105 protein-coding genes, 1 tRNA gene, 3 pseudogenes and 1 riboswitch (2 of these 110 cut by a window edge) are annotated in these 114,395 nt (G+C 64.1%); of the genes and pseudogenes, 74 read left to right on the forward strand and 35 right to left on the reverse strand.

The genetic code is table 11. The features are described 5' to 3' along the window. On the forward strand, positions 1-683 hold the 3' portion of the coding sequence (locus tag PCO31110_RS02930) for an MFS transporter (protein WP_010808399.1). The gene continues 637 nt to the left of window position 1, outside the view; 683 of the gene's 1,320 nt are visible here — the last part of the coding sequence; its start codon lies off the left edge, out of view; it ends in the stop codon at positions 681-683. A 102-nt stretch (positions 684-785) separates the two neighbouring features. On the opposite strand, the gene PCO31110_RS02935 is transcribed toward PCO31110_RS02930, so the two are convergent. Beyond that, positions 786-1,868, reverse strand: a complete 1,083-nt coding sequence (locus PCO31110_RS02935; RefSeq protein ID WP_010808398.1) for an MBL fold metallo-hydrolase — start codon at positions 1,866-1,868, stop codon at positions 786-788. 131 nt (positions 1,869-1,999) lie between these two features. Between PCO31110_RS02935 and PCO31110_RS02940 the strand changes: the two genes are divergently transcribed. The 16 genes and pseudogenes from PCO31110_RS02940 to PCO31110_RS03015 all read left to right on the forward strand — a co-directional run bounded on the left by PCO31110_RS02940 (position 2,000) and on the right by PCO31110_RS03015 (position 19,831). Beyond that, complete coding sequence (locus PCO31110_RS02940) at positions 2,000-2,437, forward strand: MerR family transcriptional regulator (RefSeq protein ID WP_010808397.1); 438 nt, start codon at positions 2,000-2,002, stop codon at positions 2,435-2,437. A gap of 184 nt (positions 2,438-2,621) precedes the next feature. Then, positions 2,622-3,098, forward strand: coding sequence for a PaaI family thioesterase (locus PCO31110_RS02945; RefSeq protein ID WP_051126455.1), 477 nt, complete (start codon positions 2,622-2,624; stop codon positions 3,096-3,098). Between the two features lie 98 nt (positions 3,099-3,196). Next, positions 3,197-4,378, forward strand: a complete 1,182-nt coding sequence (locus tag PCO31110_RS02950; protein WP_150689577.1) for an isovaleryl-CoA dehydrogenase — start codon at positions 3,197-3,199, stop codon at positions 4,376-4,378. Between the two features lie 85 nt (positions 4,379-4,463). Continuing rightward, complete coding sequence (aceK, locus tag PCO31110_RS02955; RefSeq protein ID WP_010808394.1) at positions 4,464-6,269, forward strand: bifunctional isocitrate dehydrogenase kinase/phosphatase; 1,806 nt, start codon at positions 4,464-4,466, stop codon at positions 6,267-6,269. Positions 6,270-6,317: 48 nt separating this feature from the next. After that, the gene (gene can, locus PCO31110_RS02960; protein WP_010808393.1) at positions 6,318-6,998 is read left to right on the forward strand and encodes a carbonate dehydratase; all 681 of its coding nucleotides are present in this window, start codon (positions 6,318-6,320) and stop codon (positions 6,996-6,998) included. Between the two features lie 150 nt (positions 6,999-7,148). Further along, on the forward strand, positions 7,149-8,333 hold the full coding sequence (locus PCO31110_RS02965) for an acetyl-CoA C-acetyltransferase (protein ID WP_150689578.1): 1,185 nt from the start codon (positions 7,149-7,151) through the stop codon (positions 8,331-8,333). A gap of 42 nt (positions 8,334-8,375) precedes the next feature. Further along, positions 8,376-9,053: an SDR family oxidoreductase gene (locus tag PCO31110_RS02970; protein WP_150689579.1), complete on the forward strand. Its 678-nt coding sequence runs from the start codon at positions 8,376-8,378 to the stop codon at positions 9,051-9,053. Between the two features lie 187 nt (positions 9,054-9,240). Next, complete coding sequence (locus tag PCO31110_RS02975) at positions 9,241-9,846, forward strand: 2-hydroxychromene-2-carboxylate isomerase (RefSeq protein ID WP_010808390.1); 606 nt, start codon at positions 9,241-9,243, stop codon at positions 9,844-9,846. Between the two features lie 19 nt (positions 9,847-9,865). Further along, positions 9,866-10,288: a YchJ family protein gene (locus tag PCO31110_RS02980; protein WP_150689580.1), complete on the forward strand. Its 423-nt coding sequence runs from the start codon at positions 9,866-9,868 to the stop codon at positions 10,286-10,288. Between the two features lie 66 nt (positions 10,289-10,354). After that, on the forward strand, positions 10,355-11,962 hold the full coding sequence (locus PCO31110_RS02985) for a carboxyl transferase domain-containing protein (RefSeq protein WP_150689581.1): 1,608 nt from the start codon (positions 10,355-10,357) through the stop codon (positions 11,960-11,962). 34 nt (positions 11,963-11,996) lie between these two features. After that, the gene (locus PCO31110_RS02990) at positions 11,997-12,788 is read left to right on the forward strand and encodes an enoyl-CoA hydratase/isomerase family protein (RefSeq protein ID WP_150689582.1); all 792 of its coding nucleotides are present in this window, start codon (positions 11,997-11,999) and stop codon (positions 12,786-12,788) included. A 312-nt stretch (positions 12,789-13,100) separates the two neighbouring features. Beyond that, on the forward strand, positions 13,101-14,477 hold the full coding sequence (bioA, locus tag PCO31110_RS02995; protein ID WP_150689903.1) for an adenosylmethionine--8-amino-7-oxononanoate transaminase: 1,377 nt from the start codon (positions 13,101-13,103) through the stop codon (positions 14,475-14,477). Continuing rightward, positions 14,474-15,682, forward strand: coding sequence for an 8-amino-7-oxononanoate synthase (gene bioF / locus PCO31110_RS03000; RefSeq protein WP_010808384.1), 1,209 nt, complete (start codon positions 14,474-14,476; stop codon positions 15,680-15,682). The genes bioA and bioF overlap by 4 nt, the downstream gene beginning before the upstream one ends. Continuing rightward, positions 15,675-16,487, forward strand: coding sequence for a dethiobiotin synthase (bioD, locus tag PCO31110_RS03005; protein WP_150689583.1), 813 nt, complete (start codon positions 15,675-15,677; stop codon positions 16,485-16,487). The genes bioF and bioD overlap by 8 nt, the downstream gene beginning before the upstream one ends. A 130-nt stretch (positions 16,488-16,617) precedes the next feature. Beyond that, positions 16,618-17,598, forward strand: a pseudogene (gene bioB / locus PCO31110_RS03010) (biotin synthase BioB); the annotation flags it as partial. A gap of 211 nt (positions 17,599-17,809) precedes the next feature. Next, positions 17,810-19,831: an acetyl/propionyl/methylcrotonyl-CoA carboxylase subunit alpha gene (locus PCO31110_RS03015; protein ID WP_150689585.1), complete on the forward strand. Its 2,022-nt coding sequence runs from the start codon at positions 17,810-17,812 to the stop codon at positions 19,829-19,831. A gap of 139 nt (positions 19,832-19,970) precedes the next feature. On the opposite strand, the gene PCO31110_RS03020 is transcribed toward PCO31110_RS03015, so the two are convergent. Together PCO31110_RS03020 and PCO31110_RS03025 are read right to left on the reverse strand one after the other, a co-directional pair. Next, entirely contained in the window at positions 19,971-20,372 is a 402-nt protein-coding gene (locus tag PCO31110_RS03020; protein ID WP_150689586.1) for a VOC family protein, read from the reverse strand. A gap of 175 nt (positions 20,373-20,547) precedes the next feature. After that, positions 20,548-21,351 (reverse strand): AraC family transcriptional regulator, encoded by an 804-nt coding sequence (locus PCO31110_RS03025; RefSeq protein ID WP_150689587.1) that lies wholly within the window; start codon positions 21,349-21,351, stop codon positions 20,548-20,550. A gap of 261 nt (positions 21,352-21,612) precedes the next feature. Between PCO31110_RS03025 and PCO31110_RS03030 the strand changes: the two genes are divergently transcribed. The 4 genes from PCO31110_RS03030 to PCO31110_RS03045 all read left to right on the forward strand — a co-directional run bounded on the left by PCO31110_RS03030 (position 21,613) and on the right by PCO31110_RS03045 (position 25,160). Next, on the forward strand, positions 21,613-22,512 hold the full coding sequence (locus tag PCO31110_RS03030; RefSeq protein WP_150689588.1) for an NAD(P)-dependent oxidoreductase: 900 nt from the start codon (positions 21,613-21,615) through the stop codon (positions 22,510-22,512). 214 nt (positions 22,513-22,726) lie between these two features. Further along, positions 22,727-23,941: a porin gene (locus PCO31110_RS03035; protein ID WP_150689904.1), complete on the forward strand. Its 1,215-nt coding sequence runs from the start codon at positions 22,727-22,729 to the stop codon at positions 23,939-23,941. 293 nt (positions 23,942-24,234) lie between these two features. Further along, positions 24,235-24,420, forward strand: coding sequence for a hypothetical protein (locus tag PCO31110_RS03040; protein WP_010808376.1), 186 nt, complete (start codon positions 24,235-24,237; stop codon positions 24,418-24,420). A gap of 494 nt (positions 24,421-24,914) precedes the next feature. Beyond that, the gene (locus PCO31110_RS03045; protein WP_010808375.1) at positions 24,915-25,160 is read left to right on the forward strand and encodes a hypothetical protein; all 246 of its coding nucleotides are present in this window, start codon (positions 24,915-24,917) and stop codon (positions 25,158-25,160) included. Here the strand turns inward: PCO31110_RS03045 and PCO31110_RS03050 are convergent, their stop codons facing one another. Continuing rightward, positions 25,161-26,399 (reverse strand): diguanylate cyclase, encoded by a 1,239-nt coding sequence (locus PCO31110_RS03050; RefSeq protein ID WP_150689589.1) that lies wholly within the window; start codon positions 26,397-26,399, stop codon positions 25,161-25,163. Between the two features lie 367 nt (positions 26,400-26,766). Here PCO31110_RS03050 and PCO31110_RS03055 point away from each other — a divergent pair, with 367 nt between their 5' ends. The 3 genes from PCO31110_RS03055 (at position 26,767) to PCO31110_RS03065 (ending at position 29,527) form a co-directional block, all read left to right on the forward strand. Continuing rightward, complete coding sequence (locus PCO31110_RS03055; RefSeq protein WP_150689590.1) at positions 26,767-27,690, forward strand: DMT family transporter; 924 nt, start codon at positions 26,767-26,769, stop codon at positions 27,688-27,690. A 129-nt stretch (positions 27,691-27,819) separates the two neighbouring features. Continuing rightward, the gene (locus tag PCO31110_RS26200; protein WP_306439139.1) at positions 27,820-28,563 is read left to right on the forward strand and encodes a helix-turn-helix domain-containing protein; all 744 of its coding nucleotides are present in this window, start codon (positions 27,820-27,822) and stop codon (positions 28,561-28,563) included. 580 nt (positions 28,564-29,143) lie between these two features. Then, the gene (locus tag PCO31110_RS03065) at positions 29,144-29,527 is read left to right on the forward strand and encodes a helix-turn-helix domain-containing protein (protein ID WP_010808371.1); all 384 of its coding nucleotides are present in this window, start codon (positions 29,144-29,146) and stop codon (positions 29,525-29,527) included. A gap of 82 nt (positions 29,528-29,609) precedes the next feature. On the opposite strand, the gene PCO31110_RS03070 is transcribed toward PCO31110_RS03065, so the two are convergent. Further along, positions 29,610-30,446 carry an alpha/beta fold hydrolase gene (locus PCO31110_RS03070; protein WP_150689591.1) on the reverse strand — a complete coding sequence of 279 codons (837 nt, stop codon included), beginning with the start codon at positions 30,444-30,446 and terminating at the stop codon, positions 29,610-29,612. 155 nt (positions 30,447-30,601) lie between these two features. Here PCO31110_RS03070 and PCO31110_RS03075 point away from each other — a divergent pair, with 155 nt between their 5' ends. The 12 genes from PCO31110_RS03075 to PCO31110_RS03130 all read left to right on the forward strand — a co-directional run bounded on the left by PCO31110_RS03075 (position 30,602) and on the right by PCO31110_RS03130 (position 44,684). Then, a complete protein-coding gene (locus PCO31110_RS03075) occupies positions 30,602-31,153 on the forward strand; it encodes a YaeQ family protein (protein ID WP_150689592.1) in 552 nt (183 codons plus the stop codon). A gap of 291 nt (positions 31,154-31,444) precedes the next feature. Then, positions 31,445-32,398: a 2-hydroxyacid dehydrogenase gene (locus tag PCO31110_RS03080; protein WP_150689905.1), complete on the forward strand. Its 954-nt coding sequence runs from the start codon at positions 31,445-31,447 to the stop codon at positions 32,396-32,398. 49 nt (positions 32,399-32,447) lie between these two features. Further along, the gene (locus tag PCO31110_RS03085) at positions 32,448-33,383 is read left to right on the forward strand and encodes a hydroxymethylglutaryl-CoA lyase (RefSeq protein WP_010808367.1); all 936 of its coding nucleotides are present in this window, start codon (positions 32,448-32,450) and stop codon (positions 33,381-33,383) included. Positions 33,384-33,438: 55 nt separating this feature from the next. Continuing rightward, positions 33,439-33,957: a YbaK/EbsC family protein gene (locus PCO31110_RS03090; RefSeq protein WP_010808366.1), complete on the forward strand. Its 519-nt coding sequence runs from the start codon at positions 33,439-33,441 to the stop codon at positions 33,955-33,957. 70 nt (positions 33,958-34,027) lie between these two features. Further along, positions 34,028-34,465 (forward strand): thioesterase family protein, encoded by a 438-nt coding sequence (locus PCO31110_RS03095; protein WP_010808365.1) that lies wholly within the window; start codon positions 34,028-34,030, stop codon positions 34,463-34,465. 34 nt (positions 34,466-34,499) lie between these two features. Further along, the gene (locus tag PCO31110_RS03100) at positions 34,500-34,742 is read left to right on the forward strand and encodes a DUF1289 domain-containing protein (protein WP_051126463.1); all 243 of its coding nucleotides are present in this window, start codon (positions 34,500-34,502) and stop codon (positions 34,740-34,742) included. Between the two features lie 34 nt (positions 34,743-34,776). Then, entirely contained in the window at positions 34,777-35,208 is a 432-nt protein-coding gene (locus PCO31110_RS03105) for a MaoC family dehydratase (protein WP_010808363.1), read from the forward strand. Positions 35,209-35,253: 45 nt separating this feature from the next. After that, positions 35,254-36,177, forward strand: coding sequence for an MBL fold metallo-hydrolase (locus PCO31110_RS03110; protein ID WP_150689593.1), 924 nt, complete (start codon positions 35,254-35,256; stop codon positions 36,175-36,177). A 363-nt stretch (positions 36,178-36,540) separates the two neighbouring features. After that, positions 36,541-37,488: an NAD(P)H-dependent flavin oxidoreductase gene (locus PCO31110_RS03115; RefSeq protein ID WP_150689594.1), complete on the forward strand. Its 948-nt coding sequence runs from the start codon at positions 36,541-36,543 to the stop codon at positions 37,486-37,488. 467 nt (positions 37,489-37,955) lie between these two features. Beyond that, positions 37,956-39,914, forward strand: a complete 1,959-nt coding sequence (locus PCO31110_RS03120; RefSeq protein ID WP_150689595.1) for a hypothetical protein — start codon at positions 37,956-37,958, stop codon at positions 39,912-39,914. 394 nt (positions 39,915-40,308) lie between these two features. Continuing rightward, positions 40,309-42,222 (forward strand): hypothetical protein, encoded by a 1,914-nt coding sequence (locus PCO31110_RS03125; RefSeq protein ID WP_174979289.1) that lies wholly within the window; start codon positions 40,309-40,311, stop codon positions 42,220-42,222. A 521-nt stretch (positions 42,223-42,743) separates the two neighbouring features. Next, the gene (locus tag PCO31110_RS03130) at positions 42,744-44,684 is read left to right on the forward strand and encodes a hypothetical protein (RefSeq protein ID WP_150689597.1); all 1,941 of its coding nucleotides are present in this window, start codon (positions 42,744-42,746) and stop codon (positions 44,682-44,684) included. A gap of 66 nt (positions 44,685-44,750) precedes the next feature. Here PCO31110_RS03130 and PCO31110_RS03135 read toward each other — a convergent pair whose 3' ends face one another. The 4 genes from PCO31110_RS03135 to PCO31110_RS03150 all read right to left on the reverse strand — a co-directional run bounded on the left by PCO31110_RS03135 (position 44,751) and on the right by PCO31110_RS03150 (position 48,581). Beyond that, positions 44,751-45,599: a 3-hydroxybutyryl-CoA dehydrogenase gene (locus PCO31110_RS03135; protein ID WP_150689598.1), complete on the reverse strand. Its 849-nt coding sequence runs from the start codon at positions 45,597-45,599 to the stop codon at positions 44,751-44,753. 249 nt (positions 45,600-45,848) lie between these two features. Then, positions 45,849-46,889 carry a porin gene (locus PCO31110_RS03140; protein WP_010808356.1) on the reverse strand — a complete coding sequence of 347 codons (1,041 nt, stop codon included), beginning with the start codon at positions 46,887-46,889 and terminating at the stop codon, positions 45,849-45,851. 559 nt (positions 46,890-47,448) lie between these two features. Continuing rightward, positions 47,449-47,715: a hypothetical protein gene (locus tag PCO31110_RS03145; protein WP_144265869.1), complete on the reverse strand. Its 267-nt coding sequence runs from the start codon at positions 47,713-47,715 to the stop codon at positions 47,449-47,451. Positions 47,716-48,002: 287 nt separating this feature from the next. Beyond that, positions 48,003-48,581, reverse strand: a complete 579-nt coding sequence (locus PCO31110_RS03150; protein ID WP_150689599.1) for a hypothetical protein — start codon at positions 48,579-48,581, stop codon at positions 48,003-48,005. A 670-nt stretch (positions 48,582-49,251) separates the two neighbouring features. On the opposite strand from PCO31110_RS03150, the gene PCO31110_RS03155 reads away from it, so the two are divergent. From PCO31110_RS03155 to PCO31110_RS03185, 7 genes are all read left to right on the forward strand, one after another. Further along, entirely contained in the window at positions 49,252-49,578 is a 327-nt protein-coding gene (locus tag PCO31110_RS03155; protein ID WP_150689600.1) for a hypothetical protein, read from the forward strand. Further along, on the forward strand, positions 49,575-49,979 hold the full coding sequence (locus PCO31110_RS03160; RefSeq protein ID WP_010808352.1) for a hypothetical protein: 405 nt from the start codon (positions 49,575-49,577) through the stop codon (positions 49,977-49,979). Before PCO31110_RS03155 ends, PCO31110_RS03160 begins: the two co-directional genes overlap by 4 nt. Positions 49,980-50,040: 61 nt before the next feature. Next, the gene (locus PCO31110_RS03165; protein ID WP_150689601.1) at positions 50,041-50,532 is read left to right on the forward strand and encodes a hypothetical protein; all 492 of its coding nucleotides are present in this window, start codon (positions 50,041-50,043) and stop codon (positions 50,530-50,532) included. 234 nt (positions 50,533-50,766) lie between these two features. After that, complete coding sequence (locus PCO31110_RS03170; RefSeq protein ID WP_150689602.1) at positions 50,767-51,177, forward strand: hypothetical protein; 411 nt, start codon at positions 50,767-50,769, stop codon at positions 51,175-51,177. Next, positions 51,174-52,733 carry a TolC family protein gene (locus PCO31110_RS03175; protein WP_150689603.1) on the forward strand — a complete coding sequence of 520 codons (1,560 nt, stop codon included), beginning with the start codon at positions 51,174-51,176 and terminating at the stop codon, positions 52,731-52,733. Before PCO31110_RS03170 ends, PCO31110_RS03175 begins: the two co-directional genes overlap by 4 nt. Further along, positions 52,730-54,076, forward strand: a complete 1,347-nt coding sequence (locus tag PCO31110_RS03180; protein ID WP_150689604.1) for a multicopper oxidase family protein — start codon at positions 52,730-52,732, stop codon at positions 54,074-54,076. Before PCO31110_RS03175 ends, PCO31110_RS03180 begins: the two co-directional genes overlap by 4 nt. Continuing rightward, positions 54,073-54,591, forward strand: coding sequence for a cupredoxin domain-containing protein (locus tag PCO31110_RS03185; RefSeq protein ID WP_246189705.1), 519 nt, complete (start codon positions 54,073-54,075; stop codon positions 54,589-54,591). Before PCO31110_RS03180 ends, PCO31110_RS03185 begins: the two co-directional genes overlap by 4 nt. 118 nt (positions 54,592-54,709) lie before the next feature. On the opposite strand, the gene PCO31110_RS03190 is transcribed toward PCO31110_RS03185, so the two are convergent. After that, positions 54,710-55,291 (reverse strand): IMPACT family protein, encoded by a 582-nt coding sequence (locus PCO31110_RS03190; RefSeq protein ID WP_010808346.1) that lies wholly within the window; start codon positions 55,289-55,291, stop codon positions 54,710-54,712. A 21-nt stretch (positions 55,292-55,312) separates the two neighbouring features. After that, entirely contained in the window at positions 55,313-56,182 is an 870-nt protein-coding gene (locus PCO31110_RS03195; RefSeq protein WP_010808345.1) for a PhzF family phenazine biosynthesis protein, read from the reverse strand. Positions 56,183-56,565: 383 nt separating this feature from the next. Here PCO31110_RS03195 and PCO31110_RS03200 point away from each other — a divergent pair, with 383 nt between their 5' ends. Further along, positions 56,566-57,285, forward strand: coding sequence for a pirin family protein (locus PCO31110_RS03200; protein ID WP_010808344.1), 720 nt, complete (start codon positions 56,566-56,568; stop codon positions 57,283-57,285). Between the two features lie 143 nt (positions 57,286-57,428). Here PCO31110_RS03200 and PCO31110_RS03205 read toward each other — a convergent pair whose 3' ends face one another. Continuing rightward, positions 57,429-57,914, reverse strand: a complete 486-nt coding sequence (locus tag PCO31110_RS03205; RefSeq protein ID WP_150689605.1) for a 6-pyruvoyl trahydropterin synthase family protein — start codon at positions 57,912-57,914, stop codon at positions 57,429-57,431. Continuing rightward, positions 57,911-59,173, reverse strand: coding sequence for a GTP-binding protein (locus tag PCO31110_RS03210; protein ID WP_150689606.1), 1,263 nt, complete (start codon positions 59,171-59,173; stop codon positions 57,911-57,913). The genes PCO31110_RS03205 and PCO31110_RS03210 overlap by 4 nt, the downstream gene beginning before the upstream one ends. Before the next feature lie 473 nt (positions 59,174-59,646). Between PCO31110_RS03210 and PCO31110_RS03215 the strand changes: the two genes are divergently transcribed. The 5 genes from PCO31110_RS03215 to alkB all read left to right on the forward strand — a co-directional run bounded on the left by PCO31110_RS03215 (position 59,647) and on the right by alkB (position 63,733). Next, complete coding sequence (locus PCO31110_RS03215) at positions 59,647-60,057, forward strand: copper resistance CopC family protein (protein ID WP_051126467.1); 411 nt, start codon at positions 59,647-59,649, stop codon at positions 60,055-60,057. Continuing rightward, a complete protein-coding gene (locus PCO31110_RS03220) occupies positions 60,057-61,046 on the forward strand; it encodes a CopD family protein (protein WP_150689607.1) in 990 nt (329 codons plus the stop codon). The genes PCO31110_RS03215 and PCO31110_RS03220 overlap by 1 nt, the downstream gene beginning before the upstream one ends. An 88-nt stretch (positions 61,047-61,134) precedes the next feature. After that, entirely contained in the window at positions 61,135-62,322 is a 1,188-nt protein-coding gene (gene ada / locus PCO31110_RS03225) for a bifunctional DNA-binding transcriptional regulator/O6-methylguanine-DNA methyltransferase Ada (RefSeq protein WP_246189706.1), read from the forward strand. Next, a complete protein-coding gene (locus PCO31110_RS03230) occupies positions 62,319-63,077 on the forward strand; it encodes a 2OG-Fe(II) oxygenase (protein ID WP_150583477.1) in 759 nt (252 codons plus the stop codon). The genes ada and PCO31110_RS03230 overlap by 4 nt, the downstream gene beginning before the upstream one ends. Further along, complete coding sequence (gene alkB, locus PCO31110_RS03235; RefSeq protein ID WP_150689608.1) at positions 63,074-63,733, forward strand: DNA oxidative demethylase AlkB; 660 nt, start codon at positions 63,074-63,076, stop codon at positions 63,731-63,733. The genes PCO31110_RS03230 and alkB overlap by 4 nt, the downstream gene beginning before the upstream one ends. A gap of 39 nt (positions 63,734-63,772) precedes the next feature. Here the strand turns inward: alkB and PCO31110_RS03240 are convergent, their stop codons facing one another. Together PCO31110_RS03240 and PCO31110_RS03245 are read right to left on the reverse strand one after the other, a co-directional pair. Beyond that, the gene (locus PCO31110_RS03240) at positions 63,773-64,393 is read right to left on the reverse strand and encodes an NAD(P)-dependent oxidoreductase (protein ID WP_010808335.1); all 621 of its coding nucleotides are present in this window, start codon (positions 64,391-64,393) and stop codon (positions 63,773-63,775) included. 49 nt (positions 64,394-64,442) lie between these two features. After that, entirely contained in the window at positions 64,443-65,159 is a 717-nt protein-coding gene (locus PCO31110_RS03245; RefSeq protein WP_150689609.1) for a DsbA family protein, read from the reverse strand. A 126-nt stretch (positions 65,160-65,285) separates the two neighbouring features. On the opposite strand from PCO31110_RS03245, the gene PCO31110_RS03250 reads away from it, so the two are divergent. Both PCO31110_RS03250 and PCO31110_RS03255 read left to right on the forward strand, forming a co-directional pair. Continuing rightward, a complete protein-coding gene (locus tag PCO31110_RS03250) occupies positions 65,286-66,215 on the forward strand; it encodes a LysR family transcriptional regulator (protein ID WP_010808333.1) in 930 nt (309 codons plus the stop codon). A gap of 208 nt (positions 66,216-66,423) precedes the next feature. Then, positions 66,424-68,142: an acid phosphatase gene (locus tag PCO31110_RS03255; protein ID WP_010808332.1), complete on the forward strand. Its 1,719-nt coding sequence runs from the start codon at positions 66,424-66,426 to the stop codon at positions 68,140-68,142. 89 nt (positions 68,143-68,231) lie between these two features. Here PCO31110_RS03255 and PCO31110_RS03260 read toward each other — a convergent pair whose 3' ends face one another. Next, entirely contained in the window at positions 68,232-68,687 is a 456-nt protein-coding gene (locus PCO31110_RS03260) for a MarR family winged helix-turn-helix transcriptional regulator (RefSeq protein ID WP_010808331.1), read from the reverse strand. 191 nt (positions 68,688-68,878) lie between these two features. On the opposite strand from PCO31110_RS03260, the gene PCO31110_RS03265 reads away from it, so the two are divergent. From PCO31110_RS03265 to PCO31110_RS03290, 6 genes and pseudogenes are all read left to right on the forward strand, one after another. After that, entirely contained in the window at positions 68,879-70,597 is a 1,719-nt protein-coding gene (locus tag PCO31110_RS03265) for an FAD-dependent monooxygenase (protein WP_150689610.1), read from the forward strand. Continuing rightward, complete coding sequence (locus PCO31110_RS03270; protein WP_010808329.1) at positions 70,594-70,806, forward strand: hypothetical protein; 213 nt, start codon at positions 70,594-70,596, stop codon at positions 70,804-70,806. The genes PCO31110_RS03265 and PCO31110_RS03270 overlap by 4 nt, the downstream gene beginning before the upstream one ends. 109 nt (positions 70,807-70,915) lie before the next feature. Continuing rightward, on the forward strand, positions 70,916-72,331 hold the full coding sequence (locus PCO31110_RS03275) for an MFS transporter (protein ID WP_174979291.1): 1,416 nt from the start codon (positions 70,916-70,918) through the stop codon (positions 72,329-72,331). Between the two features lie 72 nt (positions 72,332-72,403). Further along, positions 72,404-73,165 (forward strand): annotated as a pseudogene (locus PCO31110_RS03280) (NYN domain-containing protein); the annotation flags it as partial. 108 nt (positions 73,166-73,273) lie between these two features. Next, positions 73,274-73,350: transfer RNA gene (locus PCO31110_RS03285), tRNA-Val, on the forward strand. A 336-nt stretch (positions 73,351-73,686) separates the two neighbouring features. Further along, the gene (locus tag PCO31110_RS03290) at positions 73,687-73,983 is read left to right on the forward strand and encodes a hypothetical protein (RefSeq protein WP_010808326.1); all 297 of its coding nucleotides are present in this window, start codon (positions 73,687-73,689) and stop codon (positions 73,981-73,983) included. Between the two features lie 122 nt (positions 73,984-74,105). Here the strand turns inward: PCO31110_RS03290 and PCO31110_RS03295 are convergent, their stop codons facing one another. After that, on the reverse strand, positions 74,106-74,999 hold the full coding sequence (locus tag PCO31110_RS03295; RefSeq protein ID WP_036663858.1) for a LysR family transcriptional regulator: 894 nt from the start codon (positions 74,997-74,999) through the stop codon (positions 74,106-74,108). A 146-nt stretch (positions 75,000-75,145) separates the two neighbouring features. Between PCO31110_RS03295 and PCO31110_RS03300 the strand changes: the two genes are divergently transcribed. From PCO31110_RS03300 to PCO31110_RS03330, 8 genes are all read left to right on the forward strand, one after another. After that, on the forward strand, positions 75,146-75,826 hold the full coding sequence (locus tag PCO31110_RS03300; protein WP_150689611.1) for a glutathione S-transferase family protein: 681 nt from the start codon (positions 75,146-75,148) through the stop codon (positions 75,824-75,826). A 16-nt stretch (positions 75,827-75,842) separates the two neighbouring features. Further along, positions 75,843-76,817 (forward strand): pyridoxamine 5'-phosphate oxidase family protein, encoded by a 975-nt coding sequence (locus PCO31110_RS03305; protein ID WP_150689612.1) that lies wholly within the window; start codon positions 75,843-75,845, stop codon positions 76,815-76,817. Between the two features lie 98 nt (positions 76,818-76,915). After that, the gene (locus tag PCO31110_RS25585) at positions 76,916-77,089 is read left to right on the forward strand and encodes a hypothetical protein (protein ID WP_168162935.1); all 174 of its coding nucleotides are present in this window, start codon (positions 76,916-76,918) and stop codon (positions 77,087-77,089) included. A 225-nt stretch (positions 77,090-77,314) separates the two neighbouring features. After that, entirely contained in the window at positions 77,315-78,163 is an 849-nt protein-coding gene (locus PCO31110_RS03310; protein ID WP_010808322.1) for a DMT family transporter, read from the forward strand. 115 nt (positions 78,164-78,278) lie between these two features. Beyond that, the gene (locus tag PCO31110_RS03315; protein WP_010808321.1) at positions 78,279-79,175 is read left to right on the forward strand and encodes a LysR family transcriptional regulator; all 897 of its coding nucleotides are present in this window, start codon (positions 78,279-78,281) and stop codon (positions 79,173-79,175) included. A gap of 112 nt (positions 79,176-79,287) precedes the next feature. Then, positions 79,288-80,622 (forward strand): argininosuccinate synthase, encoded by a 1,335-nt coding sequence (argG, locus tag PCO31110_RS03320; RefSeq protein ID WP_150689613.1) that lies wholly within the window; start codon positions 79,288-79,290, stop codon positions 80,620-80,622. A gap of 220 nt (positions 80,623-80,842) precedes the next feature. Then, positions 80,843-82,246, forward strand: a complete 1,404-nt coding sequence (locus tag PCO31110_RS03325) for an HdeD family acid-resistance protein (protein ID WP_150689614.1) — start codon at positions 80,843-80,845, stop codon at positions 82,244-82,246. A gap of 164 nt (positions 82,247-82,410) precedes the next feature. Then, the gene (locus tag PCO31110_RS03330; RefSeq protein WP_150689615.1) at positions 82,411-83,583 is read left to right on the forward strand and encodes a lipase family protein; all 1,173 of its coding nucleotides are present in this window, start codon (positions 82,411-82,413) and stop codon (positions 83,581-83,583) included. A 279-nt stretch (positions 83,584-83,862) separates the two neighbouring features. On the opposite strand, the gene PCO31110_RS26240 is transcribed toward PCO31110_RS03330, so the two are convergent. The 4 genes from PCO31110_RS26240 to PCO31110_RS03350 all read right to left on the reverse strand — a co-directional run bounded on the left by PCO31110_RS26240 (position 83,863) and on the right by PCO31110_RS03350 (position 87,753). Further along, a complete protein-coding gene (locus PCO31110_RS26240) occupies positions 83,863-84,033 on the reverse strand; it encodes a DUF6726 family protein (RefSeq protein WP_036663866.1) in 171 nt (56 codons plus the stop codon). A 226-nt stretch (positions 84,034-84,259) separates the two neighbouring features. Next, positions 84,260-84,541 carry a DUF1653 domain-containing protein gene (locus PCO31110_RS03340; RefSeq protein WP_010808316.1) on the reverse strand — a complete coding sequence of 94 codons (282 nt, stop codon included), beginning with the start codon at positions 84,539-84,541 and terminating at the stop codon, positions 84,260-84,262. Between the two features lie 68 nt (positions 84,542-84,609). Next, a complete protein-coding gene (locus PCO31110_RS03345; protein ID WP_168162936.1) occupies positions 84,610-85,401 on the reverse strand; it encodes a bestrophin-like domain in 792 nt (263 codons plus the stop codon). A 267-nt stretch (positions 85,402-85,668) separates the two neighbouring features. Next, a complete protein-coding gene (locus tag PCO31110_RS03350; protein ID WP_010808314.1) occupies positions 85,669-87,753 on the reverse strand; it encodes an ATP-dependent helicase in 2,085 nt (694 codons plus the stop codon). Between the two features lie 187 nt (positions 87,754-87,940). Between PCO31110_RS03350 and PCO31110_RS03355 the strand changes: the two genes are divergently transcribed. Beyond that, the gene (locus tag PCO31110_RS03355) at positions 87,941-88,873 is read left to right on the forward strand and encodes a DUF72 domain-containing protein (protein ID WP_150689616.1); all 933 of its coding nucleotides are present in this window, start codon (positions 87,941-87,943) and stop codon (positions 88,871-88,873) included. Here the strand turns inward: PCO31110_RS03355 and PCO31110_RS03360 are convergent. The 4 genes and pseudogenes from PCO31110_RS03360 to PCO31110_RS03375 all read right to left on the reverse strand — a co-directional run bounded on the left by PCO31110_RS03360 (position 88,870) and on the right by PCO31110_RS03375 (position 94,726). Beyond that, positions 88,870-90,210, reverse strand: a complete 1,341-nt coding sequence (locus PCO31110_RS03360) for a voltage-gated chloride channel family protein (RefSeq protein ID WP_246189707.1) — start codon at positions 90,208-90,210, stop codon at positions 88,870-88,872. The genes PCO31110_RS03355 and PCO31110_RS03360 overlap by 4 nt on opposite strands. Before the next feature lie 132 nt (positions 90,211-90,342). After that, positions 90,343-90,421: riboswitch (Fluoride riboswitch) on the reverse strand. Positions 90,422-90,619: 198 nt separating this feature from the next. Then, positions 90,620-92,089 carry a catalase gene (locus tag PCO31110_RS03365; protein ID WP_010805495.1) on the reverse strand — a complete coding sequence of 490 codons (1,470 nt, stop codon included), beginning with the start codon at positions 92,087-92,089 and terminating at the stop codon, positions 90,620-90,622. A 151-nt stretch (positions 92,090-92,240) separates the two neighbouring features. Next, a pseudogene (locus PCO31110_RS03370) lies at positions 92,241-93,398 on the reverse strand (cysteine desulfurase family protein); the annotation flags it as partial. Positions 93,399-93,628: 230 nt separating this feature from the next. Continuing rightward, positions 93,629-94,726, reverse strand: coding sequence for a saccharopine dehydrogenase family protein (locus tag PCO31110_RS03375; RefSeq protein WP_010805497.1), 1,098 nt, complete (start codon positions 94,724-94,726; stop codon positions 93,629-93,631). A gap of 352 nt (positions 94,727-95,078) precedes the next feature. Between PCO31110_RS03375 and ndhC the strand changes: the two genes are divergently transcribed. Beyond that, positions 95,079-95,438, forward strand: a complete 360-nt coding sequence (ndhC, locus tag PCO31110_RS03380) for an NADH-quinone oxidoreductase subunit A (RefSeq protein ID WP_217427256.1) — start codon at positions 95,079-95,081, stop codon at positions 95,436-95,438. Positions 95,439-95,482: 44 nt separating this feature from the next. On the opposite strand, the gene PCO31110_RS03385 is transcribed toward ndhC, so the two are convergent. Beyond that, entirely contained in the window at positions 95,483-96,418 is a 936-nt protein-coding gene (locus PCO31110_RS03385; RefSeq protein ID WP_150689619.1) for a LysR substrate-binding domain-containing protein, read from the reverse strand. 99 nt (positions 96,419-96,517) lie between these two features. Between PCO31110_RS03385 and dsdA the strand changes: the two genes are divergently transcribed. From dsdA to PCO31110_RS03400, 3 genes are read left to right on the forward strand one after another with little or no spacing between them, the layout of a single operon-like run. After that, a complete protein-coding gene (gene dsdA / locus PCO31110_RS03390) occupies positions 96,518-97,867 on the forward strand; it encodes a D-serine ammonia-lyase (RefSeq protein WP_174979292.1) in 1,350 nt (449 codons plus the stop codon). Between the two features lie 38 nt (positions 97,868-97,905). After that, entirely contained in the window at positions 97,906-99,225 is a 1,320-nt protein-coding gene (locus PCO31110_RS03395) for an MFS transporter (protein ID WP_217427257.1), read from the forward strand. Between the two features lie 38 nt (positions 99,226-99,263). Further along, positions 99,264-100,769 (forward strand): M81 family metallopeptidase, encoded by a 1,506-nt coding sequence (locus tag PCO31110_RS03400; protein WP_150689621.1) that lies wholly within the window; start codon positions 99,264-99,266, stop codon positions 100,767-100,769. Positions 100,770-100,900: 131 nt separating this feature from the next. On the opposite strand, the gene glmS is transcribed toward PCO31110_RS03400, so the two are convergent. The 5 genes from glmS to PCO31110_RS03425 all read right to left on the reverse strand — a co-directional run bounded on the left by glmS (position 100,901) and on the right by PCO31110_RS03425 (position 106,524). After that, positions 100,901-102,730, reverse strand: a complete 1,830-nt coding sequence (glmS, locus tag PCO31110_RS03405) for a glutamine--fructose-6-phosphate transaminase (isomerizing) (protein WP_150689622.1) — start codon at positions 102,728-102,730, stop codon at positions 100,901-100,903. A 109-nt stretch (positions 102,731-102,839) separates the two neighbouring features. Further along, complete coding sequence (gene glmU, locus PCO31110_RS03410) at positions 102,840-104,201, reverse strand: bifunctional UDP-N-acetylglucosamine diphosphorylase/glucosamine-1-phosphate N-acetyltransferase GlmU (protein WP_010805519.1); 1,362 nt, start codon at positions 104,199-104,201, stop codon at positions 102,840-102,842. 105 nt (positions 104,202-104,306) lie between these two features. Then, on the reverse strand, positions 104,307-105,251 hold the full coding sequence (ttcA, locus tag PCO31110_RS03415) for a tRNA 2-thiocytidine(32) synthetase TtcA (RefSeq protein WP_144265901.1): 945 nt from the start codon (positions 105,249-105,251) through the stop codon (positions 104,307-104,309). A gap of 13 nt (positions 105,252-105,264) precedes the next feature. Then, a complete protein-coding gene (locus PCO31110_RS03420) occupies positions 105,265-105,660 on the reverse strand; it encodes a dihydroneopterin aldolase (RefSeq protein WP_010805521.1) in 396 nt (131 codons plus the stop codon). Positions 105,661-105,681: 21 nt separating this feature from the next. Next, the gene (locus PCO31110_RS03425) at positions 105,682-106,524 is read right to left on the reverse strand and encodes an SDR family oxidoreductase (protein ID WP_010805522.1); all 843 of its coding nucleotides are present in this window, start codon (positions 106,522-106,524) and stop codon (positions 105,682-105,684) included. Positions 106,525-106,782: 258 nt separating this feature from the next. Between PCO31110_RS03425 and PCO31110_RS03430 the strand changes: the two genes are divergently transcribed. The 4 genes from PCO31110_RS03430 to PCO31110_RS03445 all read left to right on the forward strand — a co-directional run bounded on the left by PCO31110_RS03430 (position 106,783) and on the right by PCO31110_RS03445 (position 110,568). Further along, on the forward strand, positions 106,783-107,997 hold the full coding sequence (locus PCO31110_RS03430) for a class I SAM-dependent methyltransferase (protein WP_150689623.1): 1,215 nt from the start codon (positions 106,783-106,785) through the stop codon (positions 107,995-107,997). A 28-nt stretch (positions 107,998-108,025) separates the two neighbouring features. Beyond that, complete coding sequence (locus PCO31110_RS03435; RefSeq protein WP_010805524.1) at positions 108,026-108,220, forward strand: DUF2905 domain-containing protein; 195 nt, start codon at positions 108,026-108,028, stop codon at positions 108,218-108,220. Positions 108,221-108,475: 255 nt separating this feature from the next. Then, a complete protein-coding gene (locus PCO31110_RS03440; RefSeq protein WP_010805525.1) occupies positions 108,476-109,378 on the forward strand; it encodes a glutamate/aspartate ABC transporter substrate-binding protein in 903 nt (300 codons plus the stop codon). Between the two features lie 140 nt (positions 109,379-109,518). Continuing rightward, a complete protein-coding gene (locus PCO31110_RS03445) occupies positions 109,519-110,568 on the forward strand; it encodes a YopJ family acetyltransferase (protein WP_010805526.1) in 1,050 nt (349 codons plus the stop codon). A gap of 56 nt (positions 110,569-110,624) precedes the next feature. Here the strand turns inward: PCO31110_RS03445 and PCO31110_RS03450 are convergent, their stop codons facing one another. From PCO31110_RS03450 to PCO31110_RS03465, 4 genes are all read right to left on the reverse strand, one after another. Then, positions 110,625-111,881: a multifunctional CCA addition/repair protein gene (locus PCO31110_RS03450; protein ID WP_010805527.1), complete on the reverse strand. Its 1,257-nt coding sequence runs from the start codon at positions 111,879-111,881 to the stop codon at positions 110,625-110,627. Then, the gene (locus PCO31110_RS03455; RefSeq protein WP_150583517.1) at positions 111,878-112,522 is read right to left on the reverse strand and encodes a glutathione S-transferase family protein; all 645 of its coding nucleotides are present in this window, start codon (positions 112,520-112,522) and stop codon (positions 111,878-111,880) included. The genes PCO31110_RS03450 and PCO31110_RS03455 overlap by 4 nt, the downstream gene beginning before the upstream one ends. Positions 112,523-112,585: 63 nt before the next feature. Continuing rightward, entirely contained in the window at positions 112,586-113,536 is a 951-nt protein-coding gene (locus PCO31110_RS03460) for a complex I NDUFA9 subunit family protein (RefSeq protein ID WP_150689624.1), read from the reverse strand. A gap of 39 nt (positions 113,537-113,575) precedes the next feature. Continuing rightward, positions 113,576-114,395: the final stretch of a lytic transglycosylase domain-containing protein gene (locus PCO31110_RS03465; RefSeq protein ID WP_150689625.1), read on the reverse strand. Its footprint extends 1,187 nt past the window's final position; only the last 820 of its 2,007 coding nucleotides appear in the window; its start codon lies beyond the right edge, outside the window; the stop codon is at positions 113,576-113,578.

Genomic DNA, 114,395 nt, shown 5'->3' on the forward strand with positions numbered 1-114,395 from the left:
GCATGACGGAGTCGCCCGAGTTTCTGGCCTACGCCGCCGCGCGTGAACCGACGCGCCGCACGCCGCTCGCCGACGTCTTTTCGAAACACTACCGTTCGCTCATCGCGGGCTTCGGCCTGACGGTGGCAGCAACGACGTCGTTCTACGTGACACTGATCTACACGCCGATCTACGCGGTCAAGCAGTTGGGCCTGACGCAGGGTTCTGCAAGTCTCTCGACGTTCATTGCCGCCATCCTGATCGCGGTAATGTGCCCGCTCACGGGGTGGATGTCGGATCGCGTCGGCCGCAAGCCGCTGATTCTGTTGTTCGTGCTGCTCTACGGCCTGGTGTCGTTCTGGATGTTTACGCGTTTGCACGGCTCGCCGTCGATGGGCAACCTGCTGCTCGCACAGATTCTCCCGGCCGTCTGCATGGGCTTCGTGTGGGGGGCGTTCCCGACTGCGGTCACGGAAGTGTTCCCGGTCGGCGTTCGCTCGACGGGTGTGTCGATTCTCTACAACCTCTCCGTGATGCTGTTCGGCGGTCTCGCGCCGTTCTGGATCACGTATCTGATCAAGGCGACGCAAAATCCGCTCGCGCCAGCGTATTACATTCTGCTGACGGTGGCGATCAGTCTGCTGACGTACGGTCTGCTGGGCCGCGAAGGCCGGGAGGTGCCGGCGTCGGCGCAGCACGCCTGAAACGCCGCACTCGCGACACGATGAGAAATGCCCCGGTGACGACATGCTCACCGGGGCATTTTTTTCATGACTGCCGAATCAGACGTGAGATCCGGCCGGAGATCAGACCGGAGAGAAGCGCCAGACGCCCTTCGCGTCGCGCTCGCGCTTAAGCTCACCTGCCCGCCAGAGCATATGCAGATGCGCCAGCGCTTCGCCCATGGCGAAGGTCGTCTGGTGCGCGTCGAGCTTGCGATGGAACATGATGGGCACGATGTCGCCCGCGCTCTGCGGCGATCTTGCGCACGCTTCGCGCACCTCCTGCAATCGCGCCGCATGGTGATCACGCAGTTGACGAATGCGCGTGTGCAATCCGGTGAACGGCCGGCCGTGCGACGGCAGCACGAGGCAATCGGCCGGCAGATCGAGGTACACGCCCAGCGAATCGAGGAACAGTTGCAGCGAGTTGGCTTCCGGCTCGATGTCGAACACGCTGACGTTGGTCGAGATGCGCGGCAGCACCATGTCGCCCGAGATCAGCACGTTATGCTGCTCGGAGTACAGCGCCATATGTTCCGGCGAATGGCCGTAGCCCGCAATCAAATGCCAGTCGCTACCGCCGATGCGCAGCGTATCGCCATCGCGCAAGCGGAAGTAACGCGAAGGCACTTCGGGGACGAGATCGCTGAAGTAGGTCTTCCGGTTGCGAATCTGATCGATCATCGCTTCGTCGGCCAGCCCGTGCGAGATGAAGTGCGTCACCGCGAAGTCGCCACCGGCATTGGCCGCATTGTTGTTGTCGCCCTCCGACATGAGACGGCCCCACGCGTAGTCGCCCAGCGACATGGCGAGCCGCGCTTCCCAACGTTGCTTGTCGCCGCCCTTGCAGATCCAGTGCGCAAGGCCGAGGTGATCGGGGTGGCAGTGCGTGACGACAACGCGCAACACCGGCTCGCCGCCCAGGGCGCTGTCGAACACCTGCTCCCAGTACGCCTTGATCTGCGCATGCGTGATGCCGCAATCGACAACCGTCCAGCCTTTGACGCCATCCACCTCGTCGCGTAGCAGCCACAAATTGATGTGGTCGAGCACGAACGGCAGCGGCATGCGTACCCAGAAGACGCCGGGCAACACTTCGTGCACCGTACCGCCGTCCGGCAGGAAATCGCCAAGGGGATAGTTCAGTTGTTGTTCGAGGGCATTCACGGGGGGACCACGCTCCAGATGGACTTGTTCTCTTATTGTCAGGTTAACGCCGTCACCGATTGCATACGATGCAAGTTGACGCTAACGTAAACGGCAATTCTATCTGCAATGGTAAGCACTTGCTTAACCCGATGCTCACATACACGATCACCGACCTCGCCCGCGAGTTCGACATCACACCCCGTGCGATCCGCTTCTATGAGGATCAGGGTTTGCTCACGCCGGCCCGCGAAGGCCCCGGTGGACGCCATCGCGTCTACACCGGCCAGGATCGCACGCGCCTGAAGCTTACGCTGCGTGGCAAGCGTCTCGGGCTCACGCTCTCGGAGATCAAGACCATTCTCGATCTCTACGAGTCGCCCAAGGATACGGTGCCCCAGCTCAAGGTGTTCCTCGAGACCCTCTCGCAACACCGGCAAGTGCTCGAGCAACAACTTGAAGACCTGCACGCCACGCTGGACGAAGTCTCGCAGCACGAAGCCCAGTGCCTCGCGTTGCTCGAAGCGGCGGGTGAAGCCACACCCGCCCCCGTCATCCGGCGGACGAAAACGGCAGCCACGTCACACTGATTCGCAACGCTCCGGCGTCCGATACCCGCTGACCGGCCTGCGCCCAGCCCAGCGGGATTCCCCTCCCTCCTGAAGATGGCCTTTCGCGACTCAGGAAACCCCTTACTTTACGTTTACGTAAACGTAAAGTAGTATCTCCGAACTCAGCCTTGCCGGCGCTTTTGCTTCCCTCATCATGGTCAACATGCCTGCCTCTCACGCCGCACCGCTCGACGATAACGTCGCCGCGAGAATTCGCGGCAGTTTCGACCAACAAGGCGTGATGACCCATTGGGGCGCGCAACTCACGCACCTCGCCGACGGTTACTGCGAAATCTCGCTGCCGTTCTCGGAGAAGGTCAACCAGCAGCACGGCTTCTTTCATGGCGGCGTAATCGGCGCCATTGCCGACTCGGCGGGCGGCTACGCGGGCTACACGCGCATTACGCCGGATCAGGAACTGGTCACGGCGGAATACAAACTGAACATTCTGGCGCCCGGCAAGGGCGATACACTGGTCGGACGCGGCCAGGTCGTGAAATCCGGACGCACGCTCATCGTCGCCACCGCCGAATTGTTCGCCATCGACGACGGCAAATGGACGCTGTGCGCGCTCATGCAGCAAACGCTGTTCGTGCTGGCGGGCACGCCCCCGGCTGCCTCGGCATCCGTCTCACGCTGAGCGCCGCCGCACCGGATTCACCGAATCAACGCCTCTCGAAGCACCCTCGAACATCAGCGCAGGCAAGCCGCCATGCGCCACCCTCTGGAGACTGTGTCATGACTACGTTGCCCGGCCTCAATTTCATGCTCGGCGAAGACCTCGACATGCTGCGCGAATCGGTCGCGAATTTCGCGTCCAAGGAAATCGCACCGCGCGCGGGCGAAGTCGACCGCACCGACCAGTTCCCGATGGATCTCTGGCGCAAGATGGGCGACCTCGGCGTGCTCGGCATGACGGTCTCGGAAGAGTACGGCGGCGCGAACATGGGCTATCTCGCCCATATGATCGCGATGGAGGAAATCTCGCGCGCCTCGGCGTCGATCGGTCTGTCGTATGGCGCGCACTCGAACCTCTGCGTCAATCAGATTCACCGTAACGGCACCGCCGCGCAGAAGGCGAAATATCTGCCGAAGCTGGTATCGGGCGAACACATCGGTGCGCTCGCGATGAGCGAGCCGAACGCGGGATCGGACGTCGTCAGCATGAAGCTGCGCGCCGAGAAGCGCGGCGACCGCTTCGTGCTCAACGGCACGAAGATGTGGATCACGAACGGCCCGGATTGCGACACGCTGGTGGTCTACGGCAAGACGGATCCGGAAGCCGGCGCACGCGGCATGACGGCGTTCCTCGTCGAAAAGGGCATGAAGGGCTTTTCGGTCGCGCAAAAGCTCGACAAGCTCGGCATGCGAGGCTCGCACACGGGTGAGTTGGTATTCGAGAACGTGGAAGTCCCGGAAGAGAACGTGCTCGGCCAGGTCGGCGGCGGCGTGAAGGTGCTCATGAGCGGTCTGGACTACGAGCGCGCCGTGCTCGCGGGCGGCCCGCTGGGCATCATGCAAGCCGCCATGGATGTGGTCGTGCCGTACATCCACGACCGCAAGCAGTTCGGCCAGTCGATCGGCGAATTCCAGCTCATCCAGGGCAAGGTTGCCGACATGTACACGATCCTGCAGGCAAGCCGTGCGTATCTGTACGCGGTGGGCCGTCAGCTCGATTCGCTCGGCAGCGATCACGTGCGTCAGGTACGCAAGGACTGCGCAGGCGTGATTCTCTACACTGCCGAAAAAGCGACGTGGATGGCCGGGGAAGCGATCCAGATTCTGGGCGGCAACGGCTATATCAACGAGTACCCGGTCGGCCGCCTGTGGCGCGACGCGAAGCTCTATGAAATCGGCGCAGGCACGTCGGAAATCCGCCGCATGCTGATCGGCCGCGAACTGTTCGCGCAAACCCTGTAACCGACATCGATCCACGACGGACATTCAGGCGCAGGCAGCGGCGCTACAATCCACCAGACCCGCCTCTGCGCCTGTTCCGACCGGTATGAATCACTTCCCGAAACTCCTGTCGTCGCAGTTTGCTTTCGACGTCGCCCGCACGATGCTGGACGGCTTCGACAAGCATTACCGCATCTTCCGCGAGGTGTGCGTCGCGGCGCAGGCGTGTTTCGAGGCGGGCGACTTCACGGGCATCCAGAAACTTCAGCGCGAGCGCATCGCCTATTACGACCAACGCGTGCGCGAATGTACCGTCACGCTCGAAGACGAGTTCGACGCGCAGTCGCTCGACGACGATGTCTGGCAGCAAGTGAAACTGCACTACATCGGCCTGCTCACGGACCATCGTCAGCCCGAACTGGCCGAGACGTTCTTCAACTCGGTGTGCTGCAAGATCCTTCACCGCTCGTACTTCAACAATCGCTTCATCTTCGTGCGCCCCGCCGTGGCGACGGAGTACATCGAGAACGACGCGCCCGCCGCCAAGCCCACCTATCGCGTCTATTACCCGGCGCAAGACGGCATGGCCGCCACGCTCACGCGCATCGTCACGAATTTTCAGCTCACCCGTCCGTTTGCCGATCTGTCGCGTGACGTCGGCTATGTGATGCGCGCCATCGACGAAGTGTTCGGCGAGTTCAAACCGGCGCCGAATTTCCAGATTCATGTGCTCGCGTCGCTATTCTTCCGAAACAAGGCGGCCTATATCGTGGGCCGTATCGTGAACGGCGACGTGACCACGCCGTTCGCCGTGCCGATCATGCACGACGCGAACGGCAAACTCGCGCTCGACACCGCCCTGCTGCGCCGTGACGACCTGCGCGTGGTGTTCGGCTTCACGCACGCCTATTTCATGGTCGACATGGAAGTGCCGTCGGCTTACGTGCAGTTCCTGCGCACCATCATGCCGAGCAAGCCCAAGGCCGAGATATACACGTCGCTCGGGCTGCAAAAGCACGGCAAGAACCTGTTCTATCGCGATTTCCTGCATCACCTGAAACATTCGAGCGACAAGTTCGTGAGCGCGCCGGGTATTCCCGGACTGGTCATGCTGGTGTTCACGCTGCCCTCGTATCCGTATGTCTTCAAGCTGATTCGCGAGCGCTTCGCGCCGCCCAAGGAGACCACGCGCGAGCAGGTGAAAGCGAAGTATCTGATGGTCAAGCAGCACGATCGCGTCGGCCGGATGGCCGATACGCTGGAGTTCTCGAGCGTAGCGTTCCCGCTCTCGCGCTTCGACGACGCCCTGCTCGCCGAGCTTCGGCGCGAAGTGCCGTCGCTGCTCGAAGTCGACGGCGACGCGCTCGTCATCCGCCATTGCTATATCGAGCGCCGCATGACGCCGCTCAATCTGTGGCTCCAGGGGGCGTCCGACGCGCAGGTGGAGCACGCCATGCGCGAGTACGGCAATGCCGTGAAGGAATTGATGGCGGCGAACATTTTCCCGGGCGACATGCTGTACAAAAATTTCGGTGTGACGCGTCACGGCCGGGTGGTCTTCTACGATTACGACGAACTGGAATATCTGACGGATTGCCACATCCGTCGCGTGCCGGAACCGCGTAACGAAGAAGAGGCGATGTCGGGGGAAGTCTGGTACCGTGTAGGCCCGCACGATGTGTTTCCGCAGACGTTTGAAACGTTTCTGACGGGCGACACGCGCGTGCGGCACTATCTGAGCCAGCATCATCCGGATTTCTTCGACCCCGGCCTGTGGCAGGACTATCAGGACAGGGTGCGAGCCGGACAGATGCACGACTTCTATCCGTACGATGTCGCACTGCGTTTCGTCAATCGCTACGGCACCGGCAGCGGTGCCACAAACGCCCCGCCCCGCGCGGCGGCCGCTTGAGCGTGCGACGTCTCCCAGCCCACGACATGCCCGCCGGATGACACGATCATGACCGAAGACAAAGACCAACCTCTTATCCATCTGCTCGACAACAATCGCGCCTGGGTTGCCAGCGTGAACGCGGAGGACCCCGCGTTTTTCGAGCGGCTGTCGAAGCTGCAAGCGCCGGAGTATCTCTGGATCGGCTGTTCCGACTCACGTGTGCCTGCCAACCAGATTACCGGCCTTGCGCCGGGCGAAGTGTTCGTCCACCGCAATATTGCGAACGTGGTCGTGCACAGCGATCTGAACTGCCTGTCGGTATTGCAGTTCGCCGTCGAAGTGCTGAAGGTTCGCCACATCATGGTGGTCGGCCATTACGGCTGCGGCGGCGTGGGGGCAGCACTCGACGGCGAGAAGATGGGCCTTGTGGATAACTGGCTGCGCCATGTGCGCGACGTCTACGAGCAGCACGTCGAGCAGATCGACGCGCTGCCCTCGCGCGACGCGCGTCACGACCGCCTTTGCGAGCTCAATGCCATTGAACAGGTCGTGAATATCTGCCACACGACGGTATTGCGCGACGCCTGGGCCCGCAATCAACCCGTGACGGTGCATGGCTGGGTGTACGGCCTGCGCGACGGGCTGGTGCGCGACCTGCGCATGTCCGTCAACAGCCTCGAAGCCCTGCCGCGCATCTACGACCGCTGTGTCGCGGCGATGGACGAATTACGCAACCCACGCGCCTGAGCGATCGGCGCCGTCCGGCTGCGCCGGACACTCCCTCATCCGAATGGGCGCGTGGACGATGGAAGGACTGAAGCATTGGATATTCGGGGGCTGACGAGCCCGTCTGCGAAGGCGAATCGCCAGCCCCGCCACCGATTACAGGAGACTGCCATGCAACAAGACCCGATCGTTATCGTTTCCGCCGCCCGCACGCCGATGGGCGGCCTGCAAGGGGTATTCGGCGACGTCGCGGCACCGCAACTGGGTGCTGCCGCCATTCGTGCCGCTGTCGAGCGCGCCGGTCTGAAGCCGGAACAGGTCGACGAAGTGGTGATGGGCTGCGTGCTGCCCGCCGGTCAGGGCCAGGCCCCGGCGCGTCAGGCCACGCTCGGCGCCGGGCTGCCGCTCGCCGCAGGCGCCACCACCGTCAACAAGATGTGCGGCTCCGGCATGCGCGCCGCGATGTTCGCGCACGACATGCTCGTCGCCGGCAGTGCCGACGTCATTGTCGCGGGCGGCATGGAGAGCATGAGCAACGCGCCTTATCTGCTGCCCAAGGCGCGCGTCGGCATGCGCATGGGACACGGCCAGGTCCTCGATCACATGTTCCTCGACGGTCTGGAAGACGCCTACGACAAAGGTCGCCTGATGGGCACCTTTGCCGAGGAATGCGCAGACCGTTACGCGTTCACCCGCGAAGCGCAGGACGCCTTCGCCATCACCTCGCTCGAACGCGCCCAAAGCGCCATCAAGGACGGGTCGTTCGCGTGGGAAATCACGCCGGTGACGGTGGCTGGCCGCAAGGGCGACACGGTCGTGGATCAGGACGAACAGCCGCTCAAGGCCAATCCCGAGAAGATCCCGACCCTCAAGGCCGCTTTTCGCAAAGACGGTACGGTGACGGCTGCCAATTCGTCGTCGATCTCGGACGGCGCCGCCGCGCTCGTGCTCATGCGCGAATCGACGGCCACGCGCCTCGGGCTCACGCCGCTGGCCCGCATCGCCGGTCACAGCACCTTCGCTCAGGAGCCGGGCCTGTTCACGACCGCACCGGTCGGCGCCATGCGCAAGCTGTTCGACAAAACCGGCTGGTCGACCAAGGACGTGGATCTTTACGAAATCAACGAAGCCTTCGCGGTCGTCGCGATGGCGGCGATGCAGGAGTTCGACCTGCCGCACGAGAAGGTCAACATTCACGGCGGCGCCTGCGCGCTCGGCCACCCGATCGGCGCATCCGGCGCGCGTATTCTGGTCACGTTGATCGGTGCGCTGCGCAAGACCGGCGGCAAGCGCGGCGTCGCCAGCCTGTGTATCGGCGGCGGCGAAGCCACGGCCATGGCTATCGAACTCGTCTGACTCTCCTCTGACTTCGGCGCTGACCGACAGGACAAACCCGTCATGAAAACTGCGCTCATCATCGGTGCTTCGCGCGGCATCGGCATGGAATTCGCACGGCAGTATCGCGAGGACGGCTGGCGAGTGTTTGCCACGGCGCGCGACGACAATGGACTGGCGGCCCTGCGCGAACTCGGCGCCGAACCGCTCAAGCTCGACGTCACGCGCGTCGAGTCGCTCTCCGGCCTGTCGTGGCAGCTCGACGGCGTGGAACTGGACGTCGCCGTCTACAACGCAGGCGTGAACTCGGACCGCACAGCGGGCCTTGCGCCGATCACGAAGGAAGCCTTCGACCGCGTGTTCCACACGAACGTGCTCGGCGCCATGCAAACCGCACCGCTCGTCTTGCCGTTCGTCGAAGCCGCTGGCGGCACGTTCGGCTTTCTCTCGAGCCGCATGGGCAGCGTTGCGCTGATGGAGTCGAACGGAAGTTGGCTCTACCGCGCGAGCAAGGCTGCCGTGAATTCGGTGGTCAAGGCCGTATCGCTCGAAGCGCAGCGCGCCACATGCGTCGCCATGCATCCTGGCTGGGTGCGCACGGACATGGGCGGCGAGGACGCCGACATCGACGTGCAGACAAGCGTAGCCGGCATGCGCCGTGTGTTCGCCCGAGCGCCGCGCGAGCGCGCAACGCACAACGGCGGGTTCTTCAATTACGACGGCAACGCGCTCACGTGGTAGCCACGGGGTCATGCGGGCCGCAGGCGTGAGCCATCCCCTCAGGAACGGCGCACGAGACGAGACAAGTGGCGACGGGGCAGAAATCGCCCGGCGTCAGACGGAATAACAAGCAGTCGCACAAGCTGTTGCCACGCCGCCGTATCTTTTGATTCGCGGGCCAGACACGTCACTCGGAAACGGAGCCAACATGACGTCCGCCATCGATTTTTATTTCGACTTCGCATCCCCTTATGGGTATTTTGCGAGTACCCGCATCGACGACATCGCCGCGAAAAACGGACGCGGTGTCGCGTGGCACCCGATCCTGCTCGACATCGTCTACAAGGTGAACGGCACGGGAGCGCCGGTGCAGCATCCCATCAAGACCGAGTACCTGCGACACGACGTGGAGCGCACCGCGCGCTTTCACGGCATTGCATACAAGCGCCCGACGCACTTCCCGATCCCAACGCAAGCCGCCGAGCGCGCCGTGCTGTGGGTACAGGATCATCGCGGCGGCGACCTGTCTGCGGAGTTCGCGAAATCGATCTTCCAGGCGCTCTACGTCGACGACGTGAACATCGGCGACCCGGGCGAACTCGTGCGTCTGGGCGAGGCGCTGGGCATCGACGGTGCGGCGCTCGATGCCGGTATGCACTCCCCCGCCGCCAAGGATCACCTCAAGGCCGAAATCGATCTGGCCATGGCGCGTGGCGTCTTCGGTTCGCCCTTCGTGATCGTGGACGGCGAACCGTTCTGGGGCTTCGATCGCTTCTCGCAGGTCGAGGCCTGTCTGAAGCAAGGCAAAATCTGACAACAAGGCAAGACACACGATGGCAAGACCCCAACCGTCGCGCAGCACCCCGACGCCGGCCCCCGATCGCGAAGCCTGCCCTTGCGGCGGACTCGCGTTCGACGACTGCTGCGGGCGCTATCTGGAGCGCGGTGACATTCCCCCCACGGCCGAAGCGCTGATGCGCTCGCGCTACACGGCGTTCGTGCGTCACAACGCGCCGTACCTGCTCGACACGTGGGCGGCACGCACACGTCCCGCCATGCTCGACTTCGACGACGCACCGCAGTGGCTCGACCTTCAGGTCAAGACGCATCGGCAAAGCGACGACACCCACGCCGAAGTCGAATTCGTCGCCCGCTACAAGGTCGGCGGACGCGCCCACCGCTTGCACGAGCGCAGCCGCTTCGAGCGCTCCGGCGACGGCCGCTGGCGCTATATCGACGGCGACCTGTTCGACTGAAATCGCACCAGCGCTCGTACAGAAAACGAATTCAACGACAACTCACTCTCCACCGGATTTCGTCACATGCCGATTCTCGAAAGCAAACTCAACCCGCGCGGCGAAGATTTTGCACGCAACGCGGCCACGATGCAGACCCTGGTCGACGACCTGCGCGAACGAGTCGCGCAACTGGCCGGTGGCGGCGGTGAGGCCGCACGTAAGAAGCACGTAGGGCGCGGCAAGCTGCTGCCGCGCGAGCGTGTGCAGCAGTTGCTCGATCCGGGCTCGCCGTTTCTCGAACTCTCGCAACTCGCCGCCATCGGCATGTATCACGACGATGCGCCGGGTGCGGGCATCATCACCGGTATCGGACGCGTCTCGGGTCAGGAATGCGTCATCGTCTGCAACGACGCCACGGTCAAAGGCGGCACCTACTACCCGATGACGGTCAAGAAGCATCTGCGCGCGCAAGAGATCGCCGAGCAGAACCATCTGCCGTGCATCTACCTCGTCGACTCGGGCGGCGCCAATCTGCCGAATCAGGACGACGTCTTCCCCGACCGCGATCACTTCGGCCGCATCTTCTACAACCAGGCGCAGATGTCCGCGCAGGGCATTCCGCAGATCGCCGTGGTGATGGGCTCGTGCACGGCCGGTGGCGCCTACGTGCCCGCGATGAGCGACGAGTCGATCATCGTCAAGGAACAGGGCACGATCTTTCTCGGCGGTCCTCCGCTTGTCAAAGCGGCGACGGGCGAGGTCGTCAGCGCCGAAGACCTCGGCGGGGCCGACGTCCATACCCGGCTGTCGGGCGTGGTGGATCACTTCGCGCAGAACGACGCGCACGCGCTCGCCATCGCCCGCAGCATCGCCGCCAACCTCAATCGTCAGAAGCCGGCGACGGTCACGGTCAAGCCGCCTGTCGAGCCGAAGTACGACGCCCGCGAACTGTATGGCGTGATTCCGTCCGACACGAAGAAGCCGTTCGACGTACGCGAAGTGATCGCACGTCTGGTCGACGGCTCCGAATTCGACGAGTTCAAGGCGCGTTACGGCACCACCCTCGTGTGCGGCTTCGCGCATCTGTGGGGCTATCCGGTCGGCATCGTGGCGAACAACGGCATTCTGTTCTCGGAATCGGCGCAAAAGGGGGCGCACTTCATCGAGTTGTGCTGCCAGCGCAAGATCCCGCTGATCTTCCTGCAGAACATCACGGGCTTCATGGTCGGCCGCAAGTACGAAAACGAAGGCATTGCGAAGCACGGCGCCAAGATGGTGACGGCTGTCGCCACCGCGAACGTGCCGAAGTTCACCGTCATCATCGGCGGCTCGTTCGGCGCCGGTAACTACGGCATGTGCGGTCGCGCGTACTCGCCGCGTTTCCTGTGGATGTGGCCCAACGCCCGCATCTCGGTGATGGGCGGCGAGCAAGCCGCGTCGGTGCTGGCCACGGTCAAGCGCGACGGCATCGAAGCCAAGGCCGGTCAGTGGAGCGCGGAGGAAGAAGATGCCTTCAAGCAACCGATCCGCGATCAGTACGAACGTCAGGGACATCCGTACTACGCGAGCGCTCGCCTGTGGGACGACGGCGTGATCGATCCGGCGGATACGCGCACCGTGCTCGGACTGGGACTGTCGGCGGCATTGAATGCACCGATTCCCGAAACGCGCTTCGGCCTGTTCCGCATGTAACCGCCCGCACCGGTCCTTCGAGGAATTCCCAATCATGAATCTCGCCACGCTAAAACTCAGCGTCGATGCCCACGTCGCCACGATCACGCTCAATCGACCGGACGTGCGTAACGCCTTCAACGAAACGGTCATCGAGGAATTGACGGGGGCGTTTCGCGCGCTCGCCACGAACGACGATGTGCGCGTCGTCGTGCTCGCGGCGGAAGGTGTCGCGTTCTGCGCTGGCGCCGACCTGAACTGGATGAAGAAGATGGCCGGTTACTCGGACGCCGAGAACCGCGCCGACGCGATGACGCTCGCCGTCATGCTGAACACCATCTACCGCTGCCCGAAGCCGGTGATCGCCCGCGTGCAGGGCGACACTTACGCCGGTGGCGTGGGTCTCGCGGCCGTGGCCGATATCGTCGTCGCCGTCGACACCGCGCACTTCTGCCTGTCGGAAGCGAAGCTGGGTTTGATGCCGGCCACGATCGGCCCCTATGTCATTCGCGCGCTCGGCGAGGCTGCCTCGCGCCGCTACTTCCTCACCGCCGAGCGCTTCACTGCGTCCACGGCGCAACGGCACGGCCTCGTGCACGAAGTCGTTACCGCAGACGCGCTCGACAGCACCGTGCAGGCACTCGCCAAGGCGCTGGCCGATAACAGCCCGAACGCCGTGAAGGAGTGCAAACGCCTGGTGCAGGACTTCGCGGGCCGCGCCATCGACGACCACGCCATCGCCGAGACGGCAGACCGTATCGCGACGATCCGCGCATCGGACGAAGGCCGCGAAGGGGTGCGGTCGTTCCTTGAAAAGCGTTCGCCGTCGTGGCGCGAGGTGTCCTGAGCCCTGCGCATGCGCCAACACGCATCATCGGTTACAAATTTTTTTGAGGAGGGCTGACGGCGGAGATACCGCAACGTTATCGGCGGGTTTTACGAATTTATCGATAACGTCTTGCTACAGCACGCAAACCAGCGATTTTTTGCGCCAATTCCGCCTATTGCCCTGCCAAAACGCTTTGCCTACCATGCGCCCATCCCCCACCTCCGGCCCCGTGCGGAAGCGCCCAGTGCGACGCCCGCCACCGGCCAGCCGGACGAACGACGCACGCCGCCGTGCGAGTGTCGTTCGTCGCGGCCAACCAAGGAGTCAATGATGGACGCCTTCACGCGCCCCCCCGCCGGTCCCAGCGATCTCGCCGCGCGCAGTCTGCGACAGGTCTGGCACCCCTGCACGCAGATGAAGCAACAGGCAAAGCTGCCCCTCGTCGCGCTGTCTCACGGCGCAGGCCCCTGGCTCGTCGATACCGACGGCGAGCGCTATCTCGACGCCATCAGTTCCTGGTGGGTCAACCTCTTCGGTCACGCGAATCCGCGCATCAACGCGGCGCTCGTCGATCAACTCGGCCGCCTCGAGCACGCCATGCTCGCAGGCTTCACGCACGAGCCGGTCGTCGCGCTGGCCGAACGCCTGTCTGCGCTCACAGGCGGCGTGCTGGGCCATGCCTTCTTCGCCTCCGATGGCGCGTCTGCCGTCGAGATCGCCCTCAAGATGAGCTTTCACGCGTGGCGCAATCAAGGCCACAGCGACAAGCGCGAATTCGTGTGCGTGCGCAACGGCTATCACGGCGAAACGCTGGGTGCGCTCGCCGTCACCGACGTCGCGCTGTTCCGCGATGCCTACGACCCGCTGCTGCGTCACGCCCATGTGGTGGCCTCGCCCGATGCGCGTCTCGCGCGCGATGGCGAAACGCCGGTCGACGTAGCACGCCGTGCTGCGGCCGAACTCGACACGTTGCTCACCCAGCGCGAGGGGCGCGTCGCCGCCGTCATCGTCGAGCCGCTCGTGCAATGCGCGGCCGGCATGGCGATGCACGATCCCGAGTACCTGCGGCTCGTGCGTGCGCTGTGCGACCGGCATGGCGCGCATCTGATCGCCGACGAAATCGCCGTCGGATGCGGACGCACCGGCACCTTCTTCGCGAGCGAGCAGGCAGGTGTCTGGCCCGACCTGCTTACGCTGTCCAAAGGGATCAGCGGCGGCTATCTGCCCCTCTCGCTCGTGCTCTCGCGCGATGAGATCTACAACGCCTTCTACGACGACGACACCGCGCGCGGCTTCCTGCACTCGCACTCGTACACCGGCAATCCGCTGGCGTGCCGCGCCGCGCTCGCTACGCTCGACATCTTTGCCGACGACGACGTCCTCGCGCGCAACGCCGCTCGCGCCGCCCGTCTCACAAAGGCGCTCGCGCCATTGGCGGACGATCCGCGCGCGCGGCATTTCCGCCATCGCGGCATGATCTGGGCGTTCGACGCGGTGTTGCCGAAGGCATCTGACGCCGCTGGCGCCTTCGCTAAGCGCTTCTACACCGAAGCCCGCGCACGCGGTGTGCTGCTGCGCCCCATCGGCGCCACGGTCTATCTGATGCCCCCGTATGTGCTGGACGACGGCATCGTCGACTGGCTCGCGCAACAAACGCTCGCGGCGTTCGACGCCACGATGACGCACAGCGTGGAGGTGTCGGCATGACGTCCCATCCCTTGCTCGCCCGCCTCGACGCCGAACTCGCGGAGATCGACCGCGCGCACTTGCGCCGCCGTCACCGCGTGGTCTCCACGCCATGCCAGCCGCACGTGCGGGCCGATGGCCGCGATGTCCTCGCGTTCGCCAGCAACGACTATCTCGGTCTGGCTGCCCACCCGAAGGTTGTGGAGGCGCTCATCGAAGGCGCTCGCCGCTATGGGGCTGGCAGCGGCGCCTCGCACCTCATCAGCGGTCATTCGCAGGCCCACGCCGAACTCGAAGACGCGCTCACCGAGTTCATGTCGCCGCATCTGGTCGACGGCCGCGCGCTGTACTTCTGCACCGGCTACATGGCCAATCTGGCGGCGATCTCGGCGCTCGCCGGTAAAGATGCCGAAATCTTCTCCGAGGCCCTGAACCACGCGTCGCTGATCGATGGCGCCCGTCTGTCCCGCGCACGCACGCATGTCTATCCGCACGGTGACGTCGATGCGCTGGCTGCGCTGCTCGCTGCCAGCACGGCCGGGACGAAGGTGATCGTCACCGACGGCGTGTTCTCGATGGACGGCGACATCGCGCCGCTGCCGCAACTGCTCGCGCTTGCCGAACAGCACAACGCGTGGCTCGTTGTGGACGACGCGCACGGCTTCGGCGTCGTGGGGGAAAACGGCCGTGGCGTGTTCGAGCATTTCGATCTGCGCTCGCCCAACCTCGTCATCATCGGCACGCTCGGCAAAGCCGCAGGTGTCGGCGGGGCGTTTGTCGCGGCAAACCATCGTGTCATCGACTGGCTTATCAATCGTGCGCGGCCGTACATCTTCACGACGGCAGCCGCCCCCTCGCAAGCGCACGCACTGCTCACGAGCGTTGCCCTGATTGCCGGCGAGGAAGGCCGCGAGCGCCGCGCCGCGTTGCAGGCCCGTATTGCCCAACTGCGCGATTCGCTCACGCTGCGGCATTGGCGGCATATCGTCTCGCCGACGGCCGTGCAGCCAATCATCCTCGGTGAAAACGCCGCAGCGCTGCACGCGCAGGCGGGCCTTGCCGAGGCCGGGTTGTGGGTGCCTGCCATTCGTCCGCCGACGGTGGCGCCGGGCACGTCGCGCCTGCGTGTGACGCTCAGCGCCGCGCACACCGCGCACGACGTCGCACGGCTGGCCACCGCCATCAACCAACTCGACCGAGACTGGACGGAGCACGCGCATGGATGATCGAACCCCTAGTGCTTGTAATGCTTGCGTCGAGACGCCGGCCGAACGCGCGACGCCTGCCCGCCATGCGTTTTTCGTCACCGGCACCGACACCGAAATCGGCAAGACGCTCGTTTCGTCGGCACTGCTGCACGCAGCGGCGCGTCGCGGACTGGTGTGCGCCGGACTGAAGTCGGTGGCGGCGGGCGCCTTCGAGCACAACGGGCGCTTCGTCAACGACGACGTCGAGCAGTTGCATCGGGCAAGCACGCTGAAGCTGCCGGACGACTGGTACTGCCCGTACGTTCTCAAGGACGCCACTGCGCCTCACATCGCGGCCGCCGCCGAAGGTATTGCGCTCGATTGCAGTGTGATCCGGGCAGGCTACGCGCGTGTGGCCGCGCGCGCCGATCTGGTGATCGTCGAGGGTGTGGGCGGTTTTCGCGTGCCGCTCGGCCCCGACGCCAGTGCACCGGACACGGCCGATCTGGCGCGGCAACTCGGCCTGCCGGTGATCCTCGTCGTCGGCCTGCGGCTGGGCTGTATCAGCCACGCGCTGCTCACCGCCGAAGCCATTGCCTCGCGCGGTCTGACGCTCGCGGGCTGGGTCGCCAATCACGTCGATCCCGATATGCGCCATGCGGAGGCGAACGTCGATGCGATTGCCACGCGCCTGAGCGCGCCGCTGCTCGGACGCGTGCCGCATCTGCCACACCCCGATGCCGCGACGGCGTCCGGCTATCTGGACATTGCCCCGCTGGTCGACTCGACATTGCCGCGTGCGGTTGAGGCGTCGCTAACGACGCGCCCGCACACGGCCCCCTGAGCGCGCGGCCACCCATCGCGCGACACCCCTCACACAGAATTCAAGGAATCACACTATGCAAGTTCACACCCACACCGCCGCTCACGGACACGACGAAGCGCTGCGCCGCAACGACAAGCTCTGGACCGTCGCCGAGATCGAAGCGCTCTTCGCGCTGCCGTTCAACGATCTGATCTTCCGTGCGCAGCAGGTGCATCGCGACCATTTCGACGCCAACGCCGTGCAGCTCTCGACGCTGCTCTCGATCAAGACCGGCGGCTGCCCGGAAGACTGCTCCTATTGCCCGCAATCGGCCCGTTACGACACGGGCGTGGAGGCTGAGAAGCTCATGCCGGTGGAGGAAGTCGTCGCCGCCGCGCAGCGCGCCAAGGACGCGGGCGCGACGCGCTTCTGCATGGGCGCCGCATGGCGCAGCCCGAAACCGCATCAGGTCGACGCCGTGGGCGAGATGGTGCGCAGCGTCAAGGCGCTGGGTCTCGAGACGTGCGTCACGCTCGGCATGCTGCGTGACGGGCAGGCCGAACAGTTGCGCGAGGCCGGTCTCGATTACTACAACCACAATCTCGATACGTCGCCCGAGTTCTACGGTCAGATCATCACCACGCGCACCTATCAGGATCGTCTGGACACGCTCGCCCGCGTACGCGACGCCGGGCTGAAAGTCTGCTGCGGCGGCATCGTCGGTCTGGGTGAGACGCGCCGCGAGCGCGCCGGTCTCATCGCGCAGCTGGCCAACATGTCGCCGTATCCCGAGTCAGTGCCCATCAACAACCTGATGAAGGTCGAGGGCACGCCGCTCGAACACAACGAGAATGTCGATCCGTTCGATTTCGTGCGCATGATCGCCGTGGCGCGCATCACGATGCCGCGCGCGATGGTGCGTCTGTCGGCTGGCCGCGAAATGATGGACGACGCACTGCAATCGCTGTGCTTCCTCGCCGGCGCCAACTCGATGTTCTACGGCGAGAAACTGCTCGTGACGCAGAACCCGCAGGCCGAGCATGACCGTGCGTTGCTCGCGCGCCTCGGCATGCGCACGTCGACCGAGGAAAAGCTTGGCGCCGGGAACGCGGGCGAATGCGATGGCCTTACGGCCTGCGCGACTCACTGAGCCCGTTCGGCAGGCGGCGAGACTGACGACTGGCGTGAAAGGATGTGTTGACGAGTTGAGCGACGCGACGGCTGAGAGATCGCAAGAGACGATCCGCCGTCGCGGCGAAGTTGGATAGCAAAGAGAATGGTGCAAGTGCAGTGGCCCGTCGTCACAAGCGAAGGTGCCATGCGCCACGCGCCACCCAAATCGATCGTTTTCCGGAGGCAATATGTTCGACAAGATCCTCATCGCCAACCGCGGCGAAATCGCCTGTCGCGTCGCGGCAACGGCTGCACGGCTGGGCATTCGCACGGTAGCCGTCTATTCCGACGCCGACGCCCACGCCAAGCACGTTGCCGTGTGCGACGAAGCGGTGCACGTCGGCGGGGCCGCCGCGCGCGACAGCTACCTGCGCATCGACGCCATCATCGACGCCGCCAAAGCCACCGGCGCACAGGCCATCCACCCCGGCTACGGCTTCCTGTCGGAGAACGAGGCGTTCGCCGCCGCGTGCCACGAGGCCGGCATCGTCTTCATCGGCCCGCCGGTCGGCGCCATCCGCGCCATGGGCAGCAAGAGCGCCGCCAAGACGCTCATGGAAGGCGCCGCCGTGCCGCTGGTGCCCGGCTATCACGGCGACAATCAGGACGCCGCCTTCCTGCACGCACGCGCCGACGACATCGGCTACCCCGTGCTGCTCAAGGCCAGCGCGGGCGGCGGCGGCAAGGGCATGCGTGTCGTGGAGCGCAGCGAGGATTTCCGCGCCGCACTGGCGTCGTGCCAGCGCGAAGCGGCGAGCAGCTTCGGCGACGAGCGCGTGCTCGTGGAGAAGTATCTGACGCGTCCGCGTCACATCGAGATTCAGGTGTTCGCCGACACGCACGGCAATTGCGTCTATCTGTTCGAGCGCGACTGCTCGGTACAACGCCGTCATCAGAAAGTGCTGGAGGAGGCGCCCGCACCGGGCATGACCGGTGAGCGCCGCCGCTCGATGGGCGAAGCCGCTTGCAACGCCGCGCGCGCCGTGGGCTATGTCGGCGCAGGTACGGTCGAGTTCATCGCCAATCAGGACGGCTCGTTCTACTTCATGGAGATGAACACGCGTCTGCAAGTCGAGCACCCGGTCACGGAAATGATCACCGGCCTCGATCTGGTGGAATGGCAATTGCGCGTCGCCGCAGGCGAAGTGTTGCCGCGCAAGCAGGACGAGTTGCGCATTCACGGCCATGCGCTCGAAGCGCGCATCTACGCCGAGAATCCGGACAACAACTTCCTGCCGTCGACGGGCACACTGTCCACGCTGCGTCCGCCCGCTGCGGTCCAGTTCGAGATCGGCGGAGCGGCGACACCGGCCGCCGTGCGCATCGACTCGGGCGTGCGCGAAGGCGACACCATCTCGCCGTTCTACGATCCGATGATCGCCAAGCTGATCGTGTGGGGACAAGACCGCGAAGAAGCCCTCGCGCGCATGCGCCGTGCGCTGGGTCAGTACCGCGTCGTCGGCGTGCAGACGAACATCGCGTTCCTCTCCCGCCTGGTCGCCAGCGAGCCGTTCGCCGGCGCCGATCTCGACACCGGGCTGATCGAGCGCCACCGCGACACGTTGTTCCCGGCCGCCGCCCCGGTGCCGGCAACCACGCTGGCGCTGGCCGTTGCCGCACAGCTCAGCCGCGAAACCGTGATCGGACGCCGCAAGTATCAAGACAGCATCGATCATCACTCGCCGTGGCAACTCGCCACGGGCTGGCGTCTGAACGCCGACTACCGGCGCACGCTATCGTTCGATCACGGCGAGACACGTCTCGACGTTGTGCTCACGAGCGGCCCGCAGGCCAGCACCCTGACAGTCGACGGGCAGACCTATCCGTATCGGTACGCCCACGACGGCGGCGTGTACCGCGTGACGCTCGGCGAGCGGCGCGTGCAGGGTCACGTCGACTTCGAGCAGCAAACCGCGCACGTCTTCGCCGATGGTCTGTCATGGACCCTGCGTTGGCATGATCCGCTCGCGCAGGCCGGAGCCCACGAAGGAGGCGAAGGCCGGTTGACGGCACCGATGCCGGGCAAGGTCATCGCGGTGCTCGCGCAGGCCGGCACCAAGGTCGAGAAGGGGGCGCCGCTGCTCGTGATGGAGGCGATGAAGATGGAACACACCATCAGCGCGCCGGCGGACGGGGAGATCGAAGAAGTGCTTTACGTGGTCGGCGATCAGGTGCCGGAAGGCGCGCAGTTGCTGGCGTTCAAGCGGTAGGCGGCAGGCGGTCTGCTGGTGGACTTCAGCCGCAGACCGCACGCGCATCGCACTACGTCAGTCATCGATCGGCGCGAAGCCGGTGGTGCGTGTTCGCGCGTCAGGGTTGTCAGTCAAGGAGTGCCATCCTGAGGGCGCCTCATTGCGCGTCGCTGACGGGTTCGAAATGCACCACCGCGAGCTTGTTGCCATCGAGATCGCGGAAATAGGCGACATACATGCGCGGGTGGTAATCCGGACGCGGCCCGGGAGCGCCTTCGCATTGGCCGCCTTGCGCGATTGCCGCGTCATACGCGGCGTCGACCTGCTGCTTCGATTCCGCATGCAGCGCGATCATGCTGCCGTTGCCGCGTGTGGCCGGTGCGCCGTCGAAGGGCAACGTGACCGTCAACACCACCTCTTCGCTGGGGGCATCTTTACGCCCGTAGAAGGTTTCGTGCGAGAACGGGGTGGGATGCAAATCGAGGGTGGCCAGCACACGGTTGTAGAAAGCCGTCGCGTTTTCCAGATTGTTGGTACCGAGCGTTGCGTAGCGGATCATGGCGGTTCCTCCAAAAAGGGTGAGCAAGTGGGGGAGTCTATAGCACGAGAACCGCCGTTCGAGGGTGCGCGCCCAAACCACGGGGGAACGCCGCGTTGGCACGATCCTCAGGCGCAGGCCGGTTGACTGCACGGATGCCGGAAGCGGTAACGGCCAGTGAGGCTGCGCGCCGGCATCACGCCGGATCTTGCTCGGCCGCGCCCAGAATCGTCTGACGCCGGAACTGTTCCGGCGTCAGACCCGACTGGCGCGTGAACATCTCGATAAAAGCGGAGGGCGTGGCGTAGCCCAGATCGAACGCAATCGACTTGACGGTACGCCCCGCCTCCAACCCCTCGATGGCACGCAGAAAACGCATGCGCTGCCGCCACTGCCCCAGCGTCATCCCCAACTCCGCGCAGCAATGGCGCGCCAGCGTGCGCGGCGTCATGGAGACGGTCTCGGCCCACGCGTCGAGCGTGCGGTTATCGCCGGGCTCGCGTTGCAATGCGTCCAGTACACGGACCAGCGACAGTGACCTCGCCTGCGGCAGGAAACGCGGTTCGGCCGGAGCGAGCGCCAACTGATCGATGAGCACGCGCGCGAGACGGCGGTCGGCCTCGGTGCGCGGACACGCCACACCACGCTCGGCGAAATCGGACAGGATGGCCCGTAGCAGGCCGCTGATACGCAGTGTCGCTGCGCTCGACGGAAGCCCTCCGGCGAGTGAGGCGTCGATATACACCGACCGGTAGATCACGGCGTTCGCGTTGAAGCTCGCGTGCGCGGCTTTCGGCGGAATCCACACGGCATATTGCGGCGGCGACAAGAACCGGGCGCCTTCGATCTCCAACTGCATCACGCCGTTCGCCACATAGTTGAGCGTGCCCCAGTCGTGACGATGCGGCACCCACGCCGTCTGCGCGTCGAACTCGTCGTACCGGAAGTACACCGGGTATGGCAGCTTCTTGAAACTCGGCCAGTTGTTGCGGAAGGTCATGGCGATGGCGGGAACGGGCGCGCCCGGCGACGGATGGCATCACGTGCATCTTACCTGTGCCAATCCGTGCACCGCTCGGGACGCATTTGCTGCATTTGCTGCGGCAGCTCGGCGGCATGTCTCCTATGCGTCAACTCGCATTCGGTGTCATGCTTTCGGACAACGCGGTCGGCACCGGCACGTGGCGCACTTATCTGGCGGCCCTCGTCCTTTGCCCGCTTCCTCCGCGCTGTACCTACATTCCTGGCATCGGGAGACCACATGAATATCGGATTTCTCGGACTCGGCACGATGGGCGCGCCCATGGCCCGCAATCTACTCAAGGCGGGATTCGCACTCCGTGTGTGGAACCGCTCGCGCGGCCCCGTCGACGCACTGACCTCCGCCGGCGCCACGCCTGGCACCACCCCGGCCGATGCCGCTCGCGGGGCGGACGTCCTCATCGCCATGCTGGCCGACGACGACACGTCGCGCGCCGTGCTGTGCGAAGGTGCCGACGGCGGTGCGCTTGCCGCGCTGCCGCGTGGCGCCATCGTCGTGAACATGGCGACCGTCTCGCTCGCTTTCGCCCGGGAGATGGTGGCGCGATGCGAGTCGCTCGGCCTGCGCTATCTCGCAGCCCCGGTGCTGGGGCGTGTGACTGTCGCAGAGGCAGGCAAGCTCAACATCCTGGTGGCGGGCGACACGAGCGTCATCGACACCGTTCAACCGGTCTTCGACGTGCTCGGCCAACGCACCTGGCGCTTCGGCGATTCGCCCGAGCGGGCCAACGTCGTGAAGCTCGCCGCGAATTTCATGATCGCCAGCGCCATCGAATCGATGAGTGAAGCGGCTGCGCTCGCGCAAGGGCACGGCGTGACCAGTGCCGACTTCCTCGACATGGTGACCACCACGATCTTCGCCACGCCGGCTTATACGGGTTACGGTGCAGCGATTGCGAAGGAGGTCTTCGAGCCGGCCGGCTTCAAGCTCGCGCTCGGTGCCAAGGATGTTCGCCTTGCATTGCTTGCGGGCGAGGCTGCGAACGTGCCGATGCCGTTCGGCACCGTGCTGCGCGACAACCATCTGGACAGTCTCGCCCACGACGAAGGCCAGCTCGATTGGGCCGCGCTGTCGCGCGTGGCGCTGCGTCGCGCCGGCCTGCCGAAGGCCAAATCCTGATACCCGTAGCGGGGAGGTTTTCGCGCTACCGCTTACTGCGTTATTCAGCGGCAAATGTTGAGGAGGGTTCCTAGAAACTTCGGCAGCGGCCCAGAGAAGCGGCCGCTGCCATGGGGATTTTCGTTCATTCGGAATTTTCATAAGGAATCCGAACAGGTGTTAGGAAATATTCTCGGTGTCGATTTCAACCATGCGCAGCAAGGCGCTCGACACCATGACTCAACACCCACATACGCCCACTGGTCTGCGCGCCCTCGCGCTGGCTGCAACCCTTACGCTGCTGTCGCTGCCCGCCAGTGTCAGCGCACAGAGCAACGTCACACTCTACGGCACGATCGATTCTGGCTTCGTGCACGCGAACCACACGAACACTGTCAGCGGTCCGCAATCCCGCTCGATGATCACGAGCAACATTCTCTCCGGCAGCCGCTGGGGGTTGCGCGGCACGGAGCCGCTGGGTCAGGGGCTTTCCGCACTGTTCCAGTTGGAGAGTGGATTCAACGCGGTCAATGGCGAGATGGGCAACGGCGGCCGCGCGTTCGGACGCAAGGCCATCGTCGGTCTGACGAGCACCCAATGGGGTGAAGTCACCATCGGCCGCCAGTACGACCCGGTGGTCAACCTCGTGCAGGGCACGACTGCCGACGGTTACTTCGGCGGCTTCTTCGCCACGCCTGGCGACGTCGACAATTACGACAACGGCGCACGCGTCAACAATTCGATCCGCTACGCCACGCCGAACTTCGGCGGCCTGCAATTCGAAGGCATGTACGCCACGGGCAACGTGGCCGGCAAGGAAGGCGCGGGTCGCACGTATGGCTTCGCGGGTGCCTACAGCAATGGTCCGCTATCGCTCGGCGCAGGCTACTTCTTCGCAGATGGTGGAAGCCGGCAAGTGAGCAACTTCACGCGTTCCGACTTTGGTTATCGCGACTGGACCAGCAGCGCAGGCTCGCTGTTCAACTCACCGATCAACAGCGGCTTCCGTACGGCGAGCAAAGTGCGCATTGCACGCGTCGGCGCGAAATACGCCATCGGCCCGGCGATTCTGGGACTGTCATTCTCGAACGCACAGTACGCGAGCGATGGGCTGTCGAATTTCACCGGCACGGCGAAATTCGACACGGTGAACGCCTTCGCAACTTACGCGCTCACGCCGGCGATCAACACGGGTATCGGCTACAGCTATACCCGCTTGCGCGGCGGTCGCAATGTCGGCGCCCATTACAACCAGTTCAACGCCGGCGTGACATATGCGCTGTCCAAACGCACCTCGACCTACGTGATCGGTGGCTACCAGCAAGCCGTCGGCAAGACACTGGATCACGGCCGCGTTGTGGAAGCCAACGCCTCGGTCGGTTCGTACGGCCTGGACGCAGGTGCACGCACGCAATTGCTGGTCGGCATGGGCCTGAAGCACAGCTTCTGATCCATCGCGTCGCCATCGGCCCGAGCACGTTGACGCCTGCGGGTTTGGGCCGATCTTTCCAATGAATTCAGCGATCTTAAATTCAAACGAATGTTTGGACTTTTTTGACTTATTCGTCCAAAAAAATACATTATTTATATTTTAAGGGTTTACCCTATTCGGGAAACTATTTAGAATTCGTCCTCATTGAAGTTCGTTGCGATCGCAACCAGTGATAACCCGCTCTTTGGATTTCCCTTTGAATTCGACGCGCGCCGGTTTTTCAGAGGCTGCAGTCACCAGGGAGAAGTGTCGTGGTTTTCGTCAGTTGGTTGATGTTTGCAACCCTCGCCGTGACGGTCTCGGCAGCGCGTGTGATGCAGTTGTATCGTCGCGCGGCACGCACGGCAGCCGCGACTCACGTCGAGCGCGTGTTGCGATTCCGCCGTAGCCATCGCCATACGCCCTGCCCACGCATTCAGTTCAAGGACGCCGCGTAAATCGGCGTCGCCCGCAGTCCTGCAGTACAGAAAGTCTCGCATCACCGCACCACCCGTTGCCGACATCCGGCAACAGCAGTGCTCGTCGTGAATTCAAGCCGTACCCGCAGTTGCAGTTCGCAGTACTCATGCTGTTTCCGGCGCCTATGCCGTGGCCGGATGGAGAGTCATCCCTCCCTGCTGTTACGAGGCATCGCTCCCACGCGTCAGAGCCTTATCGCCGCCCGCGCTCCAGGCGGCGAGTTGCTCGCCCACAGCCTCGTATTGCCCAGACGTTGTACAAGACAACCCGACGCCCCGGTCAGGTATCGCAGACACCGCCAGAACGGACATCGGCGCCACGATGGCGTCTTTCCGTCCGTTTGACGCGCTCGTCACATTGACCCGATCACAAATCGTCGGATCGCGATCGCCCGCACTATCGCGCGGGCGATCGGCATACGCGCTATCCGCGCGACATGCCCTATGTTTTAAAAATGAGAAGATTGACAGACATGAACACCGACCCAGAGCGCATCACCCTGACGATCACCCTGCACCCGAACGATCTGAAACAGCTTGATAAAGCGTGTCAACGCGTGGGGATGAATCGGGAAGATTTCTGCTTGCTGTCCACGCATCTGGAAGGCGCCCGCGTGCTCAACGGCGAGGGACTGGCTACGCTGGCACGTCCGTTCGGCTTCGCCGCCGCGCTGCCCGCCGCCCTGCGCGGGGCGCTTAACCGCCTTTGCAGGCGCTGATTAGCGTGAGTCGGCGGTGGCGCCCGTGCCGGTGTCATCGCCACACCCGACTTCGCGCGCCGTCCTGACTGCGCCCTCCGCATCGAGGACAACCATGCCGTCGCGTCCCCCGCGTTTCGCCCGATACAGCGCGCGATCGGCGTGCTGAAGCCAGGATTGCGGCGTATCGAAGGTCGTGGAAAACGGCACCAGCCCAATACTCACCGTGCACTCGGCCAACGATAAAGCCTGCGTAGTCTGCATCTGGATCTGCGCCTCGGCCTGTGCGACCCGGGCACGCAGATCGGCAAGCAGGCGGTACATCAGATCCTGCCCCGACACGTCACCGGTGTTCACTAACACCGCGCCGAACTCCTCTCCGCCGTAGCGGCCAACGGCATCGATCTCACGCAGACGTTGACGCAGCAGTCCGGCAAAGCGCCGCAACGCCATGTCGCCCGCGGCATGGCCCAACGTATCGTTGATTCGCTTGAAGTGGTCCAGATCCATCAGCACCAGACATGCCGGTTCTCCCGTGAGCACGCAGTGGGCGTGAATCTCGGCCAGCCGTTGCTCCCACGCGCGGCGGTTAAGCAACCCTGTCAGTCCGTCGTGCCGTGACAGGTACTCCATCTCGCGCGAGCGCTGTGCCAGCTTCTGCGCGAGGTCGTACGTCACCTTCCCCAAGGCAATGGGATACAGAATCAACATCGGCAAGCTGGTGACGACATTGAACGTGTCGGACGCCGGGGCCCATACGAAGCCGAGCGCGGCGATGCCGATCAGCAACCCGGCCACATTCGCGAGCACCCCCTGAAGAAACAGCCGGATGCCTCCGGCACCGATGTTGTCCATCGACATCATCGTCAGTATCACCACGCTCGGTAACAAATTGAATTGCATCGCGGCAACCCAAAAGCCCCCGAATGCGGCATCGATCAACAGATTGGCACGCTCGGCGCGATACGGAACCGGTCGCGACAGCGCCAGCACACAAGCCAGATGCGGCCAGATAAACCCGTTGAAGATCAGCAACGCCCATAGCCAGAGCGGGGTGGACGGCTCGTGCCGATAGAAGACGCCGGCAACGCAGAAAAATCCGATGCCCAGGCCAATCGTTCGCAGACGATAGATACGTCGCACGAAGCGCTTGCCCTTCCCCGCGACGGCCGAGCCGTTAGCGGAGAGGGACGACGCAGTGCGCCGTTGCTCCGAATCGTCGGCGCGCGCCGAGCGGTCTTGCTGACTCACTCTCACCATGCAGCTCCGATCACGTATCACGAAACGCGCACGATGCCTGCGCATCGTGGGCCGGGCACGGCGTGTCGCGTACGCGACCTACGTCTCGCCCCCCCGGAATGGCTTCATTCTACCCGCGGCTTAGGACAGCTAGCCAATATTGGTCGAACCGGTCTAACCAGCGAGCATCGCCAGGCAGCGACGTCGCGTCCGAAATGCCTTATCGTTTGTCTTAAATTCACTATGTCACTCGCCGCTTTCGGGCGGACAATTCGCAACGTCGTGTGCGTCGACGCGACGCCCCGTGAGCGGTATCGCCCGGCCCCGCGCCTGGATTCCCGCACCGCTTTTTCCGATTGGCCGGCCCGCCGGCACCTGACTCAGACACATGGTCAATTTCATCCTGCCGCTGGCTGCCGTACTGATCTGGTCAGCCAACGTGATCGTCAACAAGCTCGCTGTCGGTCACATCTTCCCCGCCGAGATCGCCTTCCTGCGCTGGTTCGCCGCGTGGCTGCTGCTCACGCCGTTCGCCTTGCCGGCACTGTGGCGCGAACGCCGGGCGTTTCTGCCGCATCTGCCGCAGTACGCAACGCTCGGTGTGCTCGGCATGGCGATCTATCAAGGACTCGCCTACTCGGCGGCACACTATACGAGTGCCACGAACATGGGGATCATTCTCGCGTTGCTGCCCCTTGCCACGCTGACACTCGCCGTCATTGTGCTGGGCGACGCGCTTACTGCGGGTGCGCTGGCCGGTGGCTTGCTGTCGATCGGCGGCGTGCTGTTGGTGGTCGGGCACGGTTCCTTGCTGCATCTGGCGGATCATGGCATCGGCATCGGCGACGCGATGATGTTTGCCGCCATGCTCGCCTATGCGATCTATTGTGTACTGCTACGCAAGTGGCAATTGCCGCTCGCACCACTACCATCGCTTTACGCACAGATCCTGTGTGCCGTTGTCGTCCTGCTGCCCTTCTATCTGTTCTCGCAGAAGGCGGGCGTGTCGATGGACAACCTGCCCCAACTGGCCTTCGCCACCCTTCTGGTCTCGATCGCCGCGCCGTTCATCTGGATGATCGGCGTTGCACGTATCGGCCCGCGACGCGCCACGGTCGTCATCAACCTGGTACCGATCTTCGCTGCGCTGATCGCGGCGTTCGGGCTCGGCGAACATCTCGCGGCCTATCACCTCGTGGGCGGCGCACTGATTCTGGCGGGCGTCGCACTGGGTGAGCACTGGCATTTGCCGATCCGTAAAGCGCGTGAACCGATTCCGGCGTTGTCCGATGAATTGGGAAGCGTCCGATAAATTTTGCGCTATTAGCGTCGCCGACTCTTTATAGAGGCCCGGCTGTAACGCATGGGGAGGAGAGCGATATAACGTCGCAGGGCGCGGGGGGATTGATTACGCTGTGTGACTCGTCAACGGAGTTCCGCCATGCAAACGAATCCACTCGCGCTGTTCGGAGACCATCTGGCCCGCCTGCGAAAGGCGCGCGGCTGGTCGCAGGAGAAACTTGCTCTCGAGAGCGGTCTGGCACGCTCGTATGTCAGCGGCATCGAGCGCGGCAGGCGCAACGTCGCCCTCGTCAACATCTGTGTGCTCGCCGATACGCTCGGCGTGCCAACGTCGGAGATGCTGCGCTTCGCTCAGGCAGCGTCCGGCGCCGAGGACGGTACCGCGCCGTCCGATCACACACCGGTGCCTCAGATTAGCCGCTTTCTGTGCCGGCTCGAAAACCGCGATCAGGTATGGCTCGCCGAAATCATCCGAAGTCTCAGCGCCCGTCTGAGCCATGCTGCCTCGCCCGGTGGGGCGCGCGCCGGTTCTAACACCCCCGCAGCCTCGCCCGCCGCGCGCGACGATCTGGCCGGCGAGGACGAAGACCTCGAGGAGGCCGACGATGCCGACGTGGGAAGCCCCGCCTTCAGCAGAGTCTCCGAGCGCACCGTCATCGATCGCGGCTTTCCCGCACATCACCACTTCGCCGCACCGAGCGAAGACAGCTACCGTGTCGACGACGACGAGGGTGAGCCTGCCGATACCGCCACGCACATCCGCGAGCCGGAGCGCGCGTCGTTCGGCGACACAGACGCCTCAGGTGAATCCACTGGCGCACACCGATCCGATGCCATCGCGCGTGAGGAATCGCGGCGTTTCCCCAACGACGATGAAGAGTGAGCGATAGCCGGGCAATTGATTCTTAGGACATAGCGCAAAGTCCCCCGAGTATCGCGGGGGGCATTGCGCGATTGTTCGTCCAGTAAGAGTTACCAAGACCCCTATCGAAAGCGATCACTTCAGCGAGCGTCGGGCATTGCACCGAACAACGTCTCACGGCTTCGTGCCGAACGCCCATACGCCAGTCACCACGGGCATGACAGCAAGTTGATGCCCGCCGCAAACTCGTGCGCAACACCGCGGCATAACACTCGCCGCGTCGACATCGAGTGACATCCCAACGCGGAACCTTTCAGAATCCCCTCATGGCGTGGTTTCGCATGTCCGGTGTCACACTGCGCGGCTCGTGTTGACGGGAGTGCGACAAGATGTATGGCAATGCCTTCACAGCGATACGCAGACTGGCGCCGTCGCTACCCTCGGAAAGCTCTCGCGTTTTGTGCCTTCTCCGAAAGTTCACAAAAACTCCGCATCGCAGACTAGGTAGTTCGTGCCTCGCAAACGGGGGATACCCGAGGCACCGCCCTCAATACCGGATTTTTGTTTCAATCTTCTCGTCCCTAACAAGGAAAACATTCTTATGGACACCAACTTATTTCGATTCGGCAGACACCTCGCCGGCTTGCGCAAGAAGTACAACTGGGCGCAAGACAAGCTGGCGCTGGAAAGCGGACTGGCGCGCTCTTATCTGAGCGGTGTCGAGCGTGGCAAACGCAATATCTCGCTGCGCAATATCTGCATTCTGGCGGACACGCTGGGGCTGCCCCCGCATGAGCTGCTGGCGTTCGATTCGTCACACGGCATGGCAACGGATACCGGGCCGAGTGCGGCCGCGCCCTGCGATCCGTATCCGTCGCTCAATCGCGCCATGCAGAAATTGTCGGACCGCGATCAGGCATGGATGGCCGATCTGGTCCGTACGCTGAGCTTGCGTCTGGGTCACGGCGTGTTGCGCGACGAATGAGAGTGAAACGCGAAGTCGAGACGACTGGCTCGCGTCAGGTGTCGGGCGACACCTCTGTCCGGGCGTTTAGCGTCTGCGGACGTTAGTCGTTCCCGAGGAAGGCGTCCACCGCGCGGTGAAATGCAATCGGATTGGCGAGGTTCATGCCATGCGACGCGTCCTGAATCACCATGCGGCGGGCTTCCGGCATGGCGTGCGCGAGCGCGTTCAACACCTCCGGATAGGGCGCGGGGCTCTCCGCGCCGCCCATCAGCAACACCGGCGCATGCAACGCGCCAAGTGCATCTATCGGCAACGGCGTGCGCGGCTCTGCCACCTGACCGATCAAGGTAAGCGCGTTGTCGCGCACCATCCGCTTGAACCAGGGCACCATGCGACGCCAGGTGTCCGGCCCGCTCACCGCGTCGATGAAGATCGCCAGACCGCCGTCGATATCGCCCGCCTCGATGGCAGCGAGCGCCGCCTGGCGGAAGTTGCCCCGCTCGCTGTCGAGCGACACCTGAACAGGACCACCGCTGATTTCCACGCCCGGATCGGCAAGGATGAGCGAGCGCACCGTGTCCGGCGCCAGAAGTGCCGTGCGCAGCGCGACATAACCGCCGCGCGAATGGCCGAGCACATGAACCGGCCCCACGCCGAGCGCCGTAATGAACGCGGCCAGATCCTCGGCGTGCTGTTCACCGGAGAACGTGCCGTCGCGGCCGTTCCAGGCTTCCGGCCAGTAGTGGCGCAGGCTCACCGCGATGACTCGCCGCCGCTGCCCCAGCGGCTCCATGTTCGGCTTGAAATAGCGACAATCGCAAAGCGAGCCGTGAACCAGCACGAGCGGTGCGCCGGCGGCGTCGGCAGGTGCGGGAGTTTCGACGTACGCCATCGGATAGCCGTTGACGTCGATCGTTTGCGGTGCAGGAACCGGCATGGGGACACATCAGGTAAGACGGGCAGCCAGTATACCGAGCTTGCGGCCCCCTTGCTGCGGCGCGTCATCGGCGTAGCAAGCCGGCCCAGACAAATGAGCGGGTGTCGGGGCCTGGTGTATGCTTGCGACTTTCTTCATTCCTGCGGTTTCCCGGCATGGCACTCAAAGCCACGATCTACAAGGCCGAGGTGCAAATCACCGACCTCGACCGCCACTATTACGCGTCCCATAGCCTGACGCTGGCCCGGCATCCGTCGGAAACCGACGAACGCATGATGGTGCGCCTGCTTGCCTTCATGTTGTACGCGAGCGAGCGCCTCTCGTTCGGCAAGGGCATCTCGACGGCCGACGAGCCCGACCTGTGGGAACACGACTTCGGCGGCGACATCGTCCGGTGGATCGACGTCGGTCAGCCCGACGCGCGCCGCCTCGTCAAGGCCGCCGGCCGCGCAGAGCACGTGGATGTTCTGGCGTACGGCGGCAAGCCGGCCGCCATCTGGTGGCAAGCCACCGAATCGCAGATCACCCGCCTGTCGAACCTCACCGTGCGCATGCTCGATGAGGTGTCCGCCGAGGCGCTGACGGCACTGGCCTCGCGTACGATGCGCCTGCAATGCACGATTCAGGATGGCGACGTCTGGGTCGCGGACGACCACCACAACCTGCCGATCAACCTCGTCACGCTACGCGCCGCCGCCACCGACTGACCGGTTCCGGGTCAAGCCATCCACTGGCGCGGATCTCTCAGCCGCTCCGCGCCCTCTTCCGCCTTTCCCCCACCTCCGGCCTCGCCCCAATACGCGGCGCGCCACAAGCTGCGTTACACTTGACGTTAACGTCAATCGAGTCACCGCGACCGCGCCGCTGGCGCGCACCGGAAGGATCGGCTTATCGTGTCGAGCGCACACCCCGGCGACCTTTGGGGCGCGCACATGTCGCACGCTCGCTGTCCCCTGTCGCCATGCCTCATTCCTTATAAGCGTCTGCCCTCGCACCTCATGGACATCCTGATCTTTTCCCCGGACGGCAAGACCGCCCCGTACGAAACCGGCCTTGCCGAGCATTTGCCACAGGCTCGCATCCGCGGTTGGCAGCCCGGCGATACGGCCCCGGCCGACTATCTGGTGCTCTGGAAGCCGAGTGCGGAAGTGCTGCAACCTCGCGAACGCCTGAAGGCCATCTTCAACATGGGGGCCGGGGTCGACGGCGTGCTCGGCACGCGCGGCGAAGGCGCCCAACGCCTGCCGGCGGGCGTGCCGCTCGTGCGTCTGGAAGACGCCGGCATGGCCGACCAAATGGCGCAATACGTCAGCGCCGCCGCGTTGCGCTACTTCCGCCGCCTCGATGTATTCGACGATCAGCAGACACAAGGGCAATGGAAGTTTCAGAAGCCGAACCGTCTCGCTGACTTTCCCGTCACCGTGCTCGGCTACGGCACGCTCGGCGCACACGTCGCCAGGATGTTGAAGGCGTTCGGCTTTCCGGTTCGCGCGTGGAGCCGCGGCCAGCGCAGCGAGGACGCGTCTGGCAGCGGCGTCGAGTTGCACCACGGCAGTGCCGGCTTCGACGCCTGCGTGTCCGGTGCGCGCATTCTCGTGAACTTGCTGCCGCTCACACCGGAAACGGTCGATGTCCTTAACGCGGATCTATTCGCGAAACTGGCGCAGGGCGCGTATCTGATCAACGTGGCACGCGGCGCCCATCTGGTTGAAGGCGACCTGCTGGCCGCGCTCGAAAGCGGTCAGATCGCGGGCGCCACGCTCGACGTGTTCCGCACGGAACCGCTGCCCGCCGACCACCCGTTCTGGCGTGCGCCGCGCGTCACCGTCACACCGCATATTTCGGCCCTGACGCTGCGCGACGAGACGGTCGCGCAGATCGCGGGCAAGATCGCCGCCCTCGAGCGCGGCGAAGCCATTACCGGCATCGTCGATCTGGCGCGCGGATACTGAACCGCCGCCCGTCAGATCCCGCGCCTGCACCCCTAAGAGGAGACAACTCATGGTGACGCCCCAACTGCCGCAACACGTGAAAGTCGTCGAAGTCGGCCCGCGCGACGGCCTTCAGAATGAGAAGCAGCCGGTACCGACCGACATCAAGATTGCGCTGGTCGATCGTCTGTCGGCCGCCGGTTTCGCCAATGTCGAGACGGCGTCGTTCGTCTCCCCCAAGTGGGTGCCGCAGATGGCCGACGGCGCCGAGGTCATGGCCGGCATTACGCGCCGCCCCGGCACGATCTACTCGGTGCTCACACCGAACATGCGCGGCTTCGAGGCCGCAGTGGCCGCCAAGGCGGATGAAGTCGTGATCTTCGGCGCCGCGAGCGAAGCGTTCTCGCAGCGCAATATCAACTGCTCCATCGAAGAGAGCATCACGCGCTTCGAACCCGTGGCACGCGCGGCGAAAGACGCCGGTCTGCGCCTGCGAGGCAGCATCTCGTGCGCCCTCGGTTGCCCGTATCAGGGCGACGTCCCGGTCGCCAGCGTGGTCGACGTCGTGCAGCGGCTCGCCGCCCTCGGTTGCGACGAGATCGACATCGCCGACACCATCGGAGTGGGCACGCCCTCGCGCACCCGCGACGTCATGGAAGCCTGCGCAAAGGTGTTCCCGATCGAGCGCCTGTCCGGTCACTTCCACGATACCTATGGACAGGCGACGGCCAACATCTACGCGGCGTTGCTTTCGGGCATCACGATTTTCCATTCGTCTGTCGCCGGTCTGGGCGGTTGTCCATACGCCAAGGGAGCGACCGGCAACGTGGCGACGGAAGACGTGCTGTACCTGTTGCAGGGCCTCGGTATCGAGACCGGCGTCGATCTCGAGGCCGTGGTGCGCACCGGCGACTTCATTTCGCAGGCCATCGGCCGCCCGAACGCGTCGCGCGTGGGACGCGCCATGCTCGCGAAGCTGCAAGACGCCGCGCCCGCCTGCGCCTGACACCGCGCAGGACAACGCCTGCGCCCCCATGTGAATCGAGGACATCGGCCCGACCATGAGTGAGACACCCCAGACACCCGAACCCGCGAACGCGCAGGATCTTCCCGAAGGCGCGCGGCACGTTGCACGGCTGCTCTCCGGCATGGGCCACGATCAGCCGATCGTGTTGCTGCCGGCCACCGGCAAAACGTCGGCCGAGGCCGCCGCCGGACTCGGTTGCGAAGTGGCGCAGATTGCGAAATCGATCATCTTCCGCCGTGTGGCCGACGACGCACCGGTGCTCATCATTGCGAGCGGCGTCAATCGCGTCGACGAGAAAAAGGTTGCCGCGCAAGTCGGTGAACTTGCCCGCGCCGATGCTCGCTTCGTCAAGGAAAAGACGGGCTATTCGATTGGGGGCGTGAGCCCGATCGGGCATGTCGTCTCGCCGGTCACGCTGATCGACGAAGACCTGCTCAAGCTCGCGAGCCTGTGGGCGGCTGCCGGGCACCCGCATGCCGTGTTCAACCTCACACCGCAGCAACTCGTTGCCATGACGGGCGCGCCCGTCGTCGATGTGGCGCTGCGTGGCTGAAGCACCGCCAGCGTGACTGCGTCGGCAAGGTTGACCGTCGTACCCAAGAACAACCTCAAGGAGGCGTGCCATGCCGAGCCCCGAACTTGTGCCGGGCCTGACGTTCGAGTGGACTTATCGCGTGCCGAAAAAGGCCGTGGTCCCCGAGCTGTACGACGATGTCGAACTGTGCCGCGATATGCCCGCCGTGCTGGCCACCGGCTATCTCGCGGGCATTCTCGAATGCGCCTGTCTGCAAGCGATTCGCCCCTATCTGGACTGGCCGCGCGAGCAGTCGCTCGGCACGCTCGTTTCTTTCTCGCATCTGGCTGCCACGCCGGCGGGCGACACGCTGCGCATTCAGGGCAAGCTCGTGGACGTCTCGGGCCGCACGCTGCGCTTCGAGGTCGTTGCCTGGGACGGTCTGGACAAAGTGAGCGCCGGCACGCACGAGCGCGTCATCGTCGATCAGGAACGTTTCCACGGCAAGCTGCAAGAGAAGGCTGCCAAGTTGGGCCTGTCCATTTGAACTACACGCCGCCCTGCGCCGCCCGATGGCTATCATGACGACACACGCGTCCCCCGTTCCGTCTCCCTGCACCAACATCTGCCGCATGAATCCGGCGACCGGCTGGTGCTCGGGCTGCTGGCGCACGCTCAGCGAAATCGCCGCCTGGTCGACCATGGCCGACGACGACAAGCGCCGCATCTGGTCGTTGCTGCCCGCCCGGCGCGCCGAGCACGAGGAGCCGCCAGTACAGTACCGCCGCATCGTCATTCGCGACCCTGACACGGGCAACGCCTGAAGTGCCTCCGCCCCCTACTCTTTCGTGACCGCATATGGGAAAAATCGTTGAAGTCGGCGAGACGTTCGCCGCCACCCATCACTTCTCACCTGACTCGATCCGCGAATTCTCCACGCTGGCGCACGACTTCAATCCGCTGCACCACGACGCCGACTACGCCACTGCCGATCCGCGTTTCGGCGGCTTGATTTCGTCCGGCACGCAGCAGATGTCGTATCTGGCCGCGCTGCTCGCCACGCACTACGCGAAGACGGCCCAGCCGCTCGGGCTCGAATTCGACATGAAGCTGCGCCGCGCCGTGCACGCGGGCGACGACATCACCGTGCGCTGGACGGTCACGGACAGTCTGTGGAAAGAGAAGCTCGCGGGCGACATCGTTTCGCTCGACGGCGAGGCCGTCAACCAACACGGCGAGACAGTGATTGCGGCCACGGCCAAGATCCTCGTGTGCGCCAAACCGGCCTGAAACGCCGCGCATTGCCCGTGCCCCCCCCCTTCACGAGATACGCCCATGACCTCGCTTGCCCTTCCTGCCGGGCTGCGCGTGTTCGAGCGCGGCTGGCTCTCATCGAACAATGTCCTGTTCCTCGGCGACGAACCCACACTGATCGACAGCGGCTACGTTTCGCACTCGGAACAAACGCTGGCGCTCGTCGCGCAAGCGCTGCCGGACGGTCAGCCGCTCGCGCGGCTCGTCAACACGCATCTGCACTCCGATCATTGCGGCGGCAACGCCGCACTACAGGCCCGCTATGGCTGCCGTACATGGGTGCCGGCCGCAGAAGCCGACCCGGTCCGCCATTGGGACGAGCGACGTCTGTCGTTCGAGGCGACGGGGCAGCAATGCGCGCGCTTCTCCTTCGACGACACGCTCTCGCCCGGCGATACCATGACGCTGGGTGAGCACGAATGGCTGGTGCTCGGCGCCCCGGGTCACGACCCGCACGCATTGATGCTCTATAACGCCACCGACGGCATCCTGATCTCCGGCGACGCGCTGTGGGAACGCGGTTTCGGTGTGATCTTCCCCGAACTCGACGGCGAATCGGGATTCGCCGAGCAAGCCGCCGTGCTCGATCTCATCGGGCAACTCGATGTCTCGCGGGTCATTCCCGGACACGGCAGGCCGTTCGACGATATCGACAGCGCACTGGCGGCCGCACGTGCGCGCCTCGACTATCTGCAAAGCGACCCCGCACGTAACGCCCGCAACGCGCTCAAGGTGCTGATCGTCTTTCGTCTGATGGCCGAGACTGAGATGGCAGGCGCTACGCTCAAGGCCACGCTCGACACCGCGCGCGCGTGGCGCAGTGCGGCAGCGATGCTCACGCCGCCGTCGGGCTGGCCCGATCTGCTAGACACGCTCGTCGCGGAGCTGGCAAAGGCTGGCGCGCTGCGCCACGACAGCGCGACGGATACGTTGTACGCCGCGTGAGCGTCACCGCGTCGTCCAAAAAAACAACGCCACTTGCCAGTCACGGCAAGCGGCGTTTGAGGACGTGACGTGCCGGACGAGCGCCGCGGTCGCTAACGCTGCGCTCGTCCTGCGCCATCGTGAAACTGACGTCGCCTGGCACGCGCTTTCATCCTAGACGCCGTCTGCACGCCCCCCAAGGGGACTTTCCCTGATACGGGGACATTCGGTGCGTCGGAACCGAAGACTTCTTCAAGTGCCCGCTCACCGGGCGACGGGCGAATCCCCCTATAATCGAACGATCGTTCGCGAAAATGGACCACGATAAATTGCGCGCCGACGCAATGCGTGCCGGGCGCCGAACGTCCTGCTCAAGGAGACTTCATGGCACTTCCCAAGATTCTGCAAAACCTGGCGCTGCCCGTGGTGGCGTCGCCGATGTTCATCGTGAGCTACCCGGAACTGGTACTCGCGCAGTGCAAGGCCGGTATCGTCGGCTCGTTCCCCGCGCTCAACGCGCGCGAGCCGAAGATTCTCGAGGACTGGCTCTCTCGCATGACCGAGGAACTCGCGTCGTACAAGGCGGCGAATCCGGACGCGGTCGTCGGCCCGCTCGCCGTCAATCAGATCGTGCATCAGTCGAATCAACGGCTCGAACACGATGTGCGCGTGTGCGTGGAGCATCGCGTGCCGATCTTCATCACCAGCCTGCGTGCCCCCCCCAAAGAAGTACTCGACGCGGTGCACAGCTACGGCGGCATCGTGCTGCATGACGTGATCAATCTGCGTCACGCGAACAAGGCGCTCGAAGCCGGGGTGGACGGACTGATTCTCGTCGCGGCCGGCGCAGGCGGACACGCGGGCACGCTCTCGCCGTTCGCGCTGGTCGGCGAGGTGCGCAAGATTTTCGACGGTCCCCTCGTGCTCTCCGGCGCAATTGCCAACGGCGGCTCGATTCTCGCAGCCCAGGCGATGGGCGCCGATCTCGCCTATATCGGCACGCGCTTCATCGCCTCCACCGAAGCGAATGCGAGCGACGACTACAAGCAGGCCATCGTTGACGCGAGTGCCAACGACATCGTCTATACGAACCTGTTCACCGGCGTGTCGGGCAACTACATCCGCCAAAGCATCCTGAACGCCGGTCTCGATCCGGACGACCTGCCCACGGCCGACAAGACCGCCATGAACTTCTCGAAGGCGAAGGCGTGGAAGGACATCTGGGGCGCCGGTCAGGGTGTGGGCCTGATGGACGACGTTCGCCCGGTGGCCGGCATCGTCACGCAATTGAAGCAGGAATACGACGACACCCGCCGCCGGCTTGCCGGCTGAACGCGTCCCCCTCACCGCACTCCCGCACGCGCAAGCGTGCGCGGTGCCGGCCTGGCAGCCGGGCACCACAAAACCGACAACGCGCTCCGTCGAAGCACAAGCCCGGCGGGCGCACGATATGCCATCGTCTCTCCCGGACTGCCGATAGCGCACGCGTCGCTAACGACACGTACTACGGCAGCCCTTCCAGGAGAGGAGTTGCCATGTCATCGGTTTCGAATCAACGCGCTATCCTTATCACGCCTCACTACGACCTCCCCCCCGCGGCCCGGCGCACTCGTCACTGCGCATCAGACCGTCTCGAAGCATCACGTCGCCGTCATTCACCTTCGGCTCGCGAGCATTTCACCACCACGTTTCTCGGGGCACGATGCACACGGGCATCTGCAGGTCTGCGTGAAACGACATCACGTTGTTGCGACGATGCGCCGCAACAACCCGCCGCCGTCTGGCGCGCGGCTCTTGCGATGATGCTGATAACCCATCTCGCAACGCCTGCAGCCTCAGCGCTCCCGAATCGCCCCATCGGCGGCACCCCGCCCGATACCGAGCCCCCTGCCGATGGCTATCTCGCCCGCCATCCGTCGGATCATGCGCCCGACGGCGGCGTCGCAATCGACCCCTCCGTTGTGGTACGCCGCATGGAACACTCGGTATTCAAATCCGAATACACGTTTCCCGAGATACTGCGCTCAGTGAGTTCGGCACGCGAGCCGTTTCGCCGTCTGGGCGAGTCGGTCGGCGACGCCATCGAGATCCTTCGCGAGCACGAGATGGCAACGAGTGTCCGTCAAGGACTCACGGTAAGCGGCGAGGTCGTTGATATCGCTACGGGGTTCATCCCCGAAGTGCAACTCGCGCGACTGCCCGGCGAACTTGCCGGCGTGGTCGCGGACGGCCTCGACGGCAAGTTGCCAACCAGTGAGACGATTTCCGGCCTGATGCAAAACGGGGACCCACGCGCATTCGGCTCGCACATGCCCCCGCACGCGAGACGCCGGGTACAGCACCCGATGCGAAGCGAATTACCCGTCGAGCCAGTTGGCCCCCTCAATCGCGGACTTCATCCGATACCTCGCGCACACATGGCCGCTCGACGAAAGCTCTCCCCCGAGAACGAGGCCGAACCGAGCAGAGATGAGGTCGATGCGATCGATGCGATCGATGCGATCGATGCCGACCATTTCTTCCTTGCCTCCGAGCAAACGGACAACGCCCCTCCTGCGCCCGCAACGCCATTGCACATCGAGGGCGAGGCTGAGCACCTGCGCGGTTATGAAGAAGTGTTCACCGATGAGCAATTGCCCTCAGGCGAGCGCCCGCGCCTGCTGTTGATAAAAGGCGAACGCTACATCGGCGGCGACGCTGGCTACTACCACGCGGTGCGCGGGCGCAGCGACGATCATTGGTTGATCGACGCGCCGAGACGCGACAAGGCGCAGGTTCCCGTGACATTCGACAGGGCAAGCGGACAATGGCAGGCGCACGCCCCCCTTCGCCTGTGCGGAGGAGGTTGCGGCCAGAGCAAAGGCCTGTCGACGGATAGCATCGACGGGCGATATTCGGAAATCGAAGCGGCAGTCAGCCACCTTCACGACGAGAAAATGCAGTTGGCGATTCTGCATGGCATGGAGGAACTGGCTCATATGCATCTACTCCGAACGAACCGTCCCGACACGAGGGGTACCGGGGACAATTCGATCATGACCCACCGCGCGGCGTTGCGCAAAGCGATGGAACATATTGATCGTTACGCACCGCTGGTGACGCAACAACGGCAAGCGGCAGAAGTCACGACCGGGTACTACTACTGGAACCACCACGCAGAGGCTTTTTGCCACGAGAACGCGGAAATCCTCTTCCATCAGTTGTTGCAGAATGGGGTATCGGAAGACCGGATTCGCATCATCAACATCACCCCGCAGCGCCGCTCGCCACACGTGCTCGTGCTCTATAGCGAGACGCACGATCTCACCACACTGCTCGATCTTGCGACGCCTCAGCCCCCCGTCTTCAATCACCGCGACGGCATCAGCGGCGCGACGTTCAGCGGCTTCATCTACATGAACAGGGGAACGACGATTCTGCTCGACCCATGGAGTACGACTAAAGCCATCGAATTCTCCCGTGCGCGCGACGAAAGCGACGTCATGCGAACGCTGGACGAGGCCTTCGCGGACATCGGGCACCAAAGCGGTCAGCCCTTCACGGTGTCGGTCACCCGGCCATTCGGCTCTCGCATCTTCGGCGCTCGCCAGCGCAGCATATCCAGCCTAAGCACTTACGGCAGCCCGGCAAGGCTCGGAAATACGTTTGGCGGCGAGGGCTCGGCCCCCTCACATCCCGAGCCGTTGCCTCCCCCCGAATCCGAGTCGAGCGACAGAGCCGATTCGGTGCCGAACAACGATGCCGCCCCTCCCACCTGATATGGCGTGGATTCCGTCGCCACCTTGCTGCGATGCGACGGAATCGATAACGCACGCAGCCGAAGCGCAAACACGCCATGTCAACCGATGGCAGTCTTCTCCATGGCAGGATCGGCATTGGGCCAGTCCAGCCACACTCACATTCAGCCTATCCTCGGGAGGTCATTTCATGCGGTATTCGTCGCATTGTCGTGCGATCAATGCTCCCCCTTGTTACCAAGCCGACCGTCACCCGCCGTCTCGTGAAACACAGGCGTTCGCCACACCCGCCTTCCCTCACGCGTTGCAACGCACACGCAATGCGCGGAAATTCCCCGGCAGCACCCCATCGCACTGCACCTCCCCTGCAAGGGCCGGTGCAGCATCGCCCGGTCCCTGGTCGATCGCGTTTACCGTGATGCTGGTCGCCAATCTCATGGCACCCCCAGCCCTGGCAACCCCTATGCTTCCGCGTCAGCCAAATCGATGGCGGGAGGGAGATAGCCCTCACGACTTCACCACAACACTCCCGCCCGGGGAGCCGACGCAAGCCCAGCACGAAATCCAGAGACATCCCCTCGATCACCCACGGATCAAATCCAACTACACCTTTCAGGAGTTTCTCAGAGCCGTCGCCGCAGCCAGTGCGCCGTTCCGCAATCTTGGCAGAATGGTGGGTGACGCTTACGAGGCAATGAGTGGCGACGAAGCGGACCCGTCGGCGATCGCGACGGCGCAGCGTGTCGGCAGCGTTGTCGATGCCGCGACCGGGCTGATTCCGAACGTTCAGATCACCCGGCTACCCGGACGTGTCGCCGATGCCGGCGCCGATGCCCTCGATGGCAAGCCGCCCCAATCGTCGAAGATCACCGACCTCCTGCAGTTTGGCGACCCTCGATCGTTCGGGGGCCAGGCGCCTGCGCCGCAGGACGCGCCGCCAGGTCAACCCGTGCTGCTCCGGCGTGTGCCTGTACCCGAGGCGGCCCCTGCTGACGGCATCGACGCCGGCCAGGTACCGGTGGACGGAAATCCGCCGGCGATACCGCCGGAAGCGGCCTCGCCGAACGACGTCGATTCCCTCAGTTCGCGCGTGTCCGCCGTTGACACTGCCGGCGTCAATCGCATCGATGCGCCGGATGCTCCCGATGACGCCGATAGCACGTTGCGCATCGAAGGCGAGCGCGAATACCTTCAGGGGTACGAACAAACGCTTCCGTCAGCGCAAGTTTCCACCGGATCGCGGCGGCAGTTGGTGGCGATTGAGGGCCGTCACTATCTCGTCGGAAAATCCGGCTACTACCACGTGACACCTGGGCAGAGTGCCAACCAGTGGCTGATCAACGCGCCGCGCGGCACACGCGCGCAAATACCGGTGACATACGACACGCAGACGGATGCATGGCGCGCAGACCCGCCGTTGCGTCTGTGCGGCGGCGGATGCGGCCCGAGCAGGGCGTCCTCACCGGACAGCGTCGACATAAGCAAGAACGGCGTCACCGAGGCGATTCGCCATCTTGCCAACCGCGACGTGCACGACGCGATACTGCAGGCATACGGCGATCTGGCGCACTTGCACCTGATGCGCACCAACCGAGAAGACCTGCGGTCATTGCGCGACAACTCGATTGTCGAGCACCGCCGTATTCTGGTGCCGCAGTTGATGCGAATCGATCCGCATTCCACCTTGTTCGAACAGCAACGCGAGGCGGCTCTCATTACCGCGATCCACTATGACAACTACGTGGATAACAGTCTCCTTGACCTCAGCCCCGAGGCCTTCTGTCAGGAGAACGCGGAAATCCTCTTTCACTATCTGCTCGCGCGCGGGATTCCCGGCAACAACATCCGGATGCTTACCGTAAGGTCGCAAGGCCGGCCGCCCCACGTCATGGTGCTTTATACGGAGTCGGACCCGTTTATCGATCTGCTCGATCTGACGACGCCGCAGCCGCCCATCCTTGGCCAGGATGACGGCGTTTCGGGCGACGTGTTTGCGAGTGCCCTCTTCCTGTCTCGCGACTCCACCGTGCTGCTCGACCCTTGGAGCCGAATCAAGGCATCGTCGTTTCCATGGACCAACGACGTCGACGAAGTGAGACATGTGCTCGACATCGCACTGGCAGATACCGCGCGCATTCCCGGCAGCCCCTATACGGTATCTCTGACCCGGCCATACCCCGCGCCTCGGGAGCGCTCCGTATCCTTAAGCGGAAGTTCCACCAGCACGCGAAGCCGGAGTAGTTCGGCGGGCGACTCGGTACGCTCCGGCCCATCTCACCAAGACCCGCCAGGCGCATCACAGAAAGGCGACTACGGCACGCCGCTTTGACCCCGGCTTGACCATCGCCCCCGGAGCACTTGCGCACAGGCGGCGTCGATGCCGTCCGTGAGCCGCCGGGGGGCGTCCCTCTCGCCGTGTCGCACACCCTACGGAGATGTGGTCGTGCCATATCTGTCCTGTCATCGCCTCACCAACACAGCACGGGCGGCCGCGGCAATGAGATGCACCTGGGAAGCGCCGGAGACTCAGACCCGGACGGCTCGGGCCGCACATCGTCCGCATCCGGCACGAATGGCGGCGTCGCCGTATAGCGGCCCGACGATCTACGACTCGCCTCATCTCCGGCCTTCCGCACGTCAGCGCTTCGGCGCTTCAGCCATTTGGAGGGGTTCATGCCCATTGCTTCGCACCACCACGTCACGCGTCATTCTCCGTGTTACGGCCTCCCTCATCCCCTTCGGCACCAAGAGAGCGCGACCAATGCCACGGCGGGGTTTCCTCGCACCTTCCGCAACGCGCGCTGTGTGCCTTCCGAGATCGGGTCGCGCACGCTACTGCATCCCCGGCACATGGACACCGGCCGAGCGCCGCGCAACACGATCTGGCCCGCTGCGCTCGCCATCATGCTGGTCTCCAATCTTGCCGCCTCTGCGTCCAGCGACGTGTCACGAAGCGCATTTCACGGGGACGACAACAACGAAGCGACGGGGCCTCACTCCCGTGCGTTCAACCCCGGCCCGCAACTCGCCGTCGAGGTGCCTTTATCCTCAATGCCCGACGACGTGATCGTCAGGCCCGTGCAACGTGCTTCGCCGATCAAATCCGAGTACACCTTTCAGGAGTTCCTCAAGGCGGTGTCCAAGACAAGCGCCCCATTCCAGCACCTCGGGGAAGCGATGGGTGATGCCTATGAAATACTCAGCGGGCAGACCGTCGGCCCGGACGTGCGCGACGGCGTTCAAAATGGCGCAGATGCGCTGGACGTCGCGACCGGACTACTGCCACAGGTCCGTCTAGCGCGCCTGCCCGGCGATCTTGCAGGCATCGTCAGCGATGAACTGGAAGGCAAGGGCTTCGATTCTGAAAAGCTCGTTGGTATTCTGCAATTCGCCGATCCGCGCACGCTGGGATCGGATCCCCTGCATCCCGCCGGCTCGCGTGTGCCGATTCACTCGCCGCCAGTGCCTCTGCCTGAGGAAAGTACTCAGACGGCGCATCATTCCGACCCGTTACGCCCTGAACCGAGTCGCGTCCGATCCGGCGCACACGAGAGCATTGATGCGGCTAACGCTCAAGACGTGCCACCGCCGGCTTCCGGCCGCGTAGGCGGCCCCGCGTGGGCGTCCCCCCCGCGCATCGTGGGTGAGCAGGAACATTTGCAAGGCTATGCACAAATATTGTCGGCGGATCGGCTTCCTGCTGCCGAGCCGTCGCGTGTCGTGCTGGTGGATGGACACCACTACCTGAGGGGCGAAGCTGGCTACTACCAGGCACAGCCCGGCCTCAGCGCCGATCATTGGCTTGTCGAAGCGCCCAAGGGCAGCGACAGGCGGGCGCAAGTGCCGGTAACGTATGACGAAAGCACTGGAGAGTGGCACGCGCACGCGCCTCTGCGACTGTGCGGTGGCGGGTGTGCTTCGAGCAAGGTCGATCATCCGTATGACAGCGTGGTCGATAGCGTTGAAGATGTGGCCAGCACTATTCAACATATCCCCGACCAAACTACGCGACAAGCCATTCCAGAAGCACTTTTCGCCTTGGGGGAACTGAGTCTGCGGCGATCGAATCGCGCCGATCTGCGAGCGCTTCGCGACAATTCGATCATCAATCACCGTGCCGCCCTGCGCGCTAGCATGAGGGAAAACATTGATCCGAACTTGCCTTTGATAAAACAGCAATGCATCGCGTCCGAGATCACGGCAATGTATTACTCGTGGAACCCTGCGGCCGAGGCATTTTGTCAAGAGAACTCTGAAATTCTCTTTTTTAACCTGCGCCGGAACGGCCTATCGAGAAGTCAACTTCGTATGATCACGATCAAGCCGAAAAACCGACCACCCCACGTCATGGTAATTTACTCGGACTCCAAACAATTTATCGAACTGATGGACCGTTCCACACCGCAGCCACCGAACGTGAGGCACCCGGATGGCCTCAGCCACGAACTTTTCCGGGAGGCTGTCTACCTGACACGTCAATCGACAGTACTTCTCGATCCGTGGAGCACCACAAAGGCAATCTCGTTCGCCAGCGCAACGAGTCCGATCGATGCAGGACGCCTCATCAACCAGGCACTGATCGACATCGGACATACACCAGGGCATCCGTACACGGTTTCCGTCACGCGTCCGCTGGGCATTCACAGGGTCACGGTGAGAGACCGGGGAAATTCGTTGAACTCCGACAGCGCGTCGAGTCAATCGGCGGCGAGCACCACAAGCCAGGGCGGCAGCCCGACGCCCGGAGATGCATTGCCATCGCTCCTGGAAGACGCCGAGTCTTCGGATTAACACTCGGCCAATGCCCGTCGCCGGCGCGATGCCCGCGCCGGTGCGTCCCGCCCCTTCACATCGTCGTCAATACGTGTACACGCCACGCCCGGTCTTGCGGCCGAGGTACCCGGCGGCGACCATCTCCTTGAGCAACGGACACGGACGATACTTCGAGTCCGCGAATTCTTCGTAGTAGACGTTCATCACGGACAGGCACACGTCCAGACCGATCATGTCGGCGAGCGCGAGCGGTCCGATCGGATGGTTGCAGCCGAGCTTCATGCCTTCGTCGATCTCTTCGGGCGACGCGAGATGTTCTGCCAGCACGAAGAACGCCTCGTTGATCATCGGCACCAGAATGCGATTGACGACGAAGCCTGGTGCGTTCTTCACCGTAATCGGCGACTTGCCGAGCTGGCGCGCGAGCGCGTCGACACGGGCGTGCGTCTCGTCGCTCGTCTGCAAACCACGAATGATCTCCACGAGCGCCATGAGCGGCACCGGATTGAAGAAGTGCATGCCGATGAACTGGTCCGGCTTGGCGACCACTGCCGCGAGTTTGGTAATCGAGATCGACGACGTGTTCGACGCGAGAATCGCATCGGCCTTCGTCACGCCCTCGAGCTGCTTGAGGATCTTGATCTTCAGATCGAAGTTCTCGGTGGCCGCCTCGATCACGATGTCGGCGTTGGCAAGCGCCGCGTGGTCGGTTGCCGTCGAAACTCTTGCGAGCGCCGCCGCTTTGTCGGCCGCAGTGAGCTTGTCTTTCTTGATGAGGCGGTCGAGACTGCCGGATATCGTCGCCACACCCTTTTGCACGGCCGCATCGCTGATGTCGACCATCGTCACCGGCAAGCCGGCCACCGCACAGGCCTGTGCGATGCCGTTACCCATCGTGCCTGCGCCAATGATGCCTACGTGTTGAATCGTCATGTCGTCTCTGCTCCGTTTGTGCTGAAAGGTGGCGGGAATACCGTCTTGCGCGGTGCACAAATCATAGCGCGGGCGCGTCGGATCGGTGACACATGAAACCGCTGTGCGAAACGCTCTGGCGCCGATGCGCGGTATGCCGGGCGCACCGGCATCGGTCAACGAACGAAGGGGGCAGACGCGCCCAAACGGCGTCAGCCCCCTTCGATGATCTTCCCCGGCACGCGTCTCGCTCACGCGTGCGCCGGAACATCAGAACTTCATGCGAACGCCGCCGCCGAAGGTGTCGCCGCCCGAGAGCGAACTCACCTTATCGTTCATGTAGGCAGCGTAAATGTCGGTGCGCTTCGACAGGTTGTAGTCGTAGCCGAGCGCCCACGTCTTGCGATTGACGTTGCTCGCGCCCGAACTCTTCATGTATGCGTACGAAGCCAGCACGCTGCCACCGCCCACCGGCACGGACACGCCGAGCTGACCGCCGTTCTCCGACACACCGCCGCCGGTGACGTTGTTGCGGATGTACTGATACTGGCCGAAGAGCTTCACGACCTGGAAGTCATACGTCGCGCCCAGTTGCACGGCCTGCTGGCTGCGAAAGCCTGCCATGCCGGCGAGGTCGTCGGGCTGCGAGTCGAACTTCACCTGCTGATAGGCGACGGTCGCGGCAAACGGACCGTTGAAGTACAGCGCCGACGCGCTCCACTTGTTCTGCCCGGTTTCACCGGCCTTGTTGCCGAACGCGTACGACGCGCTTCCCGACAGCCCCTTGAAGTTCGGCGTCGTGTACATCACGGCGTTGCTCCAGCCGGAGTCGCCCACAATGCCCTGACCGGCCTGGCCGATATACGTGTGGAACACCATCGGGCTGAAGGTGTACGAATCGACGAACGGGTTGAACAGAATCGTCGAGACAAAGTACGACGTGGTGAGACGGCCCATCGTGACCGTGCCTGCGGTGTCCGACGACAGACCGACGTACGCGTTGCGCGAGAACATCGTGTCACCCTGGAAACGGCCGTACTGACCGTTCTGCGGACGGAAGAAGTCTTCGAGCACGAACACGGCCTTCAGGCCACCGCCAAGATCTTCGCTACCCTTCATGCCCCAGTAAGACGTCGACATGCCGCCGCCGCCCTGCGTCCAGGCGCGATTGCCCCCCGGATTCTTGACCGCACCCACCCAGGCGTCGACCTGACCGTACAGCGTGACGTTCGATTGTGCGAATGCCGGTGCGCTCACACACGCCCCCAGAACGAGTGCCCCGCCGATGCCCTTGGCCATGCTTCGCTTCATTGACTTCTCCTTGGTTTATGTATTTTGTGTGCCTGTTCCCGCGTTGCGCGGGACCTGCTGGCGCCCGCTGAAGAAGCGCCTCCCTGTGAAACGGCCGTGATTCTCGCACAGCCCCACCATGCGCAGATAGGCCGGAACCGTGCGAAAAATGCACCACACGAAGTGGCCAGGAAATGGTGGGGAGACAAAAATCGGACGGCCACCCGCGCCGCTATTAATCTCGGTATAACAAAATCGATATATTCCTTACATCGGCAGGTTGGCGATTACTCACATACGCCACGATGTTCGGGAACAATAGGGAGTGGGCAAGCACGACCGGCGGACGCCGTTGGAAAGGGTCAGCCAGATCCAACGTTGCGCATGTGCAACATCAGGTGCATACGGAAACGCGGGGGAGAAAAAAATAGGAGTCCGGACCGGGCGCGTTGCCGGGTGCCATGAAGCATGGATGAGGGGGGAGCGACGTCGCAGCATGCCGGGAGGGAAGTCCCATCGGCAGCGGCGAACGTCGGGATGCTGTGACGGCGGCTAGCGGTTGGCGGCTAAGCGTTAGCTGTTAGCGATTGCGACGGTTGCCCCCGCCGTCGCGCGAGCCACGCGGTTCGCCTTGCGGCGTGTACTGGCGCTCACGCGGTTCCGCCGGTGCCGCCCAGTTCGGATAGGCCGACTGTCCACGGCCGCGATCGGCATTGAAACGGCTGATATCTTCCCGAAGCGACGCCTTGTTCACGTCCAGCATATCGCGCCCTCGCCCGCCTCCGGCCCAGGCAGGGTAGGCACACACAAGCAGCAACAGGAAACAGTAATGAAGTCGGGCACGCATTTGGGTTCAACCACGGCACCCGGCCCTGAGTGGGGCCGGTTGGCACGGGACGCATCGGCACCTGCGGGTTGCATGTGCGCCATACGCCTCAAGGATGACTGTACCGGGTCAGCCGAACGAGCGTCGACCGAAAAAATGTTAATGCCTGACGGGGTCTGCAACCGTTTGTAACTGCCGCAACACGGCCACGCGAGAAGGCCCGGGAAGCCTTGCCCGGTACCGCTTGGCAACCGAGTGACAGGCGGGCGCCGAGGGGGCGATCGACCGCTGCGAGTCCGGCACCCGCCTTACTTCTCGACTTGTTTCTCGACGGACAGCGAGATTTCGCGCAGACGCTCGCCGCGCTGCGTCACCAGATCCTGCGCCGTGACGGTGAAGTTGACGACACGCGCGTACTTCTTGCTCGCGCTCTGCCATTCGGCGGGCAGGCCGGCCGGGTTCGTCGTCGTGGTGCGCAGGGTGGTCACACCCCGGGTGCAGCGCGAAACCTGCGTAGCGAACGCTTGCGCCTGATTGCGCAGATCCATCGGTGTGATCTTCTGGTAATCCCAGATGCACTCGTAGGTCGGCGCGAGGCCCGTGGCCCGGAACACCTTGCAGTCGCCGCCGGGCACCGAATAGGTAGCCTGATAGCTCTCGCCGCGGTCGTTCTTGGCCGCGAGCGGGCCGGTGACATCTTCAAAACCATTCTGTGCGCTCTTGGCCAGCATGAGGATGCCCTCGCACTGGTCTGCGGCGTAGGCCGACTGTGCTGCGCAAAGGCAAGCCAGCAGGGCCCATCGTTGTCGTGAGTTCGTTGCCATCGTTGGAATGTTGTAACGGGGTGCGGTGGCGTGCGGTGTGGCTGCCGTATGGGGCTGCGCCACTTGCGATATCCGCCATGAATGGTGCCATTAGAACGCAAAGTCTGCGCGGACGAAACCACGGTCACAGGGGAAATCGTGCGCCAATTCGAGTGCGGGCAGGTCTGATAGTTCGCGCACTGCGTGCTCTCATCCAAAAGACCGATTCACGAGCGCCGTTGGCGACCTATACTTAAATCGCAGTGAGACTGCATGGGCAAGGCCGGGAACCGATGGTGGTTCAGTGCATGACGGCAATACCCTCAGGTGCCAAGTCTTCTTGGCCCTTACCATGCCGCGCCGGTACACGCGGCTGGCGACGCCCCGATGGGGCCTCAACCGGCGGCTCAGTCCGCCGGTTTTCATTGGTATCGCTCGCACTGAAACGCATCCCCTCGCGCGCAGGCGGACTTGTGCCACACCTCATGCCGACGGATTAAGCGAAAGTGCGGATTTCGCGCGTGGCATCGCTCTGTAACTATCAACACACAAGATCAATATTCGCCGGGGCACTCACTTTCGGGAAGTCAACGGAGTGTTTGTGGATACGTGGACGTCATCAGCGGTGCATGGCATGCAATGCGCTCGCGTCGTTGTGCGTTACGCGGGGTGAACCATGGGACACCTCGCCCTTCGTGGCGGTCTTCGCCCCCATAGACCGGTTGCTGGCGCGGCACGCCATACGGCGCACGCGATGCGGCACGTTCGCGGCCACGGCGGCACGCTCGCCCACGTGCTCGGCGCCGCCGGCAAGTTCCGGTTCCGCCATGGTCACTGGCCCCAACGGTTGTATCTATACCCCGAGACGCTCGCCGCGCTCGTGCAGGATCTCACGCCACTGGGCTTCTACCGATTCCAGCAGCGGCTCGATATCGTTGCCGATCTCGAGCGCGACCTGTTCTGTGCCGACGACAACGGCAACGTGTCGATTTACCGCATTCAGATGGCATCCGATCCCGCAAGCATTGAGGCGGCGGCAATCTGGCTGGGCCTGTTATCAATAGGTGGAGAGAAGTCATGAGCCGACTCGCGATCGTTCTGGATGGTCTGATGCTGCTCTACCTCGCCGCAGCCATCGTCGCCGGCGTGCAATCGAGCGCTGCCGATGGGCACGAGTTACTCGCAAGCGTGCTCGGCGTGTTGCTCGCGCTTTGCGCGCTGGCGCTGCTAGCCGCGCCGTTCTATGTTTCGCTCGTGGTGCTGATTGCGCAATCCGAACGGCATCTTCGTCTGGCTGCGTGGCTGCACCGGGCGATGCTGACACTCATGATCGGGCTGACACTCATCTCGTTTCTTGCCCGCGACACTATCGAAGTCTCGGCACCCCTCTTCGTGCTGGTCGCCGTGGTGTGTGTTGTCAATCTCGTTGCGCTCTCGCGGCGGCGCACGCACTTCGAAGCATTTCATTTGTTCGAACATTGACGAACGCGCCACCCTCGCGCCGATTTGCGAGTATGGCGCGGGCGATGCTAGACTGCGCGGCATGAATCGCTGGCGCAAACTTCTCGTGTTGTGGCTGTTGTGCGTAACCATGCCGTTACAGGCCATGGCCGCACTGCGCACGCATTGCACGCCGGAAACTTCGGCATCGGCAATGCAGAGCGCCACCACTGCGGCTGAGAATGACGCCACCGCCTCGATGGCCATGCTTCACGCCATGACGATGTCCGCACAGGGCGACGCCATGCCGGGCATGCATCGCCACGACAGTGCGGCCCCGGACGACGCGCCGTCGCATCCGATGGCGCACCAGGATACATCGCGGGACCACGCATCGTCAGACAGCAATACGCACGGCCATTACACCAGTTGCTCGGCGTGTGCCGCCTGCGTTGTCTGCACGGCGCTGCCGCCAAGTGTCGTCATTCGCATGCCGGACGCACAGCCGTCCACCGCCATTCCCTTCCTGCGCACGTCGGCCGCCAGCGCCGTGGTCGCCGTGCTTGAGCGCCCTCCCAAAGACCTCGCCGCCTGACGGTCGCGCGTCGGGCCGAAGGTCACAGCGGCATCGCCTGATGCCGTACCCTCCCCGGCCTGCCGCCCGCCGTCTCTGTTCCCCGTCGGACTGACTTTCCGCACTATTTCGTGACTGGCCTGCGTTCGCCCGTCATTTGTGCCCTGAGTCCGTCCGCCCGACGAACGTGCGACGCCGGACTACCCCGCCGCTTTACGGCGCGGCCACGGCATCGCCAGCTTGACGAGCGTATCAATGATGCTTCCTTCCCTACGACGGCACGCGTGGATCGTGCCGGTCGCGCTATCGCTGTTGGGCGCATGGTCTGCGCCGGCCGCCAACGCGTCGAGCGCCACGGCGCCGCCGGCGCTCGACGACCATACCGGCATGACCGGTGCCAATGATCCCGCTGCACCGGAGGCCCCCGCCGGGCCGCCGCCGGTCGGCGTTCTCCATGACTTCTCACGGCCTGCGTTGTCCGTTCCAACGGGCGATTGGCGCAAAGTGAATGCCAGCGTCGCCGCGATGCCGGGCATGACGGGTATGCCCGGCGGTAGCCCCGACATGACCGGAGGGTCCACCGGCAACATGGACACGCCGCCATCGAACGGACATACCGGACATACCGGAAATGCGGGACACAACGTGCAGGGAGACTCGCGATGACGGTCTCACATCCCTTCCCCGGCTTGCCGCTGTCGTGCGTCGATAGACGCGCCACGCCGGTCGTATCGCGACCGCGCCACCCCCATCACCGCCGGGCGCCATGGGCCGCCGCAGTACTTGCCACGCTGGCCCTGTCGGGTTGCGCGACGTTCAGCAGCGACGGCGGCTTCGGTGCGGTCGCCGACGCGACGCAGCAACATCTCGGCCAACCTGTGACCTGGGCACGCGACGATGCGGCGGCGCAAGACCTTGCGAAGGCGCGCGACGATCTGCTCTCTCGTCCGCTCGACATCGACGCCGCCGTACGGCTGACCTTGTTCAATCATCGTGGCTTGCAAGCCACGTACGAGGAACTCGGCATCGCCGAAGCCTCGCTCGTGCAAGCGGGCCGGCTGCCGAATCCGCGCTTCTCGTTTCAACGGCTGCAAGGCGGCGGCGATATCAGCATCGAGCGCACGTGGGGGCTCGACTTCGTTCGCGTGCTCACGATGCCACTCGCCTCGCGGATTGAGGCGCGCCGCTTTGCGCAGGTGCAGGCGCAAGTGGCGCAAGCGATCATCGAACAGGCAACGCTTACACGCCGCGCCTGGATCGAGGCCGTTGCGGCGCAGGAGCGTGTGCAGATTCTCGAACAGACGAGTCTCGCCACGCAGGCTGCCAGCGAACTCGCCGACGGCATGGCCCGTGCGGGCAACTTCAGCGCAATGCGCCGCACGCAGGAGAATCTCGTCTACGCCGACACGGCAGCGCGTCTCGCGCGAGCCCGGGAGCAGGCGGGCACGGCGCGAGAGCAACTCGCCCGGCAAATGGGCCTGTGGGGCCAGCAATTGCCATTCACGCTACCGGCACGTCTGCCCGCGCTTCCGCGCACGCGTCCGGTGTGGCCTGACGCAGAAGCACAGGCGTTACGCGATCGCGCCGACATTCGGGCCGCTCGCGCCGCGCTCGACAGCACGGCGAGCGATCTGGGGCTCACGCGCATTACGCGTTTCGTGAACGTGCTCGATACCGCCTATCGCAACAACAGTGCGACAGGCTCGCCCAGCGAGCGCGGCTATGAAATCTCGCTGGAGGTGCCGCTCTTCGACTGGGGCACCGCTCGCGTGGCCGGTGCGCAAGCCCGCTATCGCCAGAGCGTCGATCGCCTCGCGGACACGGCGGTCGCAGCACGCGCCGACGTTCGCACGCGTCGCGCCCAGACGCTCGCCGCGTGGGACATCGCCGAGCACTACCGCGTCACGATTCTGCCGATGCGTCAGCGCGTCTCCGACGAATGGCTGCTGCGCTACAACGGCATGCTCGCCAGCGTCTTCGACCTGTTGACCGACGCTCGCGAGCAGCGCGATACGGTGCTCGCCTACATCGACGCAACGGCCGGCTTCTGGCTGGCCGAAGCGTCGTTTCGCGAGAGCCTGGGCGGCGGTGAGGCCGGCAACCACGACACCGCCGGTACGGCTTCCGCGCCGGCGGCCCCACAAGGCACGGCCTCACCGCCCACCCGTGCCGTATCGCCCTCACAACCGTCTTCCGCTCACCAACATGGAGGTGGCGCATGACTTCGCGCCGACGATTCCTACGTAATGCGAGCCTCGCCGTGATGGGCGCGACCGCCGTCGAACGCACCGCCCTGGCCGCCCTGCCCGACGCCGCCACGCGCAGCGACGCCAGCACTGCCAAACCGCACTCGCCGCCCAACGGCCGCCCGTATCGTCCGGTCGTGACGCTCAACGGCTGGACGTTACCGTGGCGCATGCGCCATGGCGTCAAGGAGTTTCACCTGATCGCCGAGCCCGTCGTGCGCGAAATCGCACCGGGCATGCAGGCGAACCTGTGGGGCTACAACGGGCAGAGCCCCGGGCCGACCATCGAAGTCGTCGAAGGCGATCGCGTGCGCCTGTACGTGACGAACCGTCTGCCCGAGGCGACGAGCGTGCACTGGCACGGCCAGCGTCTGCCGAACGGCATGGATGGCGTGGCGGGCCTGAACCAGCGTGCCATCGCACCGGGACAGACCTACGTCTACGAGTTCGAAGCAAAGCGTGCCGGCACCTTCATGTATCACCCGCACGCCGACGAAATGATGCAAATGGCCATGGGCCTGATGGGCTTCTGGGTCACGCATCCGAAAGACCCGTCGTTCATGCCGGTCGAGCGCGACTATGTGTTCCTCATCAACGCCTACGCCATCGACCCTGGCAGCCGCACGCCGCGCGTGAACGAGATGACGGACTTCAATCTCTGGACATGGAACAGCCGCGCGTTTCCGGGCATCGATCCGCTGGTGGCGCGTCAGGGCGACCGGGTGCGCATTCGTATCGGCAACCTCACGATGACGAATCACCCGATCCATCTGCACGGTCACGAGTTCAAGGTGACCGGCACCGACGGGGGTTGGGTACCACCCACGGCGCAGTGGCCGGAAGTCACAACCGACGTTGCCGTGGGCCAGATGCGCACCATCGAGTTCGACGCCACCGAGCCCGGCGACTGGGCCTTCCATTGCCACAAGTCGCACCACACGATGAACCCGATGGGTCACGACGTGCCGACCATGCTGGGCGTGAACCAGCGCGAGATCGCCACCAAGATCGCCCGCATCATTCCCGACTATATGGCGATGGGCGAAACCGGCGCCTCGATGAACGGTATGGAAATGCCGTTACCGGAAAACACGTTGCCGATGATGACCGGCACCGGCCCGTACGGCCCCATCGAAATGGGCGGCATGTTCACCACATTGAAAGTGCGGCAGGACCTGCCGCGCGACAGTTATCGCGATCCCGGCTGGTATCGCGCGCCGCGAGGCTCGGTTGCGAGCCCGTGGCAAGGCAGCACTTCAGCGTTACCCTCTACCCATCGTCAGCCTGCCAACGCGGGCAAAACCGGAGTCAAATCATGATTCGTTCACGTGTCTCGTCGCGCTTCACCCGTGCTTTCGCGGTTCCCTTCGTGTTCGGCGCCGCCTCGCTGGCGTTCACCCTTCCCGCATTGGCCGAAGATCCGCACGCCATGCACATGCAGCACGGTCACGGCGGCGCGGCGGCGGCCATCGGGGAACCCGGTGACGACGCCCAGGCCACGCGTACCGTGGACGTCGACATGCGCGACACCATGCGCTTCTCGCCTGCCACGCTCACCGTGCGCCGTGGCGACACAGTGCGCTTCGTCGTCACCAATAACGGCAAGATCCGTCACGAAATGACGCTTGGCACGGCAGCGTCGCTCGCTGAGCACGCCAAAATGATGCAGCAGATGCCCGGCATGACTCACGCCGAGCCCAATGCCATGACGGTGGAACCCGGCGAGCGCAAGACGCTCGTGTGGCACTTCACCCAACCGGGGACGGTGGAATTCGCCTGCCTCGAACCGGGGCACTTCGAAGCCGGCATGCGCGGCGTGGTCAACGTACGCTGATCGCAGCGCGGAGGTGCCGTAACCGGCACGCCGGGGACGCGTCGGCTTCGGCGCCGTCCCCACGCGAGGCCGGTACATGTCCAGTGCATCTCCGGTGCGGCTGCCGCCTTTCAGGCGGTCAGTCGCACCGCGCCAGACCACCGCTGAGCGCTTCGGTTGCGTCGGCTTCGAATGCCGCCACGTCACGCACCTTCAGCCGTAACCGGAGCGTGACGGCATCGTCGTAGGCGGCGTCGAGCACCTCGGCCGAGTGACGCTCCGCCAGCCGGCGCAGCGTCGCTTCGTGCGCAAACGTGCAGCGGTAACGCGGCTCCGTCGTCGGTTCGACGGCAGTGAGCGTCGCAAGCTTCAGCGCTTCGCTCACCGCCTGTCCGTAAGCCCGGGTCAACCCGCCTGCGCCGAGCTTGATACCGCCGTAGTACCGCACGACAACCGCCAGCACATTCGCCAGCCCCTTGTGCATGAGCACGTTGTACATCGGCTTGGCCGCCGTGCCTCCCGGCTCACCGTCGTCGTCGAAACCCGACGCACCTTCACACAACAACACCCAGCAGTAATGCGTGGCGTTGGGGTAACGCCCACGCAGCGCGTCGAGTTCGCGCATCGCGGCCTCTCGCGAGGTCACGGGCATGACGATGCCGATAAACCGGCTTTTCCTGATGTCCAGCTCGGTCTCGACCGGTGCTGCCAATGCATACATACGACACTCTTCCCCCGCGCCTTACAGGCGCACCTCGCCGCGCGCAAGTTCGATGACGTTGCCGCCGACGCGAATCTCCCGATTTGCCGTCACTTCAAGCGTCAGTCGGCACGGACGCTCGATGGCATCGCCCTGCGTCACGCGTGCGCGCACCGGCAGCGGATAGCCCTGACCGATGAACCAGCCGCCGAGGTTGGCGCAAGCCGAACCGGTGCCCGGATCTTCGTTCACCCCGCCACCCTGTGTCGTGAAGAAATAGCGTGCGCTCACCTGCAACTCGCCGTCCTTCTCGCCATCGATCGAAAACACGTAACCGGTCTTGCGCTCAAGGCTCGAGAGTGGCCACCGCTCCATACGCGCGCTGTCGGGCTGCGCCCGCGCGACGGCGTTGGCGTCGCGCAGCGGAATCAGCAGTTGATCGGCACCAGTATCGACCCATTGCGGCGATTGCGCGAGATCGTCGCGGCTCAGTTGCACCAGCGCCGCGATGTCGGCATCCGCTTCACTTGCCTTCTTGATTTTCGGCTCACCCGACGAGGGCGCCGTCAGCGTCCAGTGATCGCCGTCGGCCTTGACCGGCACGAGTCCGGCGGCGAATTGCAGCGTCACGTCGTCGCCCAGCTCACGCATGGCGCGCAATACGTGTGCCGTACCCAGCGTCGGATGCCCGGCGAAACGCATCTCGTAGCCGGGCGTGAAGATGCGCACATGCGCGTCGGCCGTCTCCGAGGGAAAAATGAATGTCGTCTCCGACAGATTGAACTGCCGTGCCAGCAATCGCATTTCCTCATCGCTCAGGCCGCGCCCGTCTTCGAACACGCACAGCGGATTGCCGCCGAAGGTGGTTTCGGCGAACACATTGACGATACGAAATGCATAGGTGCGGCTCATGACAAATCTCCAGTTGGGGGCGGCGGACAACGGCACGGCCCTCGGGCCTTGTCAGCCGGAGGTGCCGATATCTGCCGGCCGCGCCAGTTTGTGCTGCGGTGGCCGGCCGGCTGGCCTTGCGAAAGAAGGTTCGTAGTCTCGCACATCGAGCGGCGGCACGCGCACCGATGCTGACGCTTTCGGCCTTTTGTACCCTGGCCGATAGGAATCGTCTGTCTCCCCGCCGGACGGCGAGCGTTCGCCAACCGCCGCCAATTGTCACCAACCAGTTGACAATAATTCGCCATTCAAGTGGATTGTAGTTCTCCGTCAGGACTCTAAAATGACATTCATCGAGGCCAATCAAGCCTCTTAACGAAACGATGAAGACACAGGAGCCCATCATGCTGGACATCAGAAAAGCTGCAGACCGAGGCGTTGCCGATCACGGCTGGCTCAGTTCGCGCCACACGTTCTCGTTTGCCAATTATTACGATCCGAAGCAAGTCGGCTTTTCCGATCTGCTGGTGATCAACGACGACCGCGTGGCCCCGGCACAGGGCTTCGGCAAGCACCCGCACCGCGACATGGAGATCTTTTCGTACGTGCTCGAAGGCGCGCTCGAACACAAGGACACCATGGGTACGGGGTCGGTGATCGAACCGGGTGACGTGCAATTGATGAGCGCCGGGCGCGGTGTTGCGCACAGCGAGTTCAATCACTCGCCCACGTCGCCGGTGCACTTCATGCAAATCTGGATCGTGCCGAATCAGACGGGTATTGCACCGGAGTATCAGCAACGACGCTTCACGCCCGAAGAAAAGCGCGGCCGTCTGCGCATGATCATCTCGCCGGACGGCAGCGACGACTCGCTGCGTATCCATCAGGATGCGCGGGTGTATGCCGGCCTGTTCGACGGTGATGAGTCGGCCACGCTGACGCTCGCGCCGAACCGCTATGCCTATGTGCATGTGGCGCGCGGCAGCGTGAGCCTTAATGGGGTGGCGTTGGGTGAAGGGGATGGGGTGCGGGTGCGCGACGAAACCGCGCTCACGCTCTCGAACGGCACCGACGCCGAAGTGCTCGTGTTCGACCTGCGGCCGGAGGAAACGCCCAACTTCTAAGGCGAGGCAGGTAGACGCTGCGTACGGTCTGCGTCTCTACGCACGTGGCGTCTTGGACGCGACTCTCCACGCGCCCGCGCGGCCGGTACCTCACGGTGCCGGCCGCGTTTTCTTATGGCGGCGCCCGCGATTCCTCGGGTAATTCAGGCGTCGCGCATCGTAAGCGAGCAGGCGTCGCCACGTGCGTCGCGGCTGACCGTGACCCGCGAGAGCCCGGCCAGATGCGGCGCCAGCGCGCGCCAGATAAACGCGCAGAGATTCTCCAGTGTCGCCGGGCCGAGACCGGCGACATCGTCGAGCAGCCGGTGATCGAGCCGCTCGCTCACCCGGCGCAATTGCGCATCGAGGCAAGCGAGGTCGAGCACCATGCCGCTCTCCCCTTGCGGACTGCCCGTCACTTCCACCGTCGCACGGTAGCTATGGCCGTGGATGCGGCGGCTCGCGTCGATGCTCGGCGAATCGATGTCGTGCCGAATCAGCGTGTGCGCCGCTTCGAACACGAAGCTGCGCGAGAGTGTGAACTGCGCCCGCTTTTGTGTGACGGCGAGACTGCGGGGGCTGCGTTCCACCGTTCGCTTCAGCGGACGCTCGCGCTCGCCACGCGACTTGGGCGATCCCTCACGGCTCATGCGTTCTCGCTTGCCACCTCGCTTTCCATCTCGATCGGCAGCGCATGCTCGGCATCGCGCCATGCGCGATCGCCCTGCGACAGCTCGACAGCACTCAGACAACACGCGTGGAACGCCCGTTCGACGGCATCGCGATCCATGTCACGTCCGATGAAGACCACTTCGTTGATGCGATCGCCCCACGGCGCTTCCCAATTCGCCTCGATGACGGCACGCTGCGGGTCACCTTCCGGCGGCCATTGATCCTCGTCTGCGGCGGCCCACCAATGACCCACGGGCTCCAGCGTCGCAGTGTTGCCCGCGCGCGAGTAGGCCAGCGCCCACGCCGGCCGGTTCGCGGCCCAAACATACCCCTTGGCACGAATCAGCCCATCGAACGGCATCGACATGAACGATGCGAAGCGCGCCGGATGCAGCGGCTCACGCTGGCGCAGCACGAAGCTCGTCACGCCGTAAGTGTCGTCTTCCGAGTCGTGCTCGCCCGCGAGCGCTTGCGCCCATCCGGCCATCTGTTGCGCGCGCTGTGCATCGAACAGCCCCGTGCCCAGCACTTCGGGCAACGGCACCTGTCCGCGCCCGCCCAACACGATGCGAGCCGACGGATTGAGACCGGTAATCAGCGCCTTGACGGCGTCGAGCCGCGTTGCATCGACGCAATCCACCTTGCTCACCACCACCACGTCCGCGAACTCGATCTGCTCGGTCAGCAGTTCGGCAAGACGCCGCTCGTCTTCCTCCCCTGCCACTTCGCCTCGCTGCGCAAGCGTGTCGAGGCTGTGGAAGTCTTCGAGCACATGCAAGGCGTCGACGACCGTCACCATCGTATCCAGACGCGCAATGTCGGCGAGCGACTGGCCGGCCTCGTCGCGAAACTCGAACGTCGCGGCCACCGGCATCGGCTCGGCAATGCCCGTCGACTCGATGAGCAGGTAATCGAAGCGGCCGTCCAACGCAAGCTCACGCACGGCGATGAGTAAATCCTCGCGCAGCGTGCAGCAGATGCAACCGTTGCTCATCTCGACGAGTCGCTCTTCCGTGCGCGACAGCGCCGCACCCGCGTTGGCCGCGCCGCGCTCCACGAAAGAGGCGTCGATGTTCACCTCGCTCATGTCGTTGACGAGCACGGCCACTCGCAAGCCGTCGCGATTGCACAGCACATGATTGAGCAGCGTGGTTTTGCCCGCGCCGAGAAAGCCGGAAAGCACGGTGACAGGCAGGCGGCGATCGGCGCCGCCGGATTTCGCGAGAGGGAGGGTCATGACAACAAAGTCCTGTGATCTTGTGGGGCGGGCAAGGCGCGCTCAGCACACGCGATCCCCTGAAGGATGCGCGCCGGCGACACCCGCCCGGGATATCTCGCCGCACCGGCGTCATCGCCCGTCGCCGCGCCGTCCGCAGGCAAATTAATGCAACAGAGTTGCAATATGCCGCGATGATACGGCGGCCATCCCATTTTTGCAACTCAGTTGCACATTCCCGGCGGGCAACACAACGGCTGACGCAACACATCGCCGCACGAAGCCTGTCGCCGGAACCCACGGGCGGCTGCACGGGTCAGCAAGGTCTGCGATACTGCGCGAGCGGCGCGGGTCGCGTATCCATGCGGGCCAGATCGGCCACCGGCGACCCCGGCATCGGGTGCACGATGCGTTGTTCACAGGTCGCCGGTTCGCCCGCGAACGCCGCTTTTCAGACCTTCCCGATCTTTCCGTCTTTTTTTGCCGAACTCGATATGCGTCCTTCCAAGATCGCTTCCCGCGCGCCTCGCGCCACCGCCTTGTTGCGTCGCGCGACGCAGGGCCTCGCGCTTGCGACAGTTCTGGGGCTAGCCGGGCTCTCTCAGGGGGCATGGGCACATGCGCACGCCGTATCGAGCGAACCCGCCGCGCAGGCCACCGTCGAAGCGCCGAAGTCGGTGCGTGTCACGTTCGACTCGGCGCTTGAAGGCGCCTTCTCGAAGCTGAGTGTCGTCGACGCCCAGGGCAAGCCGGTCACGCAGACGAAGCCCGAACTCGACACCGCGCGCAAAACACTCACGCTATCGCTTCCCACGCTGCCTGCCGGCATCTATCAGACGAACTGGACCGCCGTGGCGAGCGACGGCCATCGCACGCAGGGCCACTTCAAGTTCACTGTGAAGTGATGTCGAGCGATCTGGCCGCCGGGACGTGGCAACCCGCCACGGCGGGACTGCTGAACCTCGCGCTGGCGCTCGCGCTCGGCGTATTGCTGTTGCGCAGTCCGCACGCCGTGCGGCGCAGTCTCACGGTGCGCGTGCTGCCCGCGTTTGCCGCCGGGCTTGCCATGCTCGCGTGGATTGCCTACGTCGTCGCAAGTACCGAGGCGATGACCGGCGGCGACTGGGAAAACACGTCTGCCATGCTCGGCGACGTGTGGCGGGTGCTCACGCAATCGCACTTCGGCCGAATGCAGTGGGTCGCGGCGCTCGGCGTAGCGTTACTGTGTGCGGGGGCATGGGCCTGGTACGACGCTCGCCGCCGTCTGCGCGCCGTGTTGCCTATCGCCGACGATCCCCGCGACCGGCATCATCGGCGCGAGCATCGTCAGGAGCGTTACGCTCGCACGATCTACGCGGCCGGGGCTGTCGTGCTGGCGCTCGCTCGCGCTGGCACGGGGCACGCGGCCGATGCGTCGACGCCGTGGCTCGCCATCGGCGTTCATGCGCTGCATGTCGGAGCCGCCGCGTCGTGGGCGGGCGCGTTGCTCGTGGCCGGATGTGCGATCCCGAGTTGGCGTCATTGGCCCGTCGGGGCGCGCGCCGCCTACGGTGAACGGCTGTCGTCGGTCGCCGCGCTGGCGATGTTCGTCGCACTCGTGACGGGGGCGTTCAACGCCTGGCGCGTGCTCGGTGAGACACCCTCGCTGTGGGTCGCCGATCAGAATGCGCCGTATCTGGCGTGGCTGATGACGAAGCTCGTGCTTGTGGCCTGTGCCGCGTTGCTCGGGGCCTGGAATCGTTGGCGTTTCCTGCCTCGCCTTGCGCTCGATACGGGTGAGACGCCGCTCGATACGACGGCCTTCGCGCGCGTCGTCGCTATCGAAGCCCTCGTGCTGGTAATGGTAATGAGTCTGGCCGCGAAGCTTGGCACCACGATGCCCCCGGGCATCTGATCGAATTCGATAGCAAGAAACGGAGCGCAGCGTCGCGCCCCGCTCCCTACACTGAAGGCAACACTTCAGTCATCGGGAGAACACCGTGATGCGTACCGACCAAATGACCGCCAAACGTCCGCTTCGCCCCGGCTCCGCCACCTCTGGCTCGCGCGATGCGCAGGCCCCGGCAGCGCCTGCCCCGGCCTCGCCGCGCTATGCGACCGACGACGCCAAGTGGGCAGCGGTCGTTGCCCGCAGCAAGCAGGCAGATGGGGAATTTTTCTACTCCGTGCGCACAACCGGCGTGTATTGCCGCCCATCGTGCGGGGCGCGGCTCGCACGGCGCGAGAACGTGGCGTTCCATACGGATAGGGCAGCGGCCGAACGGGCGGGCTTTCGTCCGTGCAAGCGCTGCAAGCCGGATCAGGACGCACTCGACGCGCGGCACGCTGCACTGGTGAGCGCCGCGTGCCGGCGTATCGACACGGCCGAGGCGCCTCCACGTCTGGAAGTCCTCGCCGCCGAAGCAGGCCTGAGTCCGCATTATTTCCACCGGCTCTTTCGCGCCGTCACGGGTGTGACCCCTCGCGCCTATGCCAACGCCCGCCGTGCCGAACGTGTGCGCGACGCGTTGCCTTCGGCCGAGAGCGTCACGTCGGCGTTCTACGATGCCGGGTTCAATTCCAACGGCCGCTTCTACGCGAAGGCCGATGCGCTGCTCGGCATGAAGCCGGCCGCGTTCCGCGCAGGGGGCAAGGCCGAGTCGATTCGCTTCGCCGTGGCGCAGTGCTCGCTCGGCGCGCTACTGGTTGCCGCCACCTCGCGCGGCCTGTGCGACATCTCTTTGGGCGACGAACCCGAGCCGCTCGTGCGGAATTTGCAGGACCGTTTCCCGAAGGCGGAACTGGTGGGCGCGGACGCGGAGTTCGAGCGCTGGGTCGCGCAAGTCGTGGGGTTTGTGGAGTCACCGCGCATCGGTCTGTCGTTACCGCTCGATGTGCGTGGCACCGCATTTCAGCAACGTGTCTGGCAGGCGCTTCGGGAAGTCCCCGCAGGGGAGACGGCCAGCTACGCGCAAATCGCCGAGCGCATCGGTTCACCTCGTGCGGTGCGTGCGGTGGCGCAAGCGTGCGCGTCGAACAAGCTGGCCGTGGCGATTCCGTGTCACCGGATCGTGCGCAACGACGGCGCACTGTCGGGCTATCGCTGGGGGGTCGAGCGCAAGCGTGCACTGCTCGCTCACGAGCGCGGGGAAAGCAGCGAAGCGTCGAATCCGGATAAGGGGGAACTGTGAACGCTCGCCCTTCGTCGCTCACGCCCCCCAAGTCAGTCAAATCCCTCGATTGGGCCGCACTGGAAGACGAACTCGATTGCTTCGGTGCAGCGCGCATTCCCCATCTGCTGAACGGCAACGAATGCCACGATCTCTGCGCGATGTACGGCGAGACGAACGGGAGAATGAGCACCATGCCGACATCGCCCTGCTTTCGCAGCCGTGTTGTGATGGCGCGTCATGGTTTCGGACAAGGGGAATATCAATACTTCGCCTACCCGCTGCCGCCGCTCGTCGCCGAACTACGCGAAGCGTTCTACGCGCCGCTGCGTGAGATCGCGCACCGCTGGCACGCGGCGATGGGCATCGATGTCCGCTACCCGCCCACGCACAGCGCCTACCTCGCGCAATGCCATGCGGCCGGGCAGCGCCGCCCCACGCCGTTGCTGCTGCGCTACGAGGCGGGCGACTACAATTGCCTGCATCAAGACCTCTATGGGGAACACGTCTTCCCGTTGCAGGTGGCCATTTTGCTGTCGCAGCCCGGCGAGGATTTCACGGGCGGCGAATTCGTCCTCACCGAGCAGCGCCCGCGCATGCAGTCGCGTGCCGAAGTGGTGCCGCTCACGCGCGGCGACGCCGTCGTGTTCGCCGTGCACCACCGTCCGGTGAACGGCACGCGCGGGGTGTATCGCGTGAACATGCGGCACGGCGTGAGCCGCGTGCACAGCGGCCATCGGCATACGCTCGGCGTGATCCTGCACGACGCCACATGACGCTCGATCTCTTCGGCAGCGCAAACGACGACGCCCGCCACGACAGCCCGCCGGCCGACGAACTCGGTCCGGGGGCCTTCGTGCTGCGGGGGTTTGCGCAGTCGCAACTGGCGACCTTGCAGGCGGACATCGATGCGGTCGTTGCCCGGGCGCCGTTGCGTCACTGGCTGACGCCGGGTGGCAAGCGCATGTCGGTCGCCATGACGAATTGCGGGGAAGTGGGATGGATCAGCGACCGGCAGGGATATCGCTACGGCACGCACGATCCGCTCTCGAAGCAACTGTGGCCACCGATGCCCGCCTCGTTCGTTGCGCTCGCCCGTCACGCTGCCGAGGCAGCCGGTTATCCCGACTTCAGACCCGACGCCTGCCTCATCAATCGCTATGCGCTGGATGCGCGACTCACGCTGCATCAGGATCGTGACGAACGTGAATTGGACGCGCCCATTGTGTCGGTCTCGCTCGGACTGCCCGCGACCTTCCTGTGGGGCGGTCTCCAGCGCGGTGATCGCACACGTCGCGTGCGTCTTGCGCCGGGCGACGTGGTCGTGTGGGGCGGGCCGTCGCGGCTCGTCTATCACGGTATTGCGAGCGTCGAAGGCAGCTTCGACGCTCAGGCTGTGCGTTACAACCTCACGTTCCGGCTGGCGCGCTGATCGTTCTCGCGAGCGGCGCGCACCGCCGTCGTACTGCGCTCAATACCCGACCGTGAAACGCGCGCGCGGGTGCTGGTTCTTCTCGAGTTCGTCGACCAGCGCAATGGCGTAGTCTTCCATCGAAATCCAGCTCTTGCCGTTGGCGTCGACCAGCAGGCCGTCGCCACCCACGCGGAATTTGCCCGTGCGCTCCCCCGGCTCGAACAACGCCGACGGCGACAGGAACGTCCAGTTCAGCGGCGAGTCTTTCGGCTCGGCGCGCAGCACTTGCAGGAAGACGCGCCCGGCACTGGCCTCCGGCTTGTAGGCGTCCGGAAATTCCGGCGTGTCGATGAGCGCCTTGCCCGGCGCGATTTCCAGACTGCCAGCACCGCCCACTACGAGCAAACGCGGCACGCTCGCGCGCGTCACCGCGTCGAGGAGCTTGCCCGCATCCATCGACGCGAAACGACCGGCGCTGATCACGGCGTCGTGACCGGCGAGCAGCGGCGCGAGCGCCGCCGGGTTCACCGCATCACCCTTGACGACGGTAAGACCCGCCTCGGCTTCGACGCGCTCGGGATTCCGGGCGATCCCCGTGACGGTGTGACCACGTTGCAGCAACTCGGCGGCAACGCGCGTACCCACGCGGCCGGTAATACCAATCAAGGCGACTTTCATCAGGAATCTCCTGGAGGTGAGGGGGAATTCGGAATAAGGGGGGGAATGCTCAGTGCGCGCAGCCGTCGGGACCGCATTGCGGCAACACGCCAGCGTCACCCTCGGCAGATGCCTTCGTCTGCGCCGCCAGCAAACGCTCGCGCAGCGCATCGCGCCAGGCATCGGGTTGCGCCAGATAGCGGCCCGGTTCGAGCCGTTCTATCTGAGCGCCGATCTCCAGCGCGAAGGTCGGGAAGCCACTGCCGCCCACCCGGGTGAGCCACGCACGGCTCTCGCGGAAATGCCGCATGAGCGCGGCCGCATCCTGTGCGTCGAAGGCGTTGGCGAAGGCGTCCCGGTCAAGGCCGAGATCTGCCGCGATACCGGCGAGCACGTCGCGCTCGGCAATACGTTTGCCGTCGACGTAATGGGCGCGCTGCAACGCGGCGAACATGTCGAGGCCGCGCCCGGCCAGCGCCTGGGCGGCCAGCACGGCGGCCGTGGGCGGTGCGGAGTCGAACACGGCGGTGCCGTCGCGCAGCAGCCCTTCGAAATAGGCGTCGCCAAACGGCTGACCGGTGAGCGCCGCAATGCGATGGTCGTGCGGCATGACGTAGTTGCGAAGCTGCGGTGTGACGGGTTGCGCGTTCGGGCCGGCCATCATGCCGCCGCCGTGAAACACGACGTCGAGGCCCGCCACGTCGCGTGCCGCACGCACCAGCGGCGCGGCAGCGTAGCACCAGCCGCACAGCGGATCGGCGATGTAATGCAACGTTGCCTGAGTCATTTCGGTATGTCCTGTGTCGTGCAGTGCCGTCGCTCGACGGCGTCTCATGAATGCCATCGTAGTCGCGTCAATCGTTCAAAAAAAGCCCATAATGACGATCACTTTGTTGCATCGATCGAGCAAATCATGGACCGTCTGACGGCAATGCGTGTCTTTACCGAAGTGGCCGAACGCGGCTCGCTCACGGCAGCGGCGCAGCGGCTGGACATGTCGCGGGCGATGGTCTCGCGGTATCTGGCGGAACTCGAAGCGTGGCTCGGCACGCGGCTGCTGCACCGGACCACGCGCGCGGTGAGCCTCACCGACGCCGGTAACGACGCGCTGCCGCGCTGCCGGGAAATGCTCGGGATCGCCGACGATCTGGCGGGCGCCTCGCACACCGACAGCACGCCGCGCGGCCTGCTGCGGGTGGCTTGCAGCACGTCGCTCGGTCAGGCGTTTCTCGCCGCAGCCGTCACGCGCTTCATCGTTCGGCACCCAGGGGTGGCCATCGACCTCGTGGTGGCAGACCGCACCGTCGATCTGGTGGACGAGCGCATCGATCTGGCGATTCGCGTGACCAACGAACCTTCGCCCGGTCTCATCGCGCGGCGCCTCGCCACATGCCACTCCGTGATCTGCGCCGCACCGTCGTATCTCCAGCGCCATGGCACGCCGGAGCGCGCCGAAGACCTCGCGCTGCACAACTGTCTGACGTACACCTACTTCGGCAAGAGCCTCTGGCAGTTCACGCACAACGGCACGCCGCTCGGCGTGCCCGTCGGCGGCAATCTGTCGGCCAATGAAGTGAACGTGGTCTTCGCCGCCACGCTGGCAGGCGCGGGCATCTCCATGCAGCCCGTCTATGCGGTGCTGCCGCATCTGCGCGACGGCACCCTGCGAGCCCTGCTGCCCGACTACGTGCCGCGCGAGATGACCGTCTACGGCGTGTACATGTCGCGCAAGCAGATGCCGAGCGCCCTGCGCGCGTTGCTCGACGATCTGGTCGAACAGTTCCGCACGGGGCTGTTCGAAGACACCGGCTACCCCGGACACCAAGCCACGCCATCCGCCTGAAGCGCCCCGCAGCGTTTCGCCTGTCGTGACGCCATGGCGGCGTCACCGAATTGACACAATCCCCGCGTAAAAACGTCGTCTGCCTCGCCCGCCCGGGTCAGCCGGCGACGCCGTTCCCGTACGTCGACGTCTGCCCCTGCCAACCGGTTGCGGATGTTCGCGCGCGCCTGGCCGAGCGCCGCTGCCCGATACGCCAATCAAGGACATCATGACGAACGACGCCACGCCCCACCCCCACGACCCCGCTCTGGATGCCGATCTCGCGCACGACGACAATCCGTCGGACCCGTCGCGTCGCCGCCTGCTTCAGGGCCTGGCCGCCATCGGTGCCGCCGGTGCGGCAGGCGCTACCACGGCATTGACCGGCTGTGCCGCCGAAGGCGGCGCCGGTGCGCCGACGGCGGTGGCCGCAGGCGGCACATTCGACGCGCAGCTCAAGGCCAACATCAAGACGGTCGTCGTGATCTATCTCGAGAACCGCAGCTTCAACAATCTGTTCGCCGATTTCCCCGGCCTGGAGAAGCCGCTCTCGAAGGTCGCCGCAGCGGCCTACACGCAGCTCGATCGCGACGGCAAGACGCCGATGCCGATGCTGCCGCCGTTCTTCGACGGCGTGGTGCCGCGCGCGCAGACCCTTGGCGGCAAGAAGTACCACATCACCGAGAAGGACATCGCGCGTCAGCCGAACGCACCGTTCATGCTCAAGGACGCCGAGGGTCAGTTGCTGCCGACATCGGTCATCACGCGCGACCTGTGGCACCTGTTCTGGCAGAACCAGATGCAGATCAACGACGGCGCGAACAACCAGTTCGCCGCATGGGCCGATTCGGGTGGTCTGGTCATGGGTTACTACGGCGAGACCGCCAAGACGCTCGACATGTACAAGATCGCGCAGCAGTACACGATGTGCGACAACTTCTTCATGGGGGCATTCGGCGGCTCGTTCCTGAATCACCAGTTCCTGATTTCGGGCCGCCCGCCCGTGTATCCGAACGCGGCCCAAAGCCCCGCCAAGGACAAGATCGCCGTGCTGGCCGACGGGCCGCAAGGTGTGCGTCTCGCAGTGGCCCCGGAATCGCCCGCATCGGCCGCCGACGGCAAGCCGAAGTTCGTGCGCGACGGCGCCATCACGCCCGACAACTTCGCGGTGAACACGATGATGCCGGCTTACCAGCCGTCGCCGATCAAGCCGGCAGCGTCGGGCGACAAGCGTCTGGCCGATCCGTCGAACCCCGCTACGCTGCCGCCGCAAACGTTCGCCACCATCGGCGACCTGCTCTCGACGAAGGGAGTGTCGTGGGCATGGTATGCGGGCGCATGGCAATCGGCGCTCGATCACAAGGGCGGCGCAGACAGGCCGAACTTCCAGTACCACCATCAGCCGTTCAACTACTTCGCACAGTTCGCACCGGGCACGGCCGCTCGCGAAGCGCATCTGCGCGATGGCGGCGAGGGCGATAGCCCGATCGCAAACAAATTCATCGCCGACGCCATCGCCGGCAAGCTGCCGGCCGTCACGTTCTACAAGCCGCAAGGCAACCTGAACCAGCACGCCGGTTATTCGGATGTGGAGTCGGGCGACCAGCACGTGGCGAACGTGCTCGCGCACCTGATGAAAGCACCGCAGTGGCAGAACATGCTGGTCGTGATTACGTACGACGAGAACGGCGGCTGGTGGGATCACGTCGCGCCGCCGAAGGGAGATCGCTGGGGTCCGGGCTCGCGTGTGCCGGCGCTCGTGGTCTCGCCGTTCGCCAAGCGCGGCAATGTCGATCACACGTTCTACGACACCACGTCGATCCTGCGTTTTGTCACGCGCTTGCACGATCTGCCGACGCTCGAAGGCATCGCCCATCGCAACGCGGCTTTCGCCGAACGCGGCGCGATGCCGCCGGGCGATCTGACGAAGACGCTGACGTTCGCGTGAGCAGACGATCGGCTTAGGCGAGAACGCATAAAAAAGGGCACTTTCGGGTGCCCTTGCTTTTTGTGGTGACGCAGCGCGTGAAGCGAGCGTCACTCAAGCGCGTCGAGTTCGTCCGAGCGCAACAACAGTTTGTCGAGCAAGCGCTCGTACACGCGCATTTCGTCGTCCGTCAGCGCTTCGAACAACCGGTCGTAGTGCGCCCGCGCCGCGTCGATCACCACGCGCCACACACGCTCGCCTTCCGGTGTGAGCGCCACCTTGACCGCGCGACCGTCGTGTTCGTCCGGCCCGCGACGCACCAGCCCGCGCGAGACCAGACCATCCGCCCCCCGGCTAGCCTGACTCTTGTCGAGATTCGCGCGACGCGCCAGCTCGGAGTTCGACAACGCCCCCGCCGTGCCCACGGCGGCGAGCACGCGCGACTCGGCCAGACTCAACTGCGCCGCGTCGGCATACGACTGCGCAACACGCTTGTCGTGCTGCTTCATCAGACGGTGCATCTTGTACGTCAGGAACTGATCGAGCGATTTGTGGGCTGGCCGCATTTCAGTGTTTTCCCCTAGACGAAATGGGTCGATATTTGGTTGCGAACGCAACCTTAGCACACTAGAATTGTTGCGTTAGCAACCAAATGCTCGGTGGCGTTTTTCGTCATTCGCGCGATGTGCAACCGTTGTCTCGCCGCTGACACGAGACCCGTCGCGCACGTGCCGAGCGGCTTATTGAGTGCCGCATCATGCATCGACCAGAGACCACCCCGCGCGCGTCGCTTTATCACACGTATCGCGTCCATCCTCACTTTGCGCCGCAGGGTGACACCCCGGAGGTGCCCGTCACCGTCGCCGGCGGCGGCCCCATCGGCATGGTCACGGCGCTCGCGCTGGCGCGCCACGGTGTGCGTTGCGTCGTGCTGCAAGCCGAACAACAAGTCTCGGAAGGCAGCCGTGCCATCGTCTTCACGCGTCGCTCGCAGGAGATTCTGCAAGCCGTGGGCGTGGCCGGCGCCGTCGTCGCCAAAGGCCTGCCCTGGACCAGCGGAAATTCCTACTATCGCGGCCAGCGCGTCTTCCGCATGGAATCGCCGGTGGACGAGGACGACCGCTTCGCGCCGCTCATCAACCTGCAACAGAACGTGCTCGAGAGTTATCTGGTGGACGCCGTCGAGCGTGAGCCGCTCATCGACATGCGCTGGGGCAACAAACTCGTCGCACTCGCCCAGGATGCGCATGGCGTTGCCCTGCAAATCGACACACCCGACGGCGAGTACACCCAACGTACCGGCTGGCTCGTCGCCGCCGATGGGGCGCGCTCGACCGTGCGCACCGCGCTGGGCCTGCGCTTCGAAGGCGCGAGCTACGAGGGCCGCTTCGTCATCGCCGACATTCGTATCGATCTCGATCTGCCGACCGAGCGTCTGGCCTACTTCGCCCCCGACTGGAATCCGGGCAACACCGTGCTCATGCACCGTGAGCCGGACGGCATCTGGCGCGTGGATTATCAATTGCCTGCATCCGAGACCTCCGAGCACGCGCTCCAACCCGAGACGATTCGCGAGCGCATCGACGCGCAACTCGACATGATGGGCCTCGGCGGCAAGCCGTGGGAACTCGACTGGTGCTCGGTGTATTCGGCACGCGCGCTCACGCTGCCCGACTACGTGCAGGGCCGTGTGCTCTTCGCAGGAGACGCCGCGCATCTGCTGCCGATCTTCGGTGTGCGCGGCGCCAACACCGGCTTTCAGGACGCCATCGATCTGTCGTGGAAACTCGCGGCCGTCGCGAAAGGCGCAGCGCCCGCGCCACTGCTTGCCTCGTACACGCACGACCGCGTGGGCGCCGCACGCGAGATCATTGCCGAAGCCGGCAAGAGCACGCGCTTCATGACGCCGCCATCGCACGGCTTTCGTGTATTGCGCGACGCCGTGCTGGATCTCTCGCTCGATCACGAATTCGTGCGGCCGCTGTTTCACTGGCGCACGTCGCGGGCGCACGATTACCGCGACTCGCCGCTGAACTGCCCCAACGACGACAACGCGCAGATGACGACAGGCCCCGCCGTCGGTGCCCCGGCACCGAACGTGAAGCTCGGCGATAACCACTATCTCTACGACCATCTCGGCGCTGCATTTCATTTGGTGACGTTTGGCGATGCACCGCTCGGCGAGGGCTTGCGTCACGAAATCGCGACGTGGCGTGAAAACGGTGTGCCGGTGAAGGTGATCGCGTTTGCGGCGTCGCAACGCACCGTCGCAGGCGCTGACATCACGCTGCCTGATCCGAATGGCCGCGCCGCCGCGAAATATGGTGCGGCCGGCGGCACGGCGTATCTCGTGCGTCCCGACCATCATGTCTGCGCACGTTGGCAGCAGCTTGACGCAACGCGTCTTGCCAGCGCGCTCGCGCAGGCAACGGCTCGCGCCTCAGTCGTCGCGCCCCTCAAGGAAACACTGTCATGACTACAGAACAAACCGCCATCGCCGGACTCGAGGAAATTTACGACACCCTCGCACTGGCCATCGACGCCGCACCGGAAGACAAACGCGAGTTGCTGCTCGCCAAGGTCGCCCTGCTGCTGGCCCATGAGATCCGCGATCCGCAACGGGTGATCGATCTCATCGGACGTGCGGCGAGCAGCACGCAGAACGCATTGACCCAAGCGAACTGACTCGCCGTTCAACACCCTTCCCTTTGGCGTCCGCCCTCGATGGCGGCGCCGATTTCATTACACCGCCACGTACAAACCAAGGCGGGGAGCGTTGGAGAAGACACCCATCATGAGTCGCATCACGTCTGCCGCCGGCCTCGCCGGTGGCGTTGCCGCATCCGCATCCGCCTTGGATGACGCACACACGAAACAGGAGGCTCCGAACGACGCGATGGCGCGCGCCGTCGTCCGCAAGGTTTCCCGCCGTTTGCTCGGCTTCCTGTTCGTGCTGTTCCTGTTCTCGTTTCTCGACCGCATCAACGTCGGCTTCGCCGCGCTCACGATGAGCCAGGACCTGGGGCTCACGAGCACGATGTTCGGCATGGCCTCGACCGTGTTCTACCTGACCTATGTGCTGTGCGGCGTGCCGAGCAATCTAATGCTCGTGAAGTTCGGCGCGCGCCGCTGGATCGGCACGATTCTGATGGCATGGGGACTCGCCTCGAGCGCCACCATGTTCGCGCACGACACCACGAGCCTCTACCTGATTCGTGCCATCGTCGGTGTCACCGAAGCGGGCTTCCTGCCGGGCATGCTGCTCTACATGGGCGACTGGTTTCCGTCGGCCGCCCGTGCCCGAGCTAACGCCTGGTTCATGATCGCGATGCCGGTCACGTCAGCGCTGGGTGCCGCTGCATCGGGTTATCTTCTGCGGCTCGACGGTGTCGCCGGGCTCGCGGGCTGGCAATGGCTGTTCGTGCTGGAGGGACTGCCCACGGTGCTGCTCGGTCTCGTCACATGGTGGTATCTCGACGACAAGCCGGCCGACGCGCGCTGGTTGAGCCCCGCCGAGAAGCAGACGCTCGACACGATGATCGCCCGCGACCGCGCTGCGGCCAGCGCGCAGCAAGCAGGTACGGCGTCGAGCGAGGGCGGCAGCGTGTGGCGCGCCATCCTCACGCCGAGCGTGGCGAAGTTCGCGCTCGGGTACTTCTGCCTCGTCAACACGCTCTCGCTCGCGTCGCTGTGGATTCCGCAGATCGTGAAGAGCTTCGGCACAACGAGCAGCAACGTCACCATCGGCCTGCTCGCGGCCATTCCGTCGGTGTGCACGATTGCCGGCATGATCTGGTGGGGACGCCGCTCCGACCGGTTGCAAGAGCGTCGCTGGCATCTGGTGCTGCCAATGCTCTTCTCCGCCGCAGGCTGGGTCGTGACGTGTTTCGCACCCGACCCATCGCTGCGACTGGCGGGGGTGGCCATGGCCTCGACCGGCGCCTATACCGCGATGGCGATCTTCTGGACGGTGCCCGATCGCAGTCTGGCGCCGCACACGCGCGCACTCGGATTGGCGGTCATCAATGCTGTCGGCAATCTCGGGTCGGCGCTGAGCCCGATCGTCGTCGGCGTGCTCAAGGACTGGACGCACGCCTTCACCTCTGGCCTGATGTTCGCGGCGGCGAGCCTGCTCGTCGGCATTGCGGTGCTGTGGTTCGCGCCATTGGGGCAGCGGGCGCGGCAAGGTCGGCATCGCGGCGCATACTGACTCGCATCGAAGCATGGCGGACACGGTTCCGGGCCATAATGCGAAACGTCTTCGCGATCAAGGAATCTCGCCATGCCTGAAAAAACACCGGTGGCCGCCCAGGGCCCCACACTCGTCGTTCTCATCGATGCCGATAACGCCGCCCCCGCTATCGTCGAAGGCCTGCTCACCGAAGTGGCCAAGTACGGCGTGGCGAGCGTGAAGCGCATCTACGGCGATTGGACGAAGCCGAATCTCGACGGCTGGAAGAAGTGCCTGCTCGAATACTCGATCCAGCCAATCCAGCAATTCCGCTACACCGTCGGCAAGAACGCCACCGACAGCGCCATGATCATCGACGCGATGGATCTGCTCTACACGGGGCGATTCGATGGCTTCTGCCTCGTCTCCAGCGACAGCGATTTCACGCGCCTCGCCTCGCGCATCCGTGAGCAAGGCCTGATCGTGTACGGCTTCGGTGAGCGCAAGACCCCGCAGCCGTTCGTAACCGCCTGCGACAAATTCATCTACACGGAATTGCTGCGCCAGGACGACGAGCCCGACGGCGACGAGGCGCCCGCGCCGCGCAAGCGCCGCACCGCGTCGGATCTGAAGCGCGACACACGCCTCGTGCGGCTGCTGCGCAATGCGGTGACCGGTGTCTCGGACGAAGACGGCTGGGCCAGCCTGGGCCCCATCGGCAGTCACATCGCCAAGCAGGCACCCGACTTCGACGCGCGCAACTATGGCTTCGGCAAGCTGAGCGACCTCGTGACGACTATCGGCCTGTTCGACGTCGAGCAGCGTGCAGGCAGCGGGGGCAATAAAGGACTCTGGGTGCGCATCAAGCCGAAGCGCGGGCCGGTGAAGCGCGGCGAATGAGCACGCCGGCGACTTTTTCCGGCTATTTCGCGCGAAACACTTGCCAGGTTTAGAAATTGACCCTATACTCGCGGTCTTTCTAGGCTCGTAGCTCAGCTGGTTAGAGCACCACCTTGACATGGTGGGGGTCGTTGGTTCGAGTCCAATCGAGCCTACCAACGAATCAAAGCACAAGGCGTTGCGCGTTTTCGCGTGACGCCTTTTGTTTTTTCCGCGACCGATTTTTCCGGCCTGCTTCTCTCGTCGACTCGTCTGGCTCTGCACGCTGGCGAAGCCCGTCCAGTCGCGTTACAAAACGACACATCCCAGACAAACTCGTAGCACCTGCTACGCAGCCTCGTCGCTACACTTGCCTCAACGGTTCGACGACAGGCATCGCTCCCCCAACGCTTCACCCGCCTTCGCGAATCGATCCGACTCACTGGCTACATTGCCTACGCGCGCGCAGCATCCTCGCCCTTTGCGTTAACCTGCGAGCGCTCCTGGAGGTCATCATGAAACGCATGCTTGTCATCGCTGCCCTCGGCGCCGCCGCCGCTGTCGCTTCGACCGCCGCATCGGCCCACGTAGACGTTGGCGTATATCTGGGCATGCCCGGGCCGGTCGTCGCAGCCCCGCCCGTCTACGTCGCACCGCAGCCGGTCTATGTGCAGCCGGGTCCGGTGTACGAAGCCCCGCAGCCGGTCGTCTACTACGGCCGCGATCGCTGGCACGATTGGCGCGAGCGCCGCTGGGACGAGCGCCGCGATCGCGGCTGGCACCATGGCTGGCGCCGCGGCGACGACGACTGACCCCATCAAGTACGAAGCGGCCCGCCGGTTGGCGTCGGCGGGCTTTTTAAGCGGGAAGCGGCACTGCCGCTTTCCGCGTTCTTTTATCTGACGCTCGCGTCTTCCCTGTCGCACGCCCGCGCTCACACCATCGGCACGTCGCGCAACTCGCGCTTCATCCACTCAACAAATGCCCGCGTACGCGACGGCAGCAGCCGGGCATGCGGATACACGATATTGACGGGACGTGCCGGCCCCTCGTAGTCCTTGAGTACGCGCACCAGGCGTCCGTCCGCCATCGGCGCGGCCACCTGATACGAGAGGAAGCAGCCGTAGCCCATCCCGCCGATGCACGCCTCCACCGCAGTGAAGCCGTGACTGATTTCGAGATTGCCGTCGACCGGCACGACGAACTCTCGCCCCCCCTCCCAGAACCGCCACTGTCCATAGCCGCCGCCATGCGAGCGGATGCAGTTCTTGCCGGCAAGCTCGCGCGGATGCGCAACCTCGCCCTGCTCGGCCAGACATTCGGGACTCGCCACCACGACACGACGAATCGCCCCAATGCTCTGCGCGACCAGGCTGGAGTCCTCCAATGGCGAGATGCGAATGCCGACGTCGATGCCCTCCTCCCAGAGATTCACCACGCGGTCGTTGAGCAACAGACGGCACTTGACGGCCGGATAGGCGCGCAGAAAGCGATACAGCGCAGGCGCGACATGCAGTTGGCCAAAGAGCACCGGCGCCGTGACCACGAGCGTACCCGTGGGCGCTTCGTGCCGTGCCGCCAGCCGTGCTTCGGCCTCTTGTAGCGCGCTGAGTATCTGGCGGCATGTGTCGAGATACGTCCGCCCCTCTTCGGTCAGCGCGATGCGGCGTGTCGTGCGGTTGAGCAAGCGCACGTCGAGCGAAGTCTCGAGCGCCGCCAGAGTGCGCACCACTGCCGGAAGCGATGAATCGAGCGCGCGCGCCGCAGCGCTCAGGCTGCCCCGATCGACGATGGCGACGAACGTCTGCATGGCACGAAGTTTATCCATGCCGCGCATCATTGCTCCGATTTTCGGAGTAGTCAAATCAACTTCGGAGCATTTATCCGGAAATCGGCAGGATGGACAATGCGCTCATGGTGTGACGGCTCCGGCAACAGGGCCGGCACCCGCCCGTCATTACCCGGAGACGTTTCATGACTCATCCTGCCGAAGCTCAAGCGCAACATCCCGCTCGCCCTGCCCGCCCGATCCGCCTTTATCGGCACGTGCTCTCGGGGCATTGCCATCGCGTCGAACTGATGCTGCACTTGCTGGATCTGCCCTACGAGACCATCGATATCGACCTCCTCGCTGGAGAACACAAGCAGCCCGCGTTTCTCGCCATGAATCACTTCGGTCAGATCCCCGTGATCGATGACGACGGGCGGGTGATTGCCGATTCGAATGCCATCCTCACGTATCTGGCGACGCGCTACGACACCCGTGGCACATGGTTGCCGCGCGATGCCGTCGCCGCCGCGAAGGTGCAACGCTGGCTGTCGGTGGCAGCGGGCGATCTGGCATTCGGGCCGGCGGCGGCACGTGTCGTCGTGGTGTTCCAGCGTCCCGTCGACGCGAGCGCGATGATCGAGCGCGCTACGCTTTTGCTCTCGCGCACCGAGGCCTATCTCACCGCACCGCAAGCCACGCCGTTCCTCGCTGGCGACACGCCGACGATTGCCGACGTTGCCTGCTACGCCTATCTCGCCCATGCCCCCGAGGGCAACGTCTCGCTCGCCCCCTATCCCGCCGTGCGTGCATGGCTGGCTCGTGTGGCCGCGCTACCGCGCTTCGTGCCGATGGTATCGACGGCATGCGGCCTGAACGCCGCCTGAACGTCGGGAGGAAATCATGACCGCGCCCGTAGAAACCTCGTTCGCTGCCTCGCCGTTCCATGCGGGTGAGATCGCCGTTCAGACACTCGCCGGTTCCCGCGAAGCCATGGCGGCAATCGGGGCGCGCGTCATTCGTACCGCAATGCCGGATCAGCATCGCCAGTTCTTTGCCCAGTTGCCGTTTCTCGTCGTGGGCGCACTGGACGCGCGCGGGCAGCCCTGGGCAACGCTGCTCAGCGGCACGCCCGGCTTCGCACACTCCCCCGACGCAACGCGGCTGCGCATCGACACGTTGCCGCCCTCGACCGATCCGCTGCATGGCGCAATGACGTTGGGCGCGCCGATCGGCATATTGGGGCTGGAGCCATCGACGCGTCGCAGGAATCGCGTGAACGGGCCGGTCGTCGAAGCCGATACGCGGGGCTTCGCGATTCGCGTCGCGCAGAGCTTCGGCAACTGCCCGCAGTACATCCGCAAACGAGACATTTCGCCGGACGGTCACGACAAAGCGCCCCGGGCAGAACCGGCGCAAACGTCGCTCGACGACGATGCGCAATGGCAGATCGCCAGTGCCGATACGTTCTTCGTCGCCACGCATTACGCCAGCGACGGTGCGGCGCAACACAGTGCCGGGGCCGACGTGTCGCACCGTGGCGGCAAGCCGGGCTTCGTGCGTGTCGAGGATGCACACACGCTGACGTGGCCCGATTTTCGTGGCAATGCGTTCTACAACACCCTCGGCAATTTGCACGCCAATCCGCGCGCGGGACTGGTGTTCGTCGACTTCGCGTCCGGCGACTTTCTTCACGTGGCAGGCAGCGCCGAAATTCTTTGGCATGACGAAGCACAGAGCGGCTTCGAAGGCGCGCAACGACTCGTGCGCTTACGCGTGCATGAAGTCCGTCGCGTGCGCGGCGCGCTGCCCGCACGGTGGCGTGACGGCGAGACGTCGCCCAGCGTCGAACGCACGGGTGCGTGGCCGGCGGCTTGATCCCTCGTCGACGTTGGGGCTTGCCGCGTGCAGCCGCGGCGTGTACATTGTGACCACGCCCGTCGAGTGACGGGCATCGTTTTTTTCCTCATTGATCCATGACTGCTCGCGCGTCTCTCCGACTTGCCAAGTCCGATGTCGCACCGCTGCAATGCGGTGCCGGCTCGCGTCTGCGCGCACGCTTCACAGCAGTCGTAGCGCCTCTGCCGGCGCCGCCGGCCGGTGTGGCACCGCCCGCCGTGGTGGTTGCCGACGTCAGCGTCGTGGCCTGACGCCACGTCTGGCGCGCTGGGTGCCCAACACCCGGCACAACACCTTTTCATCCGAATTTCAGTACTGATCCGCCTGCCGGCGCGTCGCCTGTCGTCCGTCGTACGCGACGACACGTCTTCACGCTGCGTATGCGCCTTGTGTCGCGTCACGGGAAATGGCGTTCTCCAGCCATTTTTATAGACGCGACGCCCGGCAGGCCGGACATCCTGCTCAGGAGAAGATCGATGCAAGTGGAAAGTCTCGCGTGGCGCCGGCATGGCGCCACGCTCTTGTTTGTTCTGTTGTGGAGCGGCGGCGCACTGGCCGCCAAATGGGGGCTGACGCATGCGTCGGCGTTTGCGTTTCTCGTGGTGCGGCTTGGCGTGGCGCTCGCTGCGCTTACACTCATTGCGTTCACGCGCCGTCAATGGTGGCCGGCCGCGGGCACCCGATGGCAAGTCGCGGGCACCGGGGTATTACTCATCGGCGGTTATCAGGCGGCGTATCTGCTGGCGCTCGCGAACGGCATCACGCCCGGCGCACTCGCAACGGTGCTGGGCGTGCAGCCGATTCTCACGCTCGTGGCGCTTGAGCGGACGCACAGCGCACGGCGTCTTGCCGGGCTTGCCGTTGCTCTCGCAGGACTGGCGCTCGTCGTCGCGCAGAGTCTGATGTCGGCGCGATTGTCGGCGGCAGGCTCGGTGTGGGCGCTCGGCGCGCTCGCATGCATGACACTCGGCACGCTCGCGCAGAAAGGCTCGCGCCAGACGCCGCTCGACGTACTGCCGCTGCAATACGCGGTTGGGCTCGCGTTGGCGTTGCTTGTCGCGCCCACGCAGCCGTGGCACCTCGACGCGTCGTGGGGCTTCTGGCTGCCACTGTTGTATATGGGCCTCGTGATTTCGGTCGGCGCCACGCTGCTGCTCTACCGCATGATCGCAACGGGCAACCTCGTCACCGTCACTAGTCTGTTCTATCTGGTACCCGTGGTGACGGCATTGCTCGACTGGGGCATCTTCGGCCATCGCCCGACCGCGCTCGCCGTGGCGGGCACCGCCGCGATCTTGTTGGGACTGCGGTTGGCGCTTCGATAGCGAGGCACAAGCGAGGCAACGCCCGCGTCGGCTAAGATTGTCAGCTACCGGGTGACAATCACGGGACAAATCCCGTCGTTGTCACCCGAATTCTCTTACGACTGGAATCTTGCCGATGGATTTGCTCGACGATATGCGCATCTTCGTCACCGCCGTGGACGCGGTGAGCTTTACGGGGGCAGCGGCGAAGCTCGGGCTCTCGAAGCAATTCGTGAGCCGCCGCATCTCGTCGCTGGAGCAAGCGCTGGGCGTGCGGCTATTGCTGCGCACGACGCGGCGGCTGGCGGTCACGGACCTCGGCCGGATCTATTACGAGCGCGCCCGGCGCATTCTCGATGACGTAGAGGCGGCCAACCTCGCCGTGAGCAGTCAGGGCGAGCGTCCGCGCGGCAATCTACGTGTCTCGGCACCCATGTCGTTCGGGACGATGTTCCTCGGCTCGGTCATTCCGTCGTTCCTCACGACATATCCCGACGTCACGATCGAGCTTGAACTGAACGACCGCACCGTCGACATCATTGCCGAAGGCTACGACGTGGCGGTCCGCATCGGCGAGTTGGCCGATTCGTCGCTGATCGCCCGAACCGTTGCCCCCATGCGGATGGTCACGTGCGCCAGCCCTCGCTATCTCGAAGCCCGCGATGCGCCGCAAACCCCGGAAGACCTGCGCGAGCACGCCTTGCTGCCCTACGGCCACACCCAGCGCGTGAGCTGGACCTACGCACGGGACGGGCATCCAGTCGACATACCGGTGGTTGGACGCTTGCGCGTGAACAACGGTGAACTGGCGCGCGACGCTGCCGTGGCGGGGCTCGGCCTGACATGGCTGCCGGTGTTCATCGTCGCGCCGGCCCTGCTGAGCGGGCGGCTGGTCACGGTACTCGACGACTTCGCGCCCGCGCCGACGGCAATTCACGTGGTCTATCCGCAGCATCGTCAGGCATCGCTCGTGATCCGGGCGTTTTCGGATTTTCTGGCCTCAGCGTGCAGCGTGGCGGGTACGCAATGGTGAGAATTCGGGAGGTCGCAGCCGTCCTGGCACACGGGAATCGGCCGTCAGACTTGACCATCCATAGCCCGGACGGGGATACTTGACAGGTTAAAAACCCAGCTTTTTCACGCCGATGACCACGATTCTGCAACACATTCCCACGGGACAACGGGTCGGCATCGCCTTTTCGGGCGGTCTCGACACCAGCGCTGCGCTGCTTTGGATGCGCCAAAAAGGCGCGATTCCGTACGCCTACACGGCCAATCTGGGTCAGCCGGACGAACCGGACTACGACGAAATCCCGCGCCGCGCCATGGGGTACGGCGCCGAGAATGCCCGCCTGATCGACTGCCGCACGCAACTCGTGGCCGAAGGCATCGCCGCCCTGCAATCGGGCGCATTCCACATCTCGACCGCCGGTGTCACCTACTTCAACACCACGCCGATCGGCCGCGCCGTCACGGGCACGATGCTCGTCGCCGCGATGAAGGAAGATGGCGTCAATATCTGGGGCGATGGCAGCACGTACAAGGGCAATGACATCGAGCGCTTCTACCGCTACGGTCTCTTGACCAACCCGGGCCTGCAAATCTACAAGCCGTGGCTGGACCAGACGTTCATCGACGAACTCGGCGGCCGCAAGGAAATGTCGGAATTCCTGATCGCCAACGGCTTCGATTACAAGATGTCGGTCGAGAAGGCCTATTCGACGGACTCGAACATGCTGGGCGCGACGCACGAAGCCAAGGATCTCGAGCACCTGAATTCGGGCATCAAGATCGTGCAGCCGATCATGGGCGTGCCGTTCTGGCGCGACGATTGCGCGATCAAGGCGGAAGAAGTCACCGTGCGCTTCGAAGAGGGTCAACCGGTGGCGCTGAACGGCAAGACGTTCGCCAACGCCGTTGAACTGTTCGAAGAAGCCAACCGCATCGGCGGCCGTCACGGTCTGGGCATGAGCGATCAGATCGAGAACCGCATCATCGAAGCGAAGAGCCGCGGCATCTACGAAGCCCCGGGCCTCGCGCTGCTGTTCATCGCTTACGAGCGGCTCGTGACCGGCATTCACAACGAAGACACCATCGAGCAGTACCGCGAGAACGGCCGCCGGCTGGGCCGGTTGCTATACCAGGGCCGCTGGTTCGACCCGCAAGCCATCATGCTGCGCGAGACGGCGCAACGCTGGGTGGCGCGCGCCGTGACCGGCGAAGTGACCATCGAACTGCGTCGCGGCAACGATTACTCGCTGCTCAACACGACCTCGCCGAACCTTACCTACAAGCCCGAGCGCCTGACGATGGAAAAGGGCGACTCGGTCTTCACGCCGCTCGACCGCATCGGTCAACTCACGATGCGCACGCTCGACATCGTCGACACGCGCGAGAAGCTGATGACCTACGCCAAGGCCGGTCTGCTCACCGCATCGAGCGACGACGCCCTGCCGCAGCTCGAAGGCAAGAAGAAGTAAGTCAGCCGGCTAACGCATCGCCCCACGGGGCGCTGCGTCTGTGTTGTCTGTCACAACAGGCGGCGCGCCCCGAAAGGAGCGCGCCGCCTTTGTTTTTTGGCCTGTCACGGTTCACGCGCTAAGATAGCGTCAAATAAGCTAACTCCCAATTCCTCCCGCATTCGGGGCGCGCGCTTTCCCCGTGATCGGCGGGGTGGACGCATGCGATGGAGACCTAACGTTGGTACGTCTGATACTGCTGTTGCTTGGCGTTGATTACCTGCGCCGCCGGGCGCGCGCACTGATCTGGATCGGTGCGATCTTCTTCGCCTTCGGGCTGGCGCTCATCTTCGACGCACTCGACGGTGTGGTGCACTTCCCGCTCAAGGTGTTCGCCTGGCTGCTCCTGCTCGAAGGGTTGGCAACGCTCGCCATCGTTACCATTGGCGTAGGTGGCCAGCGCATCGTGCGCGGGCTCAAAGGAGGCGCGTTCACGGTGGCCGCGTTGCTCGTGCTGTTCTTCGACCAACGATCCGGCAACTTCTGGCTGTCGATGCTGTTCGGCACCCTGTTCCTCGCCGACGGCCTGCTGCAATGCGTGGCCGCGTATGTCGTGCGCTATCCGCGCTGGGCGTGGGCCATGGCGGGTGGGTTGCTTGAGATCGCCGTCGCGATCTTCTTCTACCAACCGTATCCGACGCATTACAAAGGCACGCTGCCGTATGCGATCGGGCTGGGACTCGCATTCACCGGCTGGAACGTGTTGGTGCTCGCGATGCGAGCGCGACGCATGCGCCGCGACTTCCGCGTCGAGCAGATTCTCGGCAGCCCGGAGGACAAGCGGCACTTGTGGGAAGAGCGTCCGCGTGCACCGCGCTGGGAAGGCCCACCGGCCGATTCCGAGCCGGCGTTGACCGTCCATGTCTGGACACCCTCGGGCTCGGCCAAGGCGCCGGCACGCCGCCACCCGGTAATCGATCGCTACATCGCCGCCGTCGACAAGAACGGCGTGATCTCGACGGGTCACGCGGCGCTGGAAAGCCATGAGGGTATATACGTGAGTCTTTACCCGGCCAAGGAAATCGACCGCTCGCCGGACCAGTTCGGGCAATTGCTGCGCGCCACGCGCGAAAACGATGTGCCGGGCGTGTTCCAGCCGGACTACGCGACGGAATCGAAGGCTTGGTGTCCGTCGACAGTCAAAGTCCGCATTCGCAACTACAGCCCCCGGCAACTGAACGCCTTTTGGCAGACGTACCAACAGAACGCCACGTATAACCTCACGCACCGCAACTGCTCGAGCAGCGTCGCCAAGGCACTCGAAGCCGCCATCGAAGGCCGGGTCGGGCGACTGCAAGACGGTGCGGACGCCGGCTGGTGGACATTCGTACGCTTGTGGCTCACGCCAGAACTATGGGTCGCGGCCCAACTGCGCAAGCGAGCCAAGACCATGGCCTGGACGCCGGGTCTGGTGCTCGATTACGCCCGCGCGGTGAGCATGCTCGTCGATCCGCGTCCGTTCGGCTGGATCACGATGTCGTCGCTCGCGCTGCGTCGCATGCGCCGGTCGCGTCGCGCGTGGCGTGAGGCCGCAGAGCAAGCCGCCGTCGCGCAAACGCAGGGCAATCAGGCGTCGCACGGCTGACGACGGGTTGAGGCCAGGTTGAGACGGGATCGTCGAGACATTCGGCAGGGGACGGTGTAACGTCACCTGTACTGGCCAGGGCAATGGCTGCCGACATGCGGACAACGCATATTCGCCGCCCGTGAGAGCTTCAGAAGCACAACCCAAGACGAGGACAGCTCAACATGTTCAACCGCCTTTGGCGCTTCGCGAGCGCCGCCCTGTTCGCCAGTCTGGTCATCGGCCGCGCCGCCCACGCGATCACGCCCGACGCCGCTCCCGCCACCATTCCTCACGGTGCCATCGTCGACCGGCAGCCACTCGAAGCGGACCATGGCTTACCCGAAGCCGGCGAACAATTCCGCATTCGTTACAGTTCCATCGACGGCGTTGGCGGCATCGAGGCCCGCGAGGACACGGGCGCAGTCTTCCTGCCCAAGGGGCCGGCACCGCGCGGCGGCTGGCCCGTGGTGGTGTGGGCGCATGGCACCGTGGGTATCGCCAGCGCGTGTGCGCCGTCGCTCAACGTGCGCAGCCAACGCGACATTCAGTACCTTGGCACCTGGCTCTCGCTCGGCTTCGCGATTGTGGCACCCGACTACGCGGGCCTCGGCTCGCAAGGGCTGCATCACTACCTGAATGCGCGCGCGGAAGCCTATAGCGTGCTCGACAGTCTGCTCGCCGCACGCAGCGTGTTCCCGTTGCAGAATCGCGTGGTCATCGTCGGGCAGTCGCAGGGGGCGCATGCGGCGTTCTCGGCGGCAGGCTATCAACCGTTGTACGCGCCGGACGTCAAAGTGATCGCGACGGTGCTCACGGGCACGCCGTACTTCAATGCCCAGACGTCCGCCGCCATGCTGTTCGCGGGCCCACCCGATCCGGGCGCGCCGGACCCGAAGATTCCCTACGCGATGTACCTGTTCCTGTCGGCGGCCGACCGTGATCCGACGTTGCAGGCAGCGCGGTACTTCTCACCGCAGGCGCTACCTGTGCTCGACGAGGCCCGCACGCTTTGCATTGACGAGTTGACCAGTCATTCCACCGCCGCAGGCCTGAACGCCGGCAACAGCCTTCAGCCGATGATCCAGACGCTGCTGAACCACCAAACGCCGTCGCTGCGCTACCCGACACTTCACATCAAGCACCCGGTGTTCATCGGTATTGGCAGCAAAGACATCGACGTGCCGGTCATCATGCAGCAAGCATTTGCGCACGACGTCGCCAAAGCGGGCACCACGACGCGCGTGTACCTATACGATGGACTCGACCACGACGCGACGCTCAATCCGTCCCTGCGCGATTCGGTGCCGTTCATCATCGAGCAAATGTCGACGAAAAGACGTGCGCACGCACAATAACTAGAGGAAGAAATCGAAATTCAGGAAGCCGGACAGACCGGGACATACGTTGCAATGGAAATAAATCATTGATTTCATGAGATTTATTTGTCGTTGCAAGTACGCAACATGTGGGGACTTACGTAAAAATACATATGGTGCATTGCAGCACGTCGTCCTATACTGAACTCGTCTCCTCCATGTCTCCTCCTGATATGGATTTAGCCCGCAGCTTGCGGGCTTTCTTTTTTTCTATGTCCGGAAACTGGCTGCCGTCCGGCCGCTTGTCACGCGGGACGATCAGTCGATGGCCGCTGCGCAAGCGTCCGTCGGCGCGGCCAGCACGCCCCCGACGCCCGGAATGATCTTCAGCCCCGCCGACGTCACCCGGCATGGCGCGGCCATCAATCCACACCCCGACACCGAAGTCACAAACGGAAGAATCGCGAACAAGGCCCACCAACGGCGCAGGTTGCGCGGCGCGGGCTTCGACGCCGATGTCGCGTCATTCGTCTCGGCGATGCGGGGATCGTGCTCGTCGGCCGCTACGGGGTACGCGCGGGAAGCGGCAATGGCCTGATGGCGCATCGGGAGGAGTGAGGTCACGGGAGCGAGATCCTGAAAATGGCGAGGTGAGGTGAATCGTGCAGTTCGGGCGGCGCCGATACCGAGCGCGCAGGCGCGCAAACACGATGGCTCACGCGGCGGGGGTGGTGTGGCCGATGTACGTGAAGCGCGGCACCGGCCCGCTCTGGGTCATCACCGGCTCGTTCCAAATGCGCAGCAGGCGGGTGCTCATGGGCAACCCTTCACGTGGATAGAGTCGCGTATAGACGACTACCGGTTCATTGGTCTCGTCGGCGCGGGCGATGCCCAGCGCGAGGTAGCAATTGCCTTTGTAGTGACGGTAGACACCTGGGCGGAACGCCTCGATTTCCGGTGTCGATTCCGCCGACGGCGCTGGCATATTCGAATACATCGTTCTCCTCTCCTGCTTACGACAACCGGAACCAATCCGGGACAAGAAACGCTCGCGAAACGCCCACGTCAGCGGGTCACCGCGATACCCACCGATTTCGCCAGTGGCGCAGGCGAGATGGCCGACACACCACGGAACGGCTCATCCAGATTGATGATCAGGGCAACCACCATCCCGATGGCACCCATATGGATCGCAATGATGAAATTTCCTTTCCACGAGCCGGGATACCGCCCATTCATCGCCATTCCCGCCAGCATGAAGAGCGAAATGACCCACCAGAACACGCCGGGTACTGTCTTCGTCGAGTTCTCGAAGCGTCCCTGCCGCGACTCCTCCAGCCGGTCGAGCAGCGTGCGGATCGAACTGGCGCTGTCTTCGTGCTTCGCGATCACGCGGCGCGTGACACCGACGAACGCCGTCAGCGCTTGCTCCGTCACCGGCGACAGGTCGGGATCGGCCGCGCCCAACGTCGCCCATTCGTCGGTGACCGCAGACTTCACGTAACTGCGCAGCAGCACGCGCGCGGCCTGCGCATCGGCATCTCCTACCGCCTTGAGTTCCCGATCCAGACGCCTCACCACTGACGCCTCGTGCAACGCCTGATCGTCGGCGCGGCCAAGGTTGCCGCGCACGTCGGTCAACACATGAGCAAGCACGAAGACGATGAACGCCAGCAGGCTGCCATGGACCACGTCGGCCACCGTGCCGCGCACTTCGGACGGGTCGGCCAGCCGATCGAACAACCAGATACGCGCAAGCCAGGCGACGACGACGGCAACCACCGCCGTGCCGAGCGCCATACAGACAAGCAACACTCCCGTCGGCAGCAACGTCAATTGGTCAACCAGCCATTGCATTTGCATCCCCTCGCATGCGTCTTTTGAAGTTTCTATGGAAACGGCATGGCGGCGATGCGCAACGCCCCGCCGCCGATGCGGCGACTATACCTGATGCGCAAAAGAGGGCAACTTCGGAAAATTTCCGTATCTGACAACGAAAAACGTGGCGAGCGTTTTCGCGGCTCAGAGGGCCTTGGCCGGCAAACACGGTCGTGAAGCCGCTACCCCATTCCTCGCCGGGATACATCGCGACCTCGGCGTAACCGCATCTGGCGTAGAACGATGTCAGGACCACGCACTGCGGAGCTTCCTTGCGACATCGATGTGGACGGTCACGTCGCCCACCGGCCCACGCGGCACATCGCCTTCGCGCGGCTTCGGTAACATTTCGTACAGCGGCAGCATCTTGTCGGAGACGAAACGGCTGCGCGTGCCATACACGTGACGATCTCCCAGACCGGTTTGCTGATGCACGTAAAACCGCTGCGGCACCACCAGTTGCAGCGATGCTTTCGCCCGCGTCATCGCCACATACAACAGCCGCCGCTCTTCCTCGATGTCCGCGTCGTCACCCGTACTCATGTCGGACGGAATGCATCCGTCGATCACGTTGAGCACATAGACCGAGTGCCACTCCTGCCCCTTCGCACTGTGGATGGTCGACAGAATCAGGTAGTCCTCATCGAGCAACGGCACGCCGGACTGCGCGCTCGTCGCGTCCGGGGGGTCGAGCGTCAATTCGGTCAGGAATGTCTCGCGAGAGCCGTACGTGCCCGCAATGCGGGCGAGCTGTTCGAGATCGGCCTGACGCACGGCGGCATCGTCGAAGCGTTGCGTGAGCATCGGCGCATACCAGCGCAACGCGAGATCGACATCGGCGGGCCAGGCAACACGTGTGTCGTGCAACGCCATGAAGACTTCCACGAACGCCTGCCAATCGGCGGCTGCCGCCGACGGCGGTTTGAAGTCCGCGAGCACCTGAGCGGGTGTGGCCGATTGCGCCATGGCGTCGAGCAGACGTGTCGCGCTCACCGGACCGATGCCCGGGATGAGTTGCGCCACCCGAAACCCCGACAGGCGGCTGGCCGGGTTGTGCGCCCAGCGCAGGATCGACAGCATGTCCTTCACATGCGCCGCCTCAAGAAACTTCAGCCCCCCGAACTTCACGAATGGGATGTTGCGGCGTGTCAGCTCCAACTCCAGCGCGGCGCTATGGCTGCCGGTACGAAACAACACCGCCTGCTGCTTCAATGGCGTGCCGGTCTCGCGCTGCGCCAGCACCTGATCGGCGACCCAGCGCGCCTGCCCCGATTCGTCGCTCACGTTGACGAGCTGCGGCAAATGCGTCGAGTGGCGATCGGTCCACAGCGCCTTCGCATAGCGCTCGCTCGACTCGGCGATCACGGCATTGGATGCATCCAGAATCGGTTGTGTCGACCGATAGTTACGCTCGAGCGTGACCACATGCGCGGGCTCGGCGAACTGTGCCGGGAAATCGAGGATATTGCGGATCGTGGCCGCGCGAAAAGCATAGATGGACTGCGCATCGTCCCCGACAACGGTCAGGCCGCGCCCATCGGGCTTCATCGCGAGCAGAATCTGCGCCTGCAAGCGGTTGGTATCCTGATACTCGTCGACGAGGACATGATCGAAGCGCTCGCCCAACTCGCGTGCGAGTTCCGGTGCACCCATCGTTTCAGCCCAGTACAGCAGCAAGTCGTCGTAGTCGAGAACGTGCTGTGCCTGCTTCGCGTCGACATAGGCGCCAAAGAGCGTTTTGAGCTGCGCCTCCCATTGCGCGCACCACGGGAAATGCTTCGCGAGTACCTCCGCGAGCGGTGCCTGACTGTTCACCACCCGCGAATAGATCGACAGGCAGGTGCCCTTGAGCGGAAAGCGCGACTGCGTGTTGGAAAAACCGAGTTCGTGACGCGCGATGCCAAGCAGATCCTCGGCATCGCTGCGGTCGTGAATAGTGAACGCTTCCGACAGACCGATGCGCGAAGCAAAGTCACGCAGCAGGCGCGCGCCGATGGCGTGAAACGTTCCGGCCCACGGCAGCGACGGCGGTTGCGACGACGCCAGCCCCAACACCTTCTGAAGCACGGCCCCCACACGCCGCTCCATTTCGCCCGCCGCGCGGCGCGAAAACGTGAGCAGCAAGATGCGATTGGGATCCGCCCCGCGCACGATCAGGTTGGCCACGCGATGGGCAAGGGTGCTGGTTTTGCCCGAACCCGCCCCGGCAATGACGAGCAACGGGCCGCCGGGCTCGCCACCGTCACCCACACCGTGGTCGACGGCCTCGCGCTGGCGTTCGTTGAGTTCGGCCCACGGATTGCGGGCGGCGGCAGTCGGCTGTTCTGACATGCGAGATCTGGGAAAACCACGGGAATGCGGACGATTGCCCGGGGTTACGCTCAAAGAGTACTGTATATTTGTACATTATAACGGCGTCGCCAATGCCCATCGAGTCCCTTTCGAATTCGAGACAATTCGAGACAATTCGCGGCTGCCTCCCCGCCAGCGCCCTATTGAAGCCCCACCGACCTGCCTCATGACGATTCGCACCGGCACCTCGTCATGGACCGATCCGACACTCATTGCTTGCGGACGGTTCTACCCGCCGGGCGTTGCTACGCCCGAGGCACGGTTGCGTCACTACGCGTCGAAGTTCGATCTGGTGGAAGTCGACAGCAGCTATTACCGTTTGCCCGATGCCGCCGTGGCATGGCGATGGACGCAACGTACGCCGCCCTCATTTCGCTTCCACATCAAGGCGTTTCGCGCGTTCACCGGCCATACGACCCCCCTCGCGGCCTTGCCCCCCGACATCGCCGACGCACTTGGCGCGAGCGGTGGGGCGAGACCAGGGCTTGTAGGCGACGTCACGCCGCACGACATCCCCACCGAACTGCGCGACGAACTCTGGCGACGCTATCTCGAAGCCGTCGAGCCGCTGCGTCAGAGCGAACAACTGACGGCGATTCACTTCCAGTTCTCGCCGCGCGTGCGCAACGACAAGGCAGGCCGGGCGCTCGTCTTCGAGACGGCACGGCGGCTGGAGGGCGAGCGGCACGCCATCGAATTCCGGCACCGCAGCTGGTTCGACACGCCATCGCGCGAAGCCGCCACGCTGGCCATGTTGCGCGAGACGGGCGCGGCGCACACCATCGTCGACAGTCCGGGAGGATTCGACAATACGGTGCCCGCCGTGTGGGCGACGACGCGCGACGATCTGTGTGTCGTGCGTTTGCATGGCCGGAATGCGGACGCGTGGAACCGGCAGGGCGTTATCGCCTCGTCCGGGCGATTCGTCTACGAATACAGCGCGAGCGAATTGATCGACATTTCGGCTCGCGTCCAACGCATTGCGGCGCTGGCCGACGACACACATGTCCTCTTCAACACGAATCACGAGGATCAGGGCATGAAAAACGCGGCGGCATTTCAGCGAACGCTGAGGGATCTGGCGCGCGGCACCGTTTAGCGGCGGCGCGTTTCCTGCGCGTCCTCCGCAGCACGGCGACCGGCCCCGAGCGACTTGCGCCATGCCGGCAGGTCGGCAAGCCGCATGCCTTCCGGCACGGCGCCATGCTTGCCGTGCCCGACGCGCTGTGCACGATAGATCCCCGTATGCCCGGAACACAGATACGCCAGCACGCACGCGATCGCCGCGTAGCCTCCGATCTGCGGGCCGAAGATCTCGATGGCCATCAACGTCGACGCAATGGGCGTGTTGGCAGCCCCGGCGAATACCGCGACAAAGCCGATGCCCGCGAGCACGGCTGCGGGCAACGTCAGCACATGCGAGAGTGCGTTGCCCAGCGTCGCGCCGATGTAGAACAACGGCGTCACCTCCCCGCCCTTGAACCCCGAGCCCAGTGTGACCACCGTGAAGAGCGCCTTGCCGAGGAAGTCGTACCAGGGCAGCGTGGTATGAAACGCGTCGACGATGGTCGGAATACCGAGACCGAGGTACTGCGGCGTGCCCAACGCCGTGGCGGCGGCCGCAACCAGCACGCCCCCGGCTACGGGCCGCAGCGGGGCATAGGCGATGCGCCGTTTCATGAAGGCAGACGTCGCGTGCGTCGCCTGCGCGAAGGCCATGCCTGTCAGTCCGCAAAGCACCCCGGCGACGGCGGCACTGAACGCGCCCGAGAGCGACATCGACGCGGTAAATAAGCCAGGTGCGATCGTGTACGCGGTGTGATGCACTCCCCAGGCACGCGTAACGGCGTCGCCAACCAGCGCCGCAACGAGACACGGCAACAGGGCGTCATAGCGCAAGCGCCCGATGGCGAGCACTTCCAGACCGAAGACAGCCCCCGCGAGCGGCGTGCCGAACACCGATGCGAACCCTGCCGCGATACCCGACATCAGCAGCACACGACGCTGTTCGCCGGACAGCCGGAAGACGTGGGTGAGTTGATCGGCCAGGGCGCCGCCCATCTGCACGGCGGTGCCTTCCCGCCCGGCGGACCCGCCAAACAGATGCGTGACGACGGTGCCAACGAGCACGAGCGGCGCCATGCGTAACGGCACGACGCGTTGCGGATCGTGAATCTCGTCGATCAGCAGATTGTTACCGGCTTCCACACTGGCACCGAGGCGCAGGTAGATCCAGCCGACCGCGAAGCCGGCCACCGGGAGCAGCCACAGCAGCCACGGGTGAATCAGCCGGGTATCGGTCGCGAGATCGAGCGCAACAAGAAATAGCGCCGAGGCGCTGCCGGCCATCACACCGACGAGCGCGGCGAGCGCACTGACATGGGCGGCACGCGGCAGTACACCGAACAGGTCACGCAACGGGGAATCGTGAAACATCTTCATGGACTCAAACATCGGGACGAACGACGTCGTCGACAAATTGCCTGAACACTGCCGGAAGGGAATCGGGATTCGAAGGGAACGAGAGAAACGCTCGTACGCATAGCCCGCAACCTCCCGGCAAGCCAGGATCTTGCAGGCATCATCAGCCCCGGGGAGGGGCGGTTTGCGAAACGAACGCCGGAGGTATGCCATCTCCGTGAAGCAGCCCTCATGCTATCAGGAAGCACGCGCACTCACAATGCGTGACATTTTTACGCCGGAATACCGAACCGGATCGGCGCGTCGTCAAGCGCAACACCGGACTCGGCGTCGACCCCGAAACCAAACCCTCTCCATACGAAAAACGGCGGGCGCGATGCCATGCATCGCGACCCGCCGCAGTCGATACCGTGGCGAAAAAAGCCTACTTCCTGGCGCGCTTCACCGCCTGCTCGATGCGCGCACCGACGTCCTTGTCGATCTGCTTCCAGTAGTCGAAGGCCCGCTCGAGCACCGGGCTACGCACCCCGGCCAGCAACGCGCCCGACACGGTCTCGACCAGACGCGTGCGCGCCGCATCGTCGAATACGTGACGTACCAGATTTCCCGGTTGCGAGAAGTCGTCGTCCTCCTTGTGCAGCGTGTAGGCACTGCGCACCATGGCGCCGTCCGACTCCCAGCCGTCCTCCGCCGGGCCAGTCTGATCGGCATACGGACGGCCGCCGCTGTTCGGCACGTAAGTCGGTGCATTGCCGCTGTGCTCGAACGCCATGTGACCATCGAACATATACGACTGCACCGGCACCTTCGGGCGATTGACCGGCAGTTGATGGAAGTTTGTCCCGATGCGATTGCGCTGCGCGTCGTTGTACGCGAAGGCGCGTCCGAGCAGCATCTTGTCGGGCGACAGGCCGATGCCCGGCACGGTATTGCCCGGCGAGAACGCTGCCTGCTCGATCTGCGCGAAGAAGTTCTCCGGATTGCGGTTGAGCGTCATCTTGCCCACCTTGATCAGCGGATAGTCCTTGTGCGACCACGTCTTCGTCAGGTCGAACGGATTGAAGCGATACTGCTTCGCGTCGGCATACGGCATGACCTGCACCCGCAAAATCCAGCTAGGATGCTCACCGCGCACGATGGCGTCGAACAGATCCCGGCGATGGAAGTCGGCGTCCTGACCGGACATCGTTGCCGCTTCGGCGTTCGAGAAGAACTCCATGCCCTGCTCGGTATGGAAGTGATACTTCACCCAGAATTTCTCGCCGCTCGCATTGATCCACAGATAAGTATGCGAACCATAGCCGTTCATATGACGCCAGGTACGCGGCAAGCCACGGTCGCCCATCAGATACGTCACCTGATGCGCCGACTCCGGATTGTTCGTCCAGAAGTCCCATTGCATGTGGTTGTCGCGCAGCCCCGAGTCCGGCAAACGTTTTTGACTGCGGATGAAGTGCGGAAACTTCATCGGGTCGCGCACGAAGAAAACCGGTGTGTTGTTGCCGACGAGATCGTAATTGCCTTCGTCGGTATAGAACTTGAGGGAGAAGCCGCGCACGTCGCGCCAGGTATCGGGGCTGCCGGATTCGCCCGCGACCGTGGAAAAGCGCGCGAGCATTTCCACCTTGGCGCCCTTCCTGAATAGCGAGGCCTTGGTATATCGGCTGACATCTTCGGTGGTTTCGAATACGCCGAAAGCGCCAGCGCCTTTCGCATGGGGCTGACGCTCGGGCACCTTCTCCCGATTGAAGTGCGCCATTTGCTCGATGAAGTGAACGTCGTGAAGCAGCAGCGGGCCGTCCGCCCCGACCGATAATGTATTTCGGTCGCTTGCCGCCGGCGCACCGGCGCCTGTCGTTGATCCGGTGTCCGAACTATCTTTCTCTTTGCTCATACTTACCTCCGATGTGAAGGTGGGTGGGGGGAGGGAGAGAATTCAAGTCAGTAATGTCGCAAGTCGCTCAAAGCATAATACAAGACTGCGACACACACCCTTCGACGTTCGGCGCGTTGAAGCGCCGAAGCAGGCGGCAAACATGATCTCAGGCGGCTAATGCCCGGCACTGACAGACAGCGCGTTCGAAGCAGGCAATCGCGAAGTCGACGCAAGCCTCGTCGGTAAAGCGACCGAGGCTCACGCGCACGGTGCGGCTCGCCGCTTCACCGTCGAGTCCGATGGCACTCAGCACATGCGAAGGCTGCCCCGAGGCCGAGTTGCAAGCCGATGTCGACGACACGGCGAGATTGCCGTTGAGCATGAACGTGTAGAAGCCGGGATGCCGGACGGTCAGGCTCAGCGTATGCGGAATGCGTTGCGCATCGGCCGCATTGTGCACCACACCGTCGAGTGCCAGCACGCCGTCGAGCAGGCGGCGGCTCAGTTGGGCAATGCGGGCGTTATCGGTCGTCATGGCCTGCATGGCCAACTCGCATGCCGTCCCCATGCCAACGATCTGATGCGTTGCCAGCGTGCCGGAGCGCAAGCCGCGTTCATGACCGCCGCCGTGCATTTGAGGCGCGATGCGCGGCATGACGTCCTTGCTCACGTACAGCGCGCCGATCCCCTTCGGCCCGTACACCTTGTGTGCCGACATCGAGAGCAGATCGATGCCCATGGCCTTCACGTCAATGGGCGTCTTGCCCAGCGCCTGTGCGGCATCGACATGCAGCAGCGCCCCTGCCGCGTGCACGACCCTGGAAATGGCCGCGACGTCGGTCAGCGTGCCGAGTTCGTTATTGACCAGCATGAGCGACACCAGTCCCGTATCGGGACGCAAGGCCGCCGCCACCGCGTTGGCCGTGATCTCGCCGGTGATCGAGGGCGTCACATACGTGACCGGCACGCCGCGCTTTTCCAGATACGCCATCGTATCGAGAATCGCCTTGTGCTCGAGCACGCTCGTCATCATGTGCGCACGCGCCTGCCCCATCTCTGCATAGCCCTTGAGCGCCAGATTGTTCGATTCAGTGGCGCCGGACGTCCACACGATCTCCGCCGCGTCGGCACCGATGAGGGCCGCGACCTGCGCGCGCGAGCGCTCCACGAGACGGCGCGCGCTCACGCCCGCCGCATGCGAACTCGACGCGGGATTGCCAAAGACGCCATCCACGCCGAGACAGTCGGACATCGCAGCAATCACAGCGGCGTCGGCGGGCGTGGTGGCTGCATAGTCGAAGTAATGGAGTGTTTCTCTCTCGCGCATGATCGGCCCCGGATAAATAAGTGCGTCGATCCTACGCGGCAGAAGTGAGAAAAGGCTTGCCGAATCACCCGCCCATGGCGGGTTTTATGGAAAATTCATCCCAACATTCGAAATAATCGGGAAATTTTTTCCATGTGTAATCAAACACCCTCACCGGCCGGGAATCGCACGGTGACTTCGCGCCCGCCGCCGGTCGCGCCGGCAAGCGACACGGCGGCGCGCTTCTTGCCTCAGGAGAGGGATTCGATACGCGTCGAATGGGCGTAGGCCTGACCGAATCGATTGGCCAGGAAGTCCGGCAAGGCAATCTGCTCCTGCCGTATGAAGCCGCGTTGCGGTAATTGGCCCGCGAAGAACATATCGACCGCCGCACAGATCGCCGATGCCGTGGTGATCTGAATCGCGCTGGCGCTGTGCCCGTTATTGCGCTCCGCGAAGATCTTCCGCGCGAAGACTTCCTGCGTGAGCACCCCGCTGCGCAGACCGCTCACGACCACGAAGATGAGCACCACGTCCTGCAAGGTGCTCGGTACGGCGCGCTTGAGCATCGTCTTGAGCGTCTCCTGATCGTCTTTCAAACGCAGTTCGTTCAACAACACCTTCATCAACGCCCCATGGCCCGGATAGCGCACCGACTTGTAGTCGAGATCGCGCACGTGCCCACTGAGGGTTTCGCACAGCGTGCCCAGCCCGCCTGAGGTGTTGAACGCTTCGTACTCCACGCCATCGAGCGAGAAGTGTTCCAGATCCTCCAGCGGCTGTACGGTCAGCCTGACGCCGTCGCGAATCGCCTCGCACGGCTGGCAATACTCGTTGATCAGCCCGTCGACGCTCCACGTCAGGTTGTATTTCAGCGAGTTGGTGGGAAACGCCGGCAACGCGCCGACGCGCATCTTCACGGAGTCGACCTGATCGAACGCTGCCGCCAGGTGATGCGCCGCGATAGCGATGAAACCCGGCGCCAGACCGCACTGAGGCATCAGTGCGGTCGATGCCCCTTCGGCGAGTTGCTGGATGGCATGGGTCGCGGCTACGTCTTCGGTCAGGTCGAAGTAGTGACAGCCAGCCGCCACAGCGGCCGTCGCAGCACTCGTCGCCATCGTGTAGGGCAGCGCATTGACGACGGCGTCGTGGCCCGATATGGCCTTCCGTAACGAGCCCGTATCGCTGCCGGTCAGTTCGACAAACGCATCCGCATATTCATGGACCACCGCAGACGCCAGCGGGTTGCGGTCGAAAACCGTCACCCGGTAGTCGCCGCTGTCATGCAGCAGGCGCGCAATGGTCTGGCCGATATGTCCTGCGCCAAGTAAAGCGATCTTTTTCATGTTTTTTCCCCGGATCAAGACGTCGAACAAGAGGGCTCGCATCACGCCGGCGTCATTCTCCCGGCATATTCGTGCAAGCACCACGACATCAATTCTAGGGAGGGTTCCCGATGAAATGTAGCGTCAATTCGTCGTAAAAACGTATTCTTTCGTCGAAATGACGATTTCCATGACGAATCATATGAACAGCGGCATGACTCGGCCAAGTACAGGAGCGCCAACGATGGGTGAGGGCTCACCGGCAGGGACACTCCCCAAAGCTGTCGTCAATGAGGAACGTTCGCCAGCGTCGAAGGCACTAACGCGCTCCGCCCGGCACGAGATTCGGTGCTGGTCTCATGAAGGAGCCCCGGTGCAACTCTCCGAATACTTCCCCGTCCTGCTGTTTCTGGTTGTCGCTCTGCTCATCGGCGCGGGCCTTCTGGTGGTCGCAAAGCCGATTCGGCCACATCGTCCGGACGCGGAGAAAAATTCCCCGTACGAGTGCGGATTCAACGCTTTCGGCGACGCCCGCAAACAGTTCGACGTGCGCTACTACCGCGTCGCTATCTTTTTCATCGTGTTCGATATCGAATTGGCGTTCACCATTCCGTGGGCCGTAGCGATTCGAGACGTGGGCTGGCCCGGCTTCCTCGCCATGATGTTCTTCCTGTTCCTTCTCGCGGTCGGCTTCGCCTACGAATGGGGCAAGAAAGCGCTGGAGTGGGAGTAGGGGTGAGGGCAGAAGTCAAAACTGAACGCGAATATCCTCTCGTCCTACTCCTGAAGCAAGCGGTGCCGCTCGATATCGAAACGATGGCACTCCCGCTTGATCCAATCGGAAAAAATCGCGGTTCGGCGGTCGTGAGGGTCACGTGAAAGCAGCACGTATCTCGCAGGCGCTTTCACCGGCTTGCCCATGATCGCGACCAGACGGCCGCTTCGAATGTCGTCGTAGACAAGCGCCGTCCGTCCCATGGCAACGCCCTGGTGACTGAGTGCCGCCGCCAGCGCAAGGCTCGACAAGTTGAACTGGGGGCCGTCGATATGGTGCGGCCCGTCGGGGCGATTCACCTGCATCCACGTTCGCCACTCGACGAATTCGGCCGCGCCGACCCACGGCGATGCGTCGTGCAGGAACACCACGCCGTCCAGCGAGGTGCCGTCCGCGAGCCCCGGATGGGCCGCCAGATACTCCGGCGTGGCGACCGCCACCAGATATTCGTCGAGCAGCACGTCGGCCCGGACTTCCGAGTATGTCGTGGGGTCGTAGCGCACGGCCACATCGATGTCTTCCACTCGCATGGACTGCCGGTCCACGCTCTGAAATTCGGCCCGCAATCGCACGGAAACGTCCGGCTCCCGCCGGTGGAACTCCGTCAGGCGCGGCATCAGCCATTGCAGCGCAAAAGACGGCAGGCAACTCACCTGAAGCGGCGCATTCGATAGCCCAAGCCTCTGCAATGTCGCCTGTATGTCACCCAACGCGCGCGTGGTGACCTCGAACAGCACCTCACCCTTGTCGGTGAGTTTCAGACTCCGCGCTTGCCGCACGAACAACCGATACCCAAGCCGCTCCTCCAAATGCCGAATCTGTTGGCTGACGGCACTTTGCGTGAGATTCAGCGACCGCGACGCCTGCGTGAAACTCAGTAATCGCGCCGCCGCTTCGAAGCACCGCAGTGCCCCGAGCATGGATGAATCCAGTTGCATATGAATTAGCCCAGCTAATGCGTTCATTAGAATCCAGCGCTATTTTTACCCGAAACCAGACGCTAGCATCGTGTCGAGTATCAGCAAATTGTGAGCAAAATGCCAATCATGTCTGCCCCCATCCAGTTCGGAACCCTATTAGCCAAGCTTCAAGCAAGGATTCCTTCACTCTGGTTGAACGACCGGCTCGGACAGCCGCTGCCCCCGACCGCCCCGTCGACGGCGCTGATCGAAGACGCTCACGCGCGCATGGCCCGCTGCGCGCCGCTTCTCGCCGAGCTTTTCCCCGAACTGAGCGACACCGGCGGACACATCGAGTCGGCGTTGATGCCCGCCGACAAACTGAAAGCCTCGCTGTCGTGCGGCAGTGCCGCCAGCGCGGGTGCATGGTTCCTCAAGCGGGACGATGCCTTGCCCGTGGCAGGTTCGATCAAGGCGCGTGGCGGGTTCCACGAAGTGCTGGCGGTCGCCGAGGAAATTGCGTTGACGCGCGGATTGATGTCGCCGGACGACGACCGCCGCCGTCTCAACACGCCGGAAGTGCGAGCCGTCTTCGCCGAATACACCGTTGCCGTGGGCAGCACGGGCAATCTCGGCCTGAGCATTGGCGTGATGGCGGCCGCGCTGGGATTCGACACTGTGGTCCACATGTCCGCCGATGCGAAAGCCTGGAAGAAAGACCGGCTGCGCAAACGGGGGGTCCGCGTGGTCGAGCACATCGGCGACTATGCGGAAGCCGTCGCCAGCGGTCGCGCTCAGGCGTTGGCACTACCGCACAGCCACTTCGTCGACGACGAGCGCTCGGACCTGCTCTTCTTCGGCTACGCCGCGAGCGCACGCTACCTCGCCGCTCAATTGCAAGACGCGGGCAGGCCAGTCGATGCGCAGCACCCGCTGTTCGTCTACCTGCCGTGCGGTGTGGGCGGTGCGCCCGGCGGCATCACCTATGGGCTGAAGGCCCTGTTCGGCCCGCACGTTCACTGCTTCTTCGTCGAACCGATCGCGTCCCCCTGCATGCTGGTGCAACTGGCCTCGCACAGCGATACACCTGTCTCCGTCTACGACATCGGCCTCGACAACAAGACCGACGCCGATGGCTTGGCCGTGGGCGAAGCCTCCCATCTGGTGGCGCCGCTCATGGCATCGCAGCTCTCCGGCGTGTTCACCGTCTCGGATGTCGCGCTTTTCCTGAACCTTCGCGTACTGAAGTCCGGTCTGGGGGTGTTGGTCGAACCGTCTGCTGCGGCAGGTGTTAGCGGCCCGCAGTGGATTAGCGATTCGCCAGAGGGCCAGGCCTACGTTCGACAGCACGGCCTGGACATGACTCGGGCGACCCACGTGATCTGGTCGACCGGTGGCTCGCTCGTGCCCCCCGAAGAACTCAAAGCATTTCACGACCATGCAGATGAACTGGCACGACGCGGGGAATCCGCCTTGCAGACCAGTTGATTCCACGAACGTCCATACCCGCCGCGGGAGTTAGGCTCATGAAACAACAGGCAACGATTACACCGGACATCGGCGCAGGCATCGAGCGCACGACATTCGAAGACGCGACTTATCGGAAGGTCGCCATGCGGTTCATCCCCTTCCTGATGCTGTGCTACGTGGTCGCCTATCTCGACCGCGTGAACATCGGCATCGCGAAGCTCAACATGCTTGCCGATCTGCAATTCAGCGAAGCGGCGTACGGGTTGGGCGCCGGGCTGTTCTTCGTCGGCTACATGCTTTTCGAAGTGCCGAGCAATCTGATCATGCATCGCGTCGGCGCACGTCTGTGGATCGCACGCATCATGATTTCCTGGGGCTTGCTCTCCGGGATCATGGCTTTCGTCAGCGCGCCGTGGCAGTTCTATGTGGTGCGCTTTCTGCTCGGCGTGGCGGAAGCCGGGTTCTACCCGGGCGTCATTCTCTTTCTGACGTACTGGTTCCCCAATCGCCGCCGCGCGAAGATGACGGCCATCTTTCAGGCAGGCATCCCGGTCGCGGGTCTTATCGGGGGCCCGCTCTCCGGCTGGATTCTCGACACCTTCCATCAAGTCGGCGGACATGCCGGCTGGCAGTGGGTGTTCGTGCTTGAAGCGCTGCCTACGATCCCGCTGGCCATCGGCGTGCTTCTGATCCTGACGGATCGCGTCAAAGACGCCAAATGGCTCACGCAAGCACAACGCGAATTGATCGCACACGATATTGCGCAGGATGACCAAGGGCGTCCGCACATGCCCATGTCGCAGATCGTGCGTGACGTGCGCATCGGCAAGATCATCCTGATGACGTTTCCCGCGATGATGGCGCTCTACACGCTGGGCTTCTACCTGCCCACGCTCATCAAGGACGCCGGTGCCGTGGGTGGTCTTCAGGTCGGGCTGCTCAGCGCCATCCCCTACTGCGTCGCTGCGATCGCGATGGTCGCCGTCGGCAGAAGCTCGGATCACCGGCGCGAACGCCGCTGGCATCTGGCCGGCATCATGCTGCTCGGCTCTGCCGGACTCGTCGCCAGTGTGTTCGCCGCACAAAATCTGACGCTCGCGATTATTTCGCTTTCGGTGGCCGCCGCTGGCATCATCAGCTTCTCGCCCATCATGTGGACGCTGCCGACGGCATTCCTCGGCGGCGCCACGGCAGCGGCATCGATCGGCGCCATCAACAGTCTGGCCAACCTGGGAGGCTTCGTCAGCCCGTACCTGATCGGCTGGATTCGCGACACCTATCACAGCACCGCCCCCGCGATCTTCATCATTGCAGGCTCGCTCGTCATCAGCGCGCTCATCGCGCTGAGCTTCGACCCGAAGACGGTGAACCGATAAGCCTAGTCAGAATGACTCAGGAGAACATGACCTTGACCATGGAACGAGCCCCTGTCCGGTTTGCCGTTGCCGGCATCATTCACGAGACCAACACCTACGCGGCCGAATTCTCCGGCATGACGCCGTTACGCGCGTTCGAGCAGTACTGGCACGACGCGATTCCCGCCGCCTTCGAGGCGTCCAACCATCAGGTTGGCGGCTTCATCGAAGGCGCGCGCCAGGCGGGTGTCACGCTCGAATACACGTTTGTGGGACAAGCCACGCCGTCGGGCACGATCGAGGCGAGCGCCTACGCGTCAATGAAGCACGAGATCCTCGAAGGCATCCGTGCGACGCTGCCAGTCGACGGCGTATTGCTGGCGCTGCATGGCGCAGGGGTTGCCCACGGCACGGAAGACGTCGAAGGCGATCTCGCCACGGCCGTCAGAGCACTCGTCGGCCCCGGCGTGCCCATCGCAGCGGTCTATGACCTGCATGGCAACTTCACGGAGGAAATGCGCAGTGCTTGCGACATCACGTTGCCCTGCAAGCTATACCCGCACACGGACTTTTTCGACCGTGGCGTAGAGGCCGTCGAGTTGTTGATACAGATCCTCGACGCACGTCTGAAACCCGTCGTTGCGATGCGACGCCTGCCGATGCTGCCCTACATCGTCACCACGCAAGACGGCTTCACGCCGGCGCTCGTCAACGACCTTTGCGCACGGCTCGCGCAGCAGGAAGGTGTGGTGGATTGCTCATGGTTCCATGGGTTCCCGTATGCGGATATTGCCGCGCCGTGCCCCACGGTCGTGTGCACGACCAACGCAGACGCGCAAAAGGCTCAGGCCCTGGCGGACGAAGTCGCCGACTGGATATGGAACCATCGTGAAGCGTTTCGCCCGTCGTTCCCGTCGCCCGCCGAAGGCGTCGCCACGGCGCTCGCTGCCGCAGTCGGCCCCATCGTCGTGAACGAATATGCCGATAACCCCGGCGGCGGCACGCCCGGCGACGGCACGCATCTCTTGCGCGCGCTGCTGTCGGCCCGTCCGGCGCCGGGAACCGCCTGCTTCGCTTCCATCAACGACGCTGCGGTGGTCGCACAAGCGCAGGCAGCGGGCGTCGGCGCCACGATTCGCGTGTCGCTGGGCGGCAAGCTGGGGCGCTATCAAGGTCAGCCCATTGAAGCCGACGCCTACGTGAAGTCGATCACCGACGGAAAGTTCGTGAACCGGCCCGGTGCCATGTTCGCGGGCGTGCGATTCGATCTGGGAACGATGTGCCGGCTCGTTATCGATGGCGTCGATGTCATCGTGGCCTCGCGCTCGGAGCAGATCTACGACATCGAGCCGTTCGCGCTTCACGGTCTCGACGTCAGCGAGCACCGGATCATTGCGTTGAAGGGGGCGAACCACTTTCGGGCCTACTACCAGCATCTGGCGAAGCAGATCATCTCGGTGGACAGCGTGGGCTTGAGTACCGCAGACATTACGTCGTTCGCACGGGAGCGTCTGCAAGGTCAATATTGGCCGCTCTCGGACGCGGCGCAGTTTCAAAGAAGCTGACGGCGAAGAGACAAGGGACGTCGATCAAATAGCGGCGTCCCGCCGGAAAATCGTCTGCCAACGAAAAAGGCCGGCTCGCGGGTAGCGAAGCCGGCCTTGTCTTGCGCAGACGCGACATGCGCCCGGGCGACTTACTCCACCGTCACCGATTTAGCGAGGTTGCGGGGCTTGTCGACATCGGTGCCGCGCGCGCACGCGGTGTGATAGGCGAGCAGTTGCAGCGGCACGACGTGCAGAATCGGCGAAAGCTGGCCGTAATACTCCGGCATGTGGATCACATGAATGCCATCGGCATTTGCAATCTCCGTGTCGGCGTCGGCAAACACGTACAACTGGCCGCCGCGCGCACGCACTTCCTGCATGTTCGATTTCAGCTTCTCGACCAGCGCGTCGCGCGGCGCGACCGTCACCACCGGCATCTCTTCCGTCACCAGCGCAAGCGGGCCGTGCTTCAATTCGCCCGCCGGATAGGCCTCGGCGTGGATGTACGAAATTTCCTTGAGCTTGAGCGCGCCTTCGAGCGCGATCGGATAGTGCAGACCGCGTCCCAGGAACAGCGCATTCTCGCGACGGGCAAACTCCTCCGCCCACGCGATGATCTGCGGCTCCAGCGCCAACACGCTGTGCAGCGCCGCGGGGAGGTGGCGCAATTGCGTCAGATAGTCGGCTTCCTGCGCCACCGTCAAACGTCCGCGCAGTTTCGCCATGGTCAGCGTCAGCAGAAACAACGCCGTCAACTGCGTCGTGAACGCCTTCGTCGACGCCACGCCGATTTCCGTGCCGGCGCGCGTCAGGTAATGCAACGCCGTCTGACGCACCATCGCACTGGTGCCCACGTTGCAGATCGCGAGCGTGTTTGTCATGCCCAGCGATTGGGCGTGCTGTAGCGCCGCCATCGTATCGGCCGTCTCGCCCGACTGCGAAATCGTGACCACCAACGTTCTCGGATTCGGCACGCTGTCGCGATAGCGGTACTCGCTTGCCACTTCCACTTGCGTGGGGATCTGCGCCAGCGATTCCAGCCAATACTTGGCCGTCATGCCCGAGTAGTAGCTCGTGCCGCACGCCAGAATCAGGATCGAGTCGACGTTGCTCAGCACCGCTTCCGCCGTCTCGCCGAAAAGCGTCGGGGAAATGCCTTCCACGCCTTCCATCGTGTCGCCGATCGCTCGCGGCTGCTCGAAGATTTCCTTCTGCATGTAGTGACGATACGGACCCAGTTCCACCGCGCCCGTGTACGCCTGCACCGTGCGAACCTCGCGCTCGACGATCTCATGGTTGCGATCCATGATCGTCACGCCCTCCAGCGTGAGTTCGACGACGTCGCCCTCCTCCAGATAGATGAACTGATCCGTCGTGCCCGCGAGCGCCAGTGCATCGGAGGCGAGGAAGTTCTCGCCCTCACCCACGCCCACGACCAGCGGCGACCCCGCACGCGCGCCAATCACCCGGTGCGGCTCCTGCTTACGGAAGACGGCGATGGCGTAGGCACCATGCAGACGGCGCGTTGCCAGACGCACAGCGTGATACAGATCGCTCGCTGCACCGTTCGTCAGAATGTGATGAATCAGGTGTGCGATAACTTCGGTGTCTGTCTGCGACACGAAGTCGTAGCCCAGGCCACGAAGCTCCTCACGCAGGCTTTCATGATTCTCGATGATGCCGTTGTGGACCAGCGCCACTTCGTCGCGCGAGAAGATCGGATGCGCATTGTTCGTGACCGGTGCGCCGTGCGTCGCCCAACGGGTGTGGGCAATGCCCGTCTCGCCGCTCAGGTGCGTTTGCGCAAGCTGCTCGTCGAGATCGGCCACACGCGACACGCTGCGCGCGCGCTGAGGCACGCCGTCCTTCAGCACGGCTACGCCGCACGAGTCATAGCCGCGGTATTCCAGACGACGCAGACCTTCCACCAACACCGGTACTACATTACGTCGCGCCACCGCGCCGACAATGCCGCACATATTCGCTTCCCTTTATGCCAGAGAGCCCTGGCTCATTCGATCGGATTCGATCCGTTTTGACTTTGCCAGCGCACGCTCCACCTCGTGCACCGGCCCATATTCCTCAATTTTACTGCTTCTGCTTGCGCGGACGGACGTAACCCATCTTCGCTTCCTGCGTCTTGCCGTTGAGCACCAGCGCGTCTTCCGGCGTGTCCTTCCACACGGTGGTTCCAGCGGCAATCGTCGTGCCGCGACGCACGGTCACCGGCGCCACGAGTTGCGTGTCCGAACCGATGAAGACGTCGTCCTCGATCACGGTGCGATGCTTGTTCGCGCCGTCGTAATTGCACGTGATGGTGCCCGCGCCGATATTCACGCGCGCTCCCACTGTCGAGTCGCCCACGTAGGCCAGATGGTTGGCCTTCGAACCCCTGGCAAGCGACGCGTTCTTCACTTCCACGAAGTTACCGATGTGCACCTCATCGGCCAGATCGGCCCCCGGGCGCAGGCGGGCATACGGCCCGATGTGCGCATCGGCGCCGACCACGGCGCCATCCAGATGACTGAACGCCTCGATGCGCGTGCCCGGACCGATGGTGCTGTTACGAATCACGCAGTTCGCACCGATGGTCGCGCCGTCGCCAATCGTCACATGGCCTTCGAATACGCAATTCACATCGATAGCGACATCGGTGCCGCACACGATCTCGCCGCGCAGGTCGAAGCGAGCCGGATCGATCAGGGTGACGCCCGCCACGAGCAATGCGCGCGCCGCGTTGCGCTGATAGTCGCGCTCCAGCTCGGCAAGCTGCACTTTGTCGTTCACACCGTTGGGCTCCCACGCGAACGCCGGTTGCGTGGTGACGACCGGCACGCCGTCGGCCACCGCGCAGGCAATCACGTCCGTCAGGTAGTACTCGCCCTGCGCATTCTGATTCTTCAAGCCGCTCAACCAGCCTTTGAGCGCACGCGTGGGTGCCACCACGATGCCGGTGTTGATCTCGCGAATGGCCAATTCGGCCTCGTTGGCGTCCTTCTGTTCAACGATGCGCAGCACGTTGCCGGCCGCGTCGCGCACGATCCGGCCGTAACCCGTCGGGTTCTCCAGATCGACGGTAAGCACGCCCAGCTTGTCGTTGCCTGCGGCGTCGAGCAACGCCTGCAACGTCTCGGGGCGCGTGAGCGGCACGTCGCCGTAAAGCACCAGCGTCGGCACCGATTCGTCGAGCAGCGGCGCTGCCTGCTGCACCGCGTGCCCCGTGCCCAACTGTTGCGCCTGCTCCGCGAAGCGCACGCCATCGCCGGCAACCGCCTCGCGCACGGCGTCGCCACCATGCCCGATCACCACGATGAGTTGGCCCGGCGTGAGCTTGCGTGCGGTCGCAATCACATGCGACAAGAGCGGCCGGCCGGCCAGCGGTTGAAGCACCTTCGGCAGCTTCGAGCGCATGCGCTTACCCATGCCGGCGGCGAGAATCACAATATTCATGGCGTCGTGACGATTCGAGAGTCGGAGTTTCGGTGTCTTGCGACCCGCCGGAGAGGTTGGCAGGGCCGCGTCAAGGAATGAACCAGCGAGCGACGAGAATCTCGCTCAGTCGTCGAATTGCGTGATACGAATGATGCCGGCGTCGTTTTCATCGCCGCACGGTGCCTCGTCGAACGCTATATCGCCGAGCGGATCAGGCTGCCCGGTTGCACGCAGATTCTTGAAGTCGTGAAGGTTCGTATCCATCAGGTGCGAGGGAATCACATTCGACAGTGCGCTGAAAATCGACTTGATGCGCCCCGGATGCTGCTTCTCCCACTGGCGGATCAGCGCCTTCATCTCGGCACGCTTCAGGTTCGGCTGGCTGCCGCACAGCGTGCACGGAATGATCGGGAATTGCTTGTACTCGGCGTAACGCTCCAGATCCGATTCGCGCACATACGCGAGCGGGCGGATCACGACGTTCTTGCCGTCGTCCGATTGCAGCTTCGGTGGCATGCCCTTGAGCTTGCCACCGTAGAACAGGTTCAGGAAGACGGTCTCGATGATGTCGTCGCGATGGTGGCCCAGCGCGACCTTGGTCGCACCGAGTTCGCCGGCCACGCGATAAAGAATGCCGCGGCGCAGGCGCGAGCACAGCGAGCAGGTCGTCTTGCCCTCAGGCACCACGCGCTTGACGATGGAATACGTATCCTGATTCTCGATGTGGAAATCCACGCCGATGGAACGGAAGTAATCGGGCAGCACATGCTCCGGGAAACCCGGCTGCTTCTGGTCGAGATTGACCGCGACGATCGAGAAGTCGATCGGGGCGCGCTCGCGCAACTTGAGCAGGATATCGAGCATGGCGTAGCTGTCCTTGCCACCGGACATGCACACCATCACACGGTCGCCTTGCTCGATCATGTTGTAGTCGCCGATGGCCTGCCCCGTCAGACGGAACAGCCGCTTCTCGAGCTTATTGTTCTCGAACGCGAGCTTCTGCGCTTTCTTCACACTGTCGGCGGCAACGTTTGCACTCGCGGCCAGTGGCGCGCCGGTCTCGGGCATGACGGCACTCATGTCAGGCATCCTTCATCTTGAAAACTTCGATGCCCACCGAGTGGCAATCGGGGTACACGTCGGGCTTCTCGGTCGACACGCCCACGGCACGCACGCGCGGATGCGCCAGCAGCGCACTCGCGACGTCGTCGCACAGGGTTTCCTGCAAATGGATGTGGCCCTGCCCCACGCGCTTGGCAATCGTCTCGCGCATGAAGTCGTAGTCGACAACCTCGTCGAGCTTGTCGGCCACGGGGGTGCTCTCGGCGAGCGGCACGAACAGTTGCACGTTGATCAGCACGCGCTGTTCGCCCCGCTTCTCGTAATCGTGCACGCCGATGTTGATGAACACCTCATAGTCGCGCAGAAACATGCGACGGCAGTCCATCAGGCGAGGGTGGGAAAGAGCGCTATGCATTTTGAAAACTCGTAATGACAATCAACGAGACCGGTCGGCATCGGCCGGCTCGGTCAGAAATTTCACGTCGCGCGACGAACTCGCGAGATGCTGCCCGCCGTCGACATACAGCACCGTGCCTGTCACCGCAGGGGCTTCGGCCAGATACGCCACGGCCTGCGCAATGTCCTCCGGTGTCGACGACGCGCCCAGTGGCGTCGACGCATGTGCCGCCGCGAAGCCCCCGGGGGTCTGATCGACCGACAGCAGCGTGACGCCCGGCGCAACGCCGACCACGCGCAAACGCGGGGCGAAGGCCTGCGCCAGCAAGGTCGTCGCCACATCCAGCGCCGCCTTCGACAGCGTGTACGACAAGTAATCGGGGTTCGGATTCGCCAGCTTCTGATCGAGCAGGTTGACGACAACACCGCGTTGCGTCTCGCCCAGTGCGGCGTGCATTTCACGCGCGAGCACCAGCGGTGCGCCCGCATTCACGCGCATGTGGCGCTCCAGCGCCTGATAGCCGAAATCGTCGGCGCTATCGTACTCGAAGCGCGACGCATTGTTGACGAGGCAGGCAGGCACACCAAGCGCTTCGATACAGCGAGCGATGAGACCGGCTGTGGCAGCTTCATCGGCAAGCGACGCCTGCAACGCCACCGCCCGGCGCCCCAACGCCTCGATGGCCGCGACGGTCTCCAACGCCTCATTGTGCGAACGCTCGTAGTGAACGGCAACGTCCCACCCCGTGGCAGCAAGCCGCAACGCAATCGCGCGCCCGATCCGGCGCGCGCCGCCCGTCACGAGCGCCACGCGCGGCACAACGCGCGCGCTGGCGGCGTCGCTAGCGGCAGGCGAGGGGCGTGGCGTCGATGCAACGGTCATACGGCAGATTCCGGTCAGTGGGCAAGCAAGCAGACGAACTTCGGGCGGCAGGCAGGCTAGGCCCGGCACCGGGCGTGATGGCTCGCGATAGCCTCGCAAGTCGCCCGAACAAAGGGCACATATTGCAAAAACTGGCGAAAACCATGCGAAAACGGTCAAAAACTGACAAAAACCGGCGGAATTTTCGCCGATATCGCCCGCAGACGCGCTTTCACATCTCAAGCAGCCAGTCCGCACCGTCTCCGTTACAATGCCCGCATGAATCAGGCCGCACCGAAACCGCATAGTTTACCCGTTCCGGAGCCGGACGCGCTCGAACACTCGCGCCGTCTCACGGCTCATCTCGCCGACGCCATCGACGCAGCCGGCGGCTGGCTGCCCTTCGATCGCTTCATGGAACTGGCCTTGTACGCACCCGGCCTCGGTTACTACGCCGCCGGCGCCGCCAAATTCGGGCGTCTCGCCGCCGACGGCAGCGACTTCGTTACCGCACCGGAACTCACGCCGCTCTTCGCCCGCACGCTCGCGCGTCAACTCGGCGAGATCTTCGAACAGACGGGCGACGCACAGGTGCTGGAATTCGGCGCAGGGTCGGGACGTCTGGCCGCCGATCTGTTGCTCGCCCTCGAAGCCGAAGGCACGCCCTGCGAGACGTACTCGATCATGGAACTCTCCGGCGAGCTGCGCGCACGCCAGCGCGAGACCATCGCCAACGCTGCGCCGCATCTTCTCGCGCGTGTCACGTGGCTCGATCAGTTGCCCGACGCCTTTCGCGGCGTCATGCTCGGCAACGAAGTGCTCGATGCCATGCCGGTTCACCTGTGGGCGCGCCGTCCGGACGAGACAGGACAGCCCATCTGGTTCGAGCGCGGCGTGGTGCGCACGCCGGCGGGTTTCGGGTGGGAAGAACGTCTGTACACCGGTCCGTTGCCGGAAGCGCTCGGTGCACTGGCCGATCTGCCGCCGACACAGGAGTATCTGACGGAAACGCACGAAGCCGCATCCGCCTTCGTGCGCAGCGTGGCGCCGCTGCTCGCGCGCGGCGTGTTGCTGCTCATCGACTACGGATTCCCGGCGCGGGAGTATTATCATCCGCAACGCGCTCACGGCACGTTGATGTGTCACTATCGACACCACGCGCACGACGATCCGTTTTATTACCCGGGCTTGCAGGACATCACCGCGCACGTGGACTTTTCAGGGATCGCCGATGCCGGCGTCGATGCCGGGCTCGATCTGCTGGGCTTCACGTCGCAGGCGCGATTCCTGATGAACGCGGGCATCATCGACTTGATGAGCGCGCTCGATCCGACCGATCCGAAGACGTTCCTGCCCGCAACGGCGGCCGCACAGAAATTGCTGTCCGAGGCCGAGATGGGCGAACTCTTCAAAGTCATCGCCTTCGGACGCGGAATGGACGAGTGGGCCGGCCTGATCGGCTTCGCCACCGGCGACCGCAGCCACGCGCTCTAACGTCTCCCCTTCACACGAGGCCACGCCGATGTTCCGCTGGATGTTTACGATCTTCATCGCGATCTGCATCCTCTCGGCAGCTTCGCCGTGGCTCACCAAACTCGGCATCGGCCGATTGCCCGGTGACCTGCGTTTGCGCTGGCGAGGTCGCGAAATGCTCTTTCCGTTCGCCTCCACCGTCGTGCTCTCTCTCGTCTTCAATCTCCTGATTCGATTGCTGTAAGTCCGGCGGCGGGCGCAACACCTGTTGCAGCACCCGCCAGCCGCTTCCCGCCGTCTCTCCCGGCCTGATTCCCCCACGCATCCGCGGCCTCTCGCAAGACTGGCGCGGCGGCTCGCGCGCTGCCACCGCCCCTTTGCCCCAAACCCATACCATCGCTAGGGTTAACGACCATTTGATCATTTGTTGCAAAAAAATTAACATGAAACAAATGATTCAAGTGTGAATCACGGGTGAGACCATTTTCAGGAGCAGGGCATGATCAAGATGCGATTGACCGGGGTAATGCTGGGCGTAGCGATGTGTGTGGCGGCAGGCGCGGCACAGGCTCAGCCCGCATCGGAGACGCTGCAAAAGATCGAGAGCAGCGGCGTGATCTCCATCGGGCATCGCGAGTCGTCGATTCCGTTCTCGTACTACGACAACAACCACAACGTCATCGGCTACTCGCAGGATCTGTGCAACAAGATCGTCGACGTGGTGAAGACCCGTCTGAAGAAGCCCGATCTGCAAGTGCGCTTCATCCCCGTCACTTCGCAGAACCGTATTGCGCTCGTGCAGAACGGCACGGTCGATATCGAGTGCGGCGTGACGACGAACCTGAAAGCGCGTCAGGCGCAGGTCAACTTCTCGAATACGTTCTTCGTCGCGGGCACGCGGCTGCTGGTGAACAAGAATTCGGGCATCAAGGACTTTCCTGATCTCGCGGGCAAGCCTGTCGTAACCAATGCGGGCACGACGTCGGAGCGCATCCTCAACAAGATGAACAACGACAAGAAGATGAACATGAGCGTGATTTCGGGCAAGGACTACGGCGAATCGTTCACCATGCTCCAGGGCGGCCGTGTTCAGGCGTTCATGATGGACGATGTGCTGCTCGCGGGCTCGCGCACGATGGGCCGCAATCCGGACGACTGGGTCGTGACGGGAACGCCGCAGTCGTTCGAGGCTTACGGCTTCATGATGAAGCACGGCGATTCGGAGTTCAAAAAGCTCGTCGACGACACGCTGGCGGGCGTAATGAAGAGTGGCGAGATCAACACGATGTACAAGAAGTGGTTCGAATCGCCGGTGCCGCCGAAGAACACCAGCTTCAACTTCCCGATGAGCGAACAGCTCAAGCAGCTCTACGCGAACCCGAACGACAAAGCGTTCGAATAAGTCTTGCCGATCGTGTGCAAGGGCGCGCGTTCTCGCTGACTGCAAATCCGTAATTCTCGCGTCAGGGGCAACATCGGCCACAGGCAAAGACCGCCATCATTGGGGGGTCTTTGCCTTTTGCCATTTCTGGAGCCCCGCTCATGATGTCACTGCCCGGCAGCCAACAGCGCACCGCCAATGCCACCACGTCGCCCTTGGTCACGTTGAGCCATCCCGAAGGTCACGCGCTACCGGGGAAGTGCTTCAGTGCCGCGCTGCATTTCGCCGGGAATGTCCCGTTCCCCGAACCCGACGTACTGAAGCTGCCCGATACTCCCACGCATTACTACAACTTCGCCGTTGCCTTTCTGAAGGCCAACCGGCAAAGCATGGACATGTATTGGGCCGACCGGGATGCCATTCCGGCGCTCATCCGCTCGGAGATGTCGCTTTATCCTGGCTTGCGGATCTCCCATCACCCGACACCCGCAGCGTTCGCGGCATACGTCAGCGAACAATGCCGAACGCAAGCCTCGCACCGCGAGCAGTGTCTTATCGAACTCAGCCCGAAGGAAGGACATTGCGTGGGTGCTGACCTGAGCATCGATGCGGGCGAACCCACCATCATCGTCATCGAATCGAGCACGCTGAACGCGACAGGCTCGGCCATGCTGCTCCTTCGGCTGGCCAACACGCTGAAGGACACCGTCACATGCATCGCCCGGAACGGGCTCGGCAGGCATTTGATGCTCTGCGAGACAGGCGCCCAGCAAAGCCGCATCGATTGCGCGATGTTCAGCCTGTGCGCATGCAAATCCATGTTCAGAAGCGCGGCGGCCTTCACGTCGTTGCATGCCCGCTTGCGGGCGGGTGAGTTCAGCGAGATGCTGGATAAAGGCTATGCGGCAAGCAGCGAGGCCGACCTGTTGCTGCCCTCGGCGCTCATGCAACACACGCAGTCATCAACACGACTCGCAGACTACGCACGGCGCCGCATCCGGCACGATCCCGCGCAGGCGCTAACGGTCGGCAAATTGATAAGACGTCAGAAAGGTCTCGTCTTCGCTCGCGACGAGCGGACTTACAGCGTATCGATCGAAATGGCGAGAATCAAGATGGCGGGGCGCGCGCTCCCGCCCCCGGCGCAAGACATGACGTTGCTCGCGCCGCCGCGTCGCGACGACTTCATGTCGTCCACGGAATCTCAATAGTCATCGTGCACACCTTTGGGAACTGCGGGTATGTGACGCGAACGGCCTCACACCTGCTAAGCGCACTCGTCTGCTGCTCGCAACCCCGCCGCTTCGACGGCCTCGATTCTTGCGGCCTGTACAGCGTCGCGGATCTTCGCGGGATTGTCGGCGTACCGGCTTGCGACAGCCCCTGCATCGATACCGCGCGCCGCAGCGAGCGCGGCCATCAACCGGTCTCGCTGCGGATAGGGTGCGCTCGCGAAATCACCTCCGCGTCCGCGGGCATCGGCCTCGCAGGCTTGAAGCACTTCGACAAACCGGTCGGGTTTGCGCAAGGCGTCGCACCGCTCCAGCAAACGCACCAGCGCCGCTGCGCCGAACTTCTGGCTTCCGTGGATATTGCCGTGTTCGCGCGCAACGACCTGCGCCAATTCGCGGCATTCGACCGGCACACGCAAACGCGTGCACAGCGGGCCGAGCAACCCGGCACTACGGCCCTCATGTCCGATATGACGCGGCAACACGTCTTCCGGCGTCGTGCCTTTGCCGAGATCGTGCGTGAGCGCGGCAAATCGCACCGGCAACGCATAACCCTGCGTCGCAGCGTAGTCGATCACCATCATCACATGCACGCCGGTATCGACTTCGGGATGAAAGTCGGCGCGCTGCGGCACACCCCACAACTGGGCCAGTTCGGGAAGGATGCGCTCGAGCGCACCCGCCGCACGCAACACGTCGAACATGCGCGATGGCCGATGCTCCATCAGCCCGCGCGAAATCTCCTGCCAGACCCGCTCGGCGACCAGCGCGTCGACTTCGCCGTTGGCTGTCATTTCGCGCATCAGTACGAGCGTCTCGTCGGCCACGGAGAAATCGGTGAAGCGTGCCGCAAACCGCGCGCAACGCAGAATTCGCACCGGATCTTCCGCGAAGGCTTCGCCGACATGGCGAAACAGCCTCGCGTCGAGATCGCGTTTGCCGCCGTAGGGATCGATCAGCTCGTCCGACAGACTGTCGTCGGGCATGACTTCGCGCGCCATCGCGTTGATGGTGAAGTCGCGCCGGGCGAGGTCTTCCTCCAGCGTGACTTCCGGAGCGAAGTAGAACGAAAAGCCGTGATAGCCGCGCGCCGTCTTGCGCTCGGTTCGGGCGAGCGCATATTCGGCACGGGTTTCGGGATGGAGAAACACCGGAAAATCGCGGCCTACCGGTTTGAAGCCCTGTCGCACCATGTCTTCGGGTGTCGCGCCGACCACCACGTAGTCGCGATCCTTGACGGGCAGCCCCAGCATGGCGTCGCGAATTGCGCCGCCGACAGCGTAAATCTTCATGGGCGAACTTCGTAATAGGCGATGCGCACCGTCTCGCCACGCCCTCCTGCCACCCACGCCTGCACGGCAGCCACTTCTCGAATGCGATCGGCATACGCCTGCGCGTGCGCCGACAACGACGGCTCGAAGGTCGCGAAGCGCATCACCACCGGCGCATAGAACGCATCGGCAATGGTGAAGTCACCGAACAGGAACGGGCCTTCGTAACGCGCGAGGCAATCCTCCCAGATCGCTTCGACACGACGGATATCGCTCAGCACCTCGGGCGTTGAGCCCGCGCCCGGCCAATGCGCACCGACGTTCATCCACATGTTCGTGCGCAACGCGGTGAAGCCGCTGTGCATCTCCGCACAGATGCTGCGCGCATGGGCGCGTGCCTCGCGCGACTTCGGCCACAGAGGCAGATGCGGATAGCTTTCGGCCAGGTATTCGCAGATGGCCAGCGAGTCCCAGACGGTAATGCCGTTGTCAATCAGACACGGCACTTTGCCTGTGGGGGAATAGCGCAAGATCTGCTCGCGCGAGTCGGGCTGCGCGAGCCAGACGTTCCGCTCGTCGAACGCAATGCCGAAATGCTTGAGCAAGACCCAGGGACGCATCGACCACGACGAGTATTTTTTGTTGGCAATGATCAGTTGCATGAGGACTTTCCTTGCGCGACGTCACGTCGAGGTGCCGCGCGTTTGATGGGGAAGCGTGCGGCGTTAGCGCCCCGCGTACCGCCGGTAGTCCGACAGACGCCGCTCCCAGTTGTCGCCATCGAGATAATCGACGGCAATTTCGAGCCCGTTCGGCGTGAGTCCGAGTTCGGGCGCCAGCGGACCGCTCATGACGTTGTCGACTTTCATGGAATCGAGATTGTCGCGCGTGATGATCGGCTCGCCCGGCAGCTTCTCGAAGATCGCCGCCTGCAAACGCGCCGTGCTGTCCGGCAGCGGCAGAATCGGCCGCTCGCAACCGCAGGCCGCACCGGCAAAGCGCACGAGGGCTTCTAGCGTGTAGACGTCGGGGCCGCCCAATTCGTAAGTCTTGCCGACGGTTGCGTCGTTATCGAGCGCGCCCGCGAAAGCTTGCGCGACGTCCGCCACGTAAATCGGCTGGAAGCGTGCCTTGGCACTCGCCAGCGGCACCACCGGCAGACGCCGTTGCAGCTTGGCAAACGTATTCAGGAAGTGGTCGCCCGGACCGAAGACCACGGACGGCCGGAAGATCGTGACGGGGATGCCCGTCTCGCGAATCGCCACCTCGCCGTCGCCCTTGGAGCGCTGATACATGCTCGGGCCATTGGCGTCGGCACCGAGTGCGCTCATATGGATGAGCCGATCGATTCCCCGGTCGCGGCATGCCTGCGCGATCTTGCGCGGCAACTCCACGTGAGCGCGCGCAAACGCACGGCCGTAGGGCGTGCCCCGGTCGCTGTGCAGCACACCGACGAGATTGATCACGGCATCGCTCCCCGCGATCACGCGCGCCAGCGCGCGCGGGTCATGCACATCGCACTCTACGAGTTCCACCCCCGGCAACACACCGAGCGCCTTGGCGGCCTCGATACGCCGCGTCGGCAGACACACAGCGTGCCCCATTGTCACCAGCCGGGCAACCAGATGGCTGCCGATGAAACCGGTGCCACCGACGACACAAACGTTATAGCGCATGCGTCACCTCCGCGTCATGACGATGGGACTGCGGCCCCGTCACTGGGGCAAGATGATGCCGAGCCGTTCCTTGAGCGATTGCGGACGGCCCGTGATCACGACCGAGTAATACGTCGTATTCGACAACACATTCTCGACGTACGCGCGTGTCTCGTTGAACGGGATCGTTTCGGCAAAGATCGCGCCCTCGACCGGACGGTCCAGCGTGGAGCGCCACGTGCGCGGACGTCCAGGGCCAGCGTTGTAACCGGCCGACGCCAGCACGGCCGAGCCGTCGAACTTATTGTAGATATCCGACAGATAGCTGGTGCCCAGCCGGATATTGGTATCGATGTCGTGCATCATGCCCGGCTGATAATCCATGCCGATCTGCCTGGCCACCATCTTCGCGGTGGCCGGCATGATCTGCATCAGCCCGCCGGCACCGGCCGACGACCGCGCATTGATGATGAACCGCGACTCCTGACGGATCAGGCCGTAGGCCCACGCTTCGTCCAGATCGACAGCGGCGGCGAGCGGCTCCACCTTGCTGCGGAACGGCATCAGATAGCGCAGCGTGAAATCATGCTCGACCTTCGTGCGATCTGCCGTATTGACGGCGCGATCGAACAGCTCGATGCCATTGGCGTACTGCGCGGCGGCGATCAACTGACGGTCCGTCATGTTGCGCAGTTCCCAGTTCCACTCGCGATTGCCTTCGAAACGCAGGCCCAGATCGTAGAACTTGGCGGCCCGCTTGAAACCCGGGTTCGCGCGGTTTGCGTCGATCTCCGCCTTGGTGACGGCGGTGCGCTGGGGCAGCGATGTCTTGTTGCCCAACTCCTCGTTCGCCAGTTGGCCGTAGAAGTTCGTCTGCATG

It is taken from the genome of Pandoraea communis (genome assembly GCF_902459745.1).
Taxonomy (GTDB): domain Bacteria; phylum Pseudomonadota; class Gammaproteobacteria; order Burkholderiales; family Burkholderiaceae; genus Pandoraea; species Pandoraea communis.

What these genes read in the sequence shown, in the direction of transcription:
- PCO31110_RS02940 (WP_010808397.1), top strand. Translation starts at nt 2,000, where the DNA reads ATGCTCACATACACGATCACCGACCTCGCCCGCGAGTTCGACATCACA.
- PCO31110_RS02945 (WP_051126455.1), top strand. Translation starts at nt 2,622, where the DNA reads ATGCCTGCCTCTCACGCCGCACCGCTCGACGATAACGTCGCCGCGAGA.
- PCO31110_RS02950 (WP_150689577.1), top strand. Translation starts at nt 3,197, where the DNA reads ATGACTACGTTGCCCGGCCTCAATTTCATGCTCGGCGAAGACCTCGAC.
- aceK (WP_010808394.1), top strand. Translation starts at nt 4,464, where the DNA reads ATGAATCACTTCCCGAAACTCCTGTCGTCGCAGTTTGCTTTCGACGTC.
- can (WP_010808393.1), top strand. Translation starts at nt 6,318, where the DNA reads ATGACCGAAGACAAAGACCAACCTCTTATCCATCTGCTCGACAACAAT.
- PCO31110_RS02965 (WP_150689578.1), top strand. Translation starts at nt 7,149, where the DNA reads ATGCAACAAGACCCGATCGTTATCGTTTCCGCCGCCCGCACGCCGATG.
- PCO31110_RS02970 (WP_150689579.1), top strand. Translation starts at nt 8,376, where the DNA reads ATGAAAACTGCGCTCATCATCGGTGCTTCGCGCGGCATCGGCATGGAA.
- PCO31110_RS02975 (WP_010808390.1), top strand. Translation starts at nt 9,241, where the DNA reads ATGACGTCCGCCATCGATTTTTATTTCGACTTCGCATCCCCTTATGGG.
- PCO31110_RS02980 (WP_150689580.1), top strand. Translation starts at nt 9,866, where the DNA reads ATGGCAAGACCCCAACCGTCGCGCAGCACCCCGACGCCGGCCCCCGAT.
- PCO31110_RS02985 (WP_150689581.1), top strand. Translation starts at nt 10,355, where the DNA reads ATGCCGATTCTCGAAAGCAAACTCAACCCGCGCGGCGAAGATTTTGCA.
- PCO31110_RS02990 (WP_150689582.1), top strand. Translation starts at nt 11,997, where the DNA reads ATGAATCTCGCCACGCTAAAACTCAGCGTCGATGCCCACGTCGCCACG.
- bioA (WP_150689903.1), top strand. Translation starts at nt 13,101, where the DNA reads ATGGACGCCTTCACGCGCCCCCCCGCCGGTCCCAGCGATCTCGCCGCG.
- bioF (WP_010808384.1), top strand. Translation starts at nt 14,474, where the DNA reads ATGACGTCCCATCCCTTGCTCGCCCGCCTCGACGCCGAACTCGCGGAG.
- bioD (WP_150689583.1), top strand. Translation starts at nt 15,675, where the DNA reads ATGGATGATCGAACCCCTAGTGCTTGTAATGCTTGCGTCGAGACGCCG.
- PCO31110_RS03015 (WP_150689585.1), top strand. Translation starts at nt 17,810, where the DNA reads ATGTTCGACAAGATCCTCATCGCCAACCGCGGCGAAATCGCCTGTCGC.
- PCO31110_RS03020 (WP_150689586.1), bottom strand. Translation starts at nt 20,372, where the DNA reads ATGATCCGCTACGCAACGCTCGGTACCAACAATCTGGAAAACGCGACG.
- PCO31110_RS03025 (WP_150689587.1), bottom strand. Translation starts at nt 21,351, where the DNA reads ATGACCTTCCGCAACAACTGGCCGAGTTTCAAGAAGCTGCCATACCCG.
- PCO31110_RS03030 (WP_150689588.1), top strand. Translation starts at nt 21,613, where the DNA reads ATGAATATCGGATTTCTCGGACTCGGCACGATGGGCGCGCCCATGGCC.
- PCO31110_RS03035 (WP_150689904.1), top strand. Translation starts at nt 22,727, where the DNA reads ATGACTCAACACCCACATACGCCCACTGGTCTGCGCGCCCTCGCGCTG.
- PCO31110_RS03045 (WP_010808375.1), top strand. Translation starts at nt 24,915, where the DNA reads ATGAACACCGACCCAGAGCGCATCACCCTGACGATCACCCTGCACCCG.
- PCO31110_RS03050 (WP_150689589.1), bottom strand. Translation starts at nt 26,399, where the DNA reads ATGGTGAGAGTGAGTCAGCAAGACCGCTCGGCGCGCGCCGACGATTCG.
- PCO31110_RS03055 (WP_150689590.1), top strand. Translation starts at nt 26,767, where the DNA reads ATGGTCAATTTCATCCTGCCGCTGGCTGCCGTACTGATCTGGTCAGCC.
- PCO31110_RS26200 (WP_306439139.1), top strand. Translation starts at nt 27,820, where the DNA reads ATGCAAACGAATCCACTCGCGCTGTTCGGAGACCATCTGGCCCGCCTG.
- PCO31110_RS03065 (WP_010808371.1), top strand. Translation starts at nt 29,144, where the DNA reads ATGGACACCAACTTATTTCGATTCGGCAGACACCTCGCCGGCTTGCGC.
- PCO31110_RS03070 (WP_150689591.1), bottom strand. Translation starts at nt 30,446, where the DNA reads ATGCCGGTTCCTGCACCGCAAACGATCGACGTCAACGGCTATCCGATG.
- PCO31110_RS03075 (WP_150689592.1), top strand. Translation starts at nt 30,602, where the DNA reads ATGGCACTCAAAGCCACGATCTACAAGGCCGAGGTGCAAATCACCGAC.
- PCO31110_RS03080 (WP_150689905.1), top strand. Translation starts at nt 31,445, where the DNA reads ATGGACATCCTGATCTTTTCCCCGGACGGCAAGACCGCCCCGTACGAA.
- PCO31110_RS03085 (WP_010808367.1), top strand. Translation starts at nt 32,448, where the DNA reads ATGGTGACGCCCCAACTGCCGCAACACGTGAAAGTCGTCGAAGTCGGC.
- PCO31110_RS03090 (WP_010808366.1), top strand. Translation starts at nt 33,439, where the DNA reads ATGAGTGAGACACCCCAGACACCCGAACCCGCGAACGCGCAGGATCTT.
- PCO31110_RS03095 (WP_010808365.1), top strand. Translation starts at nt 34,028, where the DNA reads ATGCCGAGCCCCGAACTTGTGCCGGGCCTGACGTTCGAGTGGACTTAT.
- PCO31110_RS03100 (WP_051126463.1), top strand. Translation starts at nt 34,500, where the DNA reads ATGACGACACACGCGTCCCCCGTTCCGTCTCCCTGCACCAACATCTGC.
- PCO31110_RS03105 (WP_010808363.1), top strand. Translation starts at nt 34,777, where the DNA reads ATGGGAAAAATCGTTGAAGTCGGCGAGACGTTCGCCGCCACCCATCAC.
- PCO31110_RS03110 (WP_150689593.1), top strand. Translation starts at nt 35,254, where the DNA reads ATGACCTCGCTTGCCCTTCCTGCCGGGCTGCGCGTGTTCGAGCGCGGC.
- PCO31110_RS03115 (WP_150689594.1), top strand. Translation starts at nt 36,541, where the DNA reads ATGGCACTTCCCAAGATTCTGCAAAACCTGGCGCTGCCCGTGGTGGCG.
- PCO31110_RS03120 (WP_150689595.1), top strand. Translation starts at nt 37,956, where the DNA reads ATGATGCTGATAACCCATCTCGCAACGCCTGCAGCCTCAGCGCTCCCG.
- PCO31110_RS03130 (WP_150689597.1), top strand. Translation starts at nt 42,744, where the DNA reads ATGGACACCGGCCGAGCGCCGCGCAACACGATCTGGCCCGCTGCGCTC.
- PCO31110_RS03135 (WP_150689598.1), bottom strand. Translation starts at nt 45,599, where the DNA reads ATGACGATTCAACACGTAGGCATCATTGGCGCAGGCACGATGGGTAAC.
- PCO31110_RS03140 (WP_010808356.1), bottom strand. Translation starts at nt 46,889, where the DNA reads ATGAAGCGAAGCATGGCCAAGGGCATCGGCGGGGCACTCGTTCTGGGG.
- PCO31110_RS03145 (WP_144265869.1), bottom strand. Translation starts at nt 47,715, where the DNA reads ATGCGTGCCCGACTTCATTACTGTTTCCTGTTGCTGCTTGTGTGTGCC.
- PCO31110_RS03155 (WP_150689600.1), top strand. Translation starts at nt 49,252, where the DNA reads ATGCGGCACGTTCGCGGCCACGGCGGCACGCTCGCCCACGTGCTCGGC.
- PCO31110_RS03160 (WP_010808352.1), top strand. Translation starts at nt 49,575, where the DNA reads ATGAGCCGACTCGCGATCGTTCTGGATGGTCTGATGCTGCTCTACCTC.
- PCO31110_RS03165 (WP_150689601.1), top strand. Translation starts at nt 50,041, where the DNA reads ATGAATCGCTGGCGCAAACTTCTCGTGTTGTGGCTGTTGTGCGTAACC.
- PCO31110_RS03170 (WP_150689602.1), top strand. Translation starts at nt 50,767, where the DNA reads ATGATGCTTCCTTCCCTACGACGGCACGCGTGGATCGTGCCGGTCGCG.
- PCO31110_RS03175 (WP_150689603.1), top strand. Translation starts at nt 51,174, where the DNA reads ATGACGGTCTCACATCCCTTCCCCGGCTTGCCGCTGTCGTGCGTCGAT.
- PCO31110_RS03180 (WP_150689604.1), top strand. Translation starts at nt 52,730, where the DNA reads ATGACTTCGCGCCGACGATTCCTACGTAATGCGAGCCTCGCCGTGATG.
- PCO31110_RS03185 (WP_246189705.1), top strand. Translation starts at nt 54,073, where the DNA reads ATGATTCGTTCACGTGTCTCGTCGCGCTTCACCCGTGCTTTCGCGGTT.
- PCO31110_RS03190 (WP_010808346.1), bottom strand. Translation starts at nt 55,291, where the DNA reads ATGTATGCATTGGCAGCACCGGTCGAGACCGAGCTGGACATCAGGAAA.
- PCO31110_RS03195 (WP_010808345.1), bottom strand. Translation starts at nt 56,182, where the DNA reads ATGAGCCGCACCTATGCATTTCGTATCGTCAATGTGTTCGCCGAAACC.
- PCO31110_RS03200 (WP_010808344.1), top strand. Translation starts at nt 56,566, where the DNA reads ATGCTGGACATCAGAAAAGCTGCAGACCGAGGCGTTGCCGATCACGGC.
- PCO31110_RS03205 (WP_150689605.1), bottom strand. Translation starts at nt 57,914, where the DNA reads ATGAGCCGTGAGGGATCGCCCAAGTCGCGTGGCGAGCGCGAGCGTCCG.
- PCO31110_RS03210 (WP_150689606.1), bottom strand. Translation starts at nt 59,173, where the DNA reads ATGACCCTCCCTCTCGCGAAATCCGGCGGCGCCGATCGCCGCCTGCCT.
- PCO31110_RS03215 (WP_051126467.1), top strand. Translation starts at nt 59,647, where the DNA reads ATGCGTCCTTCCAAGATCGCTTCCCGCGCGCCTCGCGCCACCGCCTTG.
- PCO31110_RS03220 (WP_150689607.1), top strand. Translation starts at nt 60,057, where the DNA reads ATGTCGAGCGATCTGGCCGCCGGGACGTGGCAACCCGCCACGGCGGGA.
- ada (WP_246189706.1), top strand. Translation starts at nt 61,135, where the DNA reads ATGCGTACCGACCAAATGACCGCCAAACGTCCGCTTCGCCCCGGCTCC.
- alkB (WP_150689608.1), top strand. Translation starts at nt 63,074, where the DNA reads ATGACGCTCGATCTCTTCGGCAGCGCAAACGACGACGCCCGCCACGAC.
- PCO31110_RS03240 (WP_010808335.1), bottom strand. Translation starts at nt 64,393, where the DNA reads ATGAAAGTCGCCTTGATTGGTATTACCGGCCGCGTGGGTACGCGCGTT.
- PCO31110_RS03245 (WP_150689609.1), bottom strand. Translation starts at nt 65,159, where the DNA reads ATGACTCAGGCAACGTTGCATTACATCGCCGATCCGCTGTGCGGCTGG.
- PCO31110_RS03250 (WP_010808333.1), top strand. Translation starts at nt 65,286, where the DNA reads ATGGACCGTCTGACGGCAATGCGTGTCTTTACCGAAGTGGCCGAACGC.
- PCO31110_RS03255 (WP_010808332.1), top strand. Translation starts at nt 66,424, where the DNA reads ATGACGAACGACGCCACGCCCCACCCCCACGACCCCGCTCTGGATGCC.
- PCO31110_RS03260 (WP_010808331.1), bottom strand. Translation starts at nt 68,687, where the DNA reads ATGCGGCCAGCCCACAAATCGCTCGATCAGTTCCTGACGTACAAGATG.
- PCO31110_RS03265 (WP_150689610.1), top strand. Translation starts at nt 68,879, where the DNA reads ATGCATCGACCAGAGACCACCCCGCGCGCGTCGCTTTATCACACGTAT.
- PCO31110_RS03270 (WP_010808329.1), top strand. Translation starts at nt 70,594, where the DNA reads ATGACTACAGAACAAACCGCCATCGCCGGACTCGAGGAAATTTACGAC.
- PCO31110_RS03275 (WP_174979291.1), top strand. Translation starts at nt 70,916, where the DNA reads ATGAGTCGCATCACGTCTGCCGCCGGCCTCGCCGGTGGCGTTGCCGCA.
- PCO31110_RS03290 (WP_010808326.1), top strand. Translation starts at nt 73,687, where the DNA reads ATGAAACGCATGCTTGTCATCGCTGCCCTCGGCGCCGCCGCCGCTGTC.
- PCO31110_RS03295 (WP_036663858.1), bottom strand. Translation starts at nt 74,999, where the DNA reads ATGGATAAACTTCGTGCCATGCAGACGTTCGTCGCCATCGTCGATCGG.
- PCO31110_RS03300 (WP_150689611.1), top strand. Translation starts at nt 75,146, where the DNA reads ATGACTCATCCTGCCGAAGCTCAAGCGCAACATCCCGCTCGCCCTGCC.
- PCO31110_RS03305 (WP_150689612.1), top strand. Translation starts at nt 75,843, where the DNA reads ATGACCGCGCCCGTAGAAACCTCGTTCGCTGCCTCGCCGTTCCATGCG.
- PCO31110_RS25585 (WP_168162935.1), top strand. Translation starts at nt 76,916, where the DNA reads ATGACTGCTCGCGCGTCTCTCCGACTTGCCAAGTCCGATGTCGCACCG.
- PCO31110_RS03310 (WP_010808322.1), top strand. Translation starts at nt 77,315, where the DNA reads ATGCAAGTGGAAAGTCTCGCGTGGCGCCGGCATGGCGCCACGCTCTTG.
- PCO31110_RS03315 (WP_010808321.1), top strand. Translation starts at nt 78,279, where the DNA reads ATGGATTTGCTCGACGATATGCGCATCTTCGTCACCGCCGTGGACGCG.
- argG (WP_150689613.1), top strand. Translation starts at nt 79,288, where the DNA reads ATGACCACGATTCTGCAACACATTCCCACGGGACAACGGGTCGGCATC.
- PCO31110_RS03330 (WP_150689615.1), top strand. Translation starts at nt 82,411, where the DNA reads ATGTTCAACCGCCTTTGGCGCTTCGCGAGCGCCGCCCTGTTCGCCAGT.
- PCO31110_RS03340 (WP_010808316.1), bottom strand. Translation starts at nt 84,541, where the DNA reads ATGTATTCGAATATGCCAGCGCCGTCGGCGGAATCGACACCGGAAATC.
- PCO31110_RS03345 (WP_168162936.1), bottom strand. Translation starts at nt 85,401, where the DNA reads ATGCAATGGCTGGTTGACCAATTGACGTTGCTGCCGACGGGAGTGTTG.
- PCO31110_RS03350 (WP_010808314.1), bottom strand. Translation starts at nt 87,753, where the DNA reads ATGTCAGAACAGCCGACTGCCGCCGCCCGCAATCCGTGGGCCGAACTC.
- PCO31110_RS03355 (WP_150689616.1), top strand. Translation starts at nt 87,941, where the DNA reads ATGACGATTCGCACCGGCACCTCGTCATGGACCGATCCGACACTCATT.
- PCO31110_RS03360 (WP_246189707.1), bottom strand. Translation starts at nt 90,210, where the DNA reads ATGTTTCACGATTCCCCGTTGCGTGACCTGTTCGGTGTACTGCCGCGT.
- PCO31110_RS03365 (WP_010805495.1), bottom strand. Translation starts at nt 92,089, where the DNA reads ATGAGCAAAGAGAAAGATAGTTCGGACACCGGATCAACGACAGGCGCC.
- PCO31110_RS03375 (WP_010805497.1), bottom strand. Translation starts at nt 94,726, where the DNA reads ATGAAAAAGATCGCTTTACTTGGCGCAGGACATATCGGCCAGACCATT.
- PCO31110_RS03385 (WP_150689619.1), bottom strand. Translation starts at nt 96,418, where the DNA reads ATGCAACTGGATTCATCCATGCTCGGGGCACTGCGGTGCTTCGAAGCG.
- dsdA (WP_174979292.1), top strand. Translation starts at nt 96,518, where the DNA reads ATGCCAATCATGTCTGCCCCCATCCAGTTCGGAACCCTATTAGCCAAG.
- PCO31110_RS03395 (WP_217427257.1), top strand. Translation starts at nt 97,906, where the DNA reads ATGAAACAACAGGCAACGATTACACCGGACATCGGCGCAGGCATCGAG.
- PCO31110_RS03400 (WP_150689621.1), top strand. Translation starts at nt 99,264, where the DNA reads ATGGAACGAGCCCCTGTCCGGTTTGCCGTTGCCGGCATCATTCACGAG.
- glmS (WP_150689622.1), bottom strand. Translation starts at nt 102,730, where the DNA reads ATGTGCGGCATTGTCGGCGCGGTGGCGCGACGTAATGTAGTACCGGTG.
- glmU (WP_010805519.1), bottom strand. Translation starts at nt 104,201, where the DNA reads ATGAATATTGTGATTCTCGCCGCCGGCATGGGTAAGCGCATGCGCTCG.
- ttcA (WP_144265901.1), bottom strand. Translation starts at nt 105,251, where the DNA reads ATGCCCGAGACCGGCGCGCCACTGGCCGCGAGTGCAAACGTTGCCGCC.
- PCO31110_RS03420 (WP_010805521.1), bottom strand. Translation starts at nt 105,660, where the DNA reads ATGCATAGCGCTCTTTCCCACCCTCGCCTGATGGACTGCCGTCGCATG.
- PCO31110_RS03425 (WP_010805522.1), bottom strand. Translation starts at nt 106,524, where the DNA reads ATGACCGTTGCATCGACGCCACGCCCCTCGCCTGCCGCTAGCGACGCC.
- PCO31110_RS03430 (WP_150689623.1), top strand. Translation starts at nt 106,783, where the DNA reads ATGAATCAGGCCGCACCGAAACCGCATAGTTTACCCGTTCCGGAGCCG.
- PCO31110_RS03435 (WP_010805524.1), top strand. Translation starts at nt 108,026, where the DNA reads ATGTTCCGCTGGATGTTTACGATCTTCATCGCGATCTGCATCCTCTCG.
- PCO31110_RS03440 (WP_010805525.1), top strand. Translation starts at nt 108,476, where the DNA reads ATGATCAAGATGCGATTGACCGGGGTAATGCTGGGCGTAGCGATGTGT.
- PCO31110_RS03445 (WP_010805526.1), top strand. Translation starts at nt 109,519, where the DNA reads ATGATGTCACTGCCCGGCAGCCAACAGCGCACCGCCAATGCCACCACG.
- PCO31110_RS03450 (WP_010805527.1), bottom strand. Translation starts at nt 111,881, where the DNA reads ATGAAGATTTACGCTGTCGGCGGCGCAATTCGCGACGCCATGCTGGGG.
- PCO31110_RS03455 (WP_150583517.1), bottom strand. Translation starts at nt 112,522, where the DNA reads ATGCAACTGATCATTGCCAACAAAAAATACTCGTCGTGGTCGATGCGT.
- PCO31110_RS03460 (WP_150689624.1), bottom strand. Translation starts at nt 113,536, where the DNA reads ATGCGCTATAACGTTTGTGTCGTCGGTGGCACCGGTTTCATCGGCAGC.